Consider the following 115343-nt stretch of genomic DNA (forward strand, 5'->3'; position numbering starts at 1 on the left):
CGACGACCTCGGAACCGTCGGTCGACCGCGGGTGCTGGATTGGCTCGACCCTCTTCGTCGCCGCGCGTCACGCCCGACACAGCCTCCAGTGGTCCCACGCGGGAGTGTCCCCGCGAGACGTCAAACGCACGGACCCGCCGACGCACGGCGTCCAGCAGGGGCTCGGCCACGAACTGACCACGGACGAGCCGGGAACGTCGGCGGTGCAACCGCTTGTCCGGCCTGGGCGGAAGGCCCCGCCACTCTGGTCCCGCCCCGCGACCTCCAGATCGGCGTCGGCGAGGACGGCGACCGCGTTCTTTCCGCCCATCTCGTCTGCAGTCCGTACCGGCCGGCCCGCGAGGCGACGCTGGTAGGTCCAGACCGATCTCGGTGGACCGGTGAAGCTCACGGGCGCGTAGCGCGTCGTCGTCCAACAGCGCGTCGCCCATCTCCCGGACCCGGCCCGTCACGGTGCCGACGACCCTGCCGGGACGCCCGCCTCGTGCAGGATCCGGGCGAGGTTCAGGACGATGAGGGGCGTGAGCGTGGCCGGCTTGATCACCACCGCGTTGCCCGCGATCAAGGCCGGGGCCGCCTTCCGCGCCGGGGTCAGCAGCGGGTCGTTCCAGGGGGTGATCAGGAGCGTCACCCCGAGGGGCTCCCGGATCACCCGGGTCTGGGTCCCCGGGCGGGCGTCGGGAACGAGCTCACCGAAGGGTAGGCGGGCCAGACCGCCGAAGTAGTCGAAGAAGTCGGCCGCCTTCGTCACCTCGGTGGTCGCCTCGGCGAGGGTCTTGCCCATCTCGCCGACGATGATCCGTGCCAGGCCGTCCCGCTCCGCCCGCAGTCTGGCGGCCGCGGCCCGCAGCACGTCCCCCCGCGCGATCGGTCCGAGGGCCCGCCACACACGCGCCCCTCCCGAGCGGCCTCGTAGACGCCGCGGACGTCGGACACCGTCATGGCGGGCACCTTGCCGACGGTCCTGCGCAGGTCGGCGGGGGTCGCGGACCTCGATCAGGTCGGTGCTGCAGTGCCGAGGAAGTCTCCAGCGACGAGATTGCCGGTGACGGTCATGCTGACTCCATTCCCGTGGTGACCGCGAAGGCACCCTCGAGGTCGCCGTCGCGCATCGTGGTCAGGAGCGCGCGAACACGCTCGAGGTTCATGGGTTCGGGGTTGGTGGGTCGGGGGTAGAGCTCCACGGTGCGCCGCGCCATCGCGTCCTCCACGCCGGCGGGGACACCGGCCTCGTTCAGGGACCCCGGCTGTCCGACCCGTCGAACCAGGGCCAGGACCTCCTCCGCGGCGGCGCGTAGGTCCCGCGTCGGCTCTCCGACGAGGGCGCTCGCGAGCAGCGTCGCCCGGCGCTCCTCGACGCGGTGGTTGTAGGCGATCGTGTAGGGCAGGGCCAATCCCGTCGTCGTGCCATGGGGGAGGGGCCGCTCGTGGTTGACCGCGTACCCCAGGCTGTGGCCGAGCACCACCCCGGCGTTGAGCGCGAGGCCGGCGTGGTAGGCCGCGACGAGCAGGCGACCCGTGGCGTCCCGGTCCCCGCCGTAGGCCGCGTCCAGGTTCCCGGTGACGAGCCGGATGGCCGTCTCGGCGTGGACCTCCGTCAGCGGAGTGCTGCTGCTGGCGAGGATCGACTCGCTGGCGTGGGCGAGCGCGTCCAGGCCGGTGGACGCGACGACGGGCGCGGGCAGGTCGGCGACCAGCCGCTCGTCCAGGACGACCAGGTCGGGCACGAAGGCCGCCGAGGCCGCGATCCGCTTCTCGCCCCCGTCGGTGATCATCGAGACGCGGGTCACCTCGGCTCCCGTGCCAACCGTGGTCGGGACCAGCACCAGCTCGGGCGGACGGTGCGGTGGCTCCACGGCACCGAACCAGTCCGAGCTCGTCCCGTCGTTGGTGACGAGGAGAGCGATCATCTTGGCAGCGTCCAGCACCGAACCGCCGCCGACGCCCACCACGGCCCCCACGCCGCGCGCGCGGGCCACCCAGGCGGCGGAGTCGACCTGGTCGGAGGTGAGCTCCGGACCGAAGTCCGACACCACCTCCGGGACGACCCCCAGGGCACGGAACTCCTCCACCAGAAGACGTACCGACGGGTGGTCCACGAGTACGCGGTCCACGGCCAACAGCACGGAGCCGGCGCCCCCCGGGCGCGTCAGCCCGTGGGGAACCGCGTGCAAAGTGTCCGCTCCCACCCACGTGCGTTTCGGAGCGAGGAAGGTCGCGGGGGAAGGCGGGTGACCAGAACTCATAGTGGATACCGATCCCTCAGTTTTTGGATCCAATACACAGCAAAGAGTGTCACCAACCGTGTGTCGAGGTCAAGATGGAGGCTGAGGGGGTTCGAGGGAGCCGCCATGCGGAGGACGCCTCTCATTTCGCTGGCCTGGCCGTTTGCGGTGGCATCAGGTCTCGGTGGAAGGGGTGGTTGCTGATGGGCAAGAGTGGTGCGTATTCAGATTGGATCCAATTGCGTCGTCGGGTCCTGGGTGTGCGCCCCCGCGCATCCGGCGCCTGGGAAGCTCGTGCCTTCCGCGCGCCGGCCGCCTCGTCGCGAGCGGACGAACTCGGTCGTCCGGTTGGGTCCGGGGTTCCGGAGGGTAATGTGATGGAGTAACATGTTATGAACTAACGTCAATTGGTGGGGGGACATGACGGACTGGCGTGAGCGGAAGCGGGAACGCACGCGGGCCGCGTTGCGGGAGGCGGCGTTCCGCCTGTTCGCCGAGCGGGGGTACGAGGACACGACCGTCGCGGACATCGCGGCCCAGGCGGGGGTCTCACACATGACGTTCTTCCGGTACTTCCCCACCAAGGAGGACGTGGTACTGCGGGACGACTACGACCCGATGCTCGAGGAGCTGGTGCGCGCCCAACCGTCGGAGCGTCCTCCGCTGCGGCGGGTTCGCGACGCGGTCATGCGTGCGATGCCGGAGGTCTACGAACGAGACCGCGAGGCGTTGCTGCTGCGGTCCCGCCTGTTGTTGGACACTCCGGCGCTGCGGGCCCGGATGGGAGAGAGCCTGCGGGGATCCCAGATCGCGTTCGAGAGAGGGCTGTGCGACCCACCGGGGACCGAGGAGGTGCCGATGGCCGTGCGTGTCGTCGCGGCGGCTTGTGTCTCCGTGCTCACCACCGCCATCACCATCTGGGTCGAGGACGGCGGGGGCGGGGACCTTCCCACGCTCATGGGTCACGCGTTCGACACTCTCGAGGCGGCTGGAGCCCAGGGTGGATGAGCGCGCCCACGACGTCATCTCGGTGCGGGACCTGTCCGTGCGCTACCGCCGGGCGCGTACCGACGCGGTGCGGGGGATGGAGTTCACGGTGGGAGCGGGCGAGGTCTTCGGTTTCCTCGGCCCCTCCGGGGCGGGCAAGTCCACCGTCCAGCGGGTTCTGACCCGGCTGGTGCGTGGTTACGGGGGTGAGGTGCGGGTGTTCGGTCGACCCCTGCCGGAGTGGGGACGGGAGTACTACGAGGAGATCGGCGTGGGCTTCGAACTGCCCGCCGAGTTCACCCGCCTCACCGCCAGGGAGAACCTGGAGGTCTTCGCCTCCCTCTACCGTGGTCCGACGGTCGACACCGCGGAGCTGCTGGACCGTGTGGACCTGGGGGAGTCCGCCGACCAGCGGGTGGGCGGGTTCTCCAAGGGCATGAGGATGCGCCTGAGCCTCGCGCGCGCGTTGCTGAACCTTCCCCGGCTGCTCTTCCTGGACGAGCCCACCTCGGGGCAGGACCCCGTTCGCGCCGCGCGGCTCCGTGAGGTCATCCGCGCCGAGGTGGACCGGGGCGCCACCGTCTTCCTCACCACCCACGACATGCGCACCGCGGAGGACCTGTGCGACCGGATCGCCTTCGTCGTCGATGGTCGGATCGCCGCCATCGACACCCCGGACGGTTTTCCGCCGTCACTACGGTCACCCCGGTGTCGTGGCCGAGTACGTGGTCGGCGGCCGGCCCCACCGTCGCACCTTCGAGCTCACGGACCTGGGGGCCGGCGGCGCACTGTCGGCACTCGTGGACTCTGGCTCGGTGACCACCCTGCACACGCGTGAGGCGACACTCGACGACGTCTTCGCCGCGGTGACCCAGGTCCGACTGTGAACGGCGTCGCCGCGACGTTCGCGCTGGAGGCACGGGTCGTGTGGCGCTACGGGGTGGTGGCGGTCTCGGCCGTCCTGGCCGCGTTGTGGACCGGGATGCTGTTGGCCGTGCCGGCCCCCGGGGCACAGGTGCTGGCTCCCTATCTCCTGTTCCTGGACACGGCCGGATTCGGCGCGCTGTTCGCCGTCGGTCTGCTCATGTTCGAGAGGGTCGAGGGTACCGCCGCCGCGCGGGCCATCACCCCCGTCAGCCACAGGAAGGCCATGCTCGTCCGGGTCGGGGTACTGACGCTCCCGGCGATCGCCATGGCGGTCCCCATGACCGCGGTGACCGTGCCGGCCGGGCGGATCTGGGGAGCGCTGGCGTACACCACGGGCGGCGTCGCGCTCACCTCGATCCTGCTGGTGGCCCTGTGTCTCGGGTTGGGCGCGCGCACCCGCACCTTCCAGGGGGCCATGCTCGCCACCGCGCCGGCCATCCTCCCGTTCACCGTGCTCCCGGTTCTCCACCTGGCCGGTGTGGCCCAGACTCCGCTGCTGTGGGTGGTTCCCACCACGGCCACCGCCGAGCTGATCAATCGTGGCGTGACCGGACAGGCGGGAACACCACAGGGGCCTGGCGAGCCGATCGCTCTGCTATACGCGGTGGCGTTCGCCCTGGCCGTGTGTTGGTGGGCGGTCGGACACGACACCGTGACGGACGTGGAGGCATCCAGCCTGGACAAGGAGGAGGCCGACCCGGTGCGCGCCGGCCGGGAACCCGGGCGGGACACGACGCGGAGCTCCGCCCGGGTACGCCCACGCCGCCCCGCCGGATCCAGGCGTCGGGGACACCCCGTCACGCGGCTGGCCCGGCACGAACTGGGCGGTGTCCACCGCGATCCGCTCCTCCTGGCCGTGGGCCTCGGCCCGTTGCCGTTGGCGCTCGTCCTGCGATGGGCGCACCCAGTGGTCGACGAGTACCTTCGGACGGCCCACGGCGTCGACCTCGCCGCCCACATCCCCGCCGTGTTCGCGACACTGGTCCTGCTGCACGTTCCCATGATCGTCGGAGCGGTGGTGGCGCTGCGCGTCGCCGAGGACACCGACGACAACATTTTGCTCATACTCCGCGTCTCACCGCTGTCACTGACCGGCTACTTCGGTTTCCGAGCCGGTACGGCCGCGCTGCTCGCCCTTCTCGGCCTCGCCGTCGCCGTACCCGTGTCGGGTCTGGCCCCGTCTATGTCGCCGGGGCTCGCGGCCGCCATCGTCCTCGCCACGCTGTTCGCACCCCTGGCCGTACTGGCCACGACGGCCTACGCGAGCAACAAGGTCGAGGCCCTCGTGGTCATCAAGACCGTGGCCGCTGTCTCCGTCCTGACACCCGTGCTCGTCTGGATCCTGCCCACACCCTGGTGGTCCCCACTGCTCGCCCTCCCGCCCACGTGGCCGCTCCTGTTCCTCTCCGGATACCCGGGTGAAGACGTGCCTCCGGCCGTGGTCCTACTGGGCGGGGTGGCGGTCGCCGGTGGCCTCGCTCTCACCCTGATCCGGCGGATACGATCGCGCCTGCTGACCTAGCCCCCTCCGGGCGGTGGGTGGACGGTGGGGGCGGCGCGGGGGCCACCCCCACCGTCCACCCCTCCTACACCTCGCGCTCCTCGGTTGGGGTGGATTCGCTGCGGCGCAGGTGGGTCCCGACCTCGAGCTCGGCCCGTTCGTCGGCGAGGATGCGCAGCGCCTCCGCGTCGCTGGTCTGCCGGCGTGGGGTCACCAGACTCACCACGACCCCGACGATGAGCGCCGCGGCGAGCGACGGGATCGCGGGGTTGCCCCAGAACTCGGTGAGAGGGGCGCTGAGATTGACGGTCATGGCCGCGACCGCGCCGCCGATGATCGCGCCCAGGCCTCCCTGCCACGTGGTGCGCCGCCAGAACTTTCCGAGCAACGCGGCCACGAGCAGGCCGGTGAGCACCGTCGAGATCATCGTCGTGATGTAGTCGATGATCGTCTCCGCCAGCAGGGCACCGCACAGGGCGAGTACCAGGACGGCGACCAGCGCGATCCGCGAGAGGAACACCATGTTCTCGGCCTTGGGAAGCCGGCCCGTGACCAGGTAGCTGATGTCGCGCAGGAAGATCGTGACGCCGGTGAGCGCTTCGGAGTCCCCGGACGACATGGTCGCCGAGAGTCCGGATACGAGGAGCAGCGCGCCGACCCAGAGCGGGAAGACCTCCGTCGCCAGGTAGGGGAACGCGAGGTCGGGGTTGTCCATCCCCGGGCTCAGGACCTGGGTGGAGAGGCCGACGATGGGAGGAGCGATCGCGAAGATCGCGAAGAGCACCCCGACCAACGCGAAACTCTGGCGCGCGGTCCGCGTGTTCTTCGCCGAGTAGATGCGCTGCCGGTGCGAGGGCGTGGCGAGCACTCCGACCGCGATGACCACGGCGAGCGAGATCGCCGGCACGAGACCGAACGCCTCGATGCCGAAGAAGGAGGTCGACGCCGCGGGTGCGCCGTCGTTGATGGCGCCGAAGCCACCGACCTTCACCAACGCGAGCACGGCGAGGATGGTGAATCCGAGGAACAGGATGGTTCCCTGCACCATGTCGGTGACCACGACCGCGAGATAACCGCCGATCACGGTGTAGAGGCCGAAACCGACCGCGACCACGACCTTGGCGAGAGCCATGTCCATACCGGTGAGGTAGGAGAGGTAAAGCGCTCCGCCGAGGATGTGCGCACCCAACCAGCCGATCGTGGCGAGGAACAGGACGATGGCGACGGTGCCCTTGATGACGCGGTTCGCTCCGTAGTAGAAGCTCATCTCCTCCGGGAAGGTCATGAAGCCGTGTTCACGAGCGTCGGCGAATAACCAGAGCAGCAGGAAGATGCCCACGGCCCCGCCCAGCCCGTAGAGCGCGCCGGCCCAGCCGTTCGTGTACGACAGGCTGACGGCACCGAGGCTGGATCCGGTGCCCACCAAGGTGGCCAGGGCGCTTCCGGTGACCATCGGGATGGTCAGTCGTCTTCCCGCGAGCAGGAAGTCTTCTCCGGTGCGGTTGCGGCGGGCGACCAGGATTCCCAGGCCGAGCATCAGTACGATCGTGGCCAAGAAGGCCATCAAATACACGGAGTTGGATTCGGCTGTCATGTTCGTGGGCCAACCTTCCGTTCGTCAGGCGATAGGGCTCTTCTCGATCGGTAGAAGTGAGCCCGCCGTGCTTTGGGTGGCGAGACCGTTCGTCATCGCGAAGGCGCCGTTGACGACAACGGCGTGAATGTGTTCGGGGAAGCGTCGCGGGTTCGCGAATGTCGCGTGGTCCTCGATGTGCTCGGGCGCCACGACGACCAGGTCAGCCGCGGCGCCCGAGCGGATGACGCCTCGTCCCGGAATTCCGAAGCGCTCGGCGGGCAGTGTGGCCATCCGGCGCGTGGCTTCCTCGAGAGAGAAGAGCCGACGCTCGCGGACGTATTCGGAGAGCACGCGGGCGAAGGTGCCGTACATTCTCGGGTGCGTATACGGCTGCTGAATGGGCAGGCCATCCGATCCGATGAGGGACCACGGCCAGGAGAGCGCCGCTGTGACATCCTCTTCGTCGATCTGGAACATGACGACGGTGATCTCGCCGCGTTCCTCACACATCAGTTGGCAGAGACACTCCGCCGCGTCGACGCCGCGATCGGCCGCGATCTCGGAGAGCAGGACGCCCTCGTAGTCCGCGTTCTCCGGCTGCCGGAAGCCGGACAACAGAACGCGGTGCGCGCCTAGCGCCAGGAAGTTGTTCTCCTGCCGTTGCCATGGGCGGTGCAGGCTCTCCACGATCCGGGACCGATCGGAGGGCGTGTCCAGCAAGGAGAGCAGCCCCCGCACCCCTTCGGCGAGCGTCCAGGTTGGAAACAGGGCCGCCGCGGTCGTGCTGCCCGCCGTGTAGGGGTAGACGTCGGCCGTGATGTCGATCCCCTCTGACCGCGCACCGTCGAGCACGTCTAGGACCTCGCGCATGCGACCCCTGTTGCGCGGCGAGACCACCTTGAGGTGGCTGAGCTGGACCCTGACTCCGCTCTGTCGTGCGATGTCGAGCAGTTCCCGCAGGGACCCGACGACGTCGTCGCCCTCGCTGCGGATGTGTGCCGCGAGTATCCGGTCGTGCGCGGCGACGACGCGCGCCAGCGCCACCAGCTCGGCGTGGTCGGCGACGTCGCCGGGGGCGTACATCAGCCCGAGCGACAGTCCGGCCGCGCCGTGGTCCAACGCCTCGTCCAGGTCACGAACGGCGCGTGCGAGTTCGTGGGTGTCCAGGGGGCGGCGGGCGTAGCCGACGATCGACGCGCGCAAGGCGCCGTGCGGCACCAGAGCCACGGCGTTCGTCCGCAACCCGCTCGTGCTCAGATGGTCCAGATATCCGGGGAAGTCCCGCCAGGGGACGCTCTCGGGAAAGTGACCGAGGATCGGACCGGAATGGGACGCCTGCGCGTGTGGGTCGACCGCGACCGGCGCGCAGCCGTGCCCGCAGTTGCCGACCACGTTCGTGGTCACTCCCTGCATGACCTTCGGTTCGACGCCGCCGGACCGCAGCAACGCCAGATCGTCATGGGCGTGTACGTCGACGAAACCCGGGAAGACCACCGCACCCGTGACGTCCATGGTCGGCATGTCGGGGCTGGGCGTGATGGCGGCGACGGCGCTGATCCGGCCGTCCTCCACCAACACGTCGGCCCGGCGGCGTGCCTTCCCCGTTCCGTCGATGACCTCGCCACCGTGCAGAAGCATCCGATCCGACATCAGACCGTCATTCCTTCCGCCGTCTCGGGAAGCGCCCCGAGGTGGTCGATCGCCTCGTCGGCGTCGGCGACCACGGGGTCGTCCGGCCCGGCCTCGGCGGACAACGTCTTGGCGCCGTTCCCGGTGAGCACGCACACGACGGTCTCGTCCGGACCGATCGTCCCCCGCGCCCGCTGCGTCCGGACGGCGACCAGATCGGCGGCGGCCCCCGACTCGATGAGCAGCCCCTCCCGGTGCGCGAGTTGGTCCACGGCCTCACCCGCCGCGGTATCGCTCACGGTCGCCATGACCCCGTTCGACTCGCGCACCAGCCGCAGGGTGTAGGTACCGTCGGCTGGATAGCCGCGCAACGGGTCGGATATCGCTGAGATCCGGGTCCGGACCTCCGGCCAGGGGACGACCTCCGTCGCGTCCCGGGCGAAGGCGTCGGCGATCGGCGCACAGCCCTCCGCCTGCACGCCGAGGATCCGTGGCAGCGCCGCGACCTCCCCCGAGTCCCGTAGCTCCCGGTAGGCGGTCACGATGCCGTGCACGAGCGGGCCCGCGCCGATCGGCACCACGATCCAGTCCGGGGTATCACCGAGCTGGTCCGCCAGTTCGTATCCGGCGCTCTTCAGCCCGGCGACGGCGACTGGATTGACGTATGTCGTGGTGAGGTTGATCCAGCCGAAGCGGTCAGCCAGCTCCCGTGCCGCACGAAAGGTGTTGCTGTAGTCGCCTCGTACCCGAAGCACCGTCGCGCCGTGTGCGCGGGCGATGGCGGCCTTACCGGGGGGAACCGCCTCCGGCGTCAGGACTACCGCGGGGAGTCCGGCGCGCGCCGCGTACGCGGCCGTCGATCCGGCCGCGTTACCGCTCGACGCGCACACCACGGCGCGTGCCCGCTGCCGCACGGCCTGCGCCACCCCCACCGCCGTCGCCCTGTCCTTGAAGGACCCCGACGGGTTCAGGTGATCGAGCTTGAGCATCAGGCGTTCGACGCCGCACCACTCCGCCGCCGCGGCCGCCGGCACGACCGGGGTCCCCCCTTCGCCCATGCTCAGCCACGCGGTGTCCGAGGTGACCGGCAACCGACCCGCGTATCTCCACATACCGGGCAGGTTCGTGGTGTGGGCGAGTGTGGGCGTCGCCGGAGGGAGAACGACCGGCCCACCGCAGTTCGCGCAGTAGTCCGGAAACGTCATTTCCTGGTCGCGCCCACACATGGCGCAAATTCCGACAGGCGTGCGCCATTCGGTCTGTGTCAACTCATTCCTCCACGCCGATTCGCGTACGGGCTGAGTGGTCGCACTGAACCACCGCATTGCTTGCATATATTGCAAGTAGGTTGCGTATAATGGGGGAAATCTAACGAGATTCTGATCGCGACGTCAAGGGGCCCGTTGGCGGGGGTCGGCCCGAACCTCGGCTGGACGGGCGGAAAGGATGGGCAGATGAGTGAGAGTCTTCGGCGTGGCCTCAAGGTCCTCGCGACGCTTTCCGACGAACCGGCGACCGCCAGCCAGGTCGCGGAGTCCCACCGGGTCAGCCTCTCGACGGCGGTGCGACTGCTGCAGCTCCTCGTCGAGGAAGGCTTCGCCCGCGCGCGACGAGACCGGCAGGTATCACGTCGGGAGCAAGTTGCTCCAGGTCGCGTTCCACGCGGTGGCGGCGATGGATGTCCGTCAGGTCGCGGCGTCGAGTCTGCGTGCGCTCAACAGGAAGACCGGGCAGACGGTTCACCTCGGCTATTTCGAGAATCCGACGGTCATCTACGTGGACAAGTACGCGGGCAGCGCCCCGGTGCAGATGTACTCGCGGATCGGCATGCCCGCACCCCTGCACTGCACCGCGATGGGCAAGGCGGTCGCCGCGTTCCTACCGGCGGCCGAACGATCCGCGCTCGCCGCGGACCTCGACTACCCGGTGAGCACCGAGCGCACGATCACCAACGCGGAGGACTACCTGGACGAGTTGGACGCCGTCCGGCGGCAGGGATACGCGCTGAACCTCGGCGAACACGAGGAGGTCGTCTCCGCCGTCGCCGTCCCGATCAGGCAACCGGACGGGCGGGTGCAGTACGCGATCGACCTGGCCGTGCCGAACGTCGTCGTCAGTGAGGACGAGTTGCGGGCCTTCATCCCGCTGGTGCTCGAGGCCGTGGCGGACATCGAACGCGCCCTCGGGTACTGATTACTGCCGGGATACGTCATCAACACCTTGGATCGCTGGGGGCTCGGCTCCCAACCCGCGCGGGTGTCGGGCCGGGCGTGGGGGCACGGACGCCCTGCGACCACACCGCGTAGGTCCGGTGACGACTTTGGTGAGCACGATGACCGGCATTCTCACAGCGGAGGTGCGGTCGATGCTCGCGCGCACGTCGAGCATCGACAACTGCCCGGAGCGCCCGGCACTGCCCGGCAAGTATCCGGCGGATACCGGGTGGTCTGCGCGTTCCTAGGCTGGACGTGCCTAGGACGACGCCTCTCTGGACGGCGCTCTCGCCAGGATCGAGGATGGGACCCGGTCAGGGTTGGGAGCGCCGGACAACAGGTAGCGCGGCCCCGGTCCCGTCACCGAAGCGTGGTGTAGCGGATGGCCGAGCATGATGAGCCGTACATCGATGGCGTCCGGCGTGCCCCGCCTGAGCCGACGGCCCCCGGGTCGCACCGGGTGGCGATGATGTCGGCGGCGAGCAACACGCCGGCCCCTTAGCGGCGACACGAGTCGCCGCCGAAGGACAGTCGAACCGCAGGACTGTCGAGCGGAGCCGAACGGATGCGCACGCCATCCGCACCCGCGGCAACCGGCTGTAGGGTGCCGGCAACGGCCCACACACAAGGAGCACCGAGAACGTTGACATCCGCCCTGATCATCACAGGCGCCCGCGTACACAGCAGTCCCCAGCTGTCCGCACCAGGTGATTTGCGGGTGAGGGGCACACGGATCACCGGCGATGAGGGTCCGCGGGACTCGGCGCATCTGATCGACGCCACCGGTGCCTCGGTCGTGCCATTGCTTGTGAACACAGTCTTCGACGATGCTGAGCCGGGCCAGCCCCGTACTCCTTCGATCTGACTCCGGGCCGACCTGCGACCTTCGCAGTGATCAGAGGCAGGGTCAGCAGCCGGCGGATCACCGAGACGCTGGTCGTCCAGCCCCAGGATCTGATCGCCGTCGTCGTCGAGGGAGAACTCATTGCCCTCCACGGCACACCGACGCGCCCCTCGGGCACAGACGAGCTCGACTCCGACGACCCACGACTCGGCCAATGGACGGACGCCAGGCGCGACATGACGCAGTACCTGAGCGAGGACGGGCGGTACACCGAAACGCGCAACGGCCGCCGCGACGCCTACACCGGACGCTTCTGGCTCAACGCCGATCGCGTCACCTACCTCGACGACACCGGGTTCTGGGCGTTCGGTCAGTACCACCGCGGTGTCCTCCATCACGCCGGATACGTTCTTCGCCGATCACGCGTCTGAACGACTGACGTCCCTGGTAGTCACACGCCGGCAAGCGCCCGCCTCCACGAATGGAGCCGACTCTCCCGACGGTCCGCCGCGAAGCGGTTCGGCCTGGGTTCCGTACCCGCCGCGCCCAACGCGGCCTCGGCGCGGGCCTCCGACCTGTCGGGCCTGCCGCGCGCCGACATATCCAGTGCGGTGGCCTTTCCGAACTGAGACGAGGAAATCGACTACGCGATACGTCTGCTCGGCGAGGTGTCCAACGGCAGACCGCCGGGCTCGCCGCCGCTCTCCGCCGAGCCCTGGCGGGCAAAGGACACGAAAGCCGATCGCCTGAGACGCGACAGTGACGCGGGCCCAGGACTCGCCGGTGAGGACGACGGAGATGGTCTCGCTCCGGCTCCATCGCGTGGCCCTCGTACGCGGACAGCCTCCCACGCTGCTCGAGCACGCTCGCCACCTACTCCCATATCGCGGAGGTCAAGTGCTCGGGGACTTCGCCCATACCCCGTGCACGCCGCTCAATGCCTTGCTCTTTACCCCCGCGGGCGTAGGGTTGAGATATCTGGAGACGACGGCATTTCTGTTGGTGGGGATCGCTGCCACACCGGCCGTTCCGAAGGAGAGGTCGTGCCGATCTCATATCGCCGTCGAGTCTCGTTCCGCCGCATCGTGGCTGTTGAGACTCAGCCCCGTTGGCGCTGAGGTGATCCAGTCCTGGATCACCGGGCTACCTCGCCTTATGCGCAGGCTGTAGCCGTCATCCGCGCATCCCATCAACCCGGGACCGCACGCGGCGCGTGCGGCGTCTCGGGAGAACAGGAGCACCGCTCCATGCTGACTCCCACCCAACGCCGGCCCGTGGTCTCCGACACGCCGCCCTCGGTGCCCCGGTTGCTGCTGCAATCCTTGACAGCCCACCACGCCGTGCTCGACGGCGGCTGGTGGCCGCGGTGCAACGATCCCGTCGCCGAGCTACCCGGCCTCATCCTCGCCCTCGACGACTACCGGGGTCCCATCCACCACGTCATGCTGGGGGCGACCGGCTGGAAGAACCGGCCCCACCTGCTGGAAGTAGCCGGGCGCGCGATCCGGCTCGAATGGTTCACCTCCATGCCGGCTGACTCACTCGCCGCGATCAGCACCAACGGAGCCCGGGTCGACCTATTGGTCGTCCCACCCGGGGTGAACATGCCAACAGCGTGGGCCGCCATCGGACTGGCCGCCCAACACGCCAACATCACCCACGCAGCCGACCTGATCACCGCCGCCGAGCGCCTGCTGCTGGACCCCGACAACGCCGACTGGGCACCCGAAGGCGGGCGGCGATGACCCGCCGAGGCCGGGCCAGCGCCCCTCGTGCCCGTTCACGCGGGAAGCTGGGCATGGTGAGTGCGGCGCCCGCGCTCCGGTACGGCCAGATCGGCGCGGATGGCGGATCGTCCGTGCCCCGCGGCCCAACCATTTCCGTCGTCAGGCCGCATGGCGAAATCGACTGCGCCGTCACCCCCGCGTTACGCGAATACCTGTTCACCGCACTCCGACCAGGGATGGAACTGCTGGTCATCGACCTGTCAGAGATCACCTTCTGCGACGCGGCCGGGCTCGCCGTACTGGTCGGGACGCGCCACCGGGCCGACCGGCTCGGCGTCGAGCTGCGGATGGCCGGGCCCCGGGCGCAGATGCGCCGGATCCTGCGCATCACCGGACTGGACCGTGTCCTCACCATCTATCCCACACTCGCCCAGTCCCTTGCTGAGGGCACGCGCTACGCAGTCCCCCACCCAGGAACGATCCGACCACGGTGAGCATGGGGCTCGACACCGGTTACGCCCCCCGCCATCAGCCACCTCGCCCCAGCCGTCGACGTCCCCAGGCAGCCCCGGGGGGAGCGGGGTGCCCGCTCCGTCGGGGGATTTTGTCACGGGCGATCGTGCCGTGCGAGCGCGGACGGTCTGTCCGATGGAAGTACGCGGGGACCCCAGAGCCATCCCTGGGGCCGGGACAGTGGAGTCCGACTCCCTTCATTTCGTTTCGCGGGGACGATGACATTTCAGTGGCTCCGCGGGAGAAGTTCGTCGACGAGGTGTGCCGCGGACCGGATCCCTCCCCGGAGTCCTGACGCCGGGTGCGGGCGTGTGGCAATCACCTGACGGGGCCGCTGGATCGAGCGCTCCGCTAGAACCGGAAGCGCACGATGCGCGTCGCTCGCGTCATTCCCGGGATCAGGTTCAGGAGGCGGTACGCGCGGCGGACGTTCGGGGGAGCCTTGGCCATCAGGACCGGCGCGTCGTACATCGGTGCTTCGTCGACGTACCTCAGCCGGGGATGGCAGTCGGCGAGCGTGGACGGATCGTCGAAGCCGCAGTGGATCCGGGTGCCATACTTACGGAGCGTGGGGTCCCACCTGGACATGCGCCATGCCCAGACCGGCGCCGTGTCGAACTGTAGCTGGCCGGTGGGGAACGCGTTGACCAGGCTGGTCAGTAGTCGCCGGAGATCGTCCTCGGTCAGGTACGGCACCAGTCCTTCAGCGATCATCAGCAACGGTCGGTCCCGGGGTACGGACTCCAACCAGGTCAGGTCGGTGACACTGGAGCTGATCAGGGTGTAGTGCTCGCGGGGCGGCAGGAAACGGTCCCGAAGCTCGATGACGCTCGGGTAGTCCAGGTCGTACCAGTCGACGGTGGAGGGCGGGTCGATCCGCTGAACCCGTGTGTCGAGGCCGCAGCCCAGGTGCAGTACCACCGTGTCGGGGTGGTCGGCGAGAAATCCACGGGCCCAGTCGTCGTGGGCCTTCGCGCGGACCACGGCTGCCAGGCCCATCTGACTGGTGCCGAACCCGCGGCTGTCGTACCCAGGGTCGAGGCGACGCATGACCCGCTCGGCGTGTCGGTCGCCGAGGATCGGATCCGGGAGTCGACAGTCCAGTGCTTTGGCCTTGAGGACGGGGCTGAGGGTCTGCTGTACTCCGAGGAGTTCGGTCTCCTTCATGGAAACGACACTACACTGAATTCACGAAATTCGTGAAATGATGGAATTGAGTGAGAAGGGGATTGCGATGACGCGGGCCGACGACGAGGGGCGCCACCGCGGACTTCCGGGAACGGTTCGCACAGGTCATGGTCGAATCCGGGATGCCCCGGATGGCCGCGCGAGTGTACGCCGCGTTGCTGGTCACCGACTCCGGAAAGCTGTCCGCCGCCGAGCTCGCCGAGCGACTGGGCGTGGGCGCGCCAGCGATCTCCGGGGCCGTCAAATACCTGGTTCGGACACGTCTAGTCGAACGCGGCCGTGAACCCGGCACTCGGCACGACTTCTGCCGGATCCACGACCACACATGGAGCCACTACATCAGCAGCTCTGACCCGGTCCTGGTCCGGGTGCAGACCAGCGCCGAGGAGGGGGTAGCGATCCTGGGCCCCGACTCCCCCGCGGGGCGACGGTTGGACGAGACCCGTCGGTTCTTCGGGTTCATGCGCGAGGAGGTGAAGCGCTCGATGGCGAAGTGGCAACGGCTCCAAGCCGCCGCGCGCGAGCCCGACTGATCGGTCCGCCGGTACCGCAGGGCACGGTCAGGGACGAGGGTGGTCAGCGCTGGGCCGCGGCTCGTTCGACGGCGGCGGTGTAGTCGCGGAAGGTCTCGGTGGGTGAACCGTCGTCGAGGAAGGTGGCGCGTTGTGCGTGGGTGATCTCCAGTTGGACACCCGCGCCTCGGGCGTTGCGGTTGGCGATGTTGTCGGGGTCTTCGCCCGCGAGACCGTCGGGGATCGAGTCGGGCGCGTCGAAGCCCGAGGCGCGGAGTTCCGCGCGGACCGTGTCGCGCAGTTCGGTGTCGAGCCCACCGACGTAGGTGGTGGGGTGATCGCCGGCGGCCCCGTGCCAGGAGATCGTGTAGTCGGAGGCGGCGACGACCTCTAGGGTCATGGGTTCGTCGAAGCGGGTGGCGGTGATGTGCAGAACGCCGTTTCCGCTCCGCTTGATCCCCTCGAACGTGGCGAAGGCGTGGTCACCGGCCTGGGCGGCGTGGTCGGCGAGTTCGGTGGTGGGGGGTTCGATGCGGCCTCCGTGGATGGCGATGTGCGCGAGGTCGGTTCCGCCGGCGCGCGTGGTCCGCCGGTAGTCCACGCCCTCGGTCTCGTGGGCGGCGAGTTCGGCGTAGTTGGCGTAGGTGTCCTCCGCCCCCGCGGTCGCCGGTACCCCGGGGACCAGGGTGAAGGTGAGAAACGCGGTCGTGGCCACGGTCGCGGTCCTGGTGATCACCTTGGTCCGTCCTTCCCGTTGGGTCCGGTCGCGCACCACGTTACGTGGCGCCGCTCGGCTTCGCCCGGCGATCGCCCGCGCCGCGTGGCGCGTCCTCCCAACCGGGTCAGGAACCCACGATGAGGTCGGGCCCTGCCGAGTCAGTGCCGACGCGGCCCATGTCCGCCCCCGGTCAGTTCAGTGCCTCCAGCGTCGAGCCGACGACGACGAGCATGAGTACGCCCCAGGCGAGGCTGGATACCAGGTTCCAGGCCAGGACCGCGCGTCGGTCGAGACCGGCGGCGGCCATGATGAACGCGGTCAACGAGATCGCGAACACCGTTGGGGTGAGCAGGCTGGCGACCGGGACGCCCCACTTCTCGACGCGGGCCAGGATGCGCTCGCGTCGCTTGGAGCGCTCGACCCGGCTCTTGCCCGTTCGTATCCGTCCGGCCAGGGACACGGCCGCGGTCACGGCCAGCGCGTTGCCCGCCACCGCACCGCCCAGGGCGATGGGCCAGCCCATGCCGACCACGTAGCCGATCACGGAACCGAAGTAGCTCTCCAGAAACGGGATGGTTCCGATGACGAAAACGGCGACGAACTGAAGGACGGGATGTAGGTCGTCCACGAACTGCGCGATCGTGGCGATCAAGTCGTTCACGTCAAGGCCTCTCAACCGAGGGTGGTCCTGCACCCGGGCATAGGGGGCCGAGCGCACAATCGGGAAGGATTCCGATTGTGTCGGTACGGAGGTCTCGCGTGGTACCCACACCCATCACCACCCTGTGATGACAGTTGTCATGGACGGAGGTGGTGGTCACGGGTCGGACGACGAGGCGCCCGGTGGCGCGGGAGACGTGGTGGTCTTCGGCCTGGCCCAGGGAGTCGTTTTCGAACGCTTGAACACCCGCAGCAAGAAGACCCCCGACGGAGGTGGCGTGGCATTCAGAGTCCACTCACTCTGGCGACGATGGAGCACCGCCAATGACCACGTCATCGACGACCGGCAGGCTGGGTGACTCCACCGGCAAGAACGGAGCGCGAACGGGCGCGTCAGGGGGCGTGCCCGCGTCCCGTCCTTGGGTCAGGTGACGTCGGGTATGTCCCTGAGCTGCCTGCGGGAGGTGATTCCGAGTTTGCGGAAGATGTTGCGCAGGTGGGCGTCGATGGTTCGCGGGCTGAGGAACAGGCGGGCGGCCACTTCCTTGGTGGTGGCACCCGCCGCGACCTCACGGGCGATGTGCATCTCCTGCATGGTCAACTGGTCGTAGGTGTGTTCCGCCCGCCCGCGCACCACGGCACCGGTGGCCCGCAGCTCTCCAGCGGCCCGCTCGGCGAACGCCTCCATGCCGATCCGTGAGAACAGCTCGTGCGCGGCGTTCAACTGCTCCCGTGCGTCACGGCGGCGCCCCGCGCGACGGAGCCACTCCCCGTAGCGCAGACGCGCCCGGGCGAGATCCGGCTCCAGCCAGGTGTCGGCCAGGTACGCGACGGACGTACGGTAGTCGTCCTCCGAGCCATGGACCAACGCCCGGGCACCGGCGGCGACGCTGAGGCCGTACTGGGTTCCCGCGTGCGCCGCGCGTTCGGTCAGGGAGGCGAGCGCGGACTCCGCCACCGCACGCTCGCCGCACCGGACCGCCGCCTCGACCAGCTCCGGGAGCGCGAAGCCGGAGGTGAACAGCTCACCGCGTGCCCATGTACGCGACGCGGCGGCCAACGCCTCCGGATACTCCCCGAGAGCATTGTGCAACACGGCCGCCGCGCTGTCGGTGTTCGCCGCCAGCTGCCCGACGCCCCTGTTCCCCACCTCGGCGAACAGGTCGAGTGCCTCCTGCCGGCGGCCCCGCATCGTCACCAGGTGCACCTTGGCGTACAACTGCGGCACGTCGCCGAAGGCGTCGGCGATCGCCTCCTCCTCAGCGATCGCCGCCATCGCGCGACCGAAGTCACCGGCGAACGCGGCGGACAACGCGACCTGCGACAAGGAGAGGCGGATGGCCATCGGCGACCCCGTGTCCCGCGCAGTCGCCCCCAACCACTCGACGATGGTGGCGTAGAGGTCCATGTCCCACAGTTCACCCGCGAGCATCGTGGCCAACGCCGGGACCCGGGTCCATCCCTCGTTGTCACCGGTGAGAGCCTCACGCAGTACCGGAGCTCCGGCCCAGTGTCCTTCGGTGTGCAGTAACACCAGCCCGTCGAGGAGGTCAGGGGAGTGGGGAGCCGGTGGCACCGATCGCGCCGCCGCGAGGACGCGGTCCATCACCCCGGCGGCCTTGCCGACGACGAGGGCCATCTCCAGCGCCGAGACCACACACTCGCGCGCGCGTCGCGGATCGGTGGAGGTGAGCCGCCGAGCGGCGCGGAGCATGAAGTCGGGCCCGCTGTCCGCCCCGTCCGCACCAATGGACAGCGCGATCTGACCGCGCAACAGGTCGACGGTCGCGTGCTCAGCATCATTCAGGGCGTCGGCGTCGATGCTTGCCACCAGATCCGTCGCGGCGTTCGCGTCGCCCGCCTCGAGGGTGGCCCTCGCGGCGGAGAGCGTCCGTCGCGTTTGTGTGTCGGGGTCCAGTGAGAGAGCCGCCGCACGTTCGAGGAAGGCCGCGGCCGCCGCCACACCGCCGCGCGCCTGGGCGCGCGAGGCCGACGCCTCCAGCCCCGCGGCCACGTGTTCGTCCGGCCCGGTCGTGGCCAGTGCGCGGTGCCACACCTGTCGGTCGGGGGCGACTCCTGGGTCGATCGTGTCGGCCAGGGCGCGGTGCGCCGTTCGACGCTGGGCCGCGTCGGCCGTGCGATAGACCGCCGAACGCGCCAGGGGGTGGCAGAATCGGGCCCGCGTGTCGAACCGCACCAGACCGGACGACTCCACGGCGGAGGACGCGGCGGGCACGTCGATGTCCAGCCGTTGGGCCGCCGCCCACACCAGTGTCGCGTCACCGGTGGGATCCGCGCTGGCGAGAACCAGCAACAGGCGCGCCTCGGGCGCGAGCTCGGCCGCTCTGGCGTGGAAGCTCCGCTCGATCCGGCTGGCGACCGGTGACGGTGTCGGAAGCGCGAACCCGCCGGCCTTCGGAAGCTCGATCAGGGCCAACGGGTTTCCGCGTGCCTCGGCGAGGATCCGATCCCGCACCCGGTCGTCGAGGGTCACGGTTCTCTCGGCCGCCAGGAGGGAGCGTGACTGCGCGTCGGTCAGGCCATCGAGCCTCAGTCCGGGCAGTTCGTCCAGCCCACGGACGGGTTCCTGGTCCCGGGCCGCGAACACCATCGCCACCGGTTCGGCCGAGACCCGTCGGGCCAGGAACGTCACCGCCCGAGCCGAGGCGTCGTCCATCCAGTGCGCGTCGTCGACGAGGCACAGAAGTGGACGTTCCGCCGCCGCGACGGCCATCAGGTCGAGGGCCGCGAGGCCGACCCGGAACGGATCCGGAACTCCCTCGGCGAGGCCGAACGCGACGCGCAGGGAGTCGTGATAGGGCGCCGACAGGGCCTCCAGGTGCCCCAACAGTGGCACACAGAGCTGGTGCAGCGTGGCGAACGGTAGCTCACCCTCGAACTCCGCCCCGGAGGCGCGGATGACCTGGAAGTCCTCCGACACCGCGCTCTCAACGTGACGCAGCAGTGTGCTCTTTCCGATTCCTGGCTCACCACGGACGACGAGCGCGCCGCCCGTACCCCGCCGTGCCGCGTCGGTCAGGGAGAAGAGAGAACTGATCTCGGTGTCCCGGCCAACAAGCGCGGGGACGGGACTCGCGGGCATGGAGAAAACCCTACTGGGGGACAGGAATCGTCGGGAACGTGGCGGTCGCGGCCCATCGGGGTGCGAGGAGGAGTCACCGCCCCGGTGTCATGGTCGGCACCTCCGACGGCCGCGGCTCGGCCACGGCCCGCACACGCAGGTCACCGACTCGGCGACGCCACCTACGGTGCGGCCGAACGCGTCTAGGTCGTGTTTTTTGAACGGGTGAGGTCGCGGAGCCAGATCCGGATGGAGGCGATTTGCGTGGTTCCGTCGTAGATCACGGCTCGTTTGTCGTATCTGGTCGCGACCGCTCGGTTTTGCTTGAGCAGGTTGATGGACCGTTCGACGGTGTTGCGGTTTCGGTAGGTGTCCCGGTCGAAGGTCGGGGGTCTGCCGCCTTTGGCTCCTTTGCGTTTGCGGTTGGCGCTTTGGTCGTGGGGTTGGGCGATGGTCGCCCGGATGCCTCGTCTGCGCAGGTGGGCCCGGATCGCTGATGAGGAGTAGGCCTTGTCTGCCAGTAGACGGTCTGGGCGAGTCCGTGAGCGGCCGGCGCTGCGCGGTAGCCGTAGCGCGGCCATTAGCGGCTCGAACATGCGGGTGTCCCCGCGTTGGCCGGGGCTGGTGGCGATGGCCAAGGGGCGGCGACGGTTGTCGGCGATCAGGTGAATTTTGGTGGTCAGTCCTCCCCGGGAGCGTCCCAGTGCTTCGGATCCGTCCGGTTCGTTCCGGGCCGTTTCCCCTTTTTTGTGGCGCCGGCGGCGTGGTGGTGGGCGCGCACGGTGGTGGAGTCGATGCCGACCTCGAGGGCCTCGCCGGTGGCGGCGTCGATACGCAGCCGTTCGGCGATCCTGTCCCAGGTCCCGTCCAGTGACCAGCGGCGGTGCCGCCCGGCGGCGGTCTCCCAGGGCCCGTACCGCTCGGGCAGATCCCGCCAGGGGATCCCGGTGCGGGTTCTGAACAGGATCGCGTTGATGACCTTGCGGTGGTCGGCCCACCGCTTTCCTTTGTGGGGGTGGGCGGGCATGAGCGGGGCGAGCAAAGCCCACTCAGCATCGCTAAGTTCATGGCGTCGAACCATGCCACCCAACACTTCCAGACCACCCACCCACCCCGCAGACCCTCCACAAAACACGGCCTAGGTGATTCTCACCGACGCGAACCAGTGGTCGCCCGGGAAACCCTGGCGGCATGACCACTGAGACGAACCGCTCGGTGCCAAGTCGCGACCGCGGCTGGCGCCCGGTGGGGTACTGAGGCGTCGCCCCGCGTCAGCGCACGTCCCGCCGACGGGCATCCCGTCAAGAACGCAGTGGTCCCAAGCGAACAGTCATTCGGCGCACTCCCAGAACGGACACAGACATGAACACTCCCACCGTGCTCGTGATCGGCGCGACCGGAACAGTGGGTTCCGCACTGGTCCCCGAGCTCAAGGGCCAGGGCGTGAACGTCCGCGCCATGGTCCGCGATCCCGCGCGAGCCGTCCCCGGAGTCGAGAACGTCGTCGCCGACCTCCGGGACCCGGACGCGCTCATGACGGCGATGAAGGACGTCCACGCGGTGTTCCTCAACAGTCCGTCGACCGAGGACGCCGCGGACCTGCAGAAGCGGGTCGCCTTCCTCGCCCAGAACGTCGGTGTGTCCAGGCTCGTGCCGTTGTCGCAGTACGCGGCGCGTGCCGACTCTCCCGTCCGCTTCCTGCGCTGGCACGCGGACGTCGAGAACTACGTCAGCCAACTCGACCTCGACGTTACGGTGCTGCGCCCCAACCTCTACATGCAGGGGCTGTTCGCCTTCGCCGGCACCATCGCACACGGTTGGTTCGGGGCGCCCATCGGCGCGGCCGCGGTCAGCGCGATCGACACCCGGGACATCGCGGCCTCCGCCGCCGCCGTGCTGACGGGGCAGGGCCACGGCGGCCGGACCTACACCCTGACCGGGCCGCGGGCGGTGACCCACGACGAGATAGCCGAGGCGATGGCGGCGGCCACCAGCCGGGAGGTCGTCTTCCGCGACGTGCCCCCCGGAGAGTTCGCCGCCGCGCTGGCCGACGCGGTACCGCCCTGGCAGCTCGACGGTCTCGTCGAGGACTACGCCCACTACGCCCGAGGTGAGGCCGCGGAGGTGCACACCTCCGTCACCGATCTCACCGGGAGGCCCGCGCGCGACATCACCGAGTTCGCACGCGACCACGCCGCCGTTTTCACCCCGGCCTGACGCCCGACAACCACCCAGCGAAGGAATCTCGATGATCTACCACTGCATTCGGTTCACAATCAAGCCTGGTGTCTCCCAGGAGACCGTCGACGCCATCATCGCGGGCATGACCGCGGAGAACTCGGGTGACTCCTCTGCGTTCTTCGGTCGCGACGTCGGTGGTGAGTACGAGTACGGCGCGGTCTCGGTGTGGGAGGACCTCGAGAGCTACGAGGCGATGATGAACGACCCCGCTCACCTGGAGATCGACCGGGTCGGACTGCCGTTGATCGAGAAGTTCATGTCGTTCGACATCAGCGACGATCCGGATCCGGAGTTCGCCGAGAAGATCGCCGCGATCCACCAGCGCCGGTTCGACGCCCACCCCGACCTGGTCGAGCTGATTGACAACCTCAAGGAGTACACGGGCAGCGCCGCACCGGGGCGGCACGCGGTCTGACCCGGTCGTCAACGGGGGCGACGACATTCGTGCCCGCGGAGCCGGGTAGCCAATGGCGCGACCGCGTAAGCGCGAGCGCCCTCGACGAGGTGGGCGTGGCGGAGCCGCCGGTCTGGATCACCGACGAATCCGTACCCCACGCCCACCCGGTGACGACCCACTCGCCGCGCTCGGCGATGAGCCCGCCCGCCTTCTCCGGCGGAGTCAGGCCCGAAACGTCGCGCACGCGCTGGGGGACCACCCAGACAGACCCGCCACCGAGACCTATCTCAACACGTGACCCACGTTGGAGGGAAATTTCCGTGACTGATCGATTCGATGCCGACGCCATCGTCGTCGGCAGCGGGTTCGGGGGCGCGGTGGCCGCCGCCCGTCTCGCGCAGGCGGGGTTCTCCGTTGTCGTCCTCGAACGGGGCCGGCGGTGGGCGCCTGGCGAGTTCCCCCGCCGACCCCGACTCGACGACGGCTGGTTGTGGGAGGTCAACCAGGGGCTTTTCGACATTCGCTGGCTCGACGGCATGGGCAGCGTCCAGGCCGCCGGGTGGGGAGGTGGATCGCTGGCGTACGCGAACGTCTTCGCCCGCCCCTTCGAGGGAACGCGGGACGATCGCTGGCCGGAACACCTCCGCCGCGAGACCCTCGACCCCTACTATGACCTGGCCGCGCACATGATGGGCGTCTCGCCGGTGGTCGAGGATCCGCGCACAGGCCGGATCCCGCCCCGCACCGAGCTCATGGAGGGCCTCCTCGAACACTCCGACAAGGCCGAGGCCACCCTCCGGCCCAACCTCGCGGTGACGTTCGGGGATCCCGACGCCTGGCGTCCGAACGTCCACGGGGCCCAGCGGCGCGGCTGCGCGTTCGTCGGGGAGTGTGTGATCGGCTGCAATCACGGAGCCAAGAATACCCTGGACTTCACCTATCTCGCCGCGGCGGAGAGCGCCGGGGCGCGGGGCGTCACCGACGCCAGAGTGCACCGGATCGAAAGACGGGATGGCGGCTACGCGGTGATTACCTCCGCTCCGTCCGACCCGAGCGCCCCCGACCGAGAATGGGTCGCTCCCCGGGTCGTGCTGGCGGCTGGCGCGGTGGCGACCAACGAACTCCTGCTGCGGGCCCGCGACGTGCACGGCACCCTTCCGGACCTATCGCCGGAGCTGGGGCGGGGGTTCTCCGGCAACGGCGACTTCCTGACGATCGCCGAGCTCCGTGGTCGGCGGGACGACATGACGACCGGGCCCACCATCACCACCAACACCGTGTTGGACGTCCCGGAGGGACGACGCGCGGTCTGGTACCAGGTGCAGGAGGGCGCCTTCCCCCCACCACTGAACGTCCTGTTCGACACCATCCTTCCGGGGCAACGGGTCCGGGGTTGGTGGCGGCGCAAGGTCAGGAGGACCGACCCGCGCCAGATGTTCACCGTGCTCGCGATGGGCAACGACTCCGGCCAGGGGACACTGCGGCTGGATCGCCAGGGTGAGGCGACCCTGGACTGGCGCAACAAGTGGCAGGCACACCTCTACCGCTCCCAGGTACGGGTCGGACCCTTGGTCGCCAAGCTCCTGGACGCTCGCCTGTACAACCCGTTCACCTGGTCGTTGCTGCGGCGCACCATCACCGTGCACGCTCTTGGCGGGGCACGCCCTGGACCTGACGCCGCCTCGGCCGTCGTCGACGAGGCCGGCGAGGTGCACGGCCACCCGGGGCTGTTCGTGATGGACGGGTCGGTGCTCCCGGCAGCGACCGGGGTCAATCCCTCCGCGACCATCCTCGCCGCGGCGGAACGCGCGATCGAGACCGTGATCCGCCGCTCCGGAGAGCCCGACTGGCGCGCTCCCGAGTGGGACTCGGTGGTACCCGCTGGCGCCCCGGAGGACGCCGCCTTCGCGGCCATGTCCGAGCTCCACGCCCGCACCAAGGGCGACGGTCTCGTGTTCCGCGAACGCATGGCCACAGGCCGAGATCAGAGACCACGCGTCGTCGTGACCCTGGAGGCCGAGATCCCCGGCATGGACCCCTTCTTCGAGGACGAGGCGCACACGGTGTGCATGCGGGGGACGATCGACGTCGAGGGTGTCGCCTCGGGGGCGGAGGTCTCCGGAACCCTCTCGCTGTTCCCCGAGCGTGGACACGAGGCCATGGCCTACGCGATGGTCTTCGACGACGACAGTGGACGCCCGTGGCGGTTCTCCGGCACGAAGTCGGTGCGCTCGCGGAACCCGCTGGCGTTACTGAGCGGACTCACCACCCTGCACACCGAGATATCCCCGGTCGACGACGCGTCGGAGGGGGAAAGTCACCGCATCGTGATGGCCATCGCACCCGGTGACCTGGCACGGCTGGGGACGTCGATCTCGGGCAGGGCGTTCACGCGCACCCGCCGACTGCGAGCGGTGTCCCGTTTCGTGTCGTTCTTCGCATCCGCGACGATGCGACGACGGCCGTCGCGACCCGCCGACCGGGCCGGCGCCGAGGCCGCGGCGCGCCCCGCGTCACGCCGGTCGCATCCGGCCTGAGCGTCCGCGCCACCTCTTCACCGAGCCGGACCACACCGGGACTCCGACCCGCGTGGTCCGAGACCGTCACCCCCCGACAGGGCGGAACCGGTCAACCCACTGGCCGTGCCACACGACATCTCGTGGCACGGCCAACACGCCCCACGCACCCCGAGCACCACCCACTGGAGGTCCGCCATGACCGAGACCGTCACCGTCGCCACGGGCGCCCCCGTGAGCGGCTCTCGTCCGAGTCCGATCGACAGCCGCTACTCCTACGCCAGCTTCGCCTTCGCCTTCTTGTTCGGCCACGGCGCCTTCGCGGTTTCCCAGGGCCCCGCCCCGCTGGTGAACCTCCCCATGTGGGTGCCGCTGACACTGCTCGCCATGGGCATCGTGCCCGGCGTGGTGCTCGCGCTCCTCGGAGGCATCCGTGCGCGCCGGGGAGCCTCGGAGGCGTACATCCGCCGCGAGAAACTGGCAGGCAACGCCTGGGCCACCGGTTTCGTCGCCCTCACCTTCCTCATCACCGCCCTCACCAGCAGCGTCGACATGCCCACGCACGTCGAGAACGTCCTGTGGCCCGTCGGAGCCGTGTTCATCGTCGGCATGATCAACATCGCGGAGGGGGCCGCCCGCGACAACGCGCTGCACTACTACCTCGGCAGTTGGCTGGCCCTCATCTCAACCGCCGCGCTCTTCCTCGACTCCCCGGGCCCGTACTGGGTCCTCACCCTCGCCGGCGGTTCCGGTTACGTGATCGCGGCCGTCCTGGAGTCCCGCCGGCTGGCGACGCGGGGAGGCGCCGGGCCCGCCTGACGGTCGTCCCGGAGGGGCCTTCAACCGGACCCCGGTCCCGCGTGCTCTTTTCCGCGCCGACGAGGTGCGTTCCCTTCCAGCCCTCCGTCACGCACCGTGCGATGGCCGTGGCGAAGTCGGCGTAGCTCACGGCTCCGGTCGCCGCGAACGTGTACTCGTCGGCGGACGGTCGCTCGAGGCGAAGTCCCCAAGCCGGGGACCGTCGGGGACGAAGGTCGGCGGTGGGATGAGGTAGACCCACCCCGCACCCGCCGCACCGGATTCTAGGTGGTCACGCAGCTGGGCGTGGGCGATCCCGCGTGGCAGTGTCGGTGGGGGGAACGACGGATGTCTCCAGAACCGTGTCCCGTCCGGCAGGTGCAGCGATCCCGCCCCACCGACGGTCACGATCCCCGGGTCGTTCGGGGCCGCGGACCGTAGGGACTCGTGCAGATCCACGAGAGCCGCCGGCGGGATGTCCTCACGGAGGCGGACGGCATTCACGACCACGTCAATGCCCCGGGCGGCCGCGCGGACGCTGGTCGGGTCGGTGAGGTCGAGGACCACTGCTTCGACCGGGGCCGGAACCGTGGGCGGACGGGTCGCGTCGCGCGGCGAACGCAGCGCGGCGACGACGCGCACCGAAGGGGGGAGTTCGGCGATCACGGCGGCCCCCGAGCGGCCGGTCGCCCCGAGGACGAGGACGCTGGTCATCGTGCGACTCCTGACGGCCGGCGCGCCGTTGTCCACGCGTAGGCGGTGAGACTCAGCACGGCGAACAGCAGGCATCCGGTGAGGACGGACAACAGGACTGGGAAGTCCACGCCCATGTGGACCGTGATCGGTCCGAGACTGGCGCCGAGGAAGAGCACGAACCCGTTCAGGGCCATGCCTCCCGCCCGGTTCGGTCCCGCGGACTCGCCGAACAGAGTGATCATCGCCGGCACCGCGAGCGCGACGCCCGTGACGAACACCAGGCTCGCGAGCGCGAGCCCCCAACACCCCCGACAGCGCCCCCGACGTGCCTCCAAGGACACACACAGCGGTGCGAAAACGCGACCTAACTGAGGACGTTCGCGTTGTCGAGCACCCAGAGCCAGCTTCCGTCGCTCTGGCGACGTGCCACCTCCACCGGCACGTCGCCGTTGGGGAGGCGTCGCGATGTGAGAGCGAGGTCGCCGGTGACCAGAGCGGGTTCGTCCTCCACGAGGGGGAACGTGACGTCCAGCTCGGCCAGCTCCTCGAGGCCCGTGCGCACGGCCTCGCGGCCCTCGAAGACCCGGCCGTCAGGAAACCTGGACACCGCCGTCGACTCGAACAGCGCGAGGGCGCCTTCGACGTCGCCAGCGTTGAGTCGGGAGAAGAACAGCCCACTCAGGTCCTCGGGGCGGGTGTCGACGGTGCGTGCGGGGGTGGTCATGTCTGATGTCCTTGTCAACTGGGCTGAGCGGGGGCGCTGGACCGCGTCGCGATGCCGGTGGCTCTCACGACGCCGTAAGACGCGCGTCGTGGTGTAGCCACCGTCTCGCCGTGTCCGCCCCGCTGGGTCGGTGTCCTCACTCGTGATGATCCGACTTCGAGTAACGTTGAAGTCAAGTGGGAGTGGTGTGTCGCCGTCGCGCCCGCCGACGATTGGTTCCTCGGGAGCGTCCGCGTCCACGGAGGAGGAACCCACGATGCGAGTCACGTGGGGCGGGACTTCCCTTCGAGCTTGAGTGACACGCATCACACGCCTTGAGTTCCGGCAGTCCAGTCGATTCGGGCACGCCGCCACTGTGCCGGGTGGGGCCGCCGGTGCCCCTGTTCGGCCGAGAGCGGAGGACGCGTCCCTAGCGTCGTGCCGACTCCTTCGTCGACACCTGGGCAGGCGCTATGGCACGCGGCAAGGCAGGACGATCACAGCGACCCGCGACCCCGTGTGGGGTGTTCGCCCCCTCGACCAAACGTCCGTGTCGGAACCGCCGTCACGACGCTCCCTGTCAACACCATCGTGGACTTCCGGCACGCTTCGCCGAGCAGCGGTGGTGGACCGACCGTCTGCTCGACTCACCGCGAGATGAGACGCGCGCCCTCGGGCGGGTGATGCGGCGATCGCGCGAATCCACTCCCACGACGATCGATGTCGAGGCCGTGGGTGTCGTCGCCGGTGCGATGGACGCCTCGGTCGCGGTCACGGCGCCGGGCGGTGTTCGACTGCTGTCGATCGAGACCACCACGCGTCTCGAGGACCTCGACGAGGACGACGTGTGCGCGTCCCTGGGGTGGTTGGCCGTCCTGTTCACGTTGGGGCTCGACTTCGGGACGGTCTCCGTCGTCCTGGCCGAGCTCGAGTTCACCGCACTCGCCGGTTCCGGGCTCACCGGGGAGGTTCTCGTGGAGCTGCGGAGTCGGGTGGCGGACGACGGCATGGAGCTGTCCGACGAGGATCTCGCCACGCAGCTTCGGCTGCTCGGTGTCCACGCCTGTGAACGTCGGGGGCGAGTACAGGCGTGCGTCTGCCTCGCCGACTTCAGCGCGGAGGAGCTGCACGCGCAGATCGTCCGCCGCCGAGCCGGTGGCGGACGTCGCCCCTAGGCACCGGGTTCGGGTCGCAGGAGGGCGGCGATCCCGTCCAGGACGCGTCGCAGGCCGAACTCGAAGTGTTCGTCGAGGTCGAGACGGTACCCGGGCTCCTGAGCGATGGACTGTGTGAGATGCGGGTACCGCTCGGGGGCGTCGTCGGTGAGTTGGGTGGTGAGCCACTCACCGCCCGAGAGGCCGGTCTGGTCGTCCATCGCCCTCTGGACCTCCAGGTTCGTGGCGGTTCCGCGGACGTAGTTCGCCACGGTGAAGTGCACCATCATGCGGGTCTGGGGGTCCAGGTCGAGTGCGCGCATTCGTTGGATGGTCCACTCCGCGTAACGGGCGATGTTGGGCTGGACGTTGGGGTGGGTGAGGGAGACGAGCGACGGTAGCCACGGGTGTCGCCGGTAGATCCGCCACTGCATCCGTGCCGCGAGCGCGAGGCCGTGCCGCCAGTGTTCCGGCGGTCGCGTCGGGTAGTCGATCTCCCCGAAGACCGCGTCGGCCATCATGTCCGTCAGCGCGTCCTTGTTGGGGATGTGCCGGTAAAGGGACATGGTCGGCGCACCCAGCGCATTGGCGACACCGCGCATCGACACCGCGGTGAGCCCCTCGCCGTCGGCGATGGCCACCGCCGCACCGGTGATGCGGGCCGCCGTCAACTCTTTGCTGGCTGCGGAGGATGGGGCCGTGGGTCCGGACGTGGGCTTTGGTTCGGGTGCGGGACCCGCGACGACCGTCCCCACACGGGGGACCACCCGCACCAGGCCCTCGTCCCTGAGCGTGTCCAGGGCCTTGGCCGCGGTCGCCTTCGCGACCCCCCACTCCTCGGTGATCCCCCGTGTCGAGGGAACCCGGTCGCCGGGGCGGAGCTCGCCCGTCGAAATGCGCGCGCGGATCTCCCCGACGATCCGGAGGTAGGGGGGAACCGCTGGGTCGAGACTCGTCATGGGTCGCTCCTTCGTACTGTCCCACTGTCCTAGGTCAGACGGCGTCGCGCGTGTCCTGTTGGTCAACTTTCGTGCGTTTTGCTCGCACTGCTGTCGGGCGAGGATCGACCGTGCTGACCTAGGGCAGTATATCTCCTAGGCTGGAGTCGAAGTCAAAGTATTGAGCTGGTGTGCAACGATGCGTACGCTGTACGTGCGAGCGCGTACAGTGTACGGATCCGCTTGTCGATGGATTGACCGACCCGAGGAGTTCCTATGCAGCCCCAGTCCGTTCCCGACCCGAGGTCGGGCGCGCGTGAGAACCGGTATCTGGAAGGTGTCTTCGCGCCGGTGACCGAAGAGGTCACGGCGTACGACCTGCCGGTGACGGGACGGATCCCGCGTGAACTCAGTGGCCGCTACCTCCGGATCGGTCCCAACCCGTTGGGGATCGACGATCCCGCAGCGCACATCTGGGCCGCCGGGACGGGGATGGTGCACGGTGTGCGTATCCGCGACGGCCGGGCGGAGTGGTACCGCAACCGTTGGGTGCGTGACTCGAACATGCTGGACGCCCTGGGCGAACCGCGGCGGCCGAACTCCCTGGAACCGTGGATGGACTTCGCGCCCAACGTGAACGTGATCAGTCACGCCGGGCGCATTTTCGCCCTCGCGGAGGCCGGCGCGCTGCCCTACGAGCTCAGCGACGAGCTCGACACGGTGGGGCACTGCGATCTGGGCCTCACCGCCGAGGGATTCAGCGCGAACGCCCACTCCAAGTTCGACGCGCGCACGGGGGAGCTGCACTCACTCGCCTACATCCCCGGAAAGGCGTACGCGGAGCACATCGTCACCGACGCCACCGGAGTGGTGGTCCGCGTCACGCGGATCCCCACGGCGTCCGACACGCCCTACATGCACGACTTCGCGCTCACCGAGAACCACGTGATCCTCTACGACACGCCCCTGGTCTACAGCAACGAGGCGATGGCGGCCGGGGCGCGGCCCGACAAGGCGCTCCAGTGGGACCACGACCATCCGGGACGTGTGGGCGTGATGCCCAGGTCCGGAGGGGCGGTCCGGTGGCTGGAGAGCACGCCGGCACACATCAGCCACACGCTCAACGCACACGACGACGGTTCATCGGTCGTCGTCGACCTGATCACCACAGACGCGCCCGCCGATCCGGCCGACCCGGGCAGCGCCCCACCAACGCTGGACCGCTGGACCCTCGACCTCGCCGGCGATCGCCTGTCCCGGCAGCGGATCGATGACCGCCCCCAGGACTTCCCCCGCGTCAACGAGTCGAAGGTGTCGCGGCCCTACCGGTACGGCTACTCGGCCGTCTCCGCCCTCTACGACCTCCCCTTCCCGGTCGACGGGCAGCACCCCGACGAGACCTTCAGCAACGCGCTCGTCAAGCACGACCTGCTGCGCGGAACCACCGAGGTACACGGATTCGCCGCGGACGCCGCCGTCGGTGAAGCGGTCTTCGCCGCGGCACCAGGGGGGCATGAGGAGGACGACGGATACCTGATGGCCTACGTGCACAACCCCGACCGGGGCGCCGCCGACCTGGTGATAGTGGCGTCGCAGGACTTCGCGAGCGCCCCGGTCGCGCGGGTGCACCTCCCAGTCCGGGTGCCCCTCGGCCTCCACGGAAATTGGGTCCCCGACCCCGAGTAGCCCAGACCCGTGGCGCCACCCGGGCCCGCGGCGCGGACAGTCGCGGAGGGTGTGGACGGAAGACGTCCGCCACCGGAGCGGACCCGGTCCCCGCTCCGGGAGGGGGCCGTTTGATGGCGGGCCGCCCTCTCCTCTGCGCCGGTGCTGGTGTCCTTGGACACCAGCGGTGTCACGGTCGGTCGGTGGTCCGAGAGTGCTCGTCGGCGAGCGCGCGCATCTCGGCGGCGACCGTCGGCCACACCGGTTCGGGGATGTCGTGGCCGACCCCCGGCAGGACCCGCTTCCGCGCGCCGGGGATGCGGGAGGCGATCACACGGGCGGCCCGCGGCCGAATCAGCGGGTCGTCCTCGCCGTGCACGACCAATGTGGGCGCGGTGATCGTGTCGATCGCCGCGCCGTTCCACTGGGCACCGATCTGTCGGCTCTGTGCCTCGGCGTCCCGGGTTCCGACGTCGGCGAGACGTTCGGCTCGGAGGCGTTCCGAGGCCTCGTCGAAGGGTTGGTGTGGTGAGGCACAGAAGCGGGCGATGGCGACGGTCGCCTCGACGGTGCCCTCCTTGGTGTCCGGGTAGTTCATCCGGACCAACCGGGGGATCGACGGAAGGTGGATGAAGCGCAGCGTGCCCAGCCCACCCACGTCGCCGGGCACCGCCCCGATGGAGGTCACCGTGCGCACCCGATCCGGGTGGCGTACGGCGATCCGCTGCGCCGTCGCACCGCCCAGGGACACCCCACACAGGTGTGCCGACTTCCAACCGAGTTCGTCCATCACGGCGATGGCGTCGTCGGCCATGTCCTCGGCCGTGTAGGCCTCGCCCCGTCTGCGGAGCAACGCGGTGAAAGGCGAACGGGTCGCGGTTGGTGGGAGGTGAGTCGACTCACCGGCGTCGCGCTGGTCGTAGCGGGCCACAGCGAATCCGTGCTCGGACAGGGCCTGGCACAGGCCATCCGGCCACCACCACCGACTGACTCCCATTCCCATGATCAGCAGGAGCGGGTCCCCCGCGCATCGGTCGACGAACGTGTCGTAGGCGAGTTCGACCTTCCCGTTGCGCGCCCAGCGGGTCGGGGTCCAGGGGTCGCGGTCCATGGCTCCACTCCTTCCAATACTGCGATCGCTGTTCTCGGTATTAGGATAAGGGTACACAAACGCGGGTGAGGCAGGGGGTACCGGTGGGCGACGAACCGAGGTCCGTATGGGACCGTCCCGAACGGGGAGCGCGAGGACCCGCACCGGAGCGCAGTCGGGCCGAGATCACCGCCGTCGCGGTCGGTCTGGCTGACAGTGGAGGGCTCTCGGCGGTGTCCATGCGTCAGGTCGCCCGACGGTTGGGAACCGGCCCGGCCTCGCTGTACCGCTACGTCGCCACACGGGACGACCTACTGGACCTCATGGCGGACGCGGTCGCGGGGGAGATCGACCTGAGTGTGCCTCCCACGGGTGACCCGGTCTCCGACCTCGTCGCGCTCGCCGGGCGCGCCAAACGGGTGTACCTCGCGCACCCGTGGATGCTGGACCTGCCCACCGAACCGACCCTGGGTCCTCACGGGGTCGACTACCTGGAATACACGCTGGCCGCGTTGGCGCCGGCGTCGTTGCCCCCCCGAACCCAGATTGAGACGGTTGGACTGGTCAACGGGCTGGTCACCCTGTTCGCTCGCACGGAACTGCGTCGTCGGAGCGCGCAGACCGACCCCCAACTGACCTACGCCGCGGCGCTCGCCGCGACCGTGACCCCGGACCGGCACCCTTTCATCGTCGCCACGATGACCGCCTCCACCGACGGAACCGACCCCGAGGACACCCACTCCCTGTTCGAGCGCATGCTGCGCCGCGTGCTCACCGGACTCGTCGAACCCCCACGACCTGTCGCCGGGTCGTCACCAACGTGAGGTCGGACCCGCTCGGGCAGGGCAACCGACGGACCCGGGGGGCCGTCGGTGCCCGGGGCCGCGGTACGGCCCCGGGCCGAGAGACGCGGGAAGCGCGGGGCGAGGATCTCGTTCCGCCCTACGGCGCTCTGTGCGCGAAGGGCCTCCACGCCGCGGTCGTCTCAGAGCAACGTGGACCAGTACGCCCAGAACGCGTGGGTGATCGCGGCGACGACGACGATCCCCCAGACCGTGAGCACCACCGTGTGGTTGCGGGCCAGAACACCCACCGTCCCCCGCAGGGGCGGCGGTACGGGGAGCTGCCCGGTTCGGACGTTGTGCAGGGTGACGTACCAGAAGATCGGGATCATCACCGCCCAGACGACCATGCAGTAGGGACAGAGCGCGCCGATCCGGTACAGACTCTGCGCGATCAACCAGTGGACGAACACCACCCCGAACAGGACCCCGGCCTGCAGCCCCAACCAGAACCAGAGCCGGAACCCCGCGCCGGCGAGCAGCGCGGTGCCGACGGTCAGGACCACGGAGAAGGCGCCCACTCCGAGGATGGGGTTCGGGATCCCGAACACCTCGGCCTGGGGCGTGGTCATGACACTGCCGCACGAGAGAACCGGGTTGATGCTGCACGTGGGGACGTGGTCCGGGGAGACCAGCATCCGGATCTTCTCGACGAGGAGCGCGGTCGCCGCGAGCAGCCCCGTCGCTCCCCCCACGGTCAGCAGCCAGGGAAGGGCACGCGAGATGATGGTGACCTCGGCGCCCGGCGCGGTGACCGCGGGGCGGGGCGGCGCGCTTGGCACGGTCATCCCGCGAGCTCCTGGTCGATCAGGGAGGCCAGGGCGTCGTAGCTGGGCATGCTCTGGGTCTGGGTCCCGTTGACGTAGATCGTCGGCGTTCCCCGCACCCCCAGTTCCTGACCGTCGTCGAAGTCCGACCGGATCCGGGCCAGCGTCTCGGGCGCCTCCACCGTCTCGGTGAACTCCTCCATGTCCAGCCCGATGTCCTCGGCGAAGCCCTCGAACACCTCCGCCTGTGACTCCTGTCGCTCGCCCCACTCACCCTGGGTTTCGAACATGCGCGCGTACATCTCCTCCAGCGCGTCCTGCTGTGCCGCCGCCTCGACCGCCGCGGCGGCCGGTTCGGAGTTGGCGTGCCCGGGAAGCGGGAAATAGCGCAGGACCACGTTGATCTCCCCTTCGTAGTCCTCTCGGATCTGTTCCATGATCGGGAACTGTGCGCGGCAGGCCTCGCACTCGAAGTCCAGGAACTCCACCACCGTCACCGGCGAGTCCTCGACGCGGTCCAGGTAGTGGCTGTCATCGCGGACGAGGAGCTCGGTGTCGACCGCGGGTCCGCCCGCGGTGTCGGCGTCGGGGTCTCCCGTGGGCGCGGGGGAGGTGCGGTTGTTGAGGACGAGGAGTACGCCGAGGGCGACGATCACGGCTCCGAGCAGGCCGAGGGTGATGCCGAGGTTCTTGTTCACGGTTGCTGTCCAAGGGTGCGCACACGCGCCACGGGCGCGCGTCAACGGTCAGATGAGGATGGTGCCCCCTCCTCGGGGGCGCGGTGTGTGGCCCCCGATGCGTGAGGGCCGCACGGGCGTCATCTAGACCCGGTGGACACAGAGCAGGCGAAGCAGCCGATGGCCGAACCGGTGGACCGGCGACGATCCAACCGGGCGGAGAAGCGGCCTGGGCCGCGGTACGAGGAGTCCGACGACGGGGAGAAGGCCCAGCCCCGCGGCGATCGGAGGCGTTGGGTTGGTGATGCCCTCCGCCTCGCCCATCTCGCAGGAGTGGGCGGCTCCTCGCTCGTTCACGGGTGTTGGCCGAGCCTCTCCCTCCGTCCGCTCGTCGCCAGTGGCCACGGTGGCGGGGGATGGTGTCCCGGCGTCGTGTGGAGCGAGGTCCACCCCGGGGCAGAGCGCGCACACGAAGAACAGGAGACCCACGACGACCAGCGACACCGAGAGAGTCCGGTGTCGCGCCGTTGGCCAGCCGCTGCGCATGTCCAAACTCTAGTGGCGTCACCGCCCCCCGCGACGCCGATCCCCGACACACGCCGCGACATCACCCGTCATCCGGTCGTCCCACCGGACCACGGGGCGCGGCGGCGTCCTCAACCGCTACCCGCGCCGGAGGGGCCCACGGTGGAACGTTGTGTCGCCGGGTCGCCGTCGACGTGGTCGTCGCGCGTCCGACGCCACGACCGGCGGTGCGCGGGACTGGGCGGCCGGTCCGCCCGCGCGAAACGTGGCCGGCGTCCTGACCGTCGCGTGACGTGCCGAGGCCGTGAACCCAGTCGGCCCGCCGCCAGGGCGAGCAACGCCACCAGGCTCGCGGGAAGGAGTAACCCGGTGCCGACCTGGGAGGAGGAGGCGATCGCTCCGATCGTGGGGGAACCGACGAGCGGTCCGATGTACCCCATGGAAACCGCTGTGCCGATGTTGCGGCCCACCCGCTCGGTGTCCATGTCGGCCACCGCGCTGAGAATCTGCGGGAAGATGCAGGACATCCCCAGTCCGACCAGGGCGAAGCCGGAGATGGTGGCCGCGGGATGGGCGATGCCCAGGGCGACGGCGAAGCCGGCGAGTGCCGTCAGGGCACCGACACGGACCAGCAGCGCCCGGCCCAGGAGGAGGGCGATCCGGTCGCCCATGAGGCGGCCGGAGGCCATGGCGATCGTGAAGGTGGCGAACACCGTCGCGGCGAAGGTCTCGCCCGCGCCCACGGCCTCCTGGGCGAAGAGGGCGCTCCAGTCCTGGACCGCGCTCTCGGTCAGCACGGAGGCGAAGGCGAGCCCTCCCAGGAACAGGACCGCGGGAGAGGAGGCCGGGCGCAGTGGCGTGGCCTCGGTCCGTCGTGGTGTCTCGGGGCGACGCGGGGTGATCCGCCGGAGAGTTCCGGACAGGGACGCGGCGACGAGACCGAGCGTGAACCCGACCAGAGTGAACGTCGTCAACGGATCCAGGCGGACGTGGGAGGAGATGACTCCCGCGATCGCCCCCGTGCACCCGCCGAGTGACACGAAGGCGTGGAATATGGACAGCCGTGATCGGCCGGACGCCTGCTGCAGACGCGCGGCCTGTGTGTTTATGCAGACGTTGAGGAACGACTGGCTCGCCCCCAGCGTCCCCAGCGCGAGCGTCAACTGGATCGGGGAGCCGGCCGCGCCGGGCAGCACGAGCGCCGCCGCGGCGGCGACGGCGGCCGGGGCGGTCGCGTAACGCAGCCCCACCCGATCGAGGATCGCCCCACCCATCCGGGCCGCGACCATCGCGGCGATGCCGAGACCCAGTAGTGCGAAGCCGAGTTCACGAGTGTTCGTACCGCTTTGCTGCATGACGGCCGGAATGCGTGAGGCCCAGACGGGCAGGATGGCTCCGGCGATAAAGAAGTAGGTCGCCATGACACAGACAGCGCGCGCTGGGCGGCCCAACGGGATGGCCTTCTGGGCGTGCGTTTCTGGGGTGTCGGGTTTCAAGGACACGCTCCAAAGCAAATTAACCGAATCATTGATTTCGGCTGCGTAAAAAACGTCTCGGAAGAGCGGGATGGCGAATCGACCGGGCTTCCCCGAGGTGTCGCAATGGCCGCCCGAAAAGCGGAGTTCAAGAAAGAGAGCTTACAAGAAACCCGAGCTCAATGCACTGATCTTGGCAAATTAGGCGTGCTGTTGAATTCGCATGCAGAAATATTTCTTGGCTTTAGATCATATTTGAAGACCTGGCTTGACCGTCGCTCTGTTTGCGTATTTATCACTATCCTTGGTTCTTGGGTTTCTCGCATCGTGAAATTGGCGGAATTTTCATTGTCTTTATGGCTGGCCGGGGATTGCTGCGGGAATGCGTTGAAAGCATTCCCCTGGTGCGGTTGGGGGCAGAGAGCTTGGTGTGACCCGCGGGGCTCGTGGGGTCAGGGAGGTGCGTCGGGGTGGTCATCGGCCGCCGTGGCCCCGGCCGACAGGCGCCCGGCGACCGTGTTCGGTCGGGGCCGTGGGTACGTCACCGGTCGTATGGGTAGGGGGGATCGGTACGGAGAGGAAGGCCTCCGACACGTGGGAAGGAGAGGCCGATGCCTGGTCGACAGGAACTCCCGGACACGGTGAGACGCTCACCGGCGAAGGCACAGCGAACATGGATCAAGGCCCACGACTCCGCCGTGGACAGCTACGGAGAGGGGCAGCGCGCGCATCGTGTGGCCTATGCCGCGCTCAAACACGGCTTCGAGAAGGTGGGGGACCACTGGGAAGCGAAGAAGCGCTCAGGCCCCTCCGAACGGCGGGCCGTGAGCCGTCGGGCGCCGGGCCAGCGTGGGACCCGACGCCCCAGCGGTGGGGTGGACGAGAACGCGAGTAAGAGCCACCTCTACCAGCAGGCACGGAGGCTGGGGATCAGGGGACGCTCCACCATGAGCAAGGACGCGCTCATCGACGCCCTACGCCGAGCGAGTGACACTCGGACGTCGAAGGCCAAGGGGCGGTGATTCCCTCACCTCGGACGGCGTGAATGGCGCCGCCCACGGCGACCGTTCGCCCGTGGCGGCGCCGCGGACCTACCGTGCGCAGCGGCGGAACCGGTACCACTTCGGGGCCGTCTTGTTCATCGGCCAGCCCATGTTGTCGGTGTCGGCGTCCTCGACGTGGACGAGGTCCCACTCGGGCAGAGCCGCCTCGATCTCGCCCTGCGCGACGCCCTCGACGAGTCGCTGGTACCGGGAAGGACTGAACGCCAGCATCAGTAGAGTGGCGTCCGGTGCGGCCAGCGCCGTCACGCCGCGCCCCTCGGCGACCCGCTGTTCCGGGCTGAGTCCCTGGAAACAACCACTGTCCATGAACAGGTCGAACGTGCCGAGATTCGCCGACTCAAGCGCGGTTACGTCGACGACGCGATAGGTGACATCGTCGACGTCCTGGGCTCGGGCGGCCTCGATCGCCGCTGGGACCAGGTCGACGCCCACTGTCTCCCACCCACGTCGGGCCAGCTCGGGTGCGAGCAGGCCACGTCCACACCCCACGTCCAGGGCACGCCCCGGTGTCGTTCCGTGTTCGTTCAGTTCGCGGTCGAGCAACCTTCCGAGCTGTGCGGCGGCCACCGGGCCATAGCGCTCCCACGGCGTGAGACCGAGTCGGTACATCAAGGGGTAGTTCGACATGGCCCCAACCTAAGTCGGGCAGTGGGGGAGAGCCGTGCACCCCCCGGTAATTGGGGGGTTCCGCGTCTCGGCGGGAGTCAGGGTGCGCTGAGGAGGTCGTCGGTGTCGGTCCGGAGCTGGGGGAGCATCTCGTAGAGGATGTCCCCCGGACAGGAGGTGGAGACCAGGTCACGGTGCCCGACGATCGCCGAGGTGGGGAGGTCGTAGGCCGCGCAGAGCCAGGCACACACCTCCACGAGGGCGTCGTAGAGGGACTGAGGGGGTTCGTCCTCGTGGTACTTCCCCTCGTTCTCGATCCCGAGGGCCACCGGATTATGGTCGCGTACCTGCGCCCCGATCAGGTGCTCGCCGTTCTCGATGGCCTCGAGGGACCCCTGACGGCCCTCCATGACGAAACCGCCCCGGCTGATCGTGAGCTGTTGGCCGGTGTCGGACCATCCGCGACTGTCCATGTGATGGTTCTGGATCGCCCGCGACAGCTCGAAGGCCCAGTCCCGCGAGTAGTCGTCGGTGTTGCCGGTGTCGGTGTGGTGCACGACGATGTAGGTCGGTGCCTCGTCCAGCACGTCCGCGGCGCGCTCGGGGGCACGGGCCTCCCACTCCTCCCGAGTGAAGACGAACGGGGAGGTCGAGGTCGGTACGGGTTCGGTCGTCGGTCGCAGGAGGTGGGTCGCCCCGGTGACCACCGCCGCCGCGGCGATCAGGCCCCCACCGCCGATCATGGTCCTCCTGCTGGGCCAGCGCCGCTGGCGTCGATGCCTCGCCATCGCATCCTTTAGTCCCAGGGGGGAGTTCTTCTCCACCTCCCAAGATAACGGACAAATCACGGCCAGGTGGTGTGATTGGCGTCGTACCAGGCGGGGGTAGCGCATGACGGGACACAGGTCGTCCCTAGTCCTCCCAGGGCTCGGTGCGCCAGAACGGCGTCGGCCGTTCCTCCGCCACCTCGAAAGCGATGGAGTCGGTGGACGTCCGCCCGTAGCGGTCCACGCTCGACACCTCCGCCACGTGGGAACCGATCGGAAGGTCCTCGGGCATGGCCACCCGCCACAGGTGGCTCGACTTCTCCGCGATGTAGCTCTCCGCGACGCTCTGCGGCGCGCCCGGTCCCCGCTGGTTGCCGCGCGTCTGCTGCCACCCCTGCGCCCTCTCCTCGCCGGACTCCGACACGAGGGCGTAACGCGCGGTCTGCATCTGGCGCACCACCGCGTAGGGGTCGGAGTGGTCGACACCGTAGCGGACCTCCTCACCCTCCCCGTCCTGAGTACGAGACAGCGGGAGCGGCTCGCCGTCGTCGATCCGAACGCTGACGTCCGAGTCCCGACTGCCGTTCCACACGTTCGCGGTGAGGAACACGCCCTCGGCCAGGTCCTCCGGGGTGAACAGCTTGGTGTCGGCCAGGTCGTTGACGTTGACAGGAGGCACGCCGTCCGCGCTGTTCGGGTTCCGCGCCGTCCACTCCCGTAGCTCCTCGAACCACGCGCGGTACTGCGGTGTGTTGAACGAGGTCCACATCTGGCGGTCTGGGTCGTGTCCGGAGGCGTGGAAGGAATCGGTGTACCGCGGCCCGGAGAAGTCGAACACCATGTAGCCACGTGGTTCGCCGAGACTCCCGAGGGACATCGGGACACCGTCCCAGTCGAGGTCACCGGAGTACCACGCCCCGGAGGGCGCACCCGCGATCACGTGGTGGAACGGCGCCTCGTCCACGCCCACCACGTCGCTCCACCCCGCGTAGGACTCGCCGGGAAGGATCTGGTCGAGCGTGTGGGTGTGCCCCGACAGCGACACGGCCTCGCGACCTGCGAGGAGGTCGTACAGGTCCTGGGCGTTGTCGGTCTGGTGGGTCTCGTGGTCGTTGTCGATGAACGACAGCAGGGGGATGTGGTGGCTGAGGACGACCAGCGTGTGTTCGGGTACCTGCTCGAGGTCGTTGGCCAGCCACTCGAGCTGTCGGTCGGTCACCCGTCCGTTGTAGGTCGGGGCGTCCGGGTCGCCGCAGGCGTCCGGCAGGTCCTCCTCGGTGCAGGGGTAGACCGCGTTGTCCAGGACCACGAAGTGGACCTGGCCGATGTCGAACGAGAAGTACGGCGGGCCGTACTCCCGACGCCAGGTGTCGGTGGAGTCGGCGTCGTCGGTGGCGTCGTGGTCGTAGTCGTGGTTGCCGGGGACGTAGTACTGCGGCAGGCCCACGGCGCTCATCATCCGCTTGAACCGCGGCAGGAGGCCGAGGTCGTCCCCCACCACGTCACCGAGCAGGAGCATGCACTCCGCGCCGTCGAGGTCCCGCTCGAGCAGGTCGGTGACGATACTGTCCCGGACGTAGCCGACCTCGGTGTTGGAGTACGGCTGGGTGTCGCCCATCACCACGCAGCGGAAGTCGTTGGTGGGGCGGGTGGGCACCATCGGGAAGTTGACCGCGTCCGGCAGGGGCCCGGTCGGCTCCAGGCCACCGAAGCGCAACGGCGGTGAACCCTCCGGCTTGTGGTGGTAGGACATCTGCGGGATGTTGTCCTCGTCCAGGGGGACGGCCCAGTCGTTGGGCTTGGTCACGAAGACCGTCATGTCGTCCTCGGCGGGGAGCGCGTACCGTCCCTCGGCGTCGGTGCGGGTGACGTCACGGCCGTTGGCGACGACGACGTTGGCAACCCCGGGTTCGGTCTCGGGTTGGTGGGTGCCGTCCATGTTCACGTCGTGGAAGACGACACCGGTCACGGTGTCCGCATCCTCCGCCTCCCCCTCACCGGCGGGAACCACGTCGACCGAACCCGTGTAGTCGAGCTCCGCCGCGGTGGGCAGCGCGTCGTCCGGGGGCCGCGCGTGCTCGGCGCTGGCGGACCCCATCCCCAGGAGACTGACCGCGAGAACCGCGCCGCCCGCTGGCACGATGACCTTGGACACTCTCCGTGGCGTTCGGGGCACGGGGGAACCTCCATCGGGAGAGTCTTTCCAGGTCATCAGTGGTGCATGCGACGACCGCGAATGCTGAATCACCCTAAACCCGACGTCACGCGACGTCATCGCGACATGCCGGGCGGTCACTGATCCCGACGAGGGTCGCGTGCGGTCGGGTGCGATGGGGCTTGACCACCCCGAACACGACGATGGGGGCGCCGTCCCCCATCTCCGGCCGGCACCCCCATTCCCCCAAGGTCGGTCGCTATCGACGCTTACCCGAGGAGCTGCCGCCCCGACCGCGGTCCGAGGAGCCAGAGGACCGCGACGAACCCGAGGAGGACCCCGAGGAACGGCCGGAACCGCCCGACGACGATCCGGTGCCCCGTCCGGTGCGGGCGCTCGAAGAGCCGGAGGATCCGCTCTTGGGGTCCTTGACGCTCTTGGTCTTCTTGGCAGCCACCTTGGCGCTCTCCGTGGCGGAATCCCGACGCTTGTCGGCCTTGTCCGCTCTGCGCTCGGCCCGGTCGGCCTTGCGTTCCTGGATGTCCGCCTGACGCTCGGCCCGGTCGGCCTTGCGTTCCTTGATCTCGGCCTTGCGCTCGGCGACCTCCGCCTTGCGCTCCTGGACGTCCGCCCGCCGTTCGGCGACCGCCGCGCGTCGTTCGGCGGCCTCGGCACGACGATCGGCCGCGTGGGCCGCGGCGGCCGGTGCGCCGGTGGCGAACCCCGCGCGGGGGGCCGGTCCACCCCGCACGGCGCCGGGGCCACCGGTGTAGAAGTCCTCATCCCGCTCGTGCAGCAGCACGTCCACGGTGATCGCGCCGGCGACGATCAACGTGCGCAGCGGCTCCTGGATCTGGGGCCCCAGTTCCACGGCGTAGCGGTCATCCGTCCGCCACCCGGTACGGCTCAGCCCGGTGTGCTGCTTGGAGATCCGCGCCACCTCCGCTTCGTGCGGCCCGAAGACGCGGAAGTTCCAGTTGGTCCAGCTGCCCTCGATCCGGCCGAGCGGGTAACCGTTGTGGTCCTCCAGCGTGAAACGTGACCCCAGGAGCTTGAGGTCCTGCACGATCGCCCCGACGGGGCGGGAGTCCGCGGTGTAGACGTGGATGTTCGGGAGCCCCCGCTGCCACGGCTTGTCCAGGACGAGCAGTGGCTCGCCGGTCGGCGACAGGACGTGGAAGCGGTGGGGGCAGCGCTTGGTCCCACGGCTGAAGTTCCAGACCGATGTGTCCTCACGCACGTGGGCTACGGGGAATCCCTGGTCGTCGAACACCTGGTAGTAACCCTCGGCGGAGAACAACTGGCGGGGCTGTTCCACCATGAGGACCGACGATCGGTAGAGGGGCAGCATGCGAACCCTTCACTGTCAGTAGTGCACCCGTGGGGGACGGGTGTCGTGATCGGAGCCGGCAACCCCCACGGCTGAGGGGGATGTCGACACACACCATCATGCCCGCCCGATCGTTCTGCGTCTGCCCGGGATGCGCACTTATGACCCTGCGTGTGTGTCACACGGTGGTCGAAGCCACGCCCCGGCCGAGGCGAGAACAACACACTGTCCGTCGCACCGACCGGCCGGACACGAGCGCCACGTAGCCTCGGGCGGGTGTTGTACGGACGAGACACCGAACGGGCGGAACTGCGCGCGATGGTGGCGAGCGCCCGCAGCGGCAGGAGTACGGCGCGGATCGTTCGCGGCGCGGCGGGAATCGGCAAGACGGCGCTCCTGGACGCGACGGTCGCGGAGGCCCCGGACTTCCACCTCCTGCGGGCGCTCGGGGTGGAATCGGAGTCGGAACTCGCCTTCGCCGGACTGAGCGCGCTCCTGGGACGCTACAGTGACCGACTCGACCGACTGCCCGACGCGCAGGGCCGGGCGCTGTCGGCGGCCCTCGGGCTGGGGTCGGGCGGAGACCATGACCGTTTCCTCGTGGGTCTCGGTGTCCTGACCCTGCTGGCCGAGCTGGCCGAGGAACACCCCGTGCTGTGCGTCGTGGACGACGCACAGTGGCTTGACCGGTCTTCGGCCGAGGCACTGCTGTTCGCCGCGCGACGGGTCCACGCGGAGCGGATCGCCCTCGTCTTCGCGGCACGCCGGGGCCACGCACCGGAGTTCACGGCTCCCGGAATCGACGAACTCCAGCTCGCCCCCCTCCCCGAACCGGCGGCGCGACAGGTGTTGGACGACGCACTCGGTCCGGCGTCGACCTACGTTCGGGATCGACTGTTGCGCGAGGCGGACGGAAACCCGCTCGCGTTGCGTGTCCTCGCGCGCGGCGGCTCCACGGCGACCAGGTCGGAACCGGTACGAACGTCGACCGAACGCGCCATCGCCGCCGAACTCGCCCACCTACCGGAGCGAACCCGGACCCTCCTGCTGCTCGTCGCGGTCGACGCCACGCAGGACGCGGGGGTCGTGTTCGCGGCGGGGCGCGCCCTCGGAGCGGACGTCCACGACCTCGCCCCGGCGGAGCGGGCCGACCTCGTGCGGGTCACCGAAGGACGTGTCATACCCGGACACCCACTGGTCCGTGCCGCGGTCCTGGGCGCCGCGACGACCCACGACCGCGCACGAGCACATCTCACCCTCGCGAACGCACTGCACCCCGAGGTCGACGCGGATCGGCGTGCGTGGCATCACGCCGCCGCCCAGAATGGCCCGGAGGAAAGCACCGCGAGAGAACTCGAACGGGTCGCCGAGCGCTCGTCCGCGCGTGGGGGATTCGCCGGTGTCGGTGCGGCTCTGGAGCGGGCGGCGGAACTCAGCCCGGACCCGGAGCGACGAGGGCGGCGTACGCTCGGCGCGGCGAACGCACTGCTCCACGCCGGATCCCTCCACCAGGCCGAAGAACTCGGAGCGCGGGCCGCCGCCCTGCTGCCCCACCCCGTGGACCGGGCGCGGGTCGCGGAGATCCGCGCGACGGTCGCGGAGGAGGGAGGGCGGCCGCGGGCGGCGTTCCGGACACTCGTCGACGCCGCGTCCGCGGTCGCCGAGTCCGACCCGCACCGTGCGGACCACTTGTACTTCCGGGCGGTCGACGCCGCCATCACCGCCTGCGACGTCGACGCCGTGACCAGGATCACCGACGGTGCGCCCGGGGGCGACCGCGGAGGGACGGCCGCTGCCGCCCTGGCACGCGCGGCCACCGGGTTCGCCAGCGACAGCGACGACGCGCTGGCCACCGCGGTGGCGTCCCTCCGTCACCTGGTCGAGATCCCTCAACCGGCTGACGCCCCCTCACGCGACGCACCGTTGCGTCTGTCGTGGTTGCTCCTGCTCGGAGACGACACGGGCTTGTTGGACCTCGCCGAAGCCCAGGCACAGGAGCAACGCGCCCGTGGCGCCGTCGGAGTGCTGCCGTGGACCCTGTCCGGGCTCGCCCGCGCCCAGTGGAACAGCGGACGGGTGCACGAGGCCGTGGCGAGCGCGACCGAGGGGGCCACCCTCGCCGCCCAGACGGGACAGAACCTGAGCGCGTCCTACCTCGCCAGTATCCAGACGGAGCTCGCCGCCGTCCAGGGCGACGGTGCGCGCGGCGCGGCGGCGATCGGTCCGCCAGGTGGCGACGTCACGGCCGTGTCACGAGTGCTCGACGCCTGCGTGTCGGTACTCCGTGACCTCGGCCAGGGGCGACACGAGCGGGCGTTGGACCACCAAGCCGTCCTCACCGACGGCAACCATCGTATGTTCACCTTCGCGGCGCTCCCCGACCTGGTGGAGGCCGCCGCCCGCGCGGGCGAACCGGAACGGGCCGCGGACGCCGGACACTGGTTCGTTCGCTGGGCCCACCACACCGCGTCTCCCTGGGCGGTCGCGGTGGCCGCGCGTTGTCAGGCCCTCCTCGCGACGTCGTCGGAGGCCGAGCGGTACTTCGCCCGCGCGGTGGACCACCACCGAACGAGTGGCACCCGCCCCTTCGAACGGGCCCGCACCGAACTGCTGTACGGGGAGTGGCTGCGCCGACATCGTGGACGGGCCGCGGCCCGTCCACTCCTGCGATCGGCCGCCGACCTCTTCGAGAGCGTGCGAGCCCACCCCTGGGCGCGGCGGTCCCACGCGGAGCTCCGCGCCACCGGCGAGAGTCGCCGTCACCCGACATCGGTGAGCACGGGTCTCGACCGTCTCACCCCACAGGAGCTGCAGGTCGTCCGCCTCGCGGCCCAGGGGCTGAGCAACCGCGAGATCGGCGGCCACCTGTTCCTCAGCCCCCGAACCGTGGGCTACCACCTTTCCAACGCCTATCCGAAACTCCAGGTCGCCTCGCGCCGAGAGCTGGTGCGACTGAATCTGGACTCGTAGCCCGACCTCGGAGACGTTCGGCGGTGGTGGGACACGAACGGAGCGGCCGGGGCGGCTGCCCCCTCCCGCCGTCCACGGCGACGTCGGCGCGCCCGTGGCGAGGACCCGCTGGCGGCTCCCCGGAGTACGGGAGCCTCCGGGGGCCGGGAGAGGGGGCATAGCCCACGGGGGCGCGTTGGGGGAGCCCCGCGGAAGCCCCCCGGGGGGCAGAGGGTCCGCTCTCGTGGACACGGTCGGAACGGGGACGAACCCGTGACGGTGGGGTTCCCTGCCGCCGTGCTCGAGAGCCCCGGACCGTCCGTGGGGGGAGTCAGCCCAGCAGCATCCCTCCGTCCATGACTACCGAACGGCCGGTCATGTAGGCGGCGTCCGGTGAGGCGAGGAAGGACACCAGTCCCGCGACGTCCTCAGGACGCTGGGTGCGGCCGAGGGGGATCTCCTCGACCGCCTGGGAGATCACGTCACCCGGGGCCAACCCGTCCACCGCGCCGATCTGGGCGTCCAGGCGGTCCCACATCGCGGTGTGCACGAGCCCCGGAGCGTAGGCGTTGACGGTGATACCGTGTGGTGCCCACTCCTGGGCGGCGGTCTCGGTGAGCGCTCGAACGGCGAACTTGGACGCGGCGTAGTGCCCCACCCCAGGGGACGCCGAGAACGCGGCGACGGAGGCGGCGCCGACGATCGTTCCGCCGTCGCCCTGACGGATCATCTGCCGGGCGGCGGCCCGGTAGGTCAGGAAGGTGCCCCGGCCGTTCACCGCCATCGTGCGGTCCCACTCCTCGGGCGTCATGTCGAGCAGGGTCGCGGCCTCGCACATACCCGCGTTGGCGATCATGACGTCCAGCCGGCCCAGTGCCTCGACCGTGGACGCGATCATGGCCTCGACCTCCGCCTCGCTGGTGACGTCCGCGGTGGCCACGTGACCGCGGACGCCTGAGGCTCGGAGCTGGTCCGCCAGGTCCTCCAGACCGTCCTTCCGCGTCGTGACGTCGCTCACCGCGACGTCCAGCCCGTCGGCCGCCAGCCGTGTCGCGACGGCCGCGCCGATTCCGCCGGCCGCGCCGGTCACCAGCGCGACCCGTCGGGTGTCGTTGTCCATTGCAGCGTCCCCTGTTCCCTCGATCCCGGCCCGGTTGCCTGGGCTCGGTTCCTTGCTCGGTGGGGACGAATCTACGGATCGGCGCCTGGTCGGCGCCTCTGTCACATGACCGGGATCGGGGTGGTGCCGACGGTGGCTACGCGCTTGGCACCACCCCGTGGGGCTACAGCTCGGCGCACTGCCCGGCGGCGGAGCCGGTGATCTCGTTCTCCAGGCCGTAGTCCGCGACACCGGGATCGTTGTCAGCGCAGTCAATGCTGCCGTGGAGCCGGTTTCCGGCGAGGGCGAGCGGATGCTCGCCGACCTGGTTCTCCCGAACCGCGACGGAGCCATCCAGGGCTGACGCCACGAGCACCACAGCCCCGGTGCTCCCCGCGATCTCGGTCGCCCCGCGCACGCCGGTGCCCAGGAGTTGTACGGAGTCGGCGTCGCTCGCGGTGAGGCCACCGTTGATCTGGCTGTCGCGGGCGACGAGCGACGCGCCGGACTCGAGGGTGACGCCGCCGCTGACCTCCGCGTCCTCCAGACAGGTCACCCCGGAGGTGAGGGTCAGTCCGCCGTCGTGGCCTCCGGTGATCGTCTCGGTGCACTCGGGTGACGCGCCGGGCAAGACCGTGGCCCGGAACTCCTCCGCCTCGCCGATGTTGCCCGCGGCGTCGATGGCCCGGTGCTCCACGGTGTGTGTTCCGTATCCAGGTTCGCGTTCCTCGAACGGGGCCAGCACCATCCCCTCAGGGCTGAGCGCGCCGTAGTCGATCTCCCGGATAGTGGTCCCGGTCGGGGTGAACAGGAACGGTGTGCCCGCGGGGGCGTCGGGCCAGCCGTAGTAGTTGTGCCAGCCCTCACCGCGTAGCTGGAACTCGCCCACCACATGTCCGGGCTGGTCGTCCTGTGGGTCGAGCCCCATGGTGAACTCCTCGAAGTACACCTGGTGTGTGACGTCGCCATCGACCGTGGTGAGGGGCTCGGACAGCTCGACCAGAGCCGTGGGGCCGACGTTGTCCACGGTCCAGGTCAGTTCGTCGGAGTCGCCGTCGGGGGCGTCCGGATCGCTGGCCCGGGCGGTGACGGTGTAGGTGCCCTCGGCGAGGTCCAGGTCGGACAGGTGCAGTGTGCGGTCGTGGCCGCCGGACACCGCTTCGCCGTCGACCTCCCACGTCACGTCGAACACCCGGTCGGTGGGGTGCGTGGTCTCCGCGAAGATCACGTCGTCGCCGCCGACCGGAGACTCGGTGTCGGTGCTGTTGGTGAACGCCACCTCCACCGGATCGGCGTCCAGCGGGTCGCCGACGGTCCACTCGCGGCTCTGGGTCATCATCGGCGCCTCCCGGATCTCCGGGTCGCGCACGAACTCCGTGGGGTCCTGGACGGTCACCGAGACGGTCTGCCCGGACTCCAGGTCGAGGTCGGCGAGTTCGAGGGACCGAGCCCCGTTCGTGTCCTCCACCTCGGTGCCGTCGACGCTCCAGGTGACGTCCAGCTCGTGATAGCGGGGGTTGGGGGGTTCGACCCACAGCGCGTCCCCGGCCCCGATCGGGCCCTCCGGTGTCGCCCGCACGGCGAGCGTCTCTGCGTCGCGCATGCCGGAGATCCGTTCGGTCATGCGTTCCCGGCCAACCTGGTCGAAGTAGTAACCCAGCCAACGCATCATGGAGTTGCGACTGGGACGCCACACGCCCTCGGAGGAGGTCATGCCGCTCTCGAAGCGGTCGATGACCCCACCGGACTCGCTCTCCTCACCGAGCCACCGCCACCACTTGGCCTCTTGGTCGAGCATCTCCTCGGTGGTGTGGAGCGTGTGGTGCACCGATGCTGGCTCCGCGCCCTGGTAAGGGCCGCCGGGAACGCCACGGTTGGAGTAGGGGTACTCGTCCTGCAGGTTCCCCAGTGAGTGGCCCAACTCGTGCGGGCTGATCAACGGTCCCTGCGGGCTCCCGCCGGAGGTGGTCGCGTGGCGTCCCCCGATGCCGCCGTAGGTCGTGGTGTTGGCCATCGCGAGGGTCTGGATGTTGTTCAGGCCGTCGACATCGGCTCCGAGCAGGTCGGAGAGGGCGTTCTCCAGGTACATCGCGCGCTGCTGGTCACCGGTGCAGCGTCGGTCGCCCAACACCTCGGGGCAGTCGGCGCCGCGGGGATCTCCCTCGGGGGCCGGGCCGTAGGTGATTCCCCGCGCGGTCTCGGGGTCGGAGCACCCGTCGGCGTAGTGCAGCCGCAGTGGCGTGACCACGTCGGGATCCTCGGTCCGCGGGTCGCACCGCACGCCGGACTCTTCGGAGGGGGTCTCGAGCAGGTAGACGTTGAAGTAGTCCCGGTAGCTCCGGAACGGCTCGATGCTCCACTGCACGTTGAGGTGCAGCTCCGCCTCCTCGCGGAAGCGAGGCATCTCCTGGGCCGTGTAGCCGTCGCCGAGGATCACCAGATTGAGTCGGTCGTCGGGATCTCCCGTCTCCCGCAGCGGGACGAGGCGTCCCGCCTCGTCAGCGGGAGCGTCGGCACTGTCGGCGTGAACGGCGCCCGGCGAAAGAGTGGCGGTGAGTAATGCGCCCAGCGCGACCGCGGTGAGTCGAGGGAGGGCGGCCGGTCGTGGCATACGGAGTCTCCTCAGAGGTCACCGGCGGGCGCTCGCGCCTCACCCCCGATTCCGACGCCACGCGCCCATGATTGTCGGCAGGCATCGTAGGCACACACCCGCGGCGCGGAAAACCCATGGACAGAGTTGCCGCTGGCCATGTCCACAAAGGCGTCAATGCGTCAGGAAAGACGGTTTCTGGCGTCCAGAATTCGCGAGGGCGCGTGGTCCATCTGGGGCGACGGTGGTTCGACGCGCCTGTGTCCTCGGACGGGACTTCTCGTTTCGGCGTCCCCGCGTCTCTCGTTGGTTGCCGGTCACCCTCGGGGGATACGGGGGACGACAAGACGTTAAGGTCTAAATGTTCTTGTTTAGGGCTTAACGGAGGCTCTCGTGTCGGTCTGTTCCCTGTCCATGGAGACTCTCTCCCCGTCGGCACCACGCGTCATGGCGAACCACCCCGCTGGCATCCAGGGGCGCGGGTGAGCGCGACGAAGGCCGGTTCGGTGCGCCGGAGCGGGCTCGTCGTCATCTCCCTGGCCGTGTTCCTGGGCTACACCGGTCAACAGGTGCTCACCCCCGTCCTGCCGCCTCTCGCGCGGGAACTGTCCCTCACCGAGTTCCAGTACGGCCTGCTGGTCAGTGCCTCGGCGCTGCTCGTCGCCGTGACCAGTCCACTCTGGGGACGCTGCGTCGACCGATGGGGAGCGCGGCCGGTGCTCCTCGGCGCGGCTCTCGGGGCGGCGCTGGGGCTCGGGCTCTTCACCGCGGTGCTGGACTACGGGCTACGGCACCTCGGCGACCCGACGCCCGTCTTCTACGGCCTCCTCATCAGTCGCGGAGTGCTCTTCGGAGTCGCTCTGGCGGCGCTGCCCGTCGCCGCGCAGTCCTACGTCGCCAGCGTGACCCCGACCGCCGAGCAACGTGTCGCCGGCATCGCGCGGATCGGCGCCACGATCGGCCTCGCCCTGGTACTCGGGCCCGGGGTGGGGGGTCTCCTCGCCCGTGTGGACGTGGTGGGCGGACTGTACGGGATGGTGCTGCTGCTCCTCCTCGGCGCGGTCGCGTTGGGCGTGGGCCTTCCGCGACGCCAGCCGTCCGGGGACGCCCCGGCGGATGCGTCGCACCCGGCCTCGGACCCTCCGCCGGAGGACACCAGGGACGTCGGCGTCTGGCCGTTGTTGGTGACGGGAGCGGGCATCTACCTGTCAACCAGTCTGCTGCAGGTGAGCCTCGCGTTCCTCGTCCAGGACCGCCTCGGGCTAGACACGTCGGCGACCATGGGTCTCGCGGGCCTCGCGCTGCTGGTCGGTGGTCTGCCCATGCTCGTGGTCCAGGGTTTGGTCATCCCCCGACTGGGGTGGAGCGCCCTGCGCCTGGTGCGCGCCGGGCTCGGGGTCGCGGCCCTCGGATTCGCCGCCCTCGCGCTCGCGCCCACCGGCCCCCTGATCGTCGCCGCCACGGCGCTGGCCGGACTGGGGCACAGCCTCGCCATCCCAGGGAACCTGTCCGCGCTGAGTCTGCGCTTCGGTCCGCGACGCCAGGGGAGAATCGCTGGCATCGCGAATTCCGCGAACGCGGTGGGTCTTGTGGCGGGCCCGATCCTGGCGGTACTCCTCTACGATCGCGCCGCCGGGTTGCCGTTCGTTATTGGCGCCGTGGTCCTCACGCTTCTCTGTTCTTTGCTCTCATTTCGGAAAATGTAGACCAAGATCGCCCTAATGCGCCGCCTTGGCGGGCCGCGACACGTACCGTTCGTCGGGACGCTGGCGATGGTCACGTCCTGACCTGGTAGTTCGGTCAGTGATTCGGTATGTCGGGAACGAGTTCGACAATGCCGAATCGCGGTGATTGCGGTCCCGAACGCGATCACATTAGCGTCGGGCCAAGTACTCCTGTTCCGACGGGACCGGCTCGTCGAACGCAGAAGGGGGCATTGATGGAGGAAATTCCGCTCACGCACATATTCATCTCGGAGGTGCTGGGAACCGGCCTCCTGCTCCTGCTGGGCTGTGGTGTCGTCGCCAACACGAACCTCGCCGGAACGCTCGGCAAGAAGATCGGAGCGGGCTGGCTGCTCATCAGCTTCGGCTGGGGTCTCGCCGTGTTCGCCGGCGTGTACGCCGCGTTCCTTTCCGGCGCGCACATCAATCCCGCCGTCACCGTGGGCCTGCTGGTCTACGGCGACGAGTACGCCCCCGGAGTGCCGATCACCCTGGCCACCACCCTGGTGTACTTCGCCGGTGAGATGGTGGGCGCGATCCTGGGCGCCACCCTGTGCTGGCTCGCCTACAAGCGCCACTACGACGAGGAGACCGATCCCGGGGCGATCCTGGGGACGTTCTCCACCGGGCCGTCGATCAAGGACTACAAGTGGAACTTCGTCACCGAGGTCATCGCCACGTTCGTCCTCGTCTTCATCATCCTGAACTTCGGGAACACACCGGCCGAACTCGGGGCACTCCCGGTCGCGCTTCTGGTCGTCGCGATCGGCGCCAGCCTCGGTGGTCCCACCGGATACGCCATCAACCCGGCGCGTGACCTCGGCCCCCGTATCGCGCACGCGCTCCTGCCGATCAAGGGCAAGGGGTCCTCCAACTGGGGGTACGCGTGGGTTCCGGTGTTCGGTCCGATCGTCGGCGCCATCATCGCCGCCGGCATCTACCGGTTCCTGCCCTACCTCTGACCAGAAGGGGCGTCTCGTTTGGTTTGTCCAGATCATCGGGATTCGGCGAAGCACATGTGAGATGACCGCCACGTCCGACATTGTCGGGCGTGGCGGAACGCTATACGGTCAGGACCGTGCCAGGCCCCGTGCAGTCGATCGAGCGAGCCGCTGCCATCCTGCGTCTGCTCGACCGAGGCTCCGGCCAGCTCGGCGTCAGCGAGATCGCCGACTCACTCGACCTGGCCCGCGGCACCACCCACGGCATCCTGCGCACGCTCCGGGGAGTCGGCTTCGTCGAGCAGGACAACCTCACCGGCAAGTACCAGCTCGGTGTCGTGCTCCGGGACCTGGGCACCAGCTCCCTCGACGGCAACGAGCTGCGTTCACTGGCGTCCAACTGGGCCGACACGCTGGCCGCGCGCAGCCGGGAGACGGTACGCGTCGGCGCTCCCGGACGCGGGCACGTCCTCGTGGTCCACCACGTCTTCCGCCCCGACGACTCCCCGCAAGCCCTCGACGTGGGCGCGCTGCTACCCCTGCACGCGACCGCACTGGGCAAGTCGCTGCTCGCCGGGGACGCCCACCTCATGGCCGCGCTCACGCACCAGCCGCTGGAACGGTTCACCCCGCGCACGGTGGTGGACCACGACGCCCTCGCGGTTACGCTGCCCGCCATCCGTCGCGCGGGCTGGGCCGGGGAGTACGGCGAGATGACGCTCGAGGAGGCGAGCCTCGCCGCGCCGATCCGCGGCCCCGGAGGACTGGTCGTCGGAGCCATCAGCGTCTCCGGTCCGGTCGATCGAATCTGTGACAGCAGAGGACGGCACCGTGACGCCCTCGTCGACCAGGTCCGAGCGGCCGCCCACGCCATCTCCCGGGAGCTGGAGGCGCCGCGACCATGACCGCACGGGGGGCCGGTGCCGCGCGACGAAGCGTCATGGCCATCGACCAGGGAACCACCTCCACGCGCTGTATCCTCTTCGACCACCGCGGTCGCCTGACCGCGGTGGTGCGGCGCGAGCACCAGCATCACTTCCCCAAGCCCGGCTGGGTGGAGCATGACGCCGAGGCGATCTGGCGCGACGTGGAGCGCCTCATGCCCCAGGTTCTACGACAGGCGGGCCTGTCCGCGGAGGAGATCGTGGCGGTCGGGATCGCCAACCAGCGCGAGACCACCGTCCTGTGGGACCGCCATACCGGTGAGACCGTCGGACGGGCGATCGGATGGGAGGACACGCGCACCCAAGCACTCGTGGACCACCTCGCCGACCATCCCGCTGCCCAGGACGTGCCCGAGCGCTGCGGACTGCCCCTGGCGAGCTACTTCTCCGCACCCAAGATTCGCTGGCTCCTGGAGAACACGCCGGGCCTGCGCGAACGGGCCGAACGTGGCGACGTCCTCTTCGGCACCATGGACAGTTGGCTGGTCTGGAACCTCACCGGTGGCCCCCGTGGCGGGGTGCACGTCACCGACGTCACCAACGCCAGCCGCACCCTGCTGATGGACCTGCGCACCCTCGCGTGGGACGACACGTTGCTGGACCTGTTCCGGATCCCCCGCGCCATGCTTCCGCGGATCACCGCCTCCACCGGGATCCTCGCCACGACGACCGCCGGAGTACCGGGTCTGCGCGTCACGGCCGTCCTCGGTGACCAGCAGGCGGCGCTGTTCGGCCAGACGTGCTTCGACGCCGGGGAGGCCAAGTGCACCTACGGGACGGGCGGTTTCCTCCTGCTGAACACCGGCAAGGACCCGGTGCGTTCCACCCACGGTCTCCTCACCACCGTGGGGTTCCAGCTCGAGGACGAGCCCGCGGTCTACGCGCTGGAAGGGTCGATCGCCGTCACCGGCTCCTTGGTGCAGTGGCTGCGGGACCAGCTCAGGATCATCAACAGCGCCCCCGAGATCGAGACACTCGCCGAGACGGTGCCGGACACCGGCGGTTGCTACGTGGTTCCTGCCTTCTCCGGGCTGCTCGCCCCCTACTGGCGCGGCGAGGCCCGTGGCATCATCGTCGGCCTGACCTCCTACATCAACCGGGGCCACCTCGCCCGCGCGGTACTTGAGGCCACGGCCTGGCAGACGCGGGACGTCGTCGAGGCGATGAACGCCGACTCCGGGCTGGACCTGGCCACCCTGCGCGTCGACGGGGGGATGACGGCCAACCACCTGTTGATGCAGGTCCTCGCCGACGTGCTCGACGTGCCGGTCGTCCGCCCGATGGTCGCCGAGACGGTCTCGCTGGGCGCGGCCTACGCCGCCGGGCTGGCCGCGGGACATTGGTCGGACCTGCGGGGCCTACGCGAGAACTGGCACCGTGCCGGGCAGTGGACGCCGTCATCCTCGCGGGGGCACAGGGACGACGACTACGCGGACTGGCGCCGGGCCGTGGAGCTGACGTTCGGCTGGATCCGGAACTGACACGCGGGCGCGGTACGGAAAACCCAGGAAAAGCGGGCATACCACCGACAATCGACATTGTCGAACAGTCACCCAGGACATGACCGGCCCCAACCGCTAGATTCCGAATACCGAACGCAGTGACACCACGTTCCGGGTGCGGGCGCCGGTAGGTCGCTGCCGTCCGATGAGACCGGAGGCTTCTCCATGAGCAAGTACGTAGCCGCCATCGACCAGGGCACCACCTCGACCCGCTGCATGATCTTCGATCACGGTGGCGCCGTAGTCTCGGTCGACCAGCGTGAGCACGAGCAGATCTTCCCGCAGGCCGGATGGGTGGAGCACGATCCGGAGGAGATCTGGCGCAACACCAGGGAGGTCTGTGCCGCCGCGCTGGCCAAGGCCGACCTCGTCACCGAGGACGTTCTCGCGGTGGGCATCACCAACCAACGCGAGACCACGGTGGTCTGGGATCGCACCACCGGACGTCCGGTGTACAACGCGATCGTCTGGCAGGACACCCGCACCGACCGAATCGTCGCCGACCTGGGGCGGCTCGGCGGAGGACAGACCCGATACCAGGCGACGACCGGCCTTCCCCTCGCCACCTACTTCTCCGGACCCAAGGTCAAGTGGATCCTGGACAACGTGCCGGGTGCGAGAGAGCGCGCGGAGGCGGGCGAGCTCCTGTTCGGGAACATGGACACCTGGGTGTTATGGAACGCCACCGGGGGACCTGACGGTGGCATCCACGTCACTGACCCGACCAACGCCTCACGCACACTCCTGATGGACCTCGACACACTGACCTGGAACTCCCAGACCGCGGCCGACATGGGAATCCCCCTGTCCATGCTCCCGGAGATCCGCTCCTCGTCAGAGGTCTACGGGCATATCCGTGCCCGCGGTGCCTTCGCCGGCCTGCCCGTCGCCGGGATCCTCGGCGACCAGCAGGCCGCGACCTTCGGACAGGCCTGTCTCGCGCCGGGCGAGGCGAAGAACACCTACGGCACCGGCAACTTCGTGCTGCTCAACACCGGTACCGAGAAGGTCATGAGCAAGAACGGCCTACTCACCACGGTGTGCTACAAGATCGGCGCTCAGGACACCGTCTACGCCCTCGAGGGGTCGATCGCGGTCACCGGGTCCCTCGTCCAGTGGCTCCGGGACAACTTGGGCCTGATCAGCACCGCCGCGGAGGTGGAGCAACTGGCACACGGCGTGGAGGATAACGGCGGCGTCTACTTCGTCCCCGCGTTCTCCGGCCTCTTCGCCCCCTACTGGCGCTCCGACGCGCGCGGCGCGATCGTGGGGCTCACTCGCTTCGCGAACAAGGGGCACCTCGCGCACGCGGTCCTGCAGGCCACGGCGTTCCAGTCGCGTGAGGTCATCGACGCCATGAACGCCGACTCCGGGGTACCGCTGAAGTCCCTCAAGGTGGACGGCGGCATGGTCGTCAACGAACTGCTCATGCAGTTCCAGGCCGACATCCTCGGTGTCCCCGTCATCCGTCCCGTGGTCGCCGAGACCACCGCGCTGGGAGCGGCCTACGCCGCGGGCCTCGCGGTCGGGTTCTGGGAGGGCGAGGAGGACATTCGCGCCAACTGGGCCAAGGACAAGCAGTGGGATCCGCGCCTGGACCGGGAGGAGCGCGAGAAGCAGTACCGGACCTGGAAGAAGGCCGTCACCAAGACCTTCGACTGGTTGGAAGAGGAGTAACGCTCCTCCGCTCGAGAGACGCCCCGCGCGCGACGGGTGGGCTTCGGCGCGCGGGGCTTCGTCAACCGGGAGGCCGTCGCCGTCACGGACCTCAGGGGTGCCGTCGGGAGGAGGCAACGTCGGCCGCGACCGGATGAGCCTCCGGGGAGGCACACCAGGCACGCAGGGTGTCCCAGTGCGGTTCGTTGGCGTAGGTGCGGGGGATGTGCGAGGCGTTGCGGACCACCGAAGGCACGGGTAGGCGACCACTGTGCTCGGCGAGGTGTGCCAGCAGTTCGGGCCCACTCACACCAGGATCGGTCGTGACCACCACGGCGCCCAGAGTGGGGCCAGCGCTCCCAGGGAGGTCGACGGTCGCGGAATCCCGCACCCTCGGGTGCTGCTGCAGGATCGTGTCCACCTCGCTGGCGAACACGACGGTTTCGCCGATCGGTATCCCCTCGGAGGCGCGCCCCAGCACCGTGAGCAGACCCCGCTGGTCCAGGAGGCCCACGTCACCGGTTCGCAGCCAGCCCCGCTGGAGGGCGTGGGCGGTGTCGCCTGGGCGATCCAAGTACTCGTCCATCATGTTCGGTGTGGTGACCCAGATCTCGCCGCGTCGTCCCGGAGGCACGGGTGTCCCGTCCTCGCCGCGCACCTCCACCCCGACGCGTGGAAGGGGGCGTCCACAGCTTCTGAGGACCTCTGCGACGCCGGAGGCGTAGTCCTCCGGTTCGAGACTGCTGATGAGTCCCGCTTCGGTCTGTCCGTAGACCGGACGCACGATCGGACCGAACACCTCGATAGCGCGTCGCAGGAGTGTCGGACTGGTCGCGGCGGTGGCGCTGAGGATGAAGCGCAGGTGCGGGAGGTCCGTGGTGGCGGTCGGCGGGTGCTCGATGAGGGTGCGCAGTTCGTGCGGGGACAGCGCCAAGTGCGTGACCCCCTCCTCGACCAACAGTCGGAGAACCTCGTCGGGGTCGAAGGTGGGGCGGCTGACGAACCGTCCTCCCATGGTCAGCGCGGCGTCGCCCAGGGTGCGCCCGAAGCCGGTCAGCCGTCCGGACTTGAGCACCGTCGCGGGGGTCGGTCCTCTCCGCATGATCGTCGCCAACCAGGGGACGTTGGGCGGCCGGGTCGGCGGGTGTCGGCGGAGGACGAGCTTGGCCCGTCCGGTCGTGCCGCCGGTGAGGGTGATTCGGTTCGGTTCTCCCTCGCGTGCCTCGTGTCGTACGGGCAACGTGGTGGGGGCAGGGTGGTCGGGTGCCAGGAGGTCGGTACCGGACGACGCCGGGCCCAGGGTGAGGAGTTCGACCCCTGGTGTCTCGGCGAGGTCCCGCAGCGTGGACGAGTCGACGGTCGTGGGGTCGGCGATCACGTGCCGAGCCTCGCAGGTGGTGATGATCCGCCGCTGTTCGTCGAGCGGGAGGTCGGTCGGGACCTCCACCTGACCGCCGCCGGCCCACTCGGCGGCCACCGCGCACAGGTACGAACGGGTGCTCACCGGGCCGAACAGGGCGGCGACACGGCCGGGACCGTAGTCGTCGTCCGACAGTGCGCCCGCGATCCGCCGGATCGTTTCCAGCGCCTGGCCGGCGGTGGTCGCGCCCCAGCGATCGTGAAGGACGATCCGCTGGGGTTCGTCACCGCGCAGGGCGTCGAGTACGGGGTTCAACGATGGGTTCCTTCCGGAGTTGGGTGGTCGGTGCCGCGGCCCCGCCGGGGTCGCGGACGTGTGGGACGCGACGATCGCCGTGGATCAACGACGAGGGAATGGCGCGCCGTGGCGGGGCACGCGCGCGGCCGTGGTCGCGGCCCCGCCCGCGGGTGGGGGGTAGAGGAGGCCCGCCGCGCCGGCGGCCGAGGTCGACAGATAGCGCGGCTTGGCGATGTGTGACTCGCGGACGAGCTCGGCCCGGTCGACGAGGGTTCCGGGGGCGACCACCGTGACGGCGGCCTGGACTCCGAGCTGTTCGGTGAGGAGGTCAGTGAGGCACGCGGTCACACGGTCGGCCGTCGTGGCCTCGGCCTCCACGAGAACCCGCAGGCTTCCCTTGTCCTCGGTGGCTCGCCAGAACAGTACGCCCAGTTCCGCGGGGAGCCGGTAGACGGCCTCCTCGACCTCCGCCACGAAGACGAGCCGGCCCTCGACCGTCACACCCTGCTCCCACCGTCCCAGGACACGGATCCGGGGCAGAGCCCACCCGCACGCGCAGTCGTCGTAGCTCAACTCCACCGCGTCGCCGGTGTCGTAGCGCACCAGTGGCATCGCCTCGCGGACGAGCGTGGTGAGTAGGAGCCGGCCGCGCCCCTCCTCACTGGTGGACCCGGTTCTCGGATCGAGGATCTCGGGAAGGTAGCGGTCCGCCCACAGGTGGAGCACCCCCTCCGGGCACTCCCCGGCGAGATTGGATCCGCATTCGGAATTGCCGTAGCTGACGGTGGCGTCGCATCCCCACAGCTCCTGGATCCGACTTCGTCGGGCTGGGCTCAACGGCTCCCCAGTCAGGATCAGGGTGCGCAGGTCGGGGGCGAACTCCCTGGGCGACTCGTCCAGCATTCGGGCGCACGCGGCCCACAGCAGTGGCTCGGTCGGCAGTGCGGCGGCGACCGTCACTCGCACATCGCGCAACAGACCGAGCACTCGGGGATAGGTCATCGCGGTCGAGCGCGCGTCGGCCGGAACGACCATGGACCGCGCCTCGCGCGCCGCCGCGTGAACCTGGTGGGCGATGGTGACCATCGCGTAGGGAACGCGGACGAGCACGGTGTCGGTGTCGGTGAGCCGCTGGCGGCCCCGCCCGAACCGCTCCACCATTTCCGACCAGTCGGCCTCGGTGTGGAAGGACGCAGTTGTCTGTCCTGGCGAGGTGCCGCTGGACTCGTGGTAGGAGATCAGCTCCCGGCGAGGGACAGCGACCATGCCGAAGGGGTAGCACGCCCGAAGATCGTCTTTTCGGGTCAGGGGTAGACCCGCGAGTGTTCGCGTGGTGAGCGTCGCGGGATCCGTCCCGAACCGTCCCCGATAGAAGTCACTGCGGTTGGCGCGGCGCAGAACATCGGGCAGTCGCTCATCCCATATTTGGCGCAGGCCGGCGAAATCGGACCACTCGTTGAGCGTTGGAAGATGTCGCCCCATGATTATTAATCCTTTTACTTTCTCGGTTTCGGCGGACCAATGTCATGGCCGTTGCCAACAATTTTTTCAGAAGCCGCGATTGTTGGTGTGCGATGGTGAGAAAAATGACGTGCGGGTTGGCCGCACTGGCGCGCCCGAGGTCGCCCGTAAATCACGATCCACGTACCTCGCGCGTTGACGTGCCCGCTGGGCTCCGCTCGCGCGGAACGGAAGGGAAGGCATCGATGGGCGTCGTCCTGCGTTACGAGGACCTCATGCGTGAGTCCTCCGGACGGGAGGGAGGGTTCTCTATCGTCTGTGTACTGTGCGGACGCCGACAGGAGGACGAGCTCGTCAACCGCTGTCCGGACTGTGGCGGGGCCGTGGACGCGATTCACGACATGGGTCGGGTCTCACTGGGTGAGGGGAGTAATCCACTCCAACGGTACTTCGACCTCCTCCCGCTGCGCCGTAAAAGCAGCATCCATTGGTTGGGTGACGGTGGAACCCCTTGTTTTCTGGCCGAGGATTTCGGGCGTCGTGTCGGGCTGCCGCGGTTGGTCCTCAAGAACGAGGCCGCCAATCCGACTCTGAGCACGAAAGACCGAATTGCCTCCCTGGGTCTGTCCCGGTTTGTCGAACTCGGGGTGAAAAAGTTCGTGATGGCCTCCACCGGTAACAGTTCCACGGCATATGCCCGGGGTGTTCAGTCGCTTTCCGGGATGGAGATGGCGCTCTTCTGTGGCACCCGTTTCCGCGGACGCCTCAACTACCCCGACCACCCTGCCGTCGCCACCTACCTCGTCGAGGGGGACTTCGTCTCCGCGGGAAAGGTCGCCCGTCGCTTCGCCGAGCGGACCGGAGCCCTGTCCGAGGGGGGCTTCTTCAACCTGGCGCGCCGAGAGGGTCTGAAGCTCGCCTACCTGGAGGCCTTCGACCAGATGGAGGATCCACCCGACTACGTTTTCCAGGCCGTGAGCAGCGGGATGGGCCTCCTCGGCGCGTACAAGGGGGCCTGCGAGTACCAACACCTGGGTCGCCTCCCGCGGCTACCGGGTTTCGTCGCGGTGCAGCAGTCGCGTTGCGCACCCATGGCGCACGCCTACGCCGAGGGAGCGGCCGCGATCGAGTCCCGACACGTCATCGCCGAACCCCGGGGTCTCGCGGAGGCCATCCTGCGCGGCGATCCGAGCCAGACCTACCCCTACATCCGACACATCTGCCAGAGCACCGGTGGCCGGATCGTCGACGTGGACGACGAGGCGATCCGGAGCACCCGCGCCCTCCTGGAGGAAACCGAGGGGGTGCGCGTCTGTTACGCCAGCGCCACCGCCCTCGCCGGTGCGGTGCGCATGCGACAGGCGGGCATGCTCACCGAACACCAGCGGGTGCTGGTCAATCTCACCGGCAGCGACCGCACAGGGTGGGGCACACCGACCCGCGTCCGCGTCGTCGACGAGTCCTGGCCGAGGGAGCCGGTGGACTGGAACGGGCTGTCCCGCGGAGACCGGGACGACGACGCCGGCCGTCCCGACCCGGTCGTGGGGAGGGACACGTGCGCACGGTAGTCGTCATCGGTGCCGGAGTGGTCGGAGCGTCGATCGCGTGGAACCTCGCCCTGCGCGGGGTCCGTGCCGTGATCCTGGAACAGGCCGACCAGGTCGCCACCGCCACCAGCGGGGCCTCGTTCTCCCGCGCCACCGCCTTCGGCAAGACACCAGCTCCGTACTTCGCGCTTAACCACGACGGGTTGCGCGAGCTCCACCGGTTGCGGGAGGACGGGGTTCCCGGCTTCCACCTCTGCCCGAGCCTCGTGTGGACCCGTGACACCGACCAGTTGGCCGACGACGTGAGCAGCGCCCGTGACCGGGGGTACCAGGCCGCGCTCGTTCCCGCGGCAGGGCCCCACCAGCCGTGCCGGCTCAGTGTCGCGTCCCTGCCCGACCAAGTCGCACACCTGCCCCACGAAGGCTGGGTCGACCTCCCGGTCATGTCCCGCTGGATGGTGGACCAGGCCTGGCGGCACGGCGCGGACGTCCGGTATGGGGCGCGCGTCACCGCGCTCCGTACTCGGCCCACCGGCGTCGTGTGCGGTGTCACACTGGAGGACGGCAGCGTCGTCGACGCCGACATGGTCGTGAACGCCGCCGGTGCGCAGGCCCAGCACGTCGCCGGCCTCGTCGGTGCGCCGCTGCGACTCGCGCCGACACCGGGGCTCCTGGTCGACGTCGTCACCCCGGGCGGTCTGGACGCCATGGTGCTCGGTCCGGACATCAGTGTCCGCCCCGCGGGCCCCCGAACCGTACGCCTGCGTTCGGACGCGGTCGACACCCGGCTGGCCTCCCACGTCGGCCCTCATCCGCGTGGGCTCGACGCGACCCCGCGCCGCCCCCTGACCTCACTCGTCCAGGAGCTCGTGGAGCGGGCCGCCGCCCTCCTTCCCGGACTGCGTGGCCGACGCCCCGACGCGGCGCGCGTCGGTGTCCGGGCCTACCCCGCTGACGGACTGCCCAGTGTCGGCACGCTCGACGGGATACCCGGTTACTACGAGGCGGTCACCCACAGTGGGGCCTCGCTCGGTCCCTTGCTTGGACGCCACATCGCGGCCGCGATCGCGACGGACACCCCCGTCCCGTGTCTCGCCGCCTACTCCCCGAACCGATTCTCCGTAGAGGCCCCGGCTGACGACGCCCGCGGCCCCGCCCACGAACTCGCCACCGAGAAGGGAAACCCATGACACACACCATTTCCAGCGCGCGACCCACACCGGGCGCGCGGATTGGCCAGACGAACGAGACCGCCTACGAGGCCCTGCACCAGGTCGTCGCCGGAGGCGTCAGCAGCAACATGCGCGCGCGGGGTATCGCGGCCCCGATCGTGGTCGAGTCCGCCGCCGGATGCCGGGTTCACGACATCGAGGGCAACGAGCTCATCGACGTCAACATGGGCTACGGTCCGCACATCTTCGGATACGCCGACCATGACGTCACCGGGCGGATCGCCGAGCAGTTCCACCGCGGACACCTGACCGGGCTGCCCCACCGCCTGGACCAGGAGGCGGCGTCCCTGGTCACCGAACTCGTCCCCAGCGTGGAACAGCTACGGTTCGCGAACTCCGGCACCGAAGCACTGATGTCCACCATCCGGCTGGCCCGAGCGGTCACCGGTCGAAGTCTGATCCTCACGTTCAGCGGCCATTACCACGGATGGAGCGAGACACTGCTGCGCGGACGGGACGGCGACGGTGTCCACCCACGACCGGGTGCGGCGGGAATGATCCCCGAAGCGGTCGACCACACGCTGCAGGTCCCGTGGAACGACGCCGACGCGGTGGAGAAGGTGTTCCTCCAGTACGGTGCGGAGTTGGGAGCGGTGATCTGCGAACCCGTCCTCGGCAACGTCGGAGTCGTGCCGCCCGCGCCCGGTTTCCTGGAGCTGCTGCGTCAACGCACGCGGGATCACGGTGCGTTGCTCGTCTTCGACGAGGTGATCACCGGCTTCCGAGTCGCGCGTGGGGGAGCGCAGCAGCTTTACGGGGTCACACCCGACCTCACGGTGCTGTCCAAGGTCATGGGCGGCGGATTCCCGGTCGCGGCCTTCGGTGGATCCCGCGAGGTCATGGCCCCTCTCACCCGGTACGAGGCCTTCCACGCCGGTGTCTACTCCGGCAACCACGCGGCGCTGAGCGCCGTGGCCGCGCAACTCGCGAAGATCCGCGCCGCGGCGACACTGTACCCGGAGCTCGAGGGACTGGGGGCCTACGCGGAGGAGCGGGTCCGCGCCGCGGCGGCCGCCGCCGGGCGGACCCTGTCGGTGCGCCGTGTCGGCTCGGTGATGTCGGCCGGACTGCTGGACGACGCGACCGGGGAACTGGACGAGAGCGGACACCGCGCCCTGCAGATGGCCTGTCAGCGACGCGGGGTCTACTTCCACCCGGTGCCGGACGAACCGTGGTTCCTCAGTACCGCGCACACCACTCGGGACATCGACACCGTCGCCCTCGTCCTCGAACGTGCCCTGCGTGAGGTCCCGGTCGGCGGAGGCACCTCATGACCGGTGTCCCCGACGCGACGTCCATGGTGTACGACCGGTGCGCAGCGGGCTACGACCAGCAGGTCGACCACTTCCGCCGGTTCGGGCGGCACTTGGTCGACCTGGCGGCGCCGAGCCCGGGGGACCGTGTACTCGACGTGGGGTCGGGGATGGGAGCCTGCCTCCTCCTCGCCGCGGGACGCGTCGGCGCCGCCGGCCACGCGCACGGGGTGGACATCTCCGCCCGCATGGTGGCGGACCTGGCCGCCGAGATCGAGGCGCGAGGGCTCTCCAACGCTTCGGTCGCCCGCGCGGACGCCCGGTCGCTCACCGTGCCGGACGCTTCCGTGGACGTCGTGCTCAGTGCCTTCTCCCTGTTCGTCATGCCGGACCCGGACGCGGTGGTCACGGAGTTCCACCGCGTCCTTCGCCCGGGCGGTCGGTGCGCTGTCTCCGTTCCCGTCCGACAGGTCTTCCCCGGGGACGCTCGGCGGATGGCCGAGATCTACGGCCGCTACGCCGCCCAGGCCCCGACCCCGGCCTCGATCCCGATGCGGTTCGACATGGACGTCGCCGGGAGCCTCACCCGGTCCGGCTTCGTCGACGTCACCTCGACGGCGGTCACGGAGGAATTGACCTTCTCCGACGTCGACACGTGGTGGGACTGGTCCTGGACCGTGGGAAGCCGCGCTCTCTACGAACGTCTGCCTTCGTCCATGCTGGAGGGACTCCGTGAGGAGGTCACCACGGCCCTCCGGCCCGCCGTCACCGAGGCGGGGCTGACGGCGCGCGCCCATGCTCGCCTGTTCATCGGACACCGCCCGGTCGAGCTCCCCTAGACGTCGTGGCGACCACCCGAGGCCGCCGGTGGGGGCAGCGCCCGCCGGCGGCTTCGGGTGGGTACCGGGCCAACTCGCGGGCCCGGAGGGCGTGGTGATGTCACGCCGGGGGTCCAGACCGATCCGGGACGCTCCGAACTTCCGCCCCGCCGCGTCAGTCCGATGACGCGGCGTGCCACGCGCGCAACGTGTTCCAGCAGAGTTCGTGGGCGTAGGTGTAGGGGATGTGGGGGACGGCTCGCACGGTGGATGGGACCTGGTGTGGGGCAAGGCGGTTCACGAGGGAGGAGCGCACGGCCGGGGGGTCCAGAGCGACGCCGGGGCGCGGAACCACCGCCGTGTGGAGCGTCGTGCCGGTGGCTCCAGCAACGTCGAAGGTGGCGGAGGCCTGGATCTGTGGGTGTTCCTCCAGGATCGTGTCCACCTCGGAGGAGAACACGGTCCGGCCGTCGATGGTCATGGCGTCGTGCGAGCGCCCCAGGATGGTGAGATAGCCGTCCTCGGTCCGGAAACCGACGTCTCCGGTGTCCAGCCACCCGTCCTCGAACACACGCGCGGTGGCCTGTGGTCGGTTCCAGTATCCGTGCATCATGATCGGGGTACGTACCCAGACCCGTCCCCGCTCGTTCGGCGTGAGCTCCCCGCCCGCATCGTCGCGGACCCGGACCTCGACGCCGGGTACCGGCCGGCCACAGCTACGAAGTACCGCCGGGTCTCCGGCCGAGTAGTCCTCGGGGGAGAGCCAGGCGATGTTCCCGGCCTCGGTCTGGCCGTAGGAACAGTACACGATCGGGCCGAGCCGGTCCACCGCGGCCCGCAGCAGGGCGGGGCTGACCGGGCCTCCGCCAGTCGTCACGCAGGACAGTGAGGACAGGTCGGTCCGCGCGCAGGCCGGGTGGTCGACGAGGCCGCGAAGCTCATGTGCGGGGATGAGCAGGTGGGTGATGCCGTGTCTCTGGACCGTTTCGAGCACCCGCTCGGACTCGAAGTCGGCCAGGCACACCAGCCGTCCGTCCCGGGCCACAGTCGCGTCGGCGAACGTCCGCAGTAGTCCGGTGGGACGTCCGGCCACCAGTGTCCTCGGCCGCCGGGGGGAGGAGCCCAGGAGACGTCCGAGGAATGTCGCGCGAACGTCGGGCCGGTCGGCTCGGAAATTGCGGACCACGGGTTTGGCGCGACCGGTCGTGCCTCCGGTGAGGGAGATCCGGATGGGCGTACCTGGGCGACCGCGTGGGGACATCGGCCCCGCGTTCAACTCGGCGCTGACGGCGACCAGGTCCTCGCCCCGATCCGACGGTGCCAACGTGCACAGCCGCGCGGTGGGGTGGTCGGCCAGCCGCGCGACAAGGGCGTCGTCGACGGTTTCGGGATCGACGACCACCAGCGCGGTGCCACACTCCTCGATGAGGCCGAGTTGGTCCTCGGGGGCGACCGCCAACGGGACCTCCATTTGCGCCGCCCCCACGAGCTCCACCGCGTGCGACAGCAGGTACAGACGGCTGCTCACCGGTCCCACCAAGGCGACCACGTCACCAGGACCGTAGCCATAGCGCGACAGCGCGTGTGCGAACCGATACGTCAGGCGCACGCTCTGACCCGCGGTGAGTGCCTCTCGCGCGTCGTGGAGCACGGGGGTGTGCTCGTCTCGCCGCGACAGGGCCTCCAGCACTGCGTTCATCGTCTACGATCCCTCCGACACGACCAAAAGTGACGACGGAGAGACACTAGGTGACGATCGGGGGTGTGTGGGGCGGATTCACGGGGACGCGCGGGAAAGGGCCCACCCGACGTGCCCTTTTGGGTGTGTCCGGCTTCGAGCGGCCCCGGTCACGAGAAAGGACGGGGAACCGGGATTGATCCCGGCCCCCCGTCGGAGTCACCGACTGAGGATCAGCCGGAGGGGGTGCAGACGGTCCGGTCGGAGACGCTCGAGTCGCTCTCGGACTCCGCCGTCAGGTGGATGTTTCCGCCACCGCCGACGTTGGGGTTCGTCCGGTTCGCGTACACCTCCACCGTGGTGGACTCGCCGGCCTCGGCCACCGCGAGCTCGTTGGGCAGCCAGACCTCCCAGTGCGGGCTCGGTGCCCGTGCGGAGAGCCGGTACACGTCGGAGCTGGTGTGGGGCTCGTCGCCGGCCTCGCCGGAATTGGTGAGCTCCACCTCGCAGCGGACCCAGTCGTCGTCCAGCGCCACACCCGTGGCGTTCGACGGCAACTCGACACCGCGTTCCTGGTCACCAGACCCGTCCAGTGAGCGTGTGGCGACGGTGTAGGTCAGGATCCCGTCGTCGTCGCGCTCCAGGTCCACGATGTAGAAGTGCAGACGGTTGTCCTCGTCCACGTACTCGTACTCGCTGCCTGAGTCGGTCCCGGCGTGGAACGCCGAGTTGGACAACTGGCGGTAGTCACCCTCGGTGATGTACTCGGGCGTTCCGTCCGGCCAGACGAAGTCCACCATCCCGATGTCACCCGGGTTGGCGTCGACCACCCACACGAACGGCGCGCGGTCCTGGTCCTTGGTCTTCGACAGCAGCACACCGTTGTCCGGTGTGAAGGAGTCGTAGCCCATGCGGTCCACGGCCTCGATCGTGTAGTTGTCGTAGTCACCGCCGTCGCAGTACAGGTCCTCGGTCCAGTCACAGTTGGGGGCCTGGTCACCGCCGTCGAGGACGATGTTCACCCCCGCGAGCTCCTGGTCGCCGGCGGTCACCGCGGACCGGGCGGTCACCTGCGCCACGGCCGCCCCGCTCTCCGCGAGCTCGTCCCGGGACAGGTGCAGGACGTCGTTCTCGACGTCCACCATCTCCAACTCCAACCGGTCACGGAGCATGTGGTGCGCGCCCACGGCGCCGCCGGAGGTCGCCGGGATCGTGAACCGGGTGTGTGGACCGCCCGGACCGTTGAAGATCCCGCGGCTCAGGTTTCCCCAGATGCCGCTGTAGGTGCGGCGCACGGGGTCGGCCATGGGGTTGTTGTAGTTGTCGGCGATTCCCAGCACGTGACTGAACTCGTGCGAGAACGTGCCGTGCGAGGAGCTCTCCGACTGCACCGAGTAGCCCGGTCCGGCGTGTGACCAGTAGCCGGCGGCGGCCGCCCACGAGGTCCACTCCACGTAGCGGGTGCCCGCGGCGTTGCTCTCCATGTCCGGGTCCGGTGGACCGAACTCGTCGGAGACGTCCTCGGGGTTCTCCCACATCATCGGGCCGAACTCCTGCCACACGCCCGACTCGTCGTTACCGGAGGACACGTAGAAGATGAAGTCGAACTCCTCGGAGATCTCGTCACCCTCGTTCTCCAACCAGAGGGACTCCGCCTCCGGCGGCAGGGACTGGTCACACTCGTACCCCGGTGGACAGTCCTCGTCGTTCTGCCACCGGTCCTCGATGCCGTACTCGAAGGACTGGCCCGACATCTCATAGGGTCCGAAGGCCTCGAGCTCGATGCCCATCCGGCCGCCGGATCCCTCCATCCAGAACTCGTGGAGCGTGCGGCCGCGGTTGATGTCGCCGGGCACGTTCAGGAAGTCGTGCCACCAGTCCGCGAGCTCGTCCCGCGGGATGCTGTTGGCCTCCTCGGTCGGGTTCCCGAAGGGCGTGCTGCCGGCTTCCATGGTCAGGGCGAACGGCTGGTTCTCGTAGTCGACCAGCACTACGGCGCCCTTGAACTGGACCTCCGAGCCGACCTGTTCGGTGTCCGCCCAATTGGTTCCTGGGACGTCCGTCCAGTCGTCCCACGTCATATGGTCTGGGTTGACCCAGTCCTGGGGGTCGATCGGCTCCGGGGCGCCCGACTCGTCGAGGATGTCCGACCGTTCCGCCGCCAGCGCCTGCTGGTGCCGTTCGGGGGCGTCGGTGTCCTGCCACGGCTGGGTCTGCGGCCAGTTGGGCTCCTGCCAGGGGTAGAGGTCATCCGTGGGTAAGGCGGTGTCGGGCTCCGCCGCGGCCGGCGAGGTTGCCAGGCCGGCGAGGACCAGAGCGCCGGTCGCGACCAACGCGACGGCTCTGCCTCGGCGGGGGATCGGCATGGTCGAAACTCCTTCGTCCACCTGTGGGCGCGGGATTCCGCGCCCACAGGACCGTAAGCAGGATCCACGCGCCGGAAAAACGGCGATCGCGTAACGAACGAACGTCGAATTGGACACCGTGGTGCACGGAATCCCGGCGAAAACGTCACGACGTGCGGACACGGCTGTCGCGTCCCCGTAACCCGACCGTCGAGCCCGGGGCGGTGAATGGCCTTCCGGGGCACGTCAGGCAGGAGCGCCTCGTGACACAGAGAAGTCCCTATGCTGGGGAGGGTGATCGACATCGCCGGCTCCGCCGGCCTGCGTACGGCGCTGCCGCACCCAGCGTTGCGTGACCTGGTGCACGCCTATGTCGGCTACCGCCAACACGACGTGTCCCTCGCACGGCACCGCGGGCTTCCCTCGCCCTGGGTGACGCTCATCGTCAGCCTCGCGGGCCCGGTCCGGATCGTCGACGGCGTCACGGCACCGACCGGCGTCGTGGGCGGCCTCCATCTCCGTCCCACGTTGATCGACCAGGCCCACGAGCAGTGCGGCGTCCACGTCATGCTGAACCCACTGGGCACGCGGGCGCTGCTGGGTGCACCCCCGCTCGACCTGATCGACGTGAGCGTCGACCTCGAGGACCTCCCCATCCCCTGGGGGCGTGGTCTGGCGACGCGTCTGGCCGAGCAGAGGGACTGGTCGGCCGTGTTCGGCGTCCTGGACCGCACTCTGCTCGCCACCAGACGTCAGGTCACTCTCCTCCCGGAGGTCGCCGAGGCGTGGCGCCTCCTGCGCGTGACCTCCGGGACGATGCCGGTGGCACGAGTGGCCCGGGACGTCGGCTGGAGCCGACGACACCTCGCGGAGAGATTTCGCGGGAGTCTCGGTGTCACCCCCAAGCAGGCGGGGCGGCTCGCCCGCTTCGAGCGGAGTCGGACGGCCATCCGGGCGGGCGCGGACCTCGCGACCGTGGCGGCGGAGTGCGGCTTCTTCGACCAGGCCCACCTCACCAACGAGTGGCGCGCCATGGCCGGTCTCACTCCCACCGCCTGGATCCGCGAGGAGCTCCCGTTTCTCCAAGACGCTCCGGACGACGACTGACACGGTGAGAAGCATGAGTACGAACACGAAGGGCCCCGGCGTCTGGGCGTGCCTGTCCTACTCCGACGCCGAGGGCGCGCGGACATTCCTGATCGACGTCTTCGGTTTCGTCGAAGGCGTCACGGTACGAGACGAGGAGGGTGACAAGGGGATCGTGCACGCGGAGCTGCGCTGGCCCGAGGGAGGCGGCGTGATGTACGGCTCCACGGCCGCGATGGGCGACGGAGCGCGCCCCCAAGGCCTCTGGGTGTACGTGCAGACGGCCGATCCGGACGCCGTTTGTGACCGTGCGCGCGCGGCGGGCGCGCGGATCGTCCGGGAGCCGTACGACGCGACATACGGCTCCCGCAACGTCAGCATCGCCGACCCGGAGGACAATCTCTGGACGTTCGGCACCTACGGGGGAACGGATCCGCTCTAGCGGCCGGACCCGACCAACCACGGCTCCGCGGTCGCGTCTCGGACTTCGTCCGGGGCGCGTCCGCTCGGCTGACCCCGAACCCGGCGGGGACGTTCGGTCACCCACCCACGTGGATCTGGGGTCGACGCCTCGGGTCGGGCTCCTTCTCGCGGACGATCTCACGCACGAGGATCGCGGTGTCACCCTGGCCGAGGATCAGGTAGCGGAGGAAGAGGCCGAGCGGGTTCTGGTTCTCCCACTGGAAGTGACAGTGAGGGCGCAGACCGGTGCCGTCCCGCAGCGTGAGCAGAAGCGCCGCGATCGTGTTCGGGGCCGCGGGCCCACGGACGCGCAGCACGTGGAACCCGTTCTCCGAGGTGCCGGTCACATGCAGGACGTCGGAGAACACCGACGGGTCGTAGACCTCCACCTCCACGAACAGTACCTCGGCGTCGCGGGGGACCGGGCTGTCGGAGTACTGCGACGCCAGCTTCTCCAGGTACTCGTGGGGCGTCGCGTGGTCCGGCCGGTGCGCGATGAGCTGCAGCTCGCCGCGGGCCGCCGCGCGCGACACGAGCGCCCGCGCGGCGTCGTCGAACTCGATCCGGTCCACCCGCAGCTCCGTGGTGCGGAAGACCCGGGACACCAGTGACACCACGATGATGCCGGCGACGAACGCTCCCGCGATGGCGACGCCGTCCGGTCGTTCCACGACGTTGGCGAGCAACGCGTAGGCGAGAACCGCGATCAGCAGCCCCGCGAGCGAAGTCCGTAGGTGGTGGCGGACCCGGCGCACCGACACCAGCACGGCGACCGCCGCGGACAGGAGCATCGCGAGGATCCCCGTCGCGTAGGCGCCGGACTGGTCGTCAACGTTGGCCTCGAATCCGACCGTGATGGCGATCGCCAACAGCGTGTACAGGACCACGACCGGACGGGCCGCGCGGGTCCACTCCGGGGCCATCCCGAACTTCGGCAGGTAGCGCGGCACGATGTTGATGAGCCCCGCCAGCGCGGAGGCGCCGGCGAACCACAGGATCGCCACGCTACAGAGGTCGTACACCGTACCGAAGGTCTCACCGAGGTAGAGGTGGGCGAGGTAGGCGAGGGCGCGGCCGTTCGCCTCGCCTCCCTGGTCGAACTCCACCGGCGGGATCAGTACGGTCGTGACGACGCTGGTCGCTATCAGGTAGACGCTCATGATCACCGCGGCGGCGGTCAACATGCGGCGGGTGTTGCGGATCCGCGAGGCCAGACGCTCCTGGGGGGTGGACCCGGTCGCGCGGACCAAGGGCATCATGCTGACTCCCGTCTCGAACCCGGACAGGCCGAGGGCGAGGAGCGGGAAGGCGACGACCGTCGCCCACAGCATGCTCCCGACTCCGGTCCCGACCACCAGGTTTCCCCAGTGCGCGAGCGTCTGGGGAGACGCCGCGATCTCGAGGGCGGACACCACGACCACGACGGCGTTCAGCCCGAGGAAGGCGATCACGAGGGGTACGGCGATGATGATGGCCTCGCGGAAGCCGATCAGGAACACGACGCCGAGCACCAGGATCAGACCGATCGTCACCAGCACGTTGTGACCCCGCAGTACCTCCGGGGCCAGCGGGTTCTCCAGGAGGTGCACGGTGGCGTCCGCCGAGGACAGCGTGATGGTCATGATCCAGGCGGTGACCACGAAGCCCAGAAGGACGAGGACGAAGAACTTCCCCTGCCAGAACGGCAGTAGTCGACCCAGCATCGCCACCGATCCCTGGCCGTGCGGGCTCTCCCGCGCGACGCGGCGGTACATCGGCAGGACTCCGAGCAGGGTGAGCGCGACGACGACCAGCGTCGCGAGGGGGGCGACCGCGCCGGCGGCGAGCGCCGCGATGGCCGGGAGGTAGGAGAGTGTGGAGAAGTAGTCGACACCCGTGAGGCACACGACCTTCCACCAGGAGTAGCTGCTGGCTCCGCGGTGCGCGGCCGTGGCCGGTCCACTGGGGTGGACCCGGTCGGCCAGCATCCAGGCGCGAAACGGTGTGCTGGGAGGGCGGGCGGCAGCGGGGTTGGGCATGGTGCGCGGAATCGCGAAGCGGGGTCCCTCTGTGGACACGGCGGCCTCCAGCGTTGTCGCTCCCGGAGAGCGACGTCCCCGGGACACGGGTGACCCGGGGACACCCCGTTCCCTACTCTAGGTAGCGAACGGGGTGCGGAGCGCGTTGGAGTGTGCTCGGCGTGTGGCGACTCAGGCGGACGCGCTGGGAGCGGAGGTACTCGCCCGCCGCCGACGGCGCAGCCGTCGCCACAGCGTGGGACCGACCAAGAGGAGTACACCCAGGGCGAGCAGCGCGGCCGAGATGGGGCGCTGGACGAAGACGAGGGGGTCGCCGTAGCTGATGGTCAACGACCGGGCCAGTTCCGGCTCCATCAGCGGGCCCAGGACCAGGCCGAGGACGACCGGTGCCACCGGGTATCCGTAGCGCATCATCAGCCAGCCGATCAGGCCGAAGGCGAGGGCCACCCACATCCCCCACAGGCGGTACTCGATCGAGAAGGCCCCGATCAGGGTGAGAAGGATGATCGCGGGATAGAGGTAGCGATAGGGGATCCGCAGCACGGACGCGAACGCCGGGGCGAGCGGCAGATTGAGGGCGAGCAGCAACAGGTTGCCGATCCAGAAGGACGCCATCAGGCCCCAGACCAGTTCCGGCTGCTCCCTCATGAGCATCGGTCCGGGAACGATCCCGAACACGATGAAGGCGCCCAAAAGGATCGCGGTCGTACCGGAACCCGGGACGCCCAGGGTGAGCGTCGGGACGAAGGACCCGTTCACGGCCGCGTTGGTCGACGCCTCCGGGGCCGCCACCCCCTCCAGACGACCCTTGCCGAACTCCTCGGGATTCTTCGAGATCCGTCGCTCGGTCTCGTAACTGAGGAACGACGCGAGTGTCGCGCCGCCGCCCGGGAGAATGCCCAGAAGGAACCCCAGGACACTGTGACGCAACGCCGGAGGGACGGTGCGGCGCAGCTCCCGGCGGGAGATGACCATGTCGCGCAGGCGCGCGCGCATCGGTTGGACGGTCGGCAGCCCGACCCGCCGCAGCAGCTCACCGATGGCGAAGATCCCGATCACGATCTCGATGAACCCGAATCCGCCGTACAACTGGACCTGCCCGAAGGTGAATCGGGCGACACCGGTCTGGGAGTCGATGCCCACGGTGGCGATCGCCAATCCCAGGGCGGCCATCGCCAGACCCTTCAGCGGGGAGCCCGAGCTGACCCCGGCCACGGCCAACAGCCCGAGCAGCATCAGCGCGAACATCTCCGGCGCGCCGAACCGGACGGCGACGGCGGCGAACGCCGGTGCCGCCAGCATCAACACCGCCACGGTCAGTGTCCCGGCGATGAAGGACGCGATCGTGCCGACGGCCAGGGCCTGGCCCGCGCGTCCCTGGCGCGCCATGGGATAGCCGTCGTAGGTGACGACGGCCGACGCGGGATCTCCGGGGGTACGGATCAGTACGGCGCTGGTGGAGGCCCCGTACTGGCATCCGTAGTAGATCCCGGCCAGCATCAGCAGGGCGTGCAGGGGCTCCATGCCCAGGGTGAGCGGCAGGAGGAGCGCCACGCCGGTCGCGGATCCGAGGCCGGGCAGAACACCGATGAAGGTTCCGAGCGTGACACCGAGGGCGCAGAACAGCAGGCTGTCCCACGAGAGCGCGGCCTGGAAACCGAGCACGACATTGTCGAAGAGTTCCACATCAGCTCCGAGGAGGGTTCGGGCCGTCGCGGCGTCCTCAGAGGATCGACGGCAGCGGGACGTTGAGCAGAACCGAGAAGATGAGGTAGCAGATCACCACGAGGGCGACGGAGACGCCCACGGCGACCAGCGGCCGGACACGCTCGAAGACGACCAGGATGAGGAGAGTGAGGGCACCGAGGGTGAGGTAGGTGTCGAACCACGTCACGGCCGCGACCGCGCAGGCGGTGAGGGCCAGGAGGGCGAGGACCCGCGTGGGCGTCTCCCGTGTCGTGTCCTCACCACCGGCCGCGGGTGCGTCGCTCCCGGGCTCCGGGGACAGACCCGCCGGGGCCGGAGCGTCCCCGGCGAGCCCGCGCGCGGTGTCGTCGTTCGCCCCGGGATCCGTGCTCGGTCCCGCCCGTCCACCCGCGAGCACGTCGGCGTTCGGTGTCGGGGGATCCGGGGGGTCCTCGACTCGTTCCTCGGTGTCCCGCTCTGCCGAGCGTGCACCTCTCCGGAGGCCGGAGAGCGCGATGCCCACCCCGAACGCGAGGAGCAGCAGGCCCGCGAAGGTGGGCATCGCCCCGGGCCCGAGCTGTCCGCCCCCAGCCATGACGCCGTAGTTGAGACCGCCCGCGGCGAAGACGACGCCGAGCGTCGCGATGATGGCCCCGCCGATGACGTCGGGAAGGTTGCGTTTCGACGCGGCTGGAGTCATTCCGCCACGATCCTTTCGAGTACGGGGAACACCTCGGCGTTCCAGTCCTCCAGGAAGTCGATCCAGTCGTCGCCCCAGTGACGTGACTCGGCCAGTCCGCTCTCGCGCACGTACTCCTGGAACGCGTCGGTCTCCACGGCGTCGCTGAGCGCGTCGACCCAGTACTCCTGTCCGCCGTCGGGCACGTCGAGGGGGGCGATCAACCCGCGGAACTTCGTGGCGTTGATGTCCCATCCCAGTTCCCCCGCGACCGGAACGTCGGCGAGCCAGTCCACCTCGAGACGGTCCTGGGCGAAACCGAGGATCGGTGCGAAGACCTCCCCCTGGATCTCGCTGCGGCCGTCGGAGGGGTTGAGGATGGTGGCTTCCACGTCGCCACTCATGAGCGCCGGATTGGTCTCACCGGTGCCGTCGTAGATCACCGGTTCGAACTCGATGCCGGACTGTTCCTCCATGAGGTAGAGAAGGACCTCGTCCACGCCGCCGGCGCCCGGTAGGGCGATCCGGAACGGGCGTCCCTCCTCGGCCGCCTCTTCGGCGCCGGCGAGGAACGCGTCGATGTCGGTCCACTCGGCGTCACTGTTGACCGCGAGGACGCCGACGTCCTCGACGACCTGGCCGATGTTGGTCCAGTCGTCCCAGTCGAAGGGCACGTCGAGTTTCTGCGGGAGGACGTTGCGAACGGGTTCCGCGGCCAGCAGGTAGTGCGGATCGCCCGCCTGCGCGGCGAAGTGCCCGTACCCCTCGGCTCCCGAGCCCCCGGGGCGGTTCTCCACCACGATGTTGATCTCCGGCCGTACCTCCTCCAGTCCGGCCGCGACGTTCCGGGCGAAGATGTCGCTTCCCCCACCGGCCGCGAACGGCACGACGATGGTGACGTCCCGTACCGGTTCCCACGTGCCGTCCTCGGCCACCCCGGCCGCTCCCGCCTGACCGTGGCACCCCTGAACGCCCAGCAGGACGGTCAGGGCGAGGGCGGGAACGAGGCGCCGCGACCGACCCGCCGGTCCCGAGGGTCTCCCGTGTGGAGGTGGGCGTAACGACACCATGGCGCGCTCCTTCGCCGAACGTTGGGGTGAAGGGAGGTGTGATGTGGGTCTCTGGTTGGTGTGCGTTACATCTATAACAAGGATCGACTATTGTCTACAATAGTTTCGACGGAAATCCTCACGCCGTACCGGCACACGACATCGCCTCGGCCCGACGACGACCCGCGGGAGAACTCATGTCCGACGACTCGTCCCCGCGGATCCCCCTCGATCCGCCGAGCGTCGTGCGCATGGCACAGGAGAGCGTGCGGCACTCCATCCTGTCGGGGGACATCGAGGCCGGTGCCCGGCTGATCGAAGAGCGGCTCTGTGCGCGCCTCGGCATCAGTCGGCCGCCGTTGCGGGAGGCCCTGCGGCTGTTGGAGCGGGAGGGCCTGGTCGTGGCCAGGCCACGCCGGGGGTGGCAGGTCGTCACCCTCACCGGAGGAGACGTCCATGAGTTGGTGACCCTCCGCTCCGGTCTGGAACGCCTCGCCGTCCAGTGGGGCGTCCCCGTTCGCGACCACGCGCTCCTCGAGGACGCCCGTGCGGCGCTGGAGAGCATGGAGCGGTGCGCCGCCACCCAGGACCGGGCCGGTCTGACCGCCGCCGGTCGCGCCTTCCACATCGGGCTGGTCGCGGTCGCCGGGAACCGCCGCCTCGTCGACACCTACACCTCCGTCGTCGACCAGCTCTCCCTGTGCATGGCGCGCAACCTGTATGTGCGCGAACGTCTGTACGAGGACCTGCCCACCCACGTTCGACGGCACCGGCACCTGCTGGAGCTGGTCGAGGCGGGTTCCCCTGACGCGGTGCTGGCCGAACTCGCCGTGCACGGTGAACGCTCGTTCCTGGGGGAGTCGAGCGAGGACGCGCCGTGACCCAGTACCCACCGCCAAGCGCACCCGAGACCCGTCCAGAAAGGGAGGACCACACCGCGATGACAGAACCCCGTACCCCGCTCGCCGGGATCACCGTCGTTGAGGTCGGCGCGTTCATGGCCGCCCCGTTCGCGACCATGCAGCTCGCCGACCTCGGCGCGCGGGTCATCAAGATCGAGAATCCGGAGGGCGGTGACCCGACGCGTCAGACCGGCCCGTTCCTCGCCGGGGAGAGCTCGCCGTTCCTGCGCCTCAACCGGAACAAGGAGTCGGTGGCCCTTGACCTGAAGTCGGCCGAGGGCAAGGAGGCGTTCCTGCGCCTGGTCGACACCTGCGACGTGGTGGTGGAGAACATGCGTCCCGGCGCCATGGACCGGCTGGGGTTCGGGTACGACGCCTTGCGCGAACGCAACCCCCGCGTCATCTACGCCTCGGCGTCGGGGTGGGGGCAGGACGGTCCACTGGCACCGCTGCCCGGACTCGACATCATGGCCCAGGCGCGCTCCGGGATGATGAGCGTCACCGGCGAGCCGGACCGAGGCCCTGCCAAGGTGGGCCTGCCGATCTGCGACCTCGTCTGTGGTCTCTACATCGCCCTTGCGGTGTCCGCCGCGTTGCGAGGTCGGGGAAAGTCGGGTGATGGCCAGCACATCGACGTCTCCCTGATGGAGGCCGGGGTGTCGCTGTCCATCTGGGAGGCCGGGCGGTACTTCGCCACCGGTGAGGTCGGGGGAAGGGAGGGGACGGCGCACCAGACCTCCGCCCCGTACCAGGCGTTGCGCACCGCCGACGGACACATCACCATCGGCGCCGTCACCGACAAGACGTGGCGTGCCCTGTGCGACGTGCTCGGTACCGGCGACCTCTACGACGACCCCCACAACGCGACCGCCTACCAGCGACGTGAGCGACGCGAGACACTGATCCCGCGCATCGAGGAGATCACCTCGGCGCGAACGACGGAGTCGCTGGTCTCCGCGCTCAACGAGGCAGGCGTGCCCTGCGCCCCCATCTCCGACTACGCCGACGTCTTCACCGACGACCATCTCCTCGCACGGGACTACTTCTGGGACGCCGAGCATCCGCAGGCGGGGGCCGTCCGTCAACTCGGGTCCCCCATGCGGCTCAGCACCACCGCGGTGCGACGCGGACCCGCGGGTCCTTCCCTCGGGGCGCACAGCCGGTCGGTCCTGGAGGATATCGGCTACTCCGCCAACGACGTCACCGAACTGCTGGAGGCGGGGGTGACGACCGAACCCGAGGGAAGCTGACCTCTCCTCTCCTCACCCTGGGGCGGGGCCGGTGGAGTCGCGGATCACCAGGTGGGAGGGCAGGGTGACCCGTCGCGCCGCGGTCCGGGCGCCGGTGGCCGAGCCCTTCTCCAGGAGCAGCTCGACCGCGGCGCGGCCCGCCTCCTCGTGCGGTCCCGCCAGCGTGGTCAGTGCCGGTACGCAGAAGTCCGCCCCGAATATGTCGTCGTAGCCCACGACACTCACGTCCGCAGGGACGCGCACGCCCCGCTCGCCGAGACGGCGCAGCACCCCGATGGCCAACAGGTCGTTGTGCGCGACGACGGCGGTCGCCCCCGTCACCAGCGCCGCGTCGGCGGCGGCCCCACCACCGACGACCCGGGGCGGGAACGGGCCCAGCCGTGTGATCGTCATGCCGTGTGTCTCGGCGGCCGCACGCAGGGCCCGCCAACGCTCGCCGGCCAGCCAGGACTGGCGCGGCCCGGAGAGGTACACGAGGGTCCGGTGCCCGAGCGAGGCCAGATGCTCGACGATCTGGCCGCTGCCCCGCCCGTTGTCCACCACCGCGCTGGGCAGACCCTCCACCTCGCGGTTCACCAGGGCGAGATTGTGCTCCCTGGCGAGTTCGACGGTGGCGGCGTCGGGGAGCCGGCTCGCCGCCAACACGAAGCCGTCCACCGAGCGGGCGAGCCGTTCGATCTGGTTGCGCTCGTTGTCGGCCGACTCCTCCGTGTAGCCGAGGATGAACGTGACCCCCGCGGCGCTGGCGCGCCGTTCCGCGCCCCGGATCGTGCCGAAGAAGTGGGGGTTGGTGATGTCGGGGACCAGCATGGCCACTGTCGCGGTGCGTCCCGACTGCAGTGCTGTCGCCAGCGGATTCGGCCGGTAGCCGAGGCGCTGGGCCACCTGGAGCACGTGGTCACGAGTCGTCGCGTTGACGCGGCGGGGATTACCGAACGCGCGCGACACCGTCGACGGCGCGACACCGGCCTCCCGGGCGACGTCGTAGACGGTGGTGCGCTTGGGCGTGGTCATGGCGTCCAGTGTGCACCCTTGATGGCAACTTTTGGCAATCGCTTGCCATTTTTCCGTCCGTATACCTAGAGTTCACACTCGTGTTCCTCCCCACATTGGGGGTCTGAACAGCGCTTACTTCCGTCCCCTTGTTCCCTGAGTGGAGCCCTTCCGGATGACCGTAAACCGTGGAGCGGCCGATGGCGGGCCAACACGGTCCCGCCCGGCTCTCGTCCGCTGGCTTGAGCGATGCGAACTGACCGTGGGCGCGGCCCTGATCCTCGTCATCTTCGCCCTGATCCTCATCCAGGCGACACAGCGTCACCTCCCCGTCGACGGGTGGGTCTGGACCGGTGAGCTCGCCCGGTTCGGCCTGGTCTGGCTCACCTTCTCCCTGCTGGGCTACCTGCTCGGCCGGGACGAGCACATCACCCTCAAGGTCGTCGACTTCGTGGCGCGGGGATGGGTGCTGCGCGGCGTGTGGATCGTCGCGAACCTCATCGTCGCGGCGATCACCGTCGCGTTCATCGTCGAGGCCTACGAGCTGCTCTTCAACGGCCCCCCACAGACGACACCCGCCCTCGGGATGCCCATGTCCCTCACCTATGTCATTCCCATGGTGGGGCTGATTCTCGCGGCCGTGCGCGCCGTCGCCAACGCCTTCCTGGCGGGACCGCCCAACCCCGACACGCTCCCGACCGAGAGCGCCGACCTTGAGGAGCCGACCCGATGAGCGCGGGGCTCGTAATCCTGGGAATCATCCTCCTGCTCGCGCTGCGGGTTCCCGTCGGCTTCGCCATCCTGGGCCCCAGCGTGCTGTACATGATCTCCACCGACCAGTCCACCGGGCTGAGTCTGCGGACGGCCGCTCAGGAGGTCAACAGCTTTCCCCTGCTCGCCGTCCCCCTGTTCATCCTGGTCGGCGTGATCGCGAACCACACCGGAATCGCCGACCGGATCTTCGCCTTCGCCCAGGTGCTGCTCGGACGGGTGCGAGGGAGCCTCGGCTACGTCAACATCGGGGTCAGCGTCGGCTTCTCCTGGATGAGCGGGACCGCCCTGGCCGACGTCGCGGCACTGGGCAAGATGCAGGTGCCGGCGATGACCCGACGCGGATACCCCCGCCGGTTCGCCCTGGGACTGTCCGCCGCGTCCAGCCTGATCTCGCCGGTCATGCCCCCCAGCATCCCGGCCATCATCTACGCCTCGGTCGCGGCCGTCTCCACCGCCGCGCTGTTCGCCGCCGCGGTCGTCCCCGCCTTCCTGATCGCCGGCGGCCTCGCCGTCGCCGTCTACGTCTGGGCCCGCCGCAAACCGGACCTGGCCGGCCACCGGGCGGCCCCAGGCGAGTTCAGGACCGCGTTCCTCCAGGTACTGGGTCCCCTCGGCGCCCCCGCGATCCTGCTTGGTGGGATCCTGAGCGGTCTGTTCACCCCCACCGAGGCCGCCGCCGTCGGTGTCGCCTACGTCGCGGTCCTCGGATTCTGCTACCGCCGGCTGAACCTGCGCGCGCTCGGCCGGATCGTCGTGGACACCGCCACCACCGCCGCGTCGATCGCCGTGATCCTCGCCGCGTCCGGGTTGCTGGGCTGGATCCTCGCCCGGGAGCGGGTCCCGCAGGACATCGCGTCGTTCCTCCTGGACTTCACCGACAACCCGATCGTGTTCCTGCTCCTGGTCAACATCGCGCTCATCCTGATCGGTACCGTCCTGGAGCCGATCGCCGCCCTGGTCATCACCGTGCCCGTGCTGCTGCCGATCGCGGTCCAGTTCGGTGTCGACCCCGTGCACTTCGGGATCATCACCATCGTCAACCTCATGATCGGGCTCCTCACCCCGCCCATCGGCGGCGTGCTGTTCGTGCTGGGCTCGGCCACCAGGACCCCCATGCACGAGGTGTTCCGCGGGACGGCACCGTTCATGATCCCGCTGCTCCTGGTCCTCGCGCTGCTGACCGTCGCGCCCGACCTGGTGCTGTTCCTTCCCAACATGCTTGGGCTCTGACGTTCCACCACCCGCCGCTCCGCGGCGCCTTCCGAGGAGGAAACCATGCGTACTGGCTACCGCTGGGCAGCCCTGCTTCCCGTGACAGCCCTGGGGCTCGCCGCCTGCGGCGGCGGAGGGGACGACTCCGCCGACGCCGACATCACCCTGTCGTTCGCCAACAGCTACACCGAGGACCACCCCCACACCCGGTGCGGCATCGACCTGGTCGCCGAGCAGGTCGAGGACGCCGGCGTCGGCATCGCGGTCGACACCTTTCCCAACAGTCAACTGGGGGACAACACCGAGACCTTCGCCTCGGTCATGTCCGGCGACATCGACATGGACGTGCAGGGCTCCGCGGCCCTCGGATCCGCCTACGAGCCGATCGGTGTCTTCGACGCCGCCTACGCCTTCGAGGACGCCGACCACATGTTCACCTACTTCGACTCCGAGGAGTCGGAGGAGCTCAAGGCCAACTTCGAGGAGGAGACCGGCGCCAGGATCCTGGACGTCTGGTACTTCGGCGACCGGCACTTCACCGCCAACGACCCGATCCGTACCCCGGACGACCTGAGCGGCCTGCGGATGCGGTTCCCGGACTCGCCGATCTACCTCGCCAACGCGGCCGCGCTGGGCGCCGACCCCACGACCGTCGCCTTCGAGGAGGTGTACCTCGCGTTGCAGCAGGGCACCGCTGACGGCCAGGAGAACCCGATCCCCACGATCAGCGCCGACAACTTCGACGAGGTGCAGAGCCACGTCAGCCTGACCAGCCACCAGATCGGCTCCCAGATGATCGTCATCTCCGGTGACACCTGGGACCAGCTCGACGAGGACCAGCAGGACGCGGTCCAGCAGGCCGTGAGTGACGTGCGCGCGGAGAACCGGACCTGCATCGAGGAGGCCGAGGCCGAGATCGTGCAGGAGTGGGAGTCCACCGGGGCCATGGAGGTCGTGGACGACGTCGACATCGACGCCTTCCGCTCCCAGGCCCAGGAGTACCTCCGTGAGGAGTTCCTGGAGGGCGAGGAACTGGAGCTCTACGAGGCCTTCCAGGACGTCAACTAGCGAGCTCGGAGTCGGGCGAGAAGACGGAGTTGTGACGTATGCGGCGATCCATCGCCACGGTGTCGTTGAGCGGAGGCCTGGAGGACAAGCTCCGGGCCGCCGCCGCGGCCGGGTTCTCGGGTGTGGAGATCTTCGAGAACGATCTCATCGCCTCGCCCCTCCCGCCACGGGAGGTACGGGCGCTGACGGAGTCCCTCGGCCTGAGAATCGACCTCTACCAGCCGTTCCGTGACTTCGAAGGCGTGGACGACGCGCGACTCGAGCGCAACCTGCGTCGGGCCGTGGCCAAGTTCGAGGTCATGACCGAGCTGGGCGTGGACACGGTCCTCGTGTGCTCCAACGTCGCACCGTCGACGATCGACGACGACGCCCGCGCGGCGGCGCAGCTTCGTCGACTGGCGGAGCTGGCGGAGGAGCACGGAGTGCGGATCGCCTACGAGGCACTGGCGTGGGGCCGTCGCGTCAACGACTACGCCCACTCCTGGCGACTGGTCGCCGAGGCCGACCACCCAGCGCTCGGTGTCTGCCTGGACAGCTTCCATATCCTCTCCGTCGGCGACGACCCGGCCGGGTTCCGGGAAATCCCCGGGGAGAAGATCTTCTTCCTCCAACTCGCCGACGCGCCGCGCATGGCGATGGACGTGCTGCAGTGGAGCCGGCACTACCGGTGCTTCCCCGGCCAGGGCGGGTTCGACCTCACCACCTTCACGCGGCACGTCGTGGAGGCCGGCTACTCCGGTCCCCTGTCCCTCGAGGTCTTCAACGACGTCTTCCGGGCGTCCGACCCCTATCGCACCGCGGCGGACGCCCTGCGTTCCCTGTCGGTGCTCGAGGACGCCGTCGCGCGGTCCACCGAGACGGCGGGTACCGGCGTGGCCGCGCCGCCCCGCCGGGCCGTCACGCTGACCCGTCTGCCCGATCCGGTGCGCCCCACCGGTTACGGTTTCGTCGAGGTCGCGGCCACGCGAACCTCCGCGGACCGGATCCGCCGCGTGCTCACCGCACTGGGCTTCGAACACACCCGCGACCACCGGTCGAAGCCCGTCCAGTTGTGGAGTCACGGATCCACCAGGATCCTGCTCAGTTCCACCGACGCGCGGCTCGGGCACACCTGGAGCGCCGACGCGACGGCGACGGCGCTGGGCATCGCGGTCGCCGATCCGCACCACGCGGTGCGCCGGGCCGAGGAACTCCTGGCTCCGGCCCTCCCTCGCCGCCGCGACCCCACGGAGTCACCGCTACAGGCGGTCGCCGCCCCCGACGGCACCGCGGTCTTCTTCTGCCCCGCGGACGACACGCGGGGGACGGACTGGCTGGAGGACTTCTCCACCGCGGCCGTGGCCGACCATCAGGACGGTGTGAACACCCCCATCACCGGCATCGACCACGTGGGACTGTTCCAACCCTTCGACCACTTCGACGAGGCCTCCCTCTTCTACCGGTCGGTGCTCGGCCTCGAGCCCGCGGAGAGCCTCGAACTGGCCGCCCCCGACGGGCTGGTGCGCAGCCGTGCGCTCACCACCGCGAACGGGTCCGTGCGCATCGCGCTGAACGTGTCCGTGCTGGGTCGCGGAGCCCAGGCCGATGCCGCCGGAGGAGCACAGCACATCGCTCTGGCCAGCGATGACATCGTGGCCAGCGCCCGCGCCATGACCGAGGCCGGCGTCGCACCCCTACCGATCCCCGACAACTACTACGCGGACCTTCGCAGCCGAACGGACCTGGACGAGGAGACCCTGGAACGGCTACGCGTCCACGGGATCATGTACGACCAGGTGGGCGATGGCGAGTTCTTCCACTTCTACACACCCATGGTGGACGGACGGCTGTTCTTCGAGGTTGTCCAGCGCCGGGGCGGTTACGACGGCTACGGTGCCGCCAACAGTCCCTTCCGGATGGCGGCGCAGCGGGTGGAGCGGGTCCAGTGACCGAGACGACACGACGGGACGCCGAATGCGGTACGGAGGCGTCCCGGGAGCCGTCCTTCCTCGTCGGACTCATCGGTTCGGGGGTTGGTCCGTCCCTCACGCCGTCGATGCACGAACGGGAGGCCCAGGAACAGGGACGCCGCCTGATCTACCGGCCGATCGACATCTCCGCGCTCGGTCTCGAACCGGCATCGGCGGTCGACCTCGTGCACGCGGCGCGCAGGCTCGGGTTCAACGGCCTGAACATCACCCACCCGTGCAAACAGCTCGTGGTGTCGGCGCTTGACGAGCTCTCCCCGGACGCCGAGGCGCTGGAGGCCGTGAACACCGTCGTGTTCCATGGTGACCGGGCCGTCGGGCACAACACCGACTGGTCGGGCTTCGCCGAGGCGTTGCGCCGAGGGCTGCCCGACGCACCGCGAGGACGGGTGGTGTTACTCGGAGCCGGGGGTGCCGGGTCCGCGGTGGCGCACGCGCTGATGGTCTCGGGAGTACGGGAGCTCGTCGTCGCCGACGTCGCGGGGGACCGAGCGGCCGCGCTCGCGGCACGGACCCAGCGTCGGTTTCCCGACGCCGTGTGCGTGCCAGGGAACCCCGCGGACCTGCGCGACCTGCTCGCGAACGCGGACGGTCTGGTCCACGCCACGCCCACCGGCATGGCCGACCACCCTGGTCTTCCGGTCCCGGAGGAGCTGCTGCGTCCACCCTTGTGGGTCGCCGACATCGTCTACCGTCCGGTGGACACCCAACTCCTGCGGTGTGCGCGCTCCAACGGTTGCGAGACCCTCGACGGAGGCGGGATGGCCGTGTTCCAGGCCAGCCACGCCTTCGGCCTGATCACGGGGCTGCGGCCGGACGCGGAGCGCATGCTGACGCACTTCACGGAGCTGACGGCCCGGGAGTAGCCGCGCTCCGCGTCCTCGAGGTCACCCGGCTCAGGAGGCCGCGAGAAGCGCCTGGATCTCGTCCGGCCTCGGGGGCCGTGCCCCCGCACCGGTGCACGCCACCGCCGCGGCGGCCGACGCGAACCGCAGCGTGTCGGCGAGGTCGGCATCGGTCAGCGTCGACAGATTCCCGGGTTCGGCGAGGTATCCGAGGGTGTCCAGCCGAGCGAGCGCGGCGGCGCCGAAGGTGTCCCCAGCGCCCACGGTGTCGACCACGTCCACGACGAAGCCCCCGTGACGCACGGGGGACCGGCCCGGGACGTACGCCACGGCGCCGTCGGCCCCCCGCGTCAGTAGCACGAGGTCGATCGCGTGGTCGCGAGCCCAGTCCGCGACCACGTCCAACGGTTCCCTGCCGGGGGCGAGGAAGGCGACGTCCTCCTCACTGACCTTCAGTACGTGTGTCGTGTCCAGCCACGGGGTCACCGCGGCCATGAGGGTCACGCGGTCCGGCCACAGCGAGGGACGTGCGTTGAGGTCGTAGCACACGACGGAGCGATTCCGCCGGGCGTGCGTCCAGGCCCGCAGATGGTGGGCCCCCGGGGGCATCACGGCGGCGAGGGTGCCGGTGTAGATCGCGCGCGGGTTCACCGACGTGTCGGGGAACTCCGCGGGGGTCCACTGCCAGTCGGCCGTTCCCCGCAGGTAGAAGCTGTAGTCGGCCGAGCCACTCTCGGAGAACCCCACGACCGCGAGTGTGGTGGGCTCTTCCGCGTCCACGGCGAGACGCAGGTCGACGCCGTGCCCGGTGAGATAGTCACGAAGCTGGCGCCCGAAGGTGTCGCGGGACAACCGACACATCAAGGGGGCGTCGACCCCCAACCGGGTCAGGGCCACCGCCGCGTTGGTCGGCCCGCCACCCGGGATCGCCCGCCAGGTGTCCGCCCCCCGAGGCATGAGATCGATGAGGGCCTCTCCACAGACGATGATCATTCGTTCTCCCCAGATGTCCGGCGCCCGTGCTGCTCTGGAAGGTACACCGCGGGTGCGCGCCGTCTCGACCTCCCCTCCTTGGGTTGGGGGTGTGAACCCAAGGAGGGGAGGTGCGAAGGCCACACTCGATCCGTGGGAAGTCGCTCCGGTGGTCGAGGGTCGCCAACGTCTCCGTGTCCAGAACGTGGCGCTCGTGCTCGCGGGACCGCGGCGCTGGTTCCTCCTCAACGTGATCGGGTGCCGGCGGCACTCCCCACGCGCGGACACCAACGAACCATCCCGCCCTCCTTCACTGCGGGCTCCCCGTACTCGTGGGTGTCGGCTTGCCCGTCACGGGGGCTTCTCGACTCCTCGACCAGGGGACGCCCGGCTCGTCGTGGTGACGGCCGTCTTCCCTGTCCCAGGGAACCTCGCCGGCCACACCACGCCGATCCTAAGAGGTGAGGTCGGGGTTAGGTCCGGTTGGAGGTGACGCGCACGGTTTCGGCATGGATCGCGGTCTGTTCGTCGTATCCGGCCGTGACCGCTCGGTTCTGTTCGAGTACCTCGATGGATCGTTCGACTGTCGCGGTTCCGGTCGGCGGGCTGGGCGGTGGTCGCCTTGATGCCTTCTCAGCGTGGGTGGACCCGGATCGCCGATGAGGAGTAGGGCTTGTCTGCCCGCAGACGGTCCGGGCCAGTCCACGGGTGGCCGGCGCCGCGCGGCAGCCGTAGCGTGGCCGGCGGGGTGGCGGGCGCGGTCCATCGTGCCGTGCCCGGGAACGTCGGGGTGTTCACCGGTGGCGGAGTCGATACGCGGCCGTTCGTTGGCCCTGTCCCAGATCTCCTCCCGCGTCGACGACTCCGTGACGGGCGGCCACCCCCTCTCCTCCCGGGCGAGGCCAGGTGTGAGCGAGGCGAGCGGATCCCACCCGGCATGGGTGAGCTCATGGCGCGCGACCACATTGGCCGGTCCCGCCCGAGCACCGGCCCACCCGTGAACGAGCGAAAAACGACCTAGCCGTCCCCGCCTCCCGGTCGTACCAGGCCGGCGTCGTAGGCCGCGATCACGGCCTGGGTGCGGTCACGCGCCCCGAGCTTGGTCAACACATTGGAGACGTGGGTCTTGACGGTCTCGGGGCTGACGAACTGTTCCGCCGCGATCTCGGCGTTGGACAGCCCGCGAGCCACGAGTCTCAGCGTCGCGGACTCCCGGTCCGTCAGCGACGCGACGGCCCGCGACGCCGACGTGCTCGCCGGGGGACTGCTCGCCGCCAGCGAACGGACCGCGGCCGGGAACAACACCGACTCACCCAGATGGACGACCCGGATCGCGGTGAGGATGTCCTCGGGGCGGCTGCGCTTCAGCAGGAAGCCCGACGCCCCCGACCGCAGGGCGCCGTAGACGTAGTCGTCGTTCTCGAACGTGGTCACCACGATGATCCGGGGTGGCGCGGTGAGACCCTCCAGGAGCAGACGAGTGGCCTGGATCCCGTCCACGTTGGGCATGCGGACGTCCATCAGCACGATGTCCGGCTGGGTGCGGCGCACGACGTCAAGCACCCCGCTTCCGTCGTCGGCCTCGCCAACGACGGTCATCCCCTCCTCAGCGTCGATGAGGGCGCGCAGCCCCGCACGCACCAGGGGCTCGTCGTCCACGAGGGCGACCGTGATCAACCTGCCTCCTTCCACGGGATCGTGACCCACAGTCGCCACCGATCCGCCTCCAGTCCCGCCTGGACCGTCCCGCCGAGCAGGGAGACACGTTCCTCGATCCCGCGGAGTCCGCGTCCGCCCGTCGTCCGGGCCGGGGTACGCGATCTCGGGGCCACGGGATTCGTCGTGTGCACGACGACCCCGTCCGACCCCACGCGCACCGCCACGTCCACCTGACCGGAACCGTAGCGCAACGCGTTGGTGAGCGCCTCCTGCACGACGCGATAGGCCTCCCGCGAGACCACGCCGGGAACCGCGTCCAGGTCTCCCGCCTGTTCCACCCTGAGGTCGACCCCGGCGGCCCTGGCCCCATCCACCAGGGTGGGGAGGTCCGCGAGAGACCGCTGGGGGGTGGCCGACGGACGCTCCTCGCGCAGTACCCCGAGCACGTGGTCGAGCTCCTCGGTCGCGGCGCGGGTCTGTTCGGCGATGGTGGACAGGGCCTGCCGCGCGAACTCGGGATCGGAGTCCATCACCCGGGCCGCGGTCCCCGCCTGCAGAGTCACCACCGACAGCACGTGCCCGATGGAGTCGTGCAGTTCCGCCGCGATCCGATTGCGTTCGGTGAGGTTCTCCGCCCGCGCCTGCGCGGCGGCGAGCCGGTCGGCGGCGGAGGGCCCGAGCAGCGGTGGGGCAAGCCTCGCCAGCCCCGCGCCGACCAGGGCCAACACGTATCCGAACGTCACGAGCATCAGGAAGGCGAGCGGCAAGCCCAACCAGCGGTGGTCGCTCGGCAGGGGAGTGAGCTGGGTCTCGACGTGGGACAGGACGGGGGCGATCGCGAGCAGACCCGCCTCGGTCAGCACCACCATCGTCGCCAACGACACCACGAACCCGACGACGAAGTGGATCGCCAACCAGCCCATGGCACGCGCACGCGCCCCTGGCCCGGTCGGGCGTGCCACCGGTTCCCGGGCGAGACGCCCCCCGAGCAGGGTGCGCGCCACCTGTGTCTGGAGCGCGGCGACCGGACGGAGCGCGGCGGTCGCCGCGACGAGGACCGTCGCGATGACCAGCGCCGCGATCTGGACCGGACTGGTGAGCGCCTCCGGCGCGTCGGCGACGGTCCGGAAGCGCACCATGGACAGCGCGACCATCGCCGCCAGCAGGAAGGGGAAGAACAACGCCCCACCCAGTAGCAGGTACAGCCACCGCCGGTAGGTCCAGACGCTCACCAGCGGCGCCACGGCCAGCCCGATCATTCGCACCCGACGATCGTCGCACGTGCGTCGCGTTCCCCACTTCCCCCGCGCGGGGGAACGGGATCCCCCCGACGGGCGGTGCGGTGGTGGGGCGTCGCGTCGTTGGATGAAGACATCCACGATCGTCACACGGCGGCCACACAGAGAGGGAAACGATGACCGACAACGCTCATGCCCCCCCACTTCGAGAGGGGGCCGCCGAGGTACGGGCCCACCACGGCCCGGACGTCGACGCGCGTCGCGGAGGAGAGGCGGGGCACGGCCCCTCCCACTCCGGATGGTGGTCGCGGTGGGGCGCCGTCGCCGCGTTGGTGTGGTCGGCCGGTGCCGTCACGCTGGGCGCGTCCTGGCTCCTGGGCTACCTGGCCAACCCGTTCGACGACGCGGGGGTGGTCTCCATGGGCGCGGTTCTCAACGCGGCGGATCCCGCGGTGGGCGCCACGCTCGTCGCGGTGTTGGGTGCCGCGGGCATCGTCACCGCCGTAGTGGTCACCCAGGATCCGCCGCCACACACCCGGTGGGCCCGGAGAGCGGCCGAGGCCGTGGGCTGGGTGATCACCGGTGTCTGCGCGCTGCTCCTCGTCAACGGCTGGCTGCTGATGGCGATGGGCTACGGTCTCGCGCTTCCGATCCTGGCGCTGTTCCTGCCCGACATCCTGTCGGAGTACCTCGTCGCCGTGGCCGACCCCCAGCTCGTCATCTGTGGGTACGGTGTCGCCGGCGCGCTCATCTGGGGTCTGGTCACGCTGCGCTACCGACGTCGGCTGCGTCGTACCTGTGCCCACTGTGGCCGCGGAGACGATTGGTCGGCGGAGGGGGAGCGGTCGTCGCGGCTGCGGACGCTGCGGGTCGGGCGGGCCGCCGTCGTCGGGGGAGCCCTCGCCGCTCTCGTCTACCCCGCGACCCGGTTCGCCTGGCTGTTCGGCGTGGGGATGGACATGGGCGAACTCCCCGACCAGGCGCTCTCGATCGGCCTCACCCTCGCCGGGGCGGCCGTCGTGGGCGTCCTGCTGATGACCGGACTGGTGTCCAACTGGGGGGTGAGATTTCCCCGGTGGGCGGTGGGCCTCGTCGGTCGGCGGGTGCCGGTGTCGCTCGCGGTGGTGCCCGCGGTCGTCGTCGGAACCACGCTGGTCGCGGTCGGACGCGGCGTCCTCAGCCTTCCGCACCTGTGGCTGGACATGGTGGGGGGCTCCTACGACCTTTTGGCGAACTTCGTGGCCTTGGCCGCCATGCTCCCCTGGGGAGCCGCGCTCCTCGTCGCGACCGCCGCCTACGCGGTAAGGCGCCGCGCGGAGTGCGACGCGTGCGGTCTGGGTACGGCGGAGGCCGCGCCGAACGGGCCGAACGGGATCAGCCGAGCCGGCGGAACAACGCGATCCACAGAGGTAATGCCCCGTTGATCGCCAACTGGCGGAGGATCTGCGCGAGTACGACCACGTGCAGGTCCGCGTCGACGGCCGCGGCGATCACCACCATCTCCGGGGCGCCACCGGGGGCCACGATCAACAGGCAGGTGAGGAACGACCAGGGGGTGACCGCGGTCAGCACCGCGGCGATCCCCACCGCGAGGAGGAACGTGGCCGCGACGCTGACGAAGCCCCGGGTCACCACGGACAGGGGGAGTCGGGTGCGCTGCGCCAAGTACTCGCCGACCGTCACGCCGAGGAGGAGCTGGCCAAGCATCTCCTGGGCGTGGGGGACACCGAGGAGGTCGGTGTGCACGCCGAGGGCCCGTAGGGCCAGGACCGCGGCGAAGGCGAAGAACATGGGGCCCAGGAGAGCGGCGACGGGGACACGCCACCGGGAGGCCAGGTGGGCCGCGCCGTAGGAACCCGCCAGCAGCACCGCCCAGTAGCCCCAGCCGGGAACACTGCCGGGGATCTCGGCGACGGAGGAGAGCGGGAGACGCGCGACGTCACCGAGGGCGGGGGCGACGGCGGCGACGACGCCGACCACCACGACCATTCGGGCGGCCTGGACCACGGCGACGAGCTGTGGGGAACGGTCGAGATCCGCGGCGACGGCCGGCAGGATCACCAGCCCACCGGGAAGCGTCGCCAGTCCACTGGTCAACTGGTCGATTCCGGCCCACCGTGAGTACGCGTAGGCCACCAGCACTGAGCCGACGAGGACCGCGATGAGCGCGCCGACCAGCACGGGGATATACCCGAGCTCGCCGTCGAAGTGCTGGGTGGCCAACGCGGGGCCGAGCGCCCCTCCCACCAGGATCTGTCCGTGACGCCGCAACGCCGAACTGGGGGCGGCGCCGCGGTCGCGACGCTGGTAGACCCGGCACAGGACCCAACCCGCGACGACTCCCGCGATGACCCAGACGATCTCCATTCCCAGCAGCGCGAAGGCCCCGCCCCCCAGTGCGGCCGCGAGGGCGAGCTCGAGCCACGAGAGCGAGCGTGCTCGGTCAGGTCCGTCGGCGCTCATGGCCGGTGCGTGGTCGCGTCGCCGCGCACGGAGTCAGAACGCACCAGTTCGGGGTGAGACATGCGGCATACCGTATACCTCAGCCCATGCGGGGGTTCGGGCGGGGATCAGGTGGTGCCCCGGCGCCACCCGCGAATCCCGATCACGCCGAGAACCAGCCCCAGAACGATGTTCACCGCGATGAGGCTGCCATGGACGACGTAGAACGCCGTGGGGTGACCCTCCTGAAGGTTGAAGATGAGCATCGTCCATTGGGCCAGCATGAATACGGCGAGGGCGATGAGGAACCCGGCGACTCGGCGTGACATGCCACAACGCTATCGCCCAGGTTTTGATCTACGATGTAAAGGCCCTGGTCTCGGTGGCTTCAGGACGAGCCGACCACGACCTCGACCGAGTGAACGTCCACGCCCCACGGTCGAACCGTGTCACTCAGTACAGCGAGGAGCTCACGCCGTAGTCCATGGCCGTCGCGCACCGCCGAGTCCGCGGTCGTTCCCTCGAGGGCCACGTCGAGCGTCGTTCCCGCGAGTTGGGCGATCGCGCTGGGCAGGTGCGGAACCGCGTATGTCGCGGAACGGGCGTCGACGACCCGGTACACCAGGCGGGCACTCGCGACGACTCCCAGCCCATCGGCCGTCCGTCGCTCCCGGGCGGGGAGAGCAACCTCCTGTGGACGTGTGTCGACGCGGAGCCGTGCCCGCTGGACGAACGGCACGACCCAATGCGTTCCGGGTTCGAGTACTCGGTCGAACCGACCGCCGCGTTCCACCACGACCCGTTCGTCGGGACGCACTCGGACCACCGAACGGAATACGACCCAGCCGCACCCGGCGACCAGAACGACGGTGAGGGCGACGAGCATCTCAGTTGGCCTCGCGGATGATCGAATCGGCGTGATCACAGGCCCCGTCCGTCGCGGCGGGATCATCGAGGTCGACGAACGACGTCGAGAACCAGGGGAGGTCCTCACGGGACGCCGCGGTCGCGGACTGCCACGCACTGAAGTCGGTCACCCGTCGACGGTACTCGTTCCGTCGGACGTCGCGTCCCGGAAGAAGCCTCGGGGCCGAGAAATTCCCGGCCACCGGGCGTGGTTGTGGCCATTATGGCGAACTTTGGTGATTCCACGACCGTGCGGCGTATCCTGACGGAACTCGGTGACACCTGGGCGGTGGTGGGGCTCTCGACGAACCCGGACCGGGCGGCCTTCGGGGTGGCACAGGTCCTGCGGTCGTTCGGCAAGCGTGTGGTTCCGGTGCACCCCAAGGCGGAGACGGTGCACGGCGAACCCGGATACGCCGAGCTGTCCGACATCCCCTTCCCCGTCGACGTGGTGGACGTCTTCGTGAACTCCGAGCTGGCCAGTCCGGTCGCCGACGAGGCGGTGCGGATCGGGGCCAAGGCGGTGTGGTTCCAGCTCGGGGTGATCGACAGCAAGGCCTACGCGCGGACCCGCGCCGCCGGAGTGGACATGGTGATGGACCGCTGCCCCGCCATCGAGATCCCCCGCCTTGGCCACCACTGAGCCGCGCGTCGAGCCGATCCACACGGCCCGTCTCGAGCTGATCCTCCTCCACGAATCGCACGCCGAGGAGATGGTGGCCGTCCTGGCCGACCCGATCCTCTACCAGTTCACTGGTGGGGAGCCGCCCGAACGCGACGCGTTGAGGCGGCGTTACCGACGTCAGGTGGCCGGTTCGCCTCGTCCCGGCGAGCTTTGGTGGAACTGGGTGATCCGCCTCCCGAGCGAGGGGTGTCTCGTCGGCTTCACGCAGGCGACGGTGTCCCCACCGTCCTCCCATCGACGTGTCGAGGTCGCGTGGGTCCTGGGAACTCCCTGGCAGGGCCACGGCTACGCCCGAGAGGCGGCCGGGGCCCTGACCACCTGGCTCGTCGCCCACCACGCACTGGGGGAGGTCGTCGCCCACATCCACCCCGACAACCACGCCTCCGCCGCCGTCGCGACGTCCATCGGCATGGCGGTCACCGACCTCTGGCGGGACGGCGAACGTCGTTGGCGTCTCGTCACATGAGCCGCGAACGGGTACGTCTCTGGATAAAAGACACCGATTTCTGGTTTGTCGGAGTTGATCACGGCGGGGCTGTTAGCTTCTCGCCATGCCTGGATTCGAACACGAGTTCCCGTTGGATCTCATTCGTCATTCGCCCACACTGGCCGCGGAACTCTTCGAGTTGGCCTCGGGAGACAAGCTCCCGGAGCACACACGCGTCCGGTGTGACGCCAGCGAGGCCAACACGACGTCGGTCCCCGAACGGGTACCCGACTCCGTCCTCGTGCTAGCTGACCATGCGTTCGCGGCGCTTTCCAATGTCGCCCTGAAGGTTCTGGAGGAGTACATGGGATCGACGAAGTATCGCGAGTGGCGCAGTGAGTTCGCACGCGAGTACGAGGCGAAGGGGGAAGCCAAGGGCAAGGCCGAGGGCAAGGCGCAGGCGTTGCTCATGTTGGTGGAGTCGCGAGGGGTGGCGGTGTCAACCGGGCTCGGGTGGAGGAGTGCGAGGACATCGACCAGTTGGATCGGTGGTTCCGTCGTGCGGTGACGGCCGAGACCGAGACCGACATCTTCGCCTGAGCCCTCCCGTTCGCTCGAGGTGCGGGGTCGATGTGACAGCGGCCCCGTGGGCCCGCAGAATGAGGCTGGACAGGTGTTCGGGCGGGCAGAAAGTGAACGGGACTCATGACGACCCAGACCGAGGGGGGCACCCAGCGGGCCATCGATCAGCGGATCGCTGAGGAGCTCGGGGTGCAGCAGGGACAGGTGCGTGCGGCGGTGCATCTGTTGGACGAGGGATCGACCGTCCCCTTCATCGCCCGGTACCGCAAGGAGGCGACCGGAAGCCTGGACGACGCCCAGCTACGGGACCTGGAAGAGCGTTTGCGCTACCTGCGCGAACTCGAGGAGCGTCGCGAAGCGGTGTTGGAGTCGATCCGGTCGCAGGGCAAGCTGGACGACGCGCTGGAGGCTCGGGTTCGCGCCGCGGACTCCAAGGCGCGGCTGGAGGACATCTACCTCCCCTACAAGCCGAAACGACGCAGCAAGGCACAGGTCGCACGGGAAGCCGGGCTGGAGCCGCTCGCCGACACGCTGCTGTCGGACCCCACCCAGGACCCACAGGAGTGCGCCGCCGGTTATCTCGCGCCGGACGACGGGGTCGCCGACACCGCGGCGGCCCTGGAGGGCGCCCGGGCGATCCTGGTGGAGCGCTTCACCGAGGACGCCGATCTCATCGGCGAGCTCCGCGACCGGATGTGGCGGCAGGGACGCGTCCAGTCCAAGGTCAAGGAGGGCAAGGAGACCGACGGCGCCAAGTTCGCCGACTACTTCTCCTTCGCCGAACCACTCACCGACCTGCCCTCGCACCGCGTGCTCGCCCTGTTCCGCGGGGAGAAAGAGGAGGTTCTCCAGCTCACGCTCGAACCGGAGGAGCCGGCCGCCGACGGCGGACCCAGCGGCTACGAACGACGCATCGCCTCGCACTTCGACATCCAGGACCAGGGCCGCCCCGCGGACAAGTGGCTCGGGGAGACGGTGCGGTGGGCGTGGCGTACGCGGGTCCAACTGCGGCTGGAGGTGGACACGCGGATGCGACTGTGGCAGGCCGCCGAGGAGGAGGCGGTGCGGGTCTTCGCCGCCAACCTACGGGACCTGCTCCTCGCCGCCCCGGCGGGCACGCGGCCGACCATGGGACTCGACCCCGCGTACCGCACGGGCGTGAAGGTCGCGGTCGTCGACGCCACCGGCAAGGTGGTGGACACCACCGCCGTCTACCCGCACGTCCCCCAGCGCCGATGGGACGAGGCCCTCGCCGAACTGGAGCGACTCGTGCGCCTGCACGACGTGGAGCTCATCGCGATCGGCAACGGAACCGCGTCGCGGGAGACCGACCAGCTCGCCGGGGAACTCGTGAAACGAGTGAGCGGTCCGAAGGCCCCGGTCAAGGTCATGGTGTCGGAAGCGGGAGCCTCGGTGTACTCCGCCTCCGCCTACGCCGGGCGGGAGCTGCCGGAACTGGACGTGTCCATGCGGGGCGCGGTGTCGATCGCCCGCCGGCTGCAGGACCCGTTGGCGGAACTCGTCAAGATCGAACCCAAGTCGATCGGGGTGGGCCAGTACCAGCACGACCTCGCCGAGGGCACCCTCTCCCGCGCCCTGGACGCCGTGGTGGAGGACTGCGTGAACGCCGTCGGCGTGGACGTGAACACCGCCTCCGCGCCGCTACTCGCCCGAGTGTCGGGCATCAGCACCAGCCTCGCCGACGGCATCGTGGCCCACCGCAACACCAACGGGGCCTTCCGCGCCCGGTCGGAACTCACGGCGGTGTCCCGGCTCGGCCCCAAGGCGTTCGAACAGTGTGCCGGCTTCCTGCGCATCCCCGGAGGCGCGGACCCGTTGGACTCCTCGGGAGTCCACCCGGAGGCCTACCCGGTCGTCCGCCGCATCATGGACGCGACCCAACGCGGCATCGGCGACCTGATCGGGGACAGCCGCCGCCTGCGCGAGCTGCGCCCGCAGGAGTTCACCGACGACACCTTCGGCCTGCCCACGGTCACCGACATCCTCGGGGAGCTGGAGAAACCCGGACGTGACCCGCGTCCGGAGTTCCAGACCGCGGCCTTCGCCGACGGGGTCGAGAAGATCTCCGACCTGACGCCCGGGATGATCCTCGAGGGAGCGGTCACCAACGTGGCCGCGTTCGGGGCCTTCGTGGACGTCGGCGTGCACCAGGACGGCCTCGTCCACATCTCGGCCATGTCCCGTTCCTACGTGTCCGACCCTCGGGAGGTCGTCAAGCCCGGCGACATCGTGCGCGTCAAGGTGCTGAGCGTCGACACCCAACGCAAGCGCATCGGACTCACACTGCGTCTGGACGACGACGTGGAGTCGGTCACAACCGGCGGCGGTGACGCGGGTGACGCCGCGAGGCGAACCTCCCGTGGCGACAAGGGCGCCGGCCGAGCCGCGGCGTCGGGGAAGCGCGGATCAGGACGGCAGGACAACGGTCGGCGAGGGCAGCCGGAGCCGCAGGGGGCACTGGCCGACGCGTTGCGACGCGCGGGCCTGGACAAGCTCAACTGACGCCGACCGTCGGGCGGGGCGTCGCGTCGGCGCCGGGACTTAGGGGAGGATGGTCAGGTGACCACGGATAACGTATGGAACTACCTGATTGACATGGACGGGGTGCTGGTCCGCGAAGAGCACCTCGTGCCCGGTGCCGACGCGTTCCTCGCGGAACTGGACGCCAGCAGTGCGTCCTACATGGTGCTGACCAACAACTCGATCTACACGCCACGGGACCTGCGGGCACGCCTGCGCCGCACCGGGTTGAGGATCAGTGAGGGCGCGATCTGGACGTCGGCCCTGGCGACGGCGCGGTTCCTCGACCAGCAGCGACCCAAGGGGTCGGCGTTCGTGATCGGGGAGTCCGGGCTCACCACCGCGCTGCACGACGTCGGCTACACCCTGACCGAGCACGACCCGGACTACGTCGTGCTGGGCGAGACCCGCACCTACAGCTTCGAGGCGATAACACGCGCGATTCGGCTCGTGGATCGGGGCGCGCGGTTCATCGCCACTAACCCCGACGTCACCGGCCCCAGCCAGGAGGGCTCCCTGCCGGCGACCGGCGCCGTGGCCGCCCTGATCGAACGGGCGACCGGCCGCAAGCCCTACTTCGTGGGAAAGCCCAACCCGCTGATGATGCGTTCGGCGCTGCGCACGCTCGGCACCCACTCGGAGAACACCCTGATGATCGGGGACCGAATGGACACCGACGTGCGCTGCGGACTGGAGTCAGGGCTCCAGACGATCCTCGTCCTGTCGGGGATCTCCCAGGCGGACACCGCCGAACAGTTCCCCTACCGGCCGACCCGCGTCGTGGGATCGGTGGCCGACCTGGTGGGCCGGGTCACCGATCCCTTCGACGGCGAGCACTAGGCGTCGGGGGCCGGATCCGATACGTCCGAGGCGCCGGCGGCGTGCCCCGCGTCGGTTCCCGTGCGGATCGCGCGCCGCAACACCTCGGCGAGGTGTTCGGGGCGGCGCCCGGTCAGTTGGTCGACCTGTGTACGACAGGAGAAGCCGTCCGCCAGCACGGTGGTGTCGGCGTCGGCGGCGCGCACCTCGGGGATGAGGACCCGTTCGGCGGCTCCCACCGACACGTCGTAGTGCCCCGGTTCGAAGCCGAAGTTGCCGGCGAGCCCGCAGCAGCCGGAGTCCAACACCCGGTTCGACAGCCCGGTGCCTCCGATGAGGTCGCGGTCGGCCTCGAATCCGAGCGTGGCGTGCTGGTGACAGTGCACCTGAGTCAGGGCGTCACCTGAGAGCTCGCCGAAGTCGACGTCGGACGCCCGTTCGGCCAACAGCCCCGCCAACGTCGTGGTGCGCTCACCGACTCCGCGTGCGGCGTCGGTGTCGACCATCTCCGGAAGCTCCCCCCGAAGCGCGGAGGTGCAACTCGGCTCCAGCCCGACGATGGGGATGTCGGCGGCGACCGCGTCGGCCAGCACCTTCGTCGTGCGCCGCATGACGAACCGCGCGACGTCCAGTTGGCCAGTGCTCACCCAGGTGAGCCCGCAGCAGACGGGCCCCCGGGGTAGGCGGACGGAGAACCCGGCGTGCTCCAATACCTCGACCGCGGCCGCGCCGACGCCGGGGTCCAGGTAGTTGGTGAAGGAGTCGGGGAAGAGCAGCACCTCCCCGCGCGGAGCCTCGCGCGGCACGTCGCGGCGCCGCCGATCGCGCCTGCGCATCGCCCGGATCAGCGTCGTGTTCGCGAACTCCGGGAGATCCCGCTTCGGTTCGACTCCGGCGACGCGCTTGAGCGCGGGGGAGAGCACCCGGGACCGCGCCACGGCGTTGGCGACCGGAGCCGCGGGGCCGGCGAACCGCAGCCACAGGGGGAGCGCGCCCATGGAGTAGTGGCTCATGGGCCGAACCCGACCGCGGTAGTGCTGGTGGAGGAACTCCGACTTGTAGGTCGCCATGTCCACGTTGACCGGGCAGTCCGAGGAGCAGCCCTTGCAGGAGAGGCACAGGTCAAGGGCGTCGCGCACCTCCGTGGACTGCCAGCCGTCGGTCACGAGTTCACCGCGCAGCATCTCACCCAGCAGCCGGGCCCGGCCCCGGGTGGAGTGTTCCTCCTTGCCGGTGACCATGTAGCTCGGGCACATCACCCCGGTGCTGGTGTCCACGCACTTGCCCACGCCAACGCAGCGGCGCGTGGCCTTCGCGAGGCTGCCGTCGTCGTGCGGGTAGGAGAGCGCGAGAGGGAGTGCCCGAACGGGTCCCGACACCCGCAGATCCTCATCCATCGGGCGCGGCTGCACGCCGATACCGGGATTGAGGTGGTCCTCGGGGTCGAACATCGCCTTGAACCGGGCGAACAGCGCCATCAGTTCCGGGGAGTACATACGCGGGAGGAGTTCACCCCGGGCCTGCCCGTCACCGTGCTCGCCGGAGACCGACCCGCCGTAGGAGACCACGAGGTCGGCCGCGTCCTCCATGAACGCGCGGAACACGGCGCGGCCTCCGTCGGAGTCCAGGTCGAAGTCGATGCGGATGTGGACGCACCCCTCGCCGAAGTGCCCGTAGGGGATGCCGCCCAGACCGTGCTTGGCCTGCAGCCGCTGGAAGTCCTTGAGGTAGGCGCCGAGGCGTTCGGGAGGAACCGCGGCGTCCTCCCACCCCGGCCACGCCTCCGCGCCGTCGGGGGAGCGGGTGACCAGACCGGAACCCGCCTCGCGCAGTGACCACAGGGACCTCTGCTGCGCCTTGTCGGTGACCACGCGGGTCGCGGTCGCGAGACGGTCGAGTGCCGCGCACATGGCGCGCCCGCGCTCGGCCGCGTCCGTTGGGTCGTCCCCACCGACCTCGATGAACAACCAGCCGCCGCCCTCGGGCAACTGCGACAGCGCGGCGGGCCCCCGACCGTCGGGCGAGTGCGCCTTCAGCGTCGCGACCATGTCCGCGCCAGTCCCCTCGACGGTGAGCGGCTGGAGGTCCAGGATCGACGGTACGGAGTCGGCGGCGGTCGGCATGTCGGGGAAGGCGGCGACGACCAGGACCCGTGAGGCGGGCGGGCGCACGAGCCGCACCTTGGCGCGCAGCACGACGGCACAGGTGCCCTCCGAGCCGACAAGCGCGCGGGCGAGGTTGAACTCGTTCTCCGGAAGCAGAGAGTCCAAGGCGTATCCGGAGACTCGGCGCTGCAGCGAGGGGAAGCCGGTGCGCAGCAGGGCGAGGTTTCCCTCCACCATCGCGCGGAGGTCCCGATACAACTCCCCGACCCGGTCGGAACGGGAACAGAGAGCGTCAAGGTCCTCGCGGGAGGTGGGCCCGACGGTCAGTCGGGTGCCGTCCGCCAGCAGGACGTCCAGCTCCTCGACGTTGTCGGCGGTGCGCCCCCAGGCGACGGAGTGCGACCCACACGAGTCGTTTCCGATCATCCCGCCCATCGTGCACCGACTGTGCGTGGAGGGGTCAGGGCCGAACGTCAACCCGTGCTTCCCCGCCTGTGCGCGGAGGTCGTCCAGAATGACGCCCGGCTGCACCCACGCGGTCTGGTTCTCCGGGTCGATCTCCAGCACCTCGCGCATGTGGCGCGAGGTGTCGATCACGACCCCTCGCCCGAGGACCTGACCGGCGATGCTCGTGCCCGCCCCCCGCAGCGTCACCGGCACCCCCGCCGCGGTACACGTCGTGACCGCGCCGATCAGGTCGTCCTCGTCGAGAGGATGCACCACGGCGCGGGGAACCTGTCGATACACCGACGCGTCAGCGCTGTAGACGGCACGATGGATCGTGGCGTCACTCACCTCCCCCCGCACCCGTTGCCGGAGCTGCCCGATCACGTCGTTGTCGGAGGCCGTAGCCGACCGCACCATCGCCGTCCTCTCCATGCTGGTGGGCCGCCGGTGTGCCGTGGTTGGCACCACCGCGACGGCCCACGGAACTCGTTGTGACGCTTGTCTAGCGCTTATCCCTGTTGGTCGTGCTGGTTCCGCGGTGTGGTCGACTCCGCGGGTGGGCTCGGTGTCGTGCCCTCGCCCCCTGTCGGTACGGGATCACCGGCCCGCAGCGGGTCCGCGGCGAACCGACCTTCGTGCGCCAGTACCGGCCGGCGGTCACCGGCCAGTTCTGGGTACTTCTCCTCGAGCCGCTGGCGGCGCTCCAAGGCGCGCCGCCAGCCGTTGAGAGTCTCTGGGTCGCCCCGGTTGGTGGCCTCCCAGCTTCTCGGCGCCTGCGCCCACCCAGGCCCGGGATCGGCCCGGCCGGCGAGCGACGGCGCCGGTGGACGGCGCAGCGTGGGCCTCCCACAGGAGCCGCACGGCGGCGCGGGGCTCGCGAACGAGGGCACCAGGGCCTCGAACCGGGCGCCGCAGTCGCACGCGAAGTCGTAGATCGGCATCTGTCGCACCCTTACCAGTTCCTGAGCGACGCGCGGAAGATGTTCTCCAGCGCCGCGGCGTCCGCCGTCCGGGGAGACCCTCGGAGCAGGCGATGCTGTCGCAGCGCACCGGACACGAGTTCGGGGGTGTCGGCCTCGGTGTAGCCCAGGGCGGCTGTGCCGTTGGGGACGTCCAGGTCCCGCATCAGGTCGACGAGAACCGAGGGGAGCCGCTCACCGGGCTCCACCCGGGACGCCCCGTGCGGGTCCAGGAGGTCGGCGGCACGCCGGTGACGTTCTGGCGCGGTGGCGTAGGTGAACCGGAACGCCGCCGGTGCGGTGACGCAGACCGACTGGCCGTGCGGTACGAGCGGCTCGTCGGGGGGATAGTCGGCGGGGACGTAGTCGCGGACCCGTCCCGCGATCGGATACGAGCAGGCGTGGGGCAGGTGCACACCCGCGTTTCCGAATCCCATGCCCGCGAACGTCGCGGCGAGCATCATGTCGGTGCGCGCCTCCAGGTCGTCGCCGTTGAGGTAGGCGCGTCGGAAGGATCGGCCCAACAGGGTCAGCGCGCGTTCGCACCACACGTCGGAGATCGGGTTCGCGCCGCAGTACGGGACACGGGACTCGGGGGTGTGCCGGGGTTGGCTGGAGAACGAGCGCGCCGTGTAGGACTCCAGGGCGTGGCACAGCACGTCGAAACCACTGGCGGCGGTCACGGCCGGTGGCATGGTCAGGGTGACCAGCGGGTCGATCACCGCGAGGTTGGGGCGGAGCCGGGCGTGGCTGATTCCGGACTTCACCTTCTGGTCGAGCAGGTCGGCGATACAGGCGGGTGTGGTCTCCGCGCCCGTGCCGGCCGTCGTGGGAACCGCGATCAGGGGCTTCAGGGGCCCCGGGGGAGCGAGGCCCTTGCCGATGGGCTTGTTGATGTAGTCGAAGAGATCGGCGGGATAGCAGGTGAGGAGGTTGACGGCCTTGGCCGTGTCGATGGCGGACCCACCGCCAACCGCCACGAACGCGTCCCACCGCCCGTCCTTGGCGTACTCCACCGCTTCCAACAGGCTGCGGTCGGTGGGCTCGATGTGGACTTGGTCGTAGACGTGCGCGTCGATCCCCTCGCGGGCGGCCGCCTCGCGTATCCGCTCGGGGATCCCCAGCGCGTTCACCCCCGGATCGGTGACGATCAGGACCCGGTCGGCGCCGAACTGTCCCAGGTCGAAGCCGATCTCGTCGAGTGCGCCCGCACCGAACTTCATGGGGGTGGCGCCCCAGGTGAAGACCGTCTCGTGGTGGTACTGGGTCATGGGTGTCCTCCAGTGCTCACGTGAGGTAGCCGTTCGGAGCGAAGGTCAGTTCTCGCTTCTGTCCGGAGTCGTGTCCGAAGATCACCTCGGCGTCGGTGCGCTCGGCGATACCCCGCAGTTTCTCCACCGAGTCCAACCAGGCCAGGTTGTCCCACACGATGGCCGCGCCCACGGCGGGCGGTCCCCAACTGTCCCGCATGTAGACGGCGTCGGAGGTGAAGATCTTCGTGCCCGAGCCCGGGAGGTCGACCCGCAGCGACATCGTCCCCCACGTGTGTCCGGGTGTTTCGATGACGCTCACCCCCGGAGCCAGCTCGACGTCGCCTTCGACGGTCTCGAAGGGCAGACCTTCGTAGTCCGCCTTGAGGTGCGCGCCCTTGAACGGGCCGTCGAAGCCGAGCGCGCCGTCGTGTTCCTTTCGGTTGACAACGATCCGGGTGTGGCCGTTGTCGAAGAGTCTGGCGTTCGCGGCGTGGTCGAAGTGGAGGTGACTGAGCACCAGCGTGTCGACGTCACGTGGTTCGAGCTCCAGGGAGGCCAGCGCGTCGGTGAGGTAGCTGGTCCCCTCCTGGACGGGGAAGAACTCCTGCAGTCCGGTTGGCGCCCAGCGGGTCTCCCAGTCGTTGGGGACTCCCGTGTCCCACAGGATGAGTCCGTCGGGGTGGTCGATCAGGACCGCGTGGGTCGGACAGGGGCCCCACGGGGTGGGGCGGTCCCAGTGGGATCGGTCGGAGATGGTCGAACCCGGCTTCAGCAGCAGCCAGGTGTGGTCACAGTGCATGGTGCCGGTGTCGAGCAGATGAACCTTCGTGCCTTCGGTCATCGACGCCTCCAAGGGGCCGGCGTGACACGGACTTACGACGGATAGTGGCATGCCACACTCCACCGGTCAAGACAAAAGCCCTGATAGATAGGGGATTCGCGTCATTCATCCCATCATTGGGGGATGTCTGGCGACTCCGGATCCGAGGAACCCGGCGGGGTGAACCACGCCGTCCAGTCCAGCGAGAGTTCACCGTCGCCGCCCTCGTCCGCCTCCTGTCCGGCGAGGAGACGGGCGGTCGTGCACAGGTGGGCGCGCATCGCCGACGCGGCCCCCTCCGCGTCCCCCACCTCGATGTACTCGAGGATCTCGCGATGCTCCTCGATGATGGCCGCGATCGAACGCGAGCTGCGCGCCGTGGACACACCGCGCAGGAGGACGACGTCTCGCAACTGGTCGACGTACCCGGCGAGACGGGTGTTCCCCGACGTCTCGTTGATGGTCATGTGGAACCGTCGGTCCCGCTCCCACAGCCGGTCCTCGTCACCCCGCGCGGCGGCGCGCTCCATCCCCTCCAGGTGGGCGCGCAACGCGTTCAGCGCACGCGCGGACATGAGCTGAGTCGCCCGGTACGTCGCGGGAACCTCCAGCAGCAGCCGCAGTTCGAAGATCTCCTCGAGGTCCCGGATCGACGTCTGCAGGATCCGGATGCCTCGGTTACGTTCGAAGCGGACCATGCCGCGGTCGGCCAGGCTCAGCAACGCCTCCCGGACGGGGGTGCGGGAGACCCCGAGCCGTGCCGCGAGGTCGTGTACGGAGTACAGGGTCCCGGGTGGAAGCTCCCCCGAGACGATGGCCTCCCGTAGTTCCACCAGGATCCTGCCGGCGAGATTTCGGTCCCCGTTGATTCTGCGCACGTGCCTGTCCCGTTCGGGTGGGGGGCGCCGCCTTCCGCAGGGCCACCGCGCACGGCCGCGTCGCTCGCGGCCGGTGACGGCGCTCACCTCGCTTCGGCGGTCACCCGTGCTCTGGATCCTCGGACAGCAGGTCGGGCGCGTAGTACTCGTCGACGGGGGTCGGGCCGCGATAGCCCTGACACATGCACTTGCGGTACGTTCCGCCGTACTGACCCGTCCAGCGGCCGGGGATCACCACCTGCGCCTGGCAGATCTTGGACTTGGTCTCATGGAACACCAGATGGTGGCACACCCACACATGGGCTGCGGCTGTGGACGGGGCGCGGCCAGTTCGGGCCGCGGTTCGGGCCGGCTCCGCGGACGCACGAGGCGTCCCAACGCGACTCCGGCGAGCGCGATCGTCCCGCCCAGCAGGAGGCTCAGCGGATCCACGGAGCACCACCTTCCCTTCCGCCGGTTGTCCCTATTGTGACCCATCGCTGGTGGTGGTCCGTTCCGCCTCCACCGCCAATGACGGGGAGTTGTTCCGGGCGTCGCCAGGAGCCACTAGCCTTCCCCTCGTGAACACCGTCGACACCGGGCCGACACTGCGTGAGGTCCTCGCCGTCCTGGAGAACCGCTACGACCCGTCCTGGGCCGCGTCGTGGGACGCCGTCGGACTCGTCTGCGGCGATCCGGACCGACCGGTCCGCCTGGTCCTCTTCGCCGTCGACCCCGTCTCCGCCGTCGTCGACGAGGCGATCTCCACGGGGTCGGACCTTCTCGTCACGCATCACCCCCTGTTGTTGCGGCCGGTGAACTCGGTCGCGACGACCACCCCGAAGGGGCGGCTGCTCCACCGCCTCATCCAGAGTGATACCGCCCTGTTCACGGCGCACACCAACGCCGACACCGCCGACCCCGGCGTGTCGGACGCGTTGGCCGCCGCGATCGGGGTCGAGGGCCCGCTGCGACCACTCGACCCCGACCCGCTGGACCCCACGGGGCGGCGCGGCATCGGCCGGATCGGCCGGTTGACCCCACCTCGCCGCCTCGGCGACTTCGCCGCCCAGGTCGCCGCCGGCCTGCCCGCCACCGCGGGCGGCATCCGGATGGCCGGTGACCCGGATCGGGAGATCCGCGTCGTCGCCGTCTCCGGCGGCGCCGGGGACTCCCTGCTCGACGCCGCACGTGCCCAGGGGGTGGACGCCTACGTCACCTCCGACCTTCGCCACCATCCATCGTCTGAGTTCACCGAGTTCGACGGCCCGGCGTTGATCGACACCGCGCACTGGGCCAGTGAATGGCCCTGGCTCGCGGTCGCCGCCGACGAACTCCGGCGTGGCCTCCGGGACCGAGGGGCTACGGTGGAGACCCACGTCTCCACCATCGTCACCGACGCCTGGGCGCAGGCCATCGGTGGACCAGACTCGCGCACCTCCGACATGCGAGTAGCTAAGGACCCCAGGTGAAAGCCGAACCTGCCCACCAGATTCGCCTGCTGGACCTGCAGGACATCGACACCGTCATCGACCGGCTGCGGCACCGCGCCAGGAACCTCCCCGAGAACGTCGAGTTGGAAGAGCTGGACGCCGAGATCGCGCGGCTCAACGACGCCGCCGCGCAGACCGCGGCGGAGCTGAAGGACCTCGACCGGGAACAGCGCAAGGCCGAGAGCGACGTCGACCAGGTACGTACCCGCGAGGAGCGCGACGGCAAGCGGCTCGAGGCCGGCCAGGTCTCCTCGCCCAAGGAGTTGGAGAGTCTCCAGTCGGAGATCGCCTCCCTGCGCCGTCGTCGCGCCGAGCTCGAGGACATCGTCCTGGGCGTCATGGAACGCCGCGAGGGCGTGGAGGCGAAGCAGGCGGCGGACGCCGAGGCATTGACCGTCGGCCAGGAGAAGCGGGTCGAGGCGGAGCGGCGTCAGAAAGCCGCCCTGGAAGAGATCTCCGTCGAGGAACGTGACGCCGGAGAGCGTCGCGCCAAGCTACGCGGAGACCTGCCCCAGGACCTGCTCACCCTGTACGACAAACTGCGCGACTCCTACGGTGGGGTCGGCGCCGCCGCCCTGCGCCAAGGCCGTTGCGAAGGCTGCAAACTGGCCCTGAGTACCGCGGAGGTGTCCCAGATCCGCAGCGCGCCGGCGGAGGAGGTCGTGCGGTGCGAGGAGTGCCGCCGGATCCTGGTGCGCACCCCCGAATCCGGTCTGTGAGGAGTCACCCGTGGCGGCGGAGCGTCCCGAACTGATCGTGGAGGCCGACGGCGGGTCACGGGGAAACCCGGGGGTCGCCGGATACGGGGCGGTGGTGCGACGAGCGGACAGCGGTGAGGTGCTGGCTGAGGCGGCCGCCCCGATCGGTACCGCGACCAACAACGTGGCCGAATACCGGGGCCTGATCGCCGGGTTGGCGTGCGCGGCCAGGGTGCGGCCGGGCGCCGCGGTCGAGGTGCGCATGGACTCCAAGCTCGTCGTCGAGCAGATGTCGGGTCGGTGGCGTATCAAGCACCCCGACCTCATCCCCCTCGCGCGTGAGGCACGGGAGGTCGCGACCGCCCTCGGCGCCGTGACCTACACCTGGATTCCGCGTGCGCGCAACAGCGCCGCCGACCGACTGGCCAACCTCGCGATGGACGGCGAGACGAGGGACGTGGACACCGACGTCGGTTCGCCGGAGGGCGAAGACCCCGCGAACGCGGAAGCGTCGGTCACGACCACTTCGGGTCCCGCGACGGGTGGGACGGGATGGCGTCCACCGGAGATGGTGCCCACGCGTCTCATCCTGCTGCGCCACGGCGAGACCCCCCTGTCGGTGGAGCGTCGCTTCGCTGGCGTCGGCGACATCGAACTCACCGCGGTCGGGCACGGCCAGGCGGAGGCCGCCGCGCGTGCCCTCTCGACGGAGGGAATCGACTCCATCGTCACCTCCCCGCTGCGACGGGCACACGACACCGCCTCCCATGTCGCCAAGCAGACGAACCTCGACGTCGCCTCCGTTCCGGGACTGCGGGAGGTCGACTTCGGGAAGTGGGAGGGGCACACCTTCGCGGAGGTGCGGGAACGCTGGCCGGAGGACTTGGAGGCCTGGCTCGGCGACACGGCGTGCGCCCCTCCGCAGGGGGAGAGTTTCGCGGAGGCCCGGACCCGCGTGTTGGCGGCGCGAGACGAGCTCCTGGCGCACCACGCCGGAGCGACCCTGCTGGCCGTGTCGCACGTGACCCCCATCAAGGTCCTCGTCACCGAGGCCCTCCTCGCGCCGCCCCAGGCCCTGCACCGGCTCCACCTGGACCTCGCCTCGATCTGCGAGATTCACTACTACGCCGACGGCAACGCCGTCGTCGTTCGGGTCAACGACACCGCGCACCTGCGTACCTAGGTCGTCCCACGGGCGGCGCCGCGCGGACTACAATGGCGCACGGAAGAGTCGGTCCAGCGGCCGCGGCGTCCCCCTGGGGCGCTGAGGAAAGTCCGGACTCCACAGGGCAGGGTGGTCGGTAACGCCGACCCGGGGTGACCCGCGGGACAGTGCCACAGAAAGCAGACCGCCGTGGTCCCGCCACGGTAAGGGTGAAACGGTGGTGTAAGAGACCACCAGCGGCTGGAGTGATCCAGCCGGCTAGGTAAACCCCACCCGGAGCAAGGTCAAAAGGGAGCCCCTGGCTCCTGCGCGAACGTCCGAGGGCGGCCCGCCCGAGTTCGTGGGTAGACCGCGCCGAGGTCGACGGCAACGTCGGCCCCAGATGGATGGCCGTCCGGTGCTCGCACCGGGACAGAATCCGGCTTATGGCCGACTCTTCCGCCCCCCGGCCGCGTCCCGCACCGTGGACGTCGAGCCGTCGGGATCGTCGGCCACACGGTACATTGGGAGTGCTCCCCTGGCGACAGTGGGCGCTCGATCACTGCCCCACCGACCCCGGATCGGTTGTTCAGCTATGGAAATTCCGACAGCGCTGCTGGTCGTCATGTTCGGGGCACCCGTCGTCGCGATCGTGGTGATCGTGCTGTTGGCCCGCAACTGGACCACCCCCGTGGAAGAGCCCGAGGACGACACCGATCCCGGCGACAAGTAGCCCACCGGAACCGTCCGGGAACGCGCACCGTCCGTGTCGAACCCCCTCACCGTGTCCTTCGGGATCGGCCTCCGTCGTTTCGGCATGGTGGACACCGGCGGCGACGACGGTGATATCCGTATCGACCTGCCCGAGCCGGGGCCATGCCGTGCCACGGACGACCTCAGGCGCGGTGGTGCGCGCGGCGGCGCCTCAACCGGTCCCAGGGGCGCCGGACATGACGGTCGTCAACCACCCCCAGGTGCCTCTGGGCGCCCCCACGATTCCCAGGGGAGGTTCGGTGTCGAGGCGCTAGGGACGGAGGCGTGGCGGGTGAATCCACGCCCCGGACGTTCTCGCTCCGCGCCCGCCGTCGCCACTGGACGCGACGACGCGGAGGACACCAGCCCGTGAGCCACCGCGCGGGAACGGACATCGCGTGAGGAGGCCGGCCGTCGGCACACGGACGCCGACGGATGGGTTGACCGGGGGCCGACCCCTCGTACCGCCACCCCTTCGTCGCCCCGAGACCCCCACCGGTGCGCGGTTTCCGTCCACTCGGAGACGGATGATCGAACGTCCGTGGTTCTCGGATCCTCGGCGGGCCGGGTTAGGGTACCGGGATGAACCACCAAGAACTGCCACGGGAGGAGTTCGCCTTCCCGGGCCCGCTCCGGGACCTGCTCGTCGGCGCGATCCTGTCCGGAGAGAAGACCTCGACCTCAAGCCTGATGCTGGAGTACGAGCGTGAGGGAGAGCCACTGCCGGAAGTGGGGCGGCGGTCGGCGGTCGTCGACTCCCAAGAGCGCCCGGTCGCGGTCATTGAGCTCACCGAGGTACGGGTGGTGCGCCTCGCGGACGTCGACCTCCAGCACGCCATCGACGAGGGGGAAGGCTACACGTCGGTCGCCCAGTGGCGCGCGGGGCACGAGGAGTTCTGGCACAGCCCCGAGGTGCGTGCGGAGCTGGGAGATCCCACGTTCACGGTCGACGATGACACCCTTGTGGTTGCCTCCCGCTTCCGGTTGGTCACCGACGAAGCCGACCCTACCTAGGACCTGCCGCTGTACCGGTCGCGCGCTCGGGAGCCGGCCGTGTCGTCGGACGCTACGCCGACCGTCGAGCTCCGACCAATCGTTCCCAGACCGGATCGCCTCCGGCGGGGCGGTGGTTCGCGGAGTTCGGCTAGCGGTAGAGGTCGCCGTAGGGGTTCGGGGACTGGGGTCCGGTGGCGGGAGGACCGTAACCGGCGGGAGGCGGACCCGGGGCGTACTGGGTGGCATCCTGGCCGGGCCAGCCCTGGGGCGCGTTGGCGCCGAACACGGGGTTGGCCGCCGGAGTCTGCGGAGGCGGCGGGTAGTCCCCAGCCGGGGGGCCACCGAGGACGTCGGGGTAGGCGTTGTGATCGCCCACGTCGCCGTAGCCGTAGCCGCGAGCCTGCGCCGGTGGCGGGGCGGGAGCGGGGGAGTAGGAGACATCTGTGGGGTAGCCCTGCGGATCGCGCGGCGCTCCCGTCGGCCAACCACCGCTGGGGCCGCCCTGGGGGCCGTATCCCATGGGCGCCGGCGGCGCGGCCTGTTCCGGCGGCGGGGTGAAGTACCCACCGGGCGCCGCGTCACGCGTGAACGATCCCGAGGTGGCCGCGTCACGCGCGAAGGAGCCGGAGGTCCCAGCGTCTCGTGCGAAGGAACCGGAGGTGGCGGCGTCGGGTCGCGGGGCGGCGTGCGGCGCCTCCGGGGGAGCGCCGGGGTAGCGGAACCCACCCGTCATGTCCGGGCTGCCCTGCGCCGGATAGCTGCGGGCCGGTGCGGACCCGTACATCGAACCCGCGTCGGCGGGGGTGTAGGGGGCGGGGGCACCGGCCGGAGCCGCCGGTGGGGCCTGGTACCCGCCGGCCGGACGCTGGTGTGACCCGGTCTCCAGACTGGACCAGATGGGAGAGTCCCCGCCGGAAACACGCCCACCGGGAGGGCTGAACGACGGATCGGTCAGTGGGTCGGAACCGACACCGGGACGGTGGGTGGCCGGGTCGACGCCGCCGGGCTGCTCCGGTCCGCGCCGGTGGAACCCGCCGGAGTCGAAGGGGCTGCGAGGAGACGGCGCGCCACTGTTCATCTCCCCCGGGTAAGGAGCGGCCGCCCTGGGCTGCTCGGTGTGGCCGGGGATCACGGTCGTGGCCGGGGACGCCGCGCCCGGGTAGGAACCCGCGGTCGGGGCGGCGGGCATCGCGGTGGTGGCCTCCATGGAGGCCGCGGCCGTGGGACTTTGCGGCGCGTAGCCGCCGGGGACGGCGTGAGCACCCATAGGAGGGGTCGACGGTGCGGAGGAACCGGCGGAAGCGGGAGCGGCCGGGGGGGATTCCTGGGTGTCGCCAGGTGCGCCCGAGGAGGCCTGTCCCAAACTCGCCAGGACCTCCAGGCTGCGGTCGCCGTTCGCCGGTGCGGGTTCCTCGGGGGGCGCGGCCGGAGCGGGAGGGGGTTCGACCGCACCGCGCGAGCGGGGCGGGGCGGGCTCCACGGCACGTCGGCCCCGACCCTCGGGGGACGATGACAGCGGGCGGTCGTCATCACCGGACAGGGACGACCAGAAGTCATCGTCGGAGAGCGACTCGCCGTCGCCCCATCCCGACTCCCGGGGGCCGTCGTCGTCGATGGCCCCACGTCCGCCACGAGGCGCGCGACCGCGTTGCCGCTGTCGCGGCGCGGGAGCGTCGTCGGCCGCCTCGTCCTGGGCGTACTCCTCCTCGTCGTCGTACTCGTCCCGGGAACTCTTGCCCAGTGCGCGCAATCCCAGAGCGATAAGGACGATGAAGAGCGCAACGCCGAAGATCAGTGCGCCCATGAGGACCGCGCCGTTCATAGTGAATTCTCCGCCCTAAGGCCGATGGCTTGTCGAGGGGCGGCGCCGTGCGCGCCGTGAGTCGAGGGCCTCCCGTGACTTTCCTGTGACCATACCCGGAGTGGCGTGGAGTCTGTTGGGCTTGTGGACTCGACACGCCTTAACGGACAGGAAAACCGTTCTGCAGGGGGCACACACCCACTTTATGCATAGATGTGCGATCCGGGGAGTGGGTGACAAGGGCTTCCTCGCGCGACTTTTGTCATCGTCTGGTGTCACGATGGTTGCTGACCTGTAGCAATAAGGCGTCCGTAGGCGAGAACACGGTCAGCGATCGTGTCGGTCGCTTCGTTGAAATCCGCGCCCTCACCCAGGCCAACAGTGTCGGACAGCGCGTAGACGGTGAAACGGTACTCTTCGCCGTCATCGCTGTCCGACTCCGGGCAGGGCGGCTCGTAGCCGACGTCGCCGAGGGAGTTCGTGGCCTCCGCCGCGGGACTTCCCGGCTGTCCCTCCGTGATTTCCTGTCCTTCCGGATCCAGATCGAAGACGATCCACTGCACCGCGGTCCCGCCGCGTGCCTCAGGGGTGTCCATCACGATGGCGATCGACTCAGTCTCCGACGGAAACCCGGACCACTGCAGGGGAGGGGAGACGCCCTCACCGTGGCAGGTAAAACGGTCGGGGATGGGCTCCCCGTCGACGAGCACCGGGCTGGAGACCGTGAGGTCTTCCTGCACCTCGCTCGTTGGGTCGAAACTGAGTACACCGCACCCCGCCGTAGTCGCGACGCTCGCCGCGGCGGCCAGCACGGCGCGAGCGGTCCAACGCGACCGTTTCGCCCAACCAGACGGCGACGACGACGATTCAGGCATGCGACGACTCCAAGTGATACGGCTCTGATCCACGGTCGAACCCTACTCGCAGCGCGGACACGCCGCGCGTCGCCTGGGTCCACAGTCCACAGAGCCTAGACTCGCAGGCGTGAGTGCGCGTCTACGTCCCCCAGAGAACCTTGTCTCCCCCCGAGCGATCCCGTTGTGGACGTTGCGCAACATCGTCGGCGCGTTGGTGAAACTCATAGTGGTGGGTGTGGCGGCGTTCCTGCTCGCCACGTTTCGCCCCTCGCTCGTCCCGGACTGGATCCTCGACAACGTGTGGTGGATCTTCGGCGTGTACGCGCTCTATGTGATCGCCAAGGCGATCCTGGTGCCTCAGGTGCGCTATCGAGTACACCGGTGGGAGATCACCGCCGACACGGTCTACACCCGGGGCGGTTGGCTGAACGTCCAGTGGCAACTGGTCCCGGTGAGCCGAATCCAGACCGTGGACCACACCCAGGACTGGCTGGAACGCGTGTTCGGTCTGGCGACGCTGGAGGTGCAGACCGCGTCGCACGCGGGATCCTCGTCGATCGTGGGTCTGGAGGCCGTCGACGCCCAGCGCATCTCCGAGGACCTCGCGGCCCGCGCCGGGGAACTACGGGACGATGCCACGTGACCAACGCCGCGAGCGGAGACGACACCCCCCACGGCGGACCCGAGCGACCGGAACCACAGCCCGAGGCGTCCACCGACGGGGCCCCTCGCGACGGTGAACGGGAGCCGGCGCGCCCTCGAGACGAGGCCGACGTCGACGGAGCACCCCCACTCCACGGCCCACCCTCCGACGACGAACCGGACGGTGCGGACTCGCCCCACCCGGTGCCTGGAGTGACCAACGGTCCACCGTGGTGGCCCACGGCCGAGGGTGAGCCCTCCGACCCCGAGGTCGCCTGGGCGATCGCCCCGACCGAACCGGAGTACGTCCCCGAGCGGGAGTACCACCTCAGCCCGCTGACCATGATCACGGCTCCGGTCCGGTACCTGCGCAACTTCCTCATCCCGCTGGTCGTCATCCTCTTCGTCGGATCGACCAACCCCTGGGCGCTGGCGTCGGCGCTGGTGGTCCTCGTCTCGTTCTTCGTCAGCGGACTCGTGACCTACCAGACCTTCCGTTACCGGGTCGGCGCCGAGCGACTCGAGATCCGCCAAGGTCTCATCAGCCGATCTCGACGTACCATTCCCCTCGAGCGCATCCGGGGCGTGGACGTCACCTCGACGCTCCTGCATCGGATCCTGGGCTTGGCCGTCGTCCGGATCGAGGCCGCCTCGGGGCGGGGTGAGTCGGAGGAGGGCAAGCTCGACGCCGTGTCTCGGCGTGAAGCGGACCGGCTGCGCCAGGTGCTGCTGCGTCGCAAGGAGGAGCTGCGCGAACGCAAGGCCGGTGAGGACCCGAGTTCCCCGACAGGGGACACCGAGGGGACCGAGGGGGCGGTCCGCGCCTCGGGCACCGGTGCCGGAGGACCTCACTCCGACGCGTTGGAGGTGCCGGCCGCGACGGATGCTTCCTCGGGCGCGGAGACAACGGTGTCGCGAGGGACGGGGACGAACGGGGCGGACCGCACCTACTTCACCATGCCCCGCCGCTGGTACCTCTATGGCGCGGTGACCCTCGGCTACCTCCTGACGCCCTTCGTGGCCCTGGCCGCGTTGCTCGGAGTCGTCGCACAGGCCATCGGCCAGGTCGAGGTCGACATCAGGAGAGAGGACGCCGAAGGGGCCCTCGAGTGGCTCTCCCAGGTGGCCGAGATCCCCCTGGCGTGGATCGTCTCGGGTGTGCTCCTCGGCCTCGCCGTCCTCATGCCGACCTTCGCGGTCGTCGCCTACGCCATCAACCACTGGGCCTTCAGCCTGACGCAGCGTGAGCAGTCCCTGGTGACCTCCCGCGGGCTGTTCACGCGACACAGCGTGACCCTGGAGCGGCGCCGCATCCGTGGCTACGAGCTGATCGACACGCCGCTGGAGCGACTGGTGCGGGCGGTCCAACTCCGGGCGATCGTCACCGGACTCGGTGACGTCTCCACCCGCGCGGTCCTCCTCCCGCTGGGAAACCGGCCTCGCGTCATGGACGTCGTCGACCGTGCTCTGGGGTCCTTCCGCTCCACGCTGCGCGCGCACCCCCGAGCCGCACTGGCGCGCCGCCTGTTCCGGGCGGTCGCGCCCTGGTTGGTGGTCGCCGTGGTGGCCCTCGCGACGCGGTACGACACCGTCGCCGTCCTCGCCCTGGTCCTCGCCGTCGTCAACGTTCCACTGGGGTGGGACCGGTACCGCTCCCTCGGCCACGGATACGACGGAGACCACGTCAGTGTCCGTTCGGGCAGCCTGCGCCGCAGGCACGCAGTGGTCCACCGTCAGGCGGTCATCGGCTGGCGCTGGAACCAGACGATCTTCCAGCGCCGGGTCGGGCTGGCCACGCTGACCGCCACCGTCGGGGCCGGGACGGGAGGATACTCAGCGATCGACGCCGCCATGGAGGACTCGGTCCGGTTCGCCGACACCGTCTCACCCGCGACGGTCCGCCCCTTCATCGAGGTGGACGAGCCGGACACCCCACCAGGCCCGCGGCTCGACGGCGGTCTCGGGGCCTAACCCGACCACCTCACCCACACACCGCCGGCCAGGACACCCCCCGTCTACGCGCCGCCCTTGCCCCAGCCACAGGAGGCGTCGGGAGGGCCACCGATCCGGCCGTGCGCGCAGGACCCTGTCCCCCCGTGGCCCACGTCGCGGTACCGGGCGAGGCGACGCCCAGAGGTCGGGCGTCGGCGCGGTGGGGGAGCGGGGGTGCGTGGAGCCCCTCGCCACCCACACTGGACCTGGCGCCATCGTGTTGACTCGGCTTCGAACGGGGCGTGGTCGCGGCGCCCGACGGAGCGGCGTTCCGTCCGGTTGGGTGGAACGCGTGGGACCCCACCGAACGACGGCACGCACGCGGGTCGGGCGGGGTTTCGGGGTGAAACAGGACAGTCCGTAGTCGAACCGTCGTCGCGCGCCCGACGCGAGCGGTCCCGCGCCAGTGCGACGACGAACCGGGGTGGTGGTCGCGCGTGGTGCGGCCACGCGGGCGTATGCGGCGTTCAGGTGAGCTCGAGTTCGGGGCGGACCAGTGATGGGGGTCCGACGGACCGGTGGGGGGTCCCGGGCTCGACGTTCGCGGCCGGCGTCGCGCCGTGGCGGGCTGCCTGTCCCTGGCGCCGTATCGGGGGGCGTTCCCGGGTGCTGCCGCGCCGCTGACTGGGTATGGCGGCACGGTCGTTGGTGGACGGCTGGGGGCGGGGCCAGGGGCGCGAGAGGATAGTTCGACGTCGAATGAGCTCACGCGGCGTATCGGGTGTTCAGGTGGGCGCTGGTTCGGGGCGGACCGATGGTGGAGTCCGAGGTACCGGTGGGGTCCCGGGCTCGACGTTCGCGGCCGGCGTCGCGCCGTCACGTGCCGCCGCTGGGCCCCGGTGCCGTGTGGGTGGGCGTCGGGGGCTCCGACAGGACGAGTCAGGCACCACCTGACGCGGCCGCCGGCGTCGCCCGGGCGGCCGCGTGACACCCTCCGCTGGGAGACGGGCGCGTGTCGGGGACCTCAGTCGGAGTTGCCGCGGCTGGCCTCGCTGGGGGCTGGTTCGTCGCCCGTGCCGCCCGTGTCGACCGTTTCGTCCGTGTCGACAGTGTCGGCGGTCTCGTCGGCCTGTGCCTGCTGTTCCGCGGCGCGTTGACGGGCGCGTTCGACCAGTTCCTGGGTTTGGCTGGACAGACGCAGCTCCAAGGCCTCGCGAGGTGGCTTGGGGCCGGTGCCGCGCACCACGACGATGCCACGGAGGATCTCCTCGATCCGAGCGGCGGCGGCGGAGTCCGGCTGGATCGCCGCGGCGCCGTGGATGTCGACCCGCAGCATCCACCGGGGTCCGTCAACGCCCACGTAGCGTGCGGGCTGGACGAGGGACCGTCCCTGGTCGTCCTTCTTGTCCGGCACGGGGACGACGGCGCGTAGCTCGGGACCCAGTGGCCCCTCGACCACTTTGGACCTCCCACCGCGACGGCTCAGACCCGCGACCAGGCCCTCCCGAGCCTCCTCCCAGAGGCCCTGCGACTTGGGCGCGGCGAACGCCTGAATCCGCACGATCGACTTCTCCGCGATGACGCGGATGGCGGCGATGCGTTTGCGCGACTTGTCGAACTCCCAGCTCACGCCGACGTCGGGCCCCACGGGAATTCGCAGGCTGCCGAAGTCGATGCGCTGCTGCTCGGGTACGTCCTGGTCTGAGTCCCAGGGGCCGCCGGCGGTGGCCCCGGAGGTGTCACCGTCCGCGGCGTCACCGGTCGAGGACGACGCCGCGTCCTCCGTGGCCCCCTGGGCCGGCTCGGATCCCCGCTTCTTGTTTCGACGACCAAACACGCCTCGCACCTACTCTGTCTCGCTGCCGCTGGTTCACTGCCTCCGACCGAGGGCCCGGTCGGCACTACCGGGTCACGCGCCGTCGTGCCCGCCGGTCGACCCAAAGCCGTCAGTACCCCGGACCGAGGAGGGCAGTGTGGAGACCTCGTTGAACGTGGCGCGTTCCACCCGCTGGATCACGAGTTGCGCGATCCGATCACCACGCTGGAACCGTACCGACCGCTCCCGGTCGGTGTTCAGCACGGTCACCTGGATCTCGCCTCGGTAGCCGGCGTCCACCGTGCCCGGGGCGTTGACCACGGTCACGCCGTGCCGTGCGGCCAGGCCGGATCTGGGATGCACGAAGGCCGCGTACCCCTCGGGTAGGGCGATGGCGAGCCCGG

The 115343-nt window shown here is 69.8% G+C and carries 98 protein-coding genes, 1 other RNA gene and 3 pseudogenes (1 of these 102 running past the window's edge); 51 read left to right on the forward strand and 51 right to left on the reverse strand.

Translation table 11 applies throughout. The features are described from left to right. Positions 1-448 precede the first annotated feature (448 nt). Both J4H86_RS00005 and J4H86_RS00010 read right to left on the reverse strand, forming a co-directional pair. On the reverse strand, positions 449-889 hold the full coding sequence (locus J4H86_RS00005; RefSeq protein ID WP_236541144.1) for an aldehyde dehydrogenase family protein: 441 nt from the start codon (positions 887-889) through the stop codon (positions 449-451). A gap of 163 nt (positions 890-1052) precedes the next feature. After that, complete coding sequence (locus tag J4H86_RS00010) at positions 1053-2246, reverse strand: iron-containing alcohol dehydrogenase family protein (protein ID WP_269134508.1); 1194 nt, start codon at positions 2244-2246, stop codon at positions 1053-1055. Between the two features lie 399 nt (positions 2247-2645). Here J4H86_RS00010 and J4H86_RS00015 point away from each other — a divergent pair, with 399 nt between their 5' ends. The 3 genes and pseudogenes from J4H86_RS00015 to J4H86_RS00025 all read left to right on the forward strand — a co-directional run bounded on the left by J4H86_RS00015 (position 2646) and on the right by J4H86_RS00025 (position 5661). Beyond that, positions 2646-3233 (forward strand): TetR/AcrR family transcriptional regulator, encoded by a 588-nt coding sequence (locus J4H86_RS00015; protein WP_236541130.1) that lies wholly within the window; start codon positions 2646-2648, stop codon positions 3231-3233. Then, positions 3226-4099, forward strand: a pseudogene (locus J4H86_RS00020) (ABC transporter ATP-binding protein). Before J4H86_RS00015 ends, J4H86_RS00020 begins: the two are co-directional and overlap by 8 nt. Beyond that, complete coding sequence (locus tag J4H86_RS00025) at positions 4096-5661, forward strand: fluoroquinolone export ABC transporter permease subunit (protein ID WP_236541132.1); 1566 nt, start codon at positions 4096-4098, stop codon at positions 5659-5661. Before J4H86_RS00020 ends, J4H86_RS00025 begins: the two are co-directional and overlap by 4 nt. Positions 5662-5725: 64 nt before the next feature. On the opposite strand, the gene J4H86_RS00030 is transcribed toward J4H86_RS00025, so the two are convergent. The 3 genes from J4H86_RS00030 to thrC are packed head-to-tail and all read right to left on the reverse strand — an operon-like array spanning position 5726 to position 10050. Beyond that, the gene (locus J4H86_RS00030; RefSeq protein ID WP_236541133.1) at positions 5726-7234 is read right to left on the reverse strand and encodes a sodium:solute symporter family protein; all 1509 of its coding nucleotides are present in this window, start codon (positions 7232-7234) and stop codon (positions 5726-5728) included. Between the two features lie 24 nt (positions 7235-7258). Then, positions 7259-8866 (reverse strand): N-acyl-D-amino-acid deacylase family protein, encoded by a 1608-nt coding sequence (locus J4H86_RS00035; RefSeq protein ID WP_236541134.1) that lies wholly within the window; start codon positions 8864-8866, stop codon positions 7259-7261. Next, on the reverse strand, positions 8866-10050 hold the full coding sequence (gene thrC / locus J4H86_RS00040; protein ID WP_236541135.1) for a threonine synthase: 1185 nt from the start codon (positions 10048-10050) through the stop codon (positions 8866-8868). Before thrC ends, J4H86_RS00035 begins: the two co-directional genes overlap by 1 nt. Before the next feature lie 249 nt (positions 10051-10299). On the opposite strand from thrC, the pseudogene J4H86_RS27535 reads away from it, so the two are divergent. The 5 genes and pseudogenes from J4H86_RS27535 to J4H86_RS00060 all read left to right on the forward strand — a co-directional run. Continuing rightward, positions 10300-10440 (forward strand): annotated as a pseudogene (locus tag J4H86_RS27535) (helix-turn-helix domain-containing protein); the annotation flags it as partial. Between the two features lie 46 nt (positions 10441-10486). Beyond that, on the forward strand, positions 10487-11038 hold the full coding sequence (locus tag J4H86_RS00045; RefSeq protein WP_236541146.1) for an IclR family transcriptional regulator: 552 nt from the start codon (positions 10487-10489) through the stop codon (positions 11036-11038). 911 nt (positions 11039-11949) lie between these two features. After that, the gene (locus J4H86_RS00050) at positions 11950-12333 is read left to right on the forward strand and encodes an Atu4866 domain-containing protein (protein ID WP_236541137.1); all 384 of its coding nucleotides are present in this window, start codon (positions 11950-11952) and stop codon (positions 12331-12333) included. Between the two features lie 816 nt (positions 12334-13149). Further along, on the forward strand, positions 13150-13647 hold the full coding sequence (locus J4H86_RS00055) for a DUF5994 family protein (RefSeq protein WP_236541138.1): 498 nt from the start codon (positions 13150-13152) through the stop codon (positions 13645-13647). A 53-nt stretch (positions 13648-13700) separates the two neighbouring features. Beyond that, positions 13701-14123: an STAS domain-containing protein gene (locus J4H86_RS00060; RefSeq protein WP_236544196.1), complete on the forward strand. Its 423-nt coding sequence runs from the start codon at positions 13701-13703 to the stop codon at positions 14121-14123. 370 nt (positions 14124-14493) lie between these two features. Here J4H86_RS00060 and J4H86_RS00065 read toward each other — a convergent pair whose 3' ends face one another. After that, positions 14494-15309, reverse strand: coding sequence for a class I SAM-dependent methyltransferase (locus J4H86_RS00065; protein ID WP_236541139.1), 816 nt, complete (start codon positions 15307-15309; stop codon positions 14494-14496). Positions 15310-15437: 128 nt separating this feature from the next. Between J4H86_RS00065 and J4H86_RS00070 the strand changes: the two genes are divergently transcribed. Beyond that, on the forward strand, positions 15438-15863 hold the full coding sequence (locus J4H86_RS00070) for a GbsR/MarR family transcriptional regulator (RefSeq protein WP_330932465.1): 426 nt from the start codon (positions 15438-15440) through the stop codon (positions 15861-15863). 43 nt (positions 15864-15906) lie between these two features. Here J4H86_RS00070 and J4H86_RS00075 read toward each other — a convergent pair whose 3' ends face one another. Both J4H86_RS00075 and J4H86_RS00080 read right to left on the reverse strand, forming a co-directional pair. Further along, complete coding sequence (locus tag J4H86_RS00075; RefSeq protein ID WP_236541141.1) at positions 15907-16578, reverse strand: poly-gamma-glutamate hydrolase family protein; 672 nt, start codon at positions 16576-16578, stop codon at positions 15907-15909. A gap of 172 nt (positions 16579-16750) precedes the next feature. Beyond that, a complete protein-coding gene (locus J4H86_RS00080) occupies positions 16751-17221 on the reverse strand; it encodes a hypothetical protein (protein ID WP_236541142.1) in 471 nt (156 codons plus the stop codon). A 127-nt stretch (positions 17222-17348) separates the two neighbouring features. On the opposite strand from J4H86_RS00080, the gene J4H86_RS00085 reads away from it, so the two are divergent. Further along, positions 17349-17579, forward strand: coding sequence for a hypothetical protein (locus J4H86_RS00085; protein WP_236541148.1), 231 nt, complete (start codon positions 17349-17351; stop codon positions 17577-17579). Positions 17580-17644: 65 nt separating this feature from the next. Here J4H86_RS00085 and J4H86_RS00090 read toward each other — a convergent pair whose 3' ends face one another. Continuing rightward, on the reverse strand, positions 17645-20323 hold the full coding sequence (locus tag J4H86_RS00090; RefSeq protein WP_236541149.1) for an ATP-binding protein: 2679 nt from the start codon (positions 20321-20323) through the stop codon (positions 17645-17647). Between the two features lie 182 nt (positions 20324-20505). Beyond that, positions 20506-21383, reverse strand: a protein-coding gene (locus J4H86_RS00095) for an IS5 family transposase (protein ID WP_394356428.1) whose coding sequence is annotated in 2 segments (ribosomal slippage) — positions 20506-21012 and positions 21015-21383 — 876 coding nt in all. Because the reading frame shifts where the segments join, the coding sequence is not laid out codon by codon here. 281 nt (positions 21384-21664) lie between these two features. On the opposite strand from J4H86_RS00095, the gene J4H86_RS00100 reads away from it, so the two are divergent. The 4 genes from J4H86_RS00100 (at position 21665) to J4H86_RS00115 (ending at position 26275) form a co-directional block, all read left to right on the forward strand. Further along, positions 21665-22519, forward strand: a complete 855-nt coding sequence (locus J4H86_RS00100; RefSeq protein ID WP_236541150.1) for an NmrA family NAD(P)-binding protein — start codon at positions 21665-21667, stop codon at positions 22517-22519. Positions 22520-22550: 31 nt separating this feature from the next. Next, positions 22551-22958, forward strand: coding sequence for a Dabb family protein (locus J4H86_RS00105; RefSeq protein ID WP_236541151.1), 408 nt, complete (start codon positions 22551-22553; stop codon positions 22956-22958). Positions 22959-23260: 302 nt separating this feature from the next. After that, entirely contained in the window at positions 23261-25477 is a 2217-nt protein-coding gene (locus J4H86_RS00110; protein ID WP_236541152.1) for a GMC oxidoreductase, read from the forward strand. 177 nt (positions 25478-25654) lie between these two features. Then, positions 25655-26275, forward strand: a complete 621-nt coding sequence (locus tag J4H86_RS00115) for an ABC transporter permease (protein WP_236541153.1) — start codon at positions 25655-25657, stop codon at positions 26273-26275. Between the two features lie 126 nt (positions 26276-26401). Here J4H86_RS00115 and J4H86_RS00120 read toward each other — a convergent pair whose 3' ends face one another. The 3 genes from J4H86_RS00120 to J4H86_RS00130 all read right to left on the reverse strand — a co-directional run bounded on the left by J4H86_RS00120 (position 26402) and on the right by J4H86_RS00130 (position 27674). Then, on the reverse strand, positions 26402-26968 hold the full coding sequence (locus J4H86_RS00120; protein ID WP_236541154.1) for an NAD(P)-dependent oxidoreductase: 567 nt from the start codon (positions 26966-26968) through the stop codon (positions 26402-26404). After that, positions 26965-27192 carry a hypothetical protein gene (locus J4H86_RS00125; RefSeq protein ID WP_236541155.1) on the reverse strand — a complete coding sequence of 76 codons (228 nt, stop codon included), beginning with the start codon at positions 27190-27192 and terminating at the stop codon, positions 26965-26967. The genes J4H86_RS00120 and J4H86_RS00125 overlap by 4 nt, the downstream gene beginning before the upstream one ends. Before the next feature lie 122 nt (positions 27193-27314). Beyond that, positions 27315-27674: a YybH family protein gene (locus tag J4H86_RS00130; RefSeq protein WP_236541156.1), complete on the reverse strand. Its 360-nt coding sequence runs from the start codon at positions 27672-27674 to the stop codon at positions 27315-27317. A gap of 662 nt (positions 27675-28336) precedes the next feature. Here J4H86_RS00130 and J4H86_RS00135 point away from each other — a divergent pair. Further along, entirely contained in the window at positions 28337-28828 is a 492-nt protein-coding gene (locus tag J4H86_RS00135; protein ID WP_236541157.1) for a hypothetical protein, read from the forward strand. Here the strand turns inward: J4H86_RS00135 and J4H86_RS00140 are convergent. After that, a complete protein-coding gene (locus J4H86_RS00140) occupies positions 28825-29766 on the reverse strand; it encodes a TetR/AcrR family transcriptional regulator C-terminal domain-containing protein (protein ID WP_236541158.1) in 942 nt (313 codons plus the stop codon). The two genes, J4H86_RS00135 and J4H86_RS00140, sit on opposite strands and share 4 nt — an antisense overlap. 255 nt (positions 29767-30021) lie before the next feature. On the opposite strand from J4H86_RS00140, the gene J4H86_RS00145 reads away from it, so the two are divergent. Next, complete coding sequence (locus tag J4H86_RS00145) at positions 30022-31431, forward strand: carotenoid oxygenase family protein (RefSeq protein ID WP_236541159.1); 1410 nt, start codon at positions 30022-30024, stop codon at positions 31429-31431. A 169-nt stretch (positions 31432-31600) separates the two neighbouring features. On the opposite strand, the gene J4H86_RS00150 is transcribed toward J4H86_RS00145, so the two are convergent. Beyond that, positions 31601-32521 carry an alpha/beta fold hydrolase gene (locus J4H86_RS00150; protein WP_236541160.1) on the reverse strand — a complete coding sequence of 307 codons (921 nt, stop codon included), beginning with the start codon at positions 32519-32521 and terminating at the stop codon, positions 31601-31603. A 65-nt stretch (positions 32522-32586) separates the two neighbouring features. Here J4H86_RS00150 and J4H86_RS00155 point away from each other — a divergent pair, with 65 nt between their 5' ends. Then, entirely contained in the window at positions 32587-33324 is a 738-nt protein-coding gene (locus J4H86_RS00155; protein WP_236541161.1) for a TetR/AcrR family transcriptional regulator, read from the forward strand. Between the two features lie 161 nt (positions 33325-33485). On the opposite strand, the gene J4H86_RS00160 is transcribed toward J4H86_RS00155, so the two are convergent. From J4H86_RS00160 to J4H86_RS00175, 4 genes are all read right to left on the reverse strand, one after another. Then, positions 33486-34130 carry a vitamin K epoxide reductase family protein gene (locus J4H86_RS00160; RefSeq protein ID WP_236541162.1) on the reverse strand — a complete coding sequence of 215 codons (645 nt, stop codon included), beginning with the start codon at positions 34128-34130 and terminating at the stop codon, positions 33486-33488. Next, complete coding sequence (locus tag J4H86_RS00165) at positions 34127-34807, reverse strand: DsbA family protein (RefSeq protein WP_236541163.1); 681 nt, start codon at positions 34805-34807, stop codon at positions 34127-34129. Before J4H86_RS00165 ends, J4H86_RS00160 begins: the two co-directional genes overlap by 4 nt. A 123-nt stretch (positions 34808-34930) precedes the next feature. Then, positions 34931-35332, reverse strand: coding sequence for a hypothetical protein (locus J4H86_RS00170; protein ID WP_236541164.1), 402 nt, complete (start codon positions 35330-35332; stop codon positions 34931-34933). A 110-nt stretch (positions 35333-35442) separates the two neighbouring features. Further along, on the reverse strand, positions 35443-36732 hold the full coding sequence (locus J4H86_RS00175) for an MFS transporter (RefSeq protein WP_236541165.1): 1290 nt from the start codon (positions 36730-36732) through the stop codon (positions 35443-35445). Positions 36733-37397: 665 nt separating this feature from the next. Here J4H86_RS00175 and J4H86_RS00180 point away from each other — a divergent pair. Beyond that, positions 37398-37808, forward strand: a complete 411-nt coding sequence (locus J4H86_RS00180; RefSeq protein WP_236541166.1) for a ChaB family protein — start codon at positions 37398-37400, stop codon at positions 37806-37808. 69 nt (positions 37809-37877) lie between these two features. On the opposite strand, the gene J4H86_RS00185 is transcribed toward J4H86_RS00180, so the two are convergent. The 4 genes from J4H86_RS00185 to J4H86_RS00200 form a co-directional block, all read right to left on the reverse strand. Then, a complete protein-coding gene (locus J4H86_RS00185) occupies positions 37878-38477 on the reverse strand; it encodes a class I SAM-dependent methyltransferase (protein ID WP_236541167.1) in 600 nt (199 codons plus the stop codon). A 77-nt stretch (positions 38478-38554) separates the two neighbouring features. Then, entirely contained in the window at positions 38555-39199 is a 645-nt protein-coding gene (locus J4H86_RS00190) for a peptidoglycan recognition protein family protein (protein ID WP_236541168.1), read from the reverse strand. Positions 39200-39368: 169 nt separating this feature from the next. Beyond that, the gene (locus J4H86_RS00195) at positions 39369-41399 is read right to left on the reverse strand and encodes a calcineurin-like phosphoesterase C-terminal domain-containing protein (RefSeq protein ID WP_236541169.1); all 2031 of its coding nucleotides are present in this window, start codon (positions 41397-41399) and stop codon (positions 39369-39371) included. A gap of 238 nt (positions 41400-41637) precedes the next feature. Continuing rightward, positions 41638-42729 (reverse strand): LURP-one-related/scramblase family protein, encoded by a 1092-nt coding sequence (locus J4H86_RS00200; RefSeq protein WP_236541170.1) that lies wholly within the window; start codon positions 42727-42729, stop codon positions 41638-41640. 255 nt (positions 42730-42984) lie between these two features. Here J4H86_RS00200 and J4H86_RS00205 point away from each other — a divergent pair, with 255 nt between their 5' ends. After that, positions 42985-45678, forward strand: coding sequence for a helix-turn-helix transcriptional regulator (locus J4H86_RS00205; RefSeq protein ID WP_236541171.1), 2694 nt, complete (start codon positions 42985-42987; stop codon positions 45676-45678). A 310-nt stretch (positions 45679-45988) separates the two neighbouring features. Here J4H86_RS00205 and J4H86_RS00210 read toward each other — a convergent pair whose 3' ends face one another. After that, positions 45989-46777, reverse strand: coding sequence for an SDR family oxidoreductase (locus J4H86_RS00210; RefSeq protein ID WP_236541172.1), 789 nt, complete (start codon positions 46775-46777; stop codon positions 45989-45991). A gap of 163 nt (positions 46778-46940) precedes the next feature. Further along, positions 46941-49367 (reverse strand): M64 family metallopeptidase, encoded by a 2427-nt coding sequence (locus tag J4H86_RS00215; protein ID WP_236541173.1) that lies wholly within the window; start codon positions 49365-49367, stop codon positions 46941-46943. 461 nt (positions 49368-49828) lie between these two features. On the opposite strand from J4H86_RS00215, the gene J4H86_RS00220 reads away from it, so the two are divergent. From J4H86_RS00220 to glpK (J4H86_RS00240), 5 genes are all read left to right on the forward strand, one after another. After that, positions 49829-51052 (forward strand): MFS transporter, encoded by a 1224-nt coding sequence (locus tag J4H86_RS00220; protein WP_236541174.1) that lies wholly within the window; start codon positions 49829-49831, stop codon positions 51050-51052. Positions 51053-51285: 233 nt separating this feature from the next. Further along, on the forward strand, positions 51286-52032 hold the full coding sequence (locus tag J4H86_RS00225; RefSeq protein ID WP_236541175.1) for an MIP/aquaporin family protein: 747 nt from the start codon (positions 51286-51288) through the stop codon (positions 52030-52032). A gap of 116 nt (positions 52033-52148) precedes the next feature. After that, positions 52149-52916, forward strand: coding sequence for an IclR family transcriptional regulator (locus tag J4H86_RS00230; protein WP_236541176.1), 768 nt, complete (start codon positions 52149-52151; stop codon positions 52914-52916). Next, the gene (gene glpK, locus J4H86_RS00235) at positions 52913-54436 is read left to right on the forward strand and encodes a glycerol kinase GlpK (protein WP_236541177.1); all 1524 of its coding nucleotides are present in this window, start codon (positions 52913-52915) and stop codon (positions 54434-54436) included. Before J4H86_RS00230 ends, glpK (J4H86_RS00235) begins: the two co-directional genes overlap by 4 nt. 186 nt (positions 54437-54622) lie before the next feature. Beyond that, positions 54623-56134: a glycerol kinase GlpK gene (glpK, locus tag J4H86_RS00240; RefSeq protein WP_236541178.1), complete on the forward strand. Its 1512-nt coding sequence runs from the start codon at positions 54623-54625 to the stop codon at positions 56132-56134. 91 nt (positions 56135-56225) lie between these two features. Here glpK (J4H86_RS00240) and J4H86_RS00245 read toward each other — a convergent pair whose 3' ends face one another. Together J4H86_RS00245 and J4H86_RS00250 are read right to left on the reverse strand one after the other, a co-directional pair. Beyond that, positions 56226-57788: a class I adenylate-forming enzyme family protein gene (locus J4H86_RS00245; protein WP_236541179.1), complete on the reverse strand. Its 1563-nt coding sequence runs from the start codon at positions 57786-57788 to the stop codon at positions 56226-56228. Between the two features lie 84 nt (positions 57789-57872). Continuing rightward, positions 57873-59252 carry a phenylacetate--CoA ligase family protein gene (locus J4H86_RS00250; protein WP_236541180.1) on the reverse strand — a complete coding sequence of 460 codons (1380 nt, stop codon included), beginning with the start codon at positions 59250-59252 and terminating at the stop codon, positions 57873-57875. A gap of 224 nt (positions 59253-59476) precedes the next feature. Between J4H86_RS00250 and J4H86_RS00255 the strand changes: the two genes are divergently transcribed. From J4H86_RS00255 to J4H86_RS00270, 4 genes are read left to right on the forward strand one after another with little or no spacing between them, the layout of a single operon-like run. After that, entirely contained in the window at positions 59477-60799 is a 1323-nt protein-coding gene (locus J4H86_RS00255; RefSeq protein ID WP_236541181.1) for a threonine synthase, read from the forward strand. Next, complete coding sequence (locus tag J4H86_RS00260) at positions 60787-61968, forward strand: NAD(P)/FAD-dependent oxidoreductase (protein ID WP_236541182.1); 1182 nt, start codon at positions 60787-60789, stop codon at positions 61966-61968. The genes J4H86_RS00255 and J4H86_RS00260 overlap by 13 nt, the downstream gene beginning before the upstream one ends. Further along, complete coding sequence (locus J4H86_RS00265; RefSeq protein WP_236541183.1) at positions 61965-63284, forward strand: aspartate aminotransferase family protein; 1320 nt, start codon at positions 61965-61967, stop codon at positions 63282-63284. The genes J4H86_RS00260 and J4H86_RS00265 overlap by 4 nt, the downstream gene beginning before the upstream one ends. Further along, positions 63281-64102 (forward strand): class I SAM-dependent methyltransferase, encoded by an 822-nt coding sequence (locus tag J4H86_RS00270; protein ID WP_236541184.1) that lies wholly within the window; start codon positions 63281-63283, stop codon positions 64100-64102. Before J4H86_RS00265 ends, J4H86_RS00270 begins: the two co-directional genes overlap by 4 nt. 154 nt (positions 64103-64256) lie before the next feature. Here J4H86_RS00270 and J4H86_RS00275 read toward each other — a convergent pair whose 3' ends face one another. Next, on the reverse strand, positions 64257-65780 hold the full coding sequence (locus J4H86_RS00275; RefSeq protein WP_236541185.1) for an AMP-binding protein: 1524 nt from the start codon (positions 65778-65780) through the stop codon (positions 64257-64259). A 212-nt stretch (positions 65781-65992) separates the two neighbouring features. Continuing rightward, complete coding sequence (locus J4H86_RS00280) at positions 65993-68125, reverse strand: metallopeptidase domain-containing protein (RefSeq protein WP_236541186.1); 2133 nt, start codon at positions 68123-68125, stop codon at positions 65993-65995. A 273-nt stretch (positions 68126-68398) separates the two neighbouring features. Here J4H86_RS00280 and J4H86_RS00285 point away from each other — a divergent pair, with 273 nt between their 5' ends. Both J4H86_RS00285 and J4H86_RS00290 read left to right on the forward strand, forming a co-directional pair. Continuing rightward, positions 68399-69211 carry a helix-turn-helix domain-containing protein gene (locus tag J4H86_RS00285; protein WP_236541187.1) on the forward strand — a complete coding sequence of 271 codons (813 nt, stop codon included), beginning with the start codon at positions 68399-68401 and terminating at the stop codon, positions 69209-69211. A gap of 13 nt (positions 69212-69224) precedes the next feature. Continuing rightward, positions 69225-69632: a VOC family protein gene (locus J4H86_RS00290; RefSeq protein WP_236541188.1), complete on the forward strand. Its 408-nt coding sequence runs from the start codon at positions 69225-69227 to the stop codon at positions 69630-69632. A 97-nt stretch (positions 69633-69729) separates the two neighbouring features. Here J4H86_RS00290 and J4H86_RS00295 read toward each other — a convergent pair whose 3' ends face one another. The 4 genes from J4H86_RS00295 to J4H86_RS00310 all read right to left on the reverse strand — a co-directional run bounded on the left by J4H86_RS00295 (position 69730) and on the right by J4H86_RS00310 (position 75105). Then, on the reverse strand, positions 69730-71709 hold the full coding sequence (locus J4H86_RS00295) for an APC family permease (RefSeq protein ID WP_236541189.1): 1980 nt from the start codon (positions 71707-71709) through the stop codon (positions 69730-69732). 132 nt (positions 71710-71841) lie between these two features. Continuing rightward, positions 71842-73356: a tripartite tricarboxylate transporter permease gene (locus J4H86_RS00300; RefSeq protein WP_236541190.1), complete on the reverse strand. Its 1515-nt coding sequence runs from the start codon at positions 73354-73356 to the stop codon at positions 71842-71844. A gap of 37 nt (positions 73357-73393) precedes the next feature. Next, positions 73394-74056, reverse strand: a complete 663-nt coding sequence (locus tag J4H86_RS00305; RefSeq protein ID WP_236541191.1) for a tripartite tricarboxylate transporter TctB family protein — start codon at positions 74054-74056, stop codon at positions 73394-73396. Continuing rightward, positions 74053-75105, reverse strand: coding sequence for a tripartite tricarboxylate transporter substrate-binding protein (locus tag J4H86_RS00310; RefSeq protein WP_236541192.1), 1053 nt, complete (start codon positions 75103-75105; stop codon positions 74053-74055). Before J4H86_RS00310 ends, J4H86_RS00305 begins: the two co-directional genes overlap by 4 nt. A gap of 176 nt (positions 75106-75281) precedes the next feature. Here J4H86_RS00310 and J4H86_RS00315 point away from each other — a divergent pair, with 176 nt between their 5' ends. Together J4H86_RS00315 and J4H86_RS00320 are read left to right on the forward strand one after the other, a co-directional pair. Further along, positions 75282-75965 (forward strand): GntR family transcriptional regulator, encoded by a 684-nt coding sequence (locus J4H86_RS00315; protein WP_236541193.1) that lies wholly within the window; start codon positions 75282-75284, stop codon positions 75963-75965. 59 nt (positions 75966-76024) lie between these two features. Further along, positions 76025-77236, forward strand: a complete 1212-nt coding sequence (locus J4H86_RS00320; protein WP_236541194.1) for a CaiB/BaiF CoA transferase family protein — start codon at positions 76025-76027, stop codon at positions 77234-77236. 12 nt (positions 77237-77248) lie between these two features. On the opposite strand, the gene J4H86_RS00325 is transcribed toward J4H86_RS00320, so the two are convergent. Then, positions 77249-78250, reverse strand: coding sequence for a LacI family DNA-binding transcriptional regulator (locus tag J4H86_RS00325; RefSeq protein ID WP_236541195.1), 1002 nt, complete (start codon positions 78248-78250; stop codon positions 77249-77251). Positions 78251-78404: 154 nt separating this feature from the next. On the opposite strand from J4H86_RS00325, the gene J4H86_RS00330 reads away from it, so the two are divergent. Genes J4H86_RS00330 through J4H86_RS00350 form a run of 5 tightly spaced genes read left to right on the forward strand, consistent with a single transcriptional unit; the run spans position 78405 to position 84116 of the window. After that, the gene (locus J4H86_RS00330) at positions 78405-78962 is read left to right on the forward strand and encodes a TRAP transporter small permease (protein ID WP_236541196.1); all 558 of its coding nucleotides are present in this window, start codon (positions 78405-78407) and stop codon (positions 78960-78962) included. Next, positions 78959-80233 (forward strand): TRAP transporter large permease, encoded by a 1275-nt coding sequence (locus J4H86_RS00335; protein WP_236541197.1) that lies wholly within the window; start codon positions 78959-78961, stop codon positions 80231-80233. The genes J4H86_RS00330 and J4H86_RS00335 overlap by 4 nt, the downstream gene beginning before the upstream one ends. A gap of 45 nt (positions 80234-80278) precedes the next feature. After that, a complete protein-coding gene (locus J4H86_RS00340; RefSeq protein WP_236541198.1) occupies positions 80279-81283 on the forward strand; it encodes a DctP family TRAP transporter solute-binding subunit in 1005 nt (334 codons plus the stop codon). Between the two features lie 38 nt (positions 81284-81321). Beyond that, positions 81322-83211, forward strand: coding sequence for a bifunctional sugar phosphate isomerase/epimerase/4-hydroxyphenylpyruvate dioxygenase family protein (locus J4H86_RS00345; protein WP_236541199.1), 1890 nt, complete (start codon positions 81322-81324; stop codon positions 83209-83211). Then, positions 83208-84116, forward strand: a complete 909-nt coding sequence (locus tag J4H86_RS00350) for a shikimate dehydrogenase (RefSeq protein ID WP_236541200.1) — start codon at positions 83208-83210, stop codon at positions 84114-84116. The genes J4H86_RS00345 and J4H86_RS00350 overlap by 4 nt, the downstream gene beginning before the upstream one ends. Before the next feature lie 30 nt (positions 84117-84146). On the opposite strand, the gene J4H86_RS00355 is transcribed toward J4H86_RS00350, so the two are convergent. The 3 genes from J4H86_RS00355 to J4H86_RS00365 form a co-directional block, all read right to left on the reverse strand. Next, positions 84147-85088, reverse strand: a complete 942-nt coding sequence (locus J4H86_RS00355; RefSeq protein ID WP_236541201.1) for a carbohydrate kinase family protein — start codon at positions 85086-85088, stop codon at positions 84147-84149. A 996-nt stretch (positions 85089-86084) separates the two neighbouring features. Further along, positions 86085-86744, reverse strand: a complete 660-nt coding sequence (locus tag J4H86_RS00360) for a response regulator (protein ID WP_236541202.1) — start codon at positions 86742-86744, stop codon at positions 86085-86087. Beyond that, on the reverse strand, positions 86741-87985 hold the full coding sequence (locus J4H86_RS00365; protein WP_236544197.1) for a sensor histidine kinase: 1245 nt from the start codon (positions 87983-87985) through the stop codon (positions 86741-86743). The genes J4H86_RS00360 and J4H86_RS00365 overlap by 4 nt, the downstream gene beginning before the upstream one ends. Positions 87986-88140: 155 nt before the next feature. Between J4H86_RS00365 and J4H86_RS00370 the strand changes: the two genes are divergently transcribed. Then, the gene (locus J4H86_RS00370; protein ID WP_236541203.1) at positions 88141-89388 is read left to right on the forward strand and encodes a hypothetical protein; all 1248 of its coding nucleotides are present in this window, start codon (positions 88141-88143) and stop codon (positions 89386-89388) included. Here J4H86_RS00370 and J4H86_RS00375 read toward each other — a convergent pair. From J4H86_RS00375 to J4H86_RS00390, 4 genes are all read right to left on the reverse strand, one after another. Continuing rightward, positions 89339-90427 carry an AbrB family transcriptional regulator gene (locus J4H86_RS00375; protein ID WP_236541204.1) on the reverse strand — a complete coding sequence of 363 codons (1089 nt, stop codon included), beginning with the start codon at positions 90425-90427 and terminating at the stop codon, positions 89339-89341. The genes J4H86_RS00370 and J4H86_RS00375 overlap by 50 nt on opposite strands. 107 nt (positions 90428-90534) lie before the next feature. Next, positions 90535-90735, reverse strand: coding sequence for an SCO4848 family membrane protein (locus J4H86_RS00380; RefSeq protein WP_236541205.1), 201 nt, complete (start codon positions 90733-90735; stop codon positions 90535-90537). A 59-nt stretch (positions 90736-90794) separates the two neighbouring features. Further along, positions 90795-91292 carry an SPFH domain-containing protein gene (locus J4H86_RS00385; RefSeq protein WP_236541206.1) on the reverse strand — a complete coding sequence of 166 codons (498 nt, stop codon included), beginning with the start codon at positions 91290-91292 and terminating at the stop codon, positions 90795-90797. Position 91293: 1 nt separating this feature from the next. Beyond that, on the reverse strand, positions 91294-91443 hold the full coding sequence (locus J4H86_RS00390; protein ID WP_236541207.1) for a hypothetical protein: 150 nt from the start codon (positions 91441-91443) through the stop codon (positions 91294-91296). 92 nt (positions 91444-91535) lie between these two features. On the opposite strand from J4H86_RS00390, the gene J4H86_RS00395 reads away from it, so the two are divergent. From J4H86_RS00395 to J4H86_RS00415, 5 genes are all read left to right on the forward strand, one after another. Further along, complete coding sequence (locus J4H86_RS00395; protein ID WP_236541208.1) at positions 91536-91955, forward strand: CoA-binding protein; 420 nt, start codon at positions 91536-91538, stop codon at positions 91953-91955. After that, positions 91942-92463, forward strand: coding sequence for a GNAT family N-acetyltransferase (locus tag J4H86_RS00400; RefSeq protein ID WP_236541209.1), 522 nt, complete (start codon positions 91942-91944; stop codon positions 92461-92463). The genes J4H86_RS00395 and J4H86_RS00400 overlap by 14 nt, the downstream gene beginning before the upstream one ends. Before the next feature lie 85 nt (positions 92464-92548). Continuing rightward, positions 92549-92992 (forward strand): hypothetical protein, encoded by a 444-nt coding sequence (locus J4H86_RS00405; RefSeq protein WP_236541210.1) that lies wholly within the window; start codon positions 92549-92551, stop codon positions 92990-92992. Positions 92993-93129: 137 nt separating this feature from the next. Further along, a complete protein-coding gene (locus J4H86_RS00410; protein WP_236541211.1) occupies positions 93130-95529 on the forward strand; it encodes a Tex family protein in 2400 nt (799 codons plus the stop codon). Positions 95530-95622: 93 nt separating this feature from the next. Next, entirely contained in the window at positions 95623-96387 is a 765-nt protein-coding gene (locus tag J4H86_RS00415) for an HAD-IIA family hydrolase (RefSeq protein ID WP_236544198.1), read from the forward strand. Here J4H86_RS00415 and J4H86_RS00420 read toward each other — a convergent pair. The 6 genes and pseudogenes from J4H86_RS00420 to J4H86_RS00445 form a co-directional block, all read right to left on the reverse strand. Next, on the reverse strand, positions 96384-99335 hold the full coding sequence (locus tag J4H86_RS00420) for an FAD-binding and (Fe-S)-binding domain-containing protein (protein WP_236541212.1): 2952 nt from the start codon (positions 99333-99335) through the stop codon (positions 96384-96386). The genes J4H86_RS00415 and J4H86_RS00420 overlap by 4 nt on opposite strands. Before the next feature lie 92 nt (positions 99336-99427). Then, the gene (locus tag J4H86_RS00425) at positions 99428-99859 is read right to left on the reverse strand and encodes an FmdB family zinc ribbon protein (RefSeq protein ID WP_236541213.1); all 432 of its coding nucleotides are present in this window, start codon (positions 99857-99859) and stop codon (positions 99428-99430) included. A gap of 11 nt (positions 99860-99870) precedes the next feature. Then, on the reverse strand, positions 99871-101148 hold the full coding sequence (locus J4H86_RS00430) for a hydroxyacid-oxoacid transhydrogenase (protein WP_236541214.1): 1278 nt from the start codon (positions 101146-101148) through the stop codon (positions 99871-99873). A 16-nt stretch (positions 101149-101164) separates the two neighbouring features. Beyond that, a complete protein-coding gene (locus J4H86_RS00435; protein ID WP_236541215.1) occupies positions 101165-101971 on the reverse strand; it encodes an N-acyl homoserine lactonase family protein in 807 nt (268 codons plus the stop codon). 113 nt (positions 101972-102084) lie between these two features. Then, positions 102085-102828, reverse strand: coding sequence for a GntR family transcriptional regulator (locus J4H86_RS00440; protein ID WP_236541216.1), 744 nt, complete (start codon positions 102826-102828; stop codon positions 102085-102087). 100 nt (positions 102829-102928) lie between these two features. Then, positions 102929-103260 (reverse strand): annotated as a pseudogene (locus tag J4H86_RS00445) (hypothetical protein). A 128-nt stretch (positions 103261-103388) separates the two neighbouring features. On the opposite strand from J4H86_RS00445, the gene J4H86_RS00450 reads away from it, so the two are divergent. The 6 genes from J4H86_RS00450 (at position 103389) to J4H86_RS00475 (ending at position 107909) form a co-directional block, all read left to right on the forward strand. Further along, positions 103389-104279, forward strand: a complete 891-nt coding sequence (locus J4H86_RS00450; RefSeq protein ID WP_394356429.1) for a Nif3-like dinuclear metal center hexameric protein — start codon at positions 103389-103391, stop codon at positions 104277-104279. Then, entirely contained in the window at positions 104276-105019 is a 744-nt protein-coding gene (locus J4H86_RS00455) for a zinc ribbon domain-containing protein (RefSeq protein ID WP_236541217.1), read from the forward strand. The genes J4H86_RS00450 and J4H86_RS00455 overlap by 4 nt, the downstream gene beginning before the upstream one ends. A gap of 10 nt (positions 105020-105029) precedes the next feature. Beyond that, positions 105030-106181, forward strand: a complete 1152-nt coding sequence (locus J4H86_RS00460; RefSeq protein ID WP_236541218.1) for a bifunctional RNase H/acid phosphatase — start codon at positions 105030-105032, stop codon at positions 106179-106181. A gap of 44 nt (positions 106182-106225) precedes the next feature. Continuing rightward, positions 106226-106604, forward strand: an RNA gene (rnpB, locus tag J4H86_RS00465) — RNase P RNA component class A. Positions 106605-106737: 133 nt separating this feature from the next. After that, positions 106738-106875 (forward strand): hypothetical protein, encoded by a 138-nt coding sequence (locus J4H86_RS00470; protein WP_236541219.1) that lies wholly within the window; start codon positions 106738-106740, stop codon positions 106873-106875. A 602-nt stretch (positions 106876-107477) separates the two neighbouring features. Beyond that, complete coding sequence (locus tag J4H86_RS00475) at positions 107478-107909, forward strand: ASCH domain-containing protein (protein WP_236541220.1); 432 nt, start codon at positions 107478-107480, stop codon at positions 107907-107909. A gap of 130 nt (positions 107910-108039) precedes the next feature. Here the strand turns inward: J4H86_RS00475 and J4H86_RS00480 are convergent, their stop codons facing one another. Continuing rightward, positions 108040-109713, reverse strand: coding sequence for a hypothetical protein (locus J4H86_RS00480; RefSeq protein WP_236541221.1), 1674 nt, complete (start codon positions 109711-109713; stop codon positions 108040-108042). A gap of 254 nt (positions 109714-109967) precedes the next feature. Further along, positions 109968-110567 carry a YbhB/YbcL family Raf kinase inhibitor-like protein gene (locus J4H86_RS00485; protein WP_236541222.1) on the reverse strand — a complete coding sequence of 200 codons (600 nt, stop codon included), beginning with the start codon at positions 110565-110567 and terminating at the stop codon, positions 109968-109970. Positions 110568-110676: 109 nt separating this feature from the next. On the opposite strand from J4H86_RS00485, the gene J4H86_RS00490 reads away from it, so the two are divergent. Together J4H86_RS00490 and J4H86_RS00495 are read left to right on the forward strand one after the other, a co-directional pair. Continuing rightward, complete coding sequence (locus J4H86_RS00490) at positions 110677-111192, forward strand: PH domain-containing protein (protein ID WP_236541223.1); 516 nt, start codon at positions 110677-110679, stop codon at positions 111190-111192. Continuing rightward, the gene (locus tag J4H86_RS00495; protein WP_236541224.1) at positions 111189-113162 is read left to right on the forward strand and encodes a PH domain-containing protein; all 1974 of its coding nucleotides are present in this window, start codon (positions 111189-111191) and stop codon (positions 113160-113162) included. The genes J4H86_RS00490 and J4H86_RS00495 overlap by 4 nt, the downstream gene beginning before the upstream one ends. Positions 113163-114147: 985 nt before the next feature. On the opposite strand, the gene J4H86_RS00500 is transcribed toward J4H86_RS00495, so the two are convergent. Beyond that, positions 114148-114960: a DUF3710 domain-containing protein gene (locus tag J4H86_RS00500; RefSeq protein WP_236541225.1), complete on the reverse strand. Its 813-nt coding sequence runs from the start codon at positions 114958-114960 to the stop codon at positions 114148-114150. Positions 114961-115032: 72 nt separating this feature from the next. Then, on the reverse strand, positions 115033-115343 hold the 3' portion of the coding sequence (gene dut / locus J4H86_RS00505) for a dUTP diphosphatase (RefSeq protein ID WP_236541226.1). The gene runs 181 nt beyond the window's last position; only the last 311 of its 492 coding nucleotides appear in the window; its start codon lies beyond the right edge, outside the window — the gene reads right to left on this strand; the stop codon is at positions 115033-115035.

The sequence above is a fragment of the Spiractinospora alimapuensis genome, from assembly GCF_018437505.1.
GTDB lineage: Bacteria > Actinomycetota > Actinomycetes > Streptosporangiales > Streptosporangiaceae > Spiractinospora > Spiractinospora alimapuensis.

Coding starts and splice junctions, on each gene's coding strand:
- J4H86_RS00010 (WP_269134508.1), bottom strand. CDS start 2,246: ATGAGTTCTGGTCACCCGCCTTCCCCCGCGACCTTCCTCGCTCCGAAA.
- J4H86_RS00015 (WP_236541130.1), top strand. CDS start 2,646: ATGACGGACTGGCGTGAGCGGAAGCGGGAACGCACGCGGGCCGCGTTG.
- J4H86_RS00030 (WP_236541133.1), bottom strand. CDS start 7,234: ATGACAGCCGAATCCAACTCCGTGTATTTGATGGCCTTCTTGGCCACG.
- J4H86_RS00035 (WP_236541134.1), bottom strand. CDS start 8,866: ATGTCGGATCGGATGCTTCTGCACGGTGGCGAGGTCATCGACGGAACG.
- thrC (WP_236541135.1), bottom strand. CDS start 10,050: ATGACGTTTCCGGACTACTGCGCGAACTGCGGTGGGCCGGTCGTTCTC.
- J4H86_RS00055 (WP_236541138.1), top strand. CDS start 13,150: ATGCTGACTCCCACCCAACGCCGGCCCGTGGTCTCCGACACGCCGCCC.
- J4H86_RS00060 (WP_236544196.1), top strand. CDS start 13,701: ATGGTGAGTGCGGCGCCCGCGCTCCGGTACGGCCAGATCGGCGCGGAT.
- J4H86_RS00065 (WP_236541139.1), bottom strand. CDS start 15,309: ATGAAGGAGACCGAACTCCTCGGAGTACAGCAGACCCTCAGCCCCGTC.
- J4H86_RS00070 (WP_330932465.1), top strand. CDS start 15,438: ATGGTCGAATCCGGGATGCCCCGGATGGCCGCGCGAGTGTACGCCGCG.
- J4H86_RS00085 (WP_236541148.1), top strand. CDS start 17,349: ATGACAGTTGTCATGGACGGAGGTGGTGGTCACGGGTCGGACGACGAG.
- J4H86_RS00090 (WP_236541149.1), bottom strand. CDS start 20,323: ATGCCCGCGAGTCCCGTCCCCGCGCTTGTTGGCCGGGACACCGAGATC.
- J4H86_RS00100 (WP_236541150.1), top strand. CDS start 21,665: ATGAACACTCCCACCGTGCTCGTGATCGGCGCGACCGGAACAGTGGGT.
- J4H86_RS00105 (WP_236541151.1), top strand. CDS start 22,551: ATGATCTACCACTGCATTCGGTTCACAATCAAGCCTGGTGTCTCCCAG.
- J4H86_RS00115 (WP_236541153.1), top strand. CDS start 25,655: ATGACCGAGACCGTCACCGTCGCCACGGGCGCCCCCGTGAGCGGCTCT.
- J4H86_RS00120 (WP_236541154.1), bottom strand. CDS start 26,968: ATGACCAGCGTCCTCGTCCTCGGGGCGACCGGCCGCTCGGGGGCCGCC.
- J4H86_RS00125 (WP_236541155.1), bottom strand. CDS start 27,192: ATGATCACTCTGTTCGGCGAGTCCGCGGGACCGAACCGGGCGGGAGGC.
- J4H86_RS00130 (WP_236541156.1), bottom strand. CDS start 27,674: ATGACCACCCCCGCACGCACCGTCGACACCCGCCCCGAGGACCTGAGT.
- J4H86_RS00135 (WP_236541157.1), top strand. CDS start 28,337: ATGCGGCGATCGCGCGAATCCACTCCCACGACGATCGATGTCGAGGCC.
- J4H86_RS00140 (WP_236541158.1), bottom strand. CDS start 29,766: ATGACGAGTCTCGACCCAGCGGTTCCCCCCTACCTCCGGATCGTCGGG.
- J4H86_RS00145 (WP_236541159.1), top strand. CDS start 30,022: ATGCAGCCCCAGTCCGTTCCCGACCCGAGGTCGGGCGCGCGTGAGAAC.
- J4H86_RS00150 (WP_236541160.1), bottom strand. CDS start 32,521: ATGGACCGCGACCCCTGGACCCCGACCCGCTGGGCGCGCAACGGGAAG.
- J4H86_RS00160 (WP_236541162.1), bottom strand. CDS start 34,130: ATGACCGTGCCAAGCGCGCCGCCCCGCCCCGCGGTCACCGCGCCGGGC.
- J4H86_RS00170 (WP_236541164.1), bottom strand. CDS start 35,332: ATGCGCAGCGGCTGGCCAACGGCGCGACACCGGACTCTCTCGGTGTCG.
- J4H86_RS00175 (WP_236541165.1), bottom strand. CDS start 36,732: ATGGCGACCTACTTCTTTATCGCCGGAGCCATCCTGCCCGTCTGGGCC.
- J4H86_RS00180 (WP_236541166.1), top strand. CDS start 37,398: ATGCCTGGTCGACAGGAACTCCCGGACACGGTGAGACGCTCACCGGCG.
- J4H86_RS00185 (WP_236541167.1), bottom strand. CDS start 38,477: ATGTCGAACTACCCCTTGATGTACCGACTCGGTCTCACGCCGTGGGAG.
- J4H86_RS00190 (WP_236541168.1), bottom strand. CDS start 39,199: ATGATCGGCGGTGGGGGCCTGATCGCCGCGGCGGCGGTGGTCACCGGG.
- J4H86_RS00200 (WP_236541170.1), bottom strand. CDS start 42,729: ATGCTGCCCCTCTACCGATCGTCGGTCCTCATGGTGGAACAGCCCCGC.
- J4H86_RS00210 (WP_236541172.1), bottom strand. CDS start 46,777: ATGGACAACGACACCCGACGGGTCGCGCTGGTGACCGGCGCGGCCGGC.
- J4H86_RS00215 (WP_236541173.1), bottom strand. CDS start 49,367: ATGCCACGACCGGCCGCCCTCCCTCGACTCACCGCGGTCGCGCTGGGC.
- J4H86_RS00225 (WP_236541175.1), top strand. CDS start 51,286: ATGGAGGAAATTCCGCTCACGCACATATTCATCTCGGAGGTGCTGGGA.
- glpK (WP_236541177.1), top strand. CDS start 52,913: ATGACCGCACGGGGGGCCGGTGCCGCGCGACGAAGCGTCATGGCCATC.
- glpK (WP_236541178.1), top strand. CDS start 54,623: ATGAGCAAGTACGTAGCCGCCATCGACCAGGGCACCACCTCGACCCGC.
- J4H86_RS00250 (WP_236541180.1), bottom strand. CDS start 59,252: ATGGGGCGACATCTTCCAACGCTCAACGAGTGGTCCGATTTCGCCGGC.
- J4H86_RS00255 (WP_236541181.1), top strand. CDS start 59,477: ATGGGCGTCGTCCTGCGTTACGAGGACCTCATGCGTGAGTCCTCCGGA.
- J4H86_RS00265 (WP_236541183.1), top strand. CDS start 61,965: ATGACACACACCATTTCCAGCGCGCGACCCACACCGGGCGCGCGGATT.
- J4H86_RS00270 (WP_236541184.1), top strand. CDS start 63,281: ATGACCGGTGTCCCCGACGCGACGTCCATGGTGTACGACCGGTGCGCA.
- J4H86_RS00275 (WP_236541185.1), bottom strand. CDS start 65,780: ATGAACGCAGTGCTGGAGGCCCTGTCGCGGCGAGACGAGCACACCCCC.
- J4H86_RS00280 (WP_236541186.1), bottom strand. CDS start 68,125: ATGCCGATCCCCCGCCGAGGCAGAGCCGTCGCGTTGGTCGCGACCGGC.
- J4H86_RS00290 (WP_236541188.1), top strand. CDS start 69,225: ATGAGTACGAACACGAAGGGCCCCGGCGTCTGGGCGTGCCTGTCCTAC.
- J4H86_RS00305 (WP_236541191.1), bottom strand. CDS start 74,056: ATGACTCCAGCCGCGTCGAAACGCAACCTTCCCGACGTCATCGGCGGG.
- J4H86_RS00310 (WP_236541192.1), bottom strand. CDS start 75,105: ATGGTGTCGTTACGCCCACCTCCACACGGGAGACCCTCGGGACCGGCG.
- J4H86_RS00315 (WP_236541193.1), top strand. CDS start 75,282: ATGTCCGACGACTCGTCCCCGCGGATCCCCCTCGATCCGCCGAGCGTC.
- J4H86_RS00320 (WP_236541194.1), top strand. CDS start 76,025: ATGACAGAACCCCGTACCCCGCTCGCCGGGATCACCGTCGTTGAGGTC.
- J4H86_RS00325 (WP_236541195.1), bottom strand. CDS start 78,250: ATGACCACGCCCAAGCGCACCACCGTCTACGACGTCGCCCGGGAGGCC.
- J4H86_RS00330 (WP_236541196.1), top strand. CDS start 78,405: ATGACCGTAAACCGTGGAGCGGCCGATGGCGGGCCAACACGGTCCCGC.
- J4H86_RS00335 (WP_236541197.1), top strand. CDS start 78,959: ATGAGCGCGGGGCTCGTAATCCTGGGAATCATCCTCCTGCTCGCGCTG.
- J4H86_RS00340 (WP_236541198.1), top strand. CDS start 80,279: ATGCGTACTGGCTACCGCTGGGCAGCCCTGCTTCCCGTGACAGCCCTG.
- J4H86_RS00345 (WP_236541199.1), top strand. CDS start 81,322: ATGCGGCGATCCATCGCCACGGTGTCGTTGAGCGGAGGCCTGGAGGAC.
- J4H86_RS00355 (WP_236541201.1), bottom strand. CDS start 85,088: ATGATCATCGTCTGTGGAGAGGCCCTCATCGATCTCATGCCTCGGGGG.
- J4H86_RS00365 (WP_236544197.1), bottom strand. CDS start 87,985: ATGATCGGGCTGGCCGTGGCGCCGCTGGTGAGCGTCTGGACCTACCGG.
- J4H86_RS00370 (WP_236541203.1), top strand. CDS start 88,141: ATGACCGACAACGCTCATGCCCCCCCACTTCGAGAGGGGGCCGCCGAG.
- J4H86_RS00375 (WP_236541204.1), bottom strand. CDS start 90,427: ATGAGCGCCGACGGACCTGACCGAGCACGCTCGCTCTCGTGGCTCGAG.
- J4H86_RS00380 (WP_236541205.1), bottom strand. CDS start 90,735: ATGTCACGCCGAGTCGCCGGGTTCCTCATCGCCCTCGCCGTATTCATG.
- J4H86_RS00385 (WP_236541206.1), bottom strand. CDS start 91,292: ATGCTCGTCGCCCTCACCGTCGTTCTGGTCGCCGGGTGCGGCTGGGTC.
- J4H86_RS00395 (WP_236541208.1), top strand. CDS start 91,536: ATGGCGAACTTTGGTGATTCCACGACCGTGCGGCGTATCCTGACGGAA.
- J4H86_RS00405 (WP_236541210.1), top strand. CDS start 92,549: ATGCCTGGATTCGAACACGAGTTCCCGTTGGATCTCATTCGTCATTCG.
- J4H86_RS00410 (WP_236541211.1), top strand. CDS start 93,130: ATGACGACCCAGACCGAGGGGGGCACCCAGCGGGCCATCGATCAGCGG.
- J4H86_RS00415 (WP_236544198.1), top strand. CDS start 95,623: ATGGACGGGGTGCTGGTCCGCGAAGAGCACCTCGTGCCCGGTGCCGAC.
- J4H86_RS00420 (WP_236541212.1), bottom strand. CDS start 99,335: ATGGTGCGGTCGGCTACGGCCTCCGACAACGACGTGATCGGGCAGCTC.
- J4H86_RS00425 (WP_236541213.1), bottom strand. CDS start 99,859: ATGCCGATCTACGACTTCGCGTGCGACTGCGGCGCCCGGTTCGAGGCC.
- J4H86_RS00430 (WP_236541214.1), bottom strand. CDS start 101,148: ATGACCCAGTACCACCACGAGACGGTCTTCACCTGGGGCGCCACCCCC.
- J4H86_RS00435 (WP_236541215.1), bottom strand. CDS start 101,971: ATGACCGAAGGCACGAAGGTTCATCTGCTCGACACCGGCACCATGCAC.
- J4H86_RS00470 (WP_236541219.1), top strand. CDS start 106,738: ATGGAAATTCCGACAGCGCTGCTGGTCGTCATGTTCGGGGCACCCGTC.
- J4H86_RS00475 (WP_236541220.1), top strand. CDS start 107,478: ATGAACCACCAAGAACTGCCACGGGAGGAGTTCGCCTTCCCGGGCCCG.
- J4H86_RS00480 (WP_236541221.1), bottom strand. CDS start 109,713: ATGAACGGCGCGGTCCTCATGGGCGCACTGATCTTCGGCGTTGCGCTC.
- J4H86_RS00485 (WP_236541222.1), bottom strand. CDS start 110,567: ATGCCTGAATCGTCGTCGTCGCCGTCTGGTTGGGCGAAACGGTCGCGT.